Annotated in this window: 79 protein-coding genes, 4 tRNA genes, 2 rRNA genes and 3 pseudogenes; 77 read left to right on the top strand and 11 right to left on the bottom strand. The window is 27.7% G+C overall.

Annotated elements, in window-relative coordinates; translation table 11 throughout:
- From NSA50_RS14660 to NSA50_RS14650, 3 genes are all read left to right on the top strand, one after another.
- A 23S ribosomal RNA gene (locus NSA50_RS14660) occupies positions 1-314 on the top strand; the annotation flags it as partial.
- Between the two features lie 54 nt (positions 315-368).
- A 5S ribosomal RNA gene (gene rrf / locus NSA50_RS14655) occupies positions 369-485 on the top strand.
- Between the two features lie 5 nt (positions 486-490).
- A tRNA-Phe gene (locus NSA50_RS14650) sits at positions 491-566 on the top strand.
- Positions 567-620: 54 nt separating this feature from the next.
- Here the strand turns inward: NSA50_RS14650 and bcp are convergent.
- Positions 621-1,073, bottom strand: coding sequence for a thioredoxin-dependent thiol peroxidase (gene bcp / locus NSA50_RS14645; protein ID WP_195264464.1), 453 nt, complete (start codon positions 1,071-1,073; stop codon positions 621-623).
- A gap of 186 nt (positions 1,074-1,259) precedes the next feature.
- Between bcp and NSA50_RS14640 the strand changes: the two genes are divergently transcribed.
- On the top strand, positions 1,260-2,006 hold the full coding sequence (locus NSA50_RS14640) for a peptidylprolyl isomerase (RefSeq protein ID WP_195264463.1): 747 nt from the start codon (positions 1,260-1,262) through the stop codon (positions 2,004-2,006).
- A 42-nt stretch (positions 2,007-2,048) separates the two neighbouring features.
- Here the strand turns inward: NSA50_RS14640 and NSA50_RS14635 are convergent, their stop codons facing one another.
- Together NSA50_RS14635 and NSA50_RS14630 are read right to left on the bottom strand one after the other, a co-directional pair.
- Entirely contained in the window at positions 2,049-2,690 is a 642-nt protein-coding gene (locus NSA50_RS14635) for an HAD family hydrolase (RefSeq protein ID WP_257446188.1), read from the bottom strand.
- Positions 2,691-3,063: 373 nt separating this feature from the next.
- A tRNA-Pro gene (locus NSA50_RS14630) sits at positions 3,064-3,139 on the bottom strand.
- 351 nt (positions 3,140-3,490) lie between these two features.
- On the opposite strand from NSA50_RS14630, the gene NSA50_RS14625 reads away from it, so the two are divergent.
- The 4 genes from NSA50_RS14625 (at position 3,491) to rsmI (ending at position 7,216) form a co-directional block, all read left to right on the top strand.
- Entirely contained in the window at positions 3,491-3,796 is a 306-nt protein-coding gene (locus tag NSA50_RS14625; RefSeq protein ID WP_195430628.1) for a hypothetical protein, read from the top strand.
- A gap of 354 nt (positions 3,797-4,150) precedes the next feature.
- On the top strand, positions 4,151-5,368 hold the full coding sequence (locus NSA50_RS14620) for a C40 family peptidase (RefSeq protein WP_195264460.1): 1,218 nt from the start codon (positions 4,151-4,153) through the stop codon (positions 5,366-5,368).
- A gap of 248 nt (positions 5,369-5,616) precedes the next feature.
- The gene (locus NSA50_RS14615; RefSeq protein ID WP_257446181.1) at positions 5,617-6,366 is read left to right on the top strand and encodes a tRNA1(Val) (adenine(37)-N6)-methyltransferase; all 750 of its coding nucleotides are present in this window, start codon (positions 5,617-5,619) and stop codon (positions 6,364-6,366) included.
- A 4-nt stretch (positions 6,367-6,370) separates the two neighbouring features.
- Positions 6,371-7,216, top strand: a complete 846-nt coding sequence (gene rsmI, locus NSA50_RS14610; protein ID WP_257446179.1) for a 16S rRNA (cytidine(1402)-2'-O)-methyltransferase — start codon at positions 6,371-6,373, stop codon at positions 7,214-7,216.
- 74 nt (positions 7,217-7,290) lie between these two features.
- Here rsmI and NSA50_RS14605 read toward each other — a convergent pair whose 3' ends face one another.
- Positions 7,291-7,530, bottom strand: coding sequence for an AbrB/MazE/SpoVT family DNA-binding domain-containing protein (locus NSA50_RS14605; RefSeq protein ID WP_008676225.1), 240 nt, complete (start codon positions 7,528-7,530; stop codon positions 7,291-7,293).
- A gap of 464 nt (positions 7,531-7,994) precedes the next feature.
- On the opposite strand from NSA50_RS14605, the gene NSA50_RS14600 reads away from it, so the two are divergent.
- The 4 genes from NSA50_RS14600 (at position 7,995) to NSA50_RS14585 (ending at position 11,975) form a co-directional block, all read left to right on the top strand.
- A complete protein-coding gene (locus NSA50_RS14600) occupies positions 7,995-8,585 on the top strand; it encodes a DUF1836 domain-containing protein (protein ID WP_257446173.1) in 591 nt (196 codons plus the stop codon).
- 81 nt (positions 8,586-8,666) lie between these two features.
- A complete protein-coding gene (locus NSA50_RS14595; protein ID WP_195264456.1) occupies positions 8,667-8,810 on the top strand; it encodes a YvrJ family protein in 144 nt (47 codons plus the stop codon).
- A gap of 222 nt (positions 8,811-9,032) precedes the next feature.
- Positions 9,033-11,321, top strand: a complete 2,289-nt coding sequence (locus NSA50_RS14590) for an ATP-dependent DNA helicase (protein WP_195430634.1) — start codon at positions 9,033-9,035, stop codon at positions 11,319-11,321.
- A gap of 21 nt (positions 11,322-11,342) precedes the next feature.
- Positions 11,343-11,975, top strand: coding sequence for a cyclase family protein (locus NSA50_RS14585; RefSeq protein ID WP_195264454.1), 633 nt, complete (start codon positions 11,343-11,345; stop codon positions 11,973-11,975).
- A gap of 185 nt (positions 11,976-12,160) precedes the next feature.
- Here NSA50_RS14585 and NSA50_RS14580 read toward each other — a convergent pair whose 3' ends face one another.
- On the bottom strand, positions 12,161-13,039 hold the full coding sequence (locus tag NSA50_RS14580) for an aldose 1-epimerase family protein (protein ID WP_257446193.1): 879 nt from the start codon (positions 13,037-13,039) through the stop codon (positions 12,161-12,163).
- Between the two features lie 213 nt (positions 13,040-13,252).
- On the opposite strand from NSA50_RS14580, the gene NSA50_RS14575 reads away from it, so the two are divergent.
- Both NSA50_RS14575 and NSA50_RS14570 read left to right on the top strand, forming a co-directional pair.
- Positions 13,253-14,095 carry a YihY/virulence factor BrkB family protein gene (locus NSA50_RS14575; protein ID WP_195264453.1) on the top strand — a complete coding sequence of 281 codons (843 nt, stop codon included), beginning with the start codon at positions 13,253-13,255 and terminating at the stop codon, positions 14,093-14,095.
- Between the two features lie 145 nt (positions 14,096-14,240).
- Positions 14,241-14,612, top strand: a complete 372-nt coding sequence (locus tag NSA50_RS14570; protein WP_195430639.1) for a single-stranded DNA-binding protein — start codon at positions 14,241-14,243, stop codon at positions 14,610-14,612.
- 95 nt (positions 14,613-14,707) lie between these two features.
- On the opposite strand, the gene NSA50_RS14565 is transcribed toward NSA50_RS14570, so the two are convergent.
- Positions 14,708-17,341 (bottom strand): FAD-dependent oxidoreductase, encoded by a 2,634-nt coding sequence (locus NSA50_RS14565; protein ID WP_257446164.1) that lies wholly within the window; start codon positions 17,339-17,341, stop codon positions 14,708-14,710.
- 477 nt (positions 17,342-17,818) lie between these two features.
- Between NSA50_RS14565 and NSA50_RS14560 the strand changes: the two genes are divergently transcribed.
- The 22 genes from NSA50_RS14560 to NSA50_RS14455 all read left to right on the top strand — a co-directional run bounded on the left by NSA50_RS14560 (position 17,819) and on the right by NSA50_RS14455 (position 43,026).
- On the top strand, positions 17,819-18,124 hold the full coding sequence (locus NSA50_RS14560) for a DUF6514 family protein (RefSeq protein WP_195264450.1): 306 nt from the start codon (positions 17,819-17,821) through the stop codon (positions 18,122-18,124).
- Between the two features lie 69 nt (positions 18,125-18,193).
- Positions 18,194-18,562, top strand: coding sequence for a holo-ACP synthase (gene acpS, locus NSA50_RS14555; RefSeq protein ID WP_195264449.1), 369 nt, complete (start codon positions 18,194-18,196; stop codon positions 18,560-18,562).
- Positions 18,562-20,058 (top strand): NAD(P)H-hydrate dehydratase, encoded by a 1,497-nt coding sequence (locus NSA50_RS14550; RefSeq protein WP_257446159.1) that lies wholly within the window; start codon positions 18,562-18,564, stop codon positions 20,056-20,058. Before acpS ends, NSA50_RS14550 begins: the two co-directional genes overlap by 1 nt.
- A gap of 73 nt (positions 20,059-20,131) precedes the next feature.
- Positions 20,132-20,743 carry a germination lipoprotein GerS-related protein gene (locus tag NSA50_RS14545; protein WP_195264447.1) on the top strand — a complete coding sequence of 204 codons (612 nt, stop codon included), beginning with the start codon at positions 20,132-20,134 and terminating at the stop codon, positions 20,741-20,743.
- Between the two features lie 331 nt (positions 20,744-21,074).
- Positions 21,075-21,317: a hypothetical protein gene (locus NSA50_RS14540; RefSeq protein ID WP_195264446.1), complete on the top strand. Its 243-nt coding sequence runs from the start codon at positions 21,075-21,077 to the stop codon at positions 21,315-21,317.
- 8 nt (positions 21,318-21,325) lie between these two features.
- The gene (locus NSA50_RS14535) at positions 21,326-21,679 is read left to right on the top strand and encodes a type II toxin-antitoxin system PemK/MazF family toxin (RefSeq protein WP_035284811.1); all 354 of its coding nucleotides are present in this window, start codon (positions 21,326-21,328) and stop codon (positions 21,677-21,679) included.
- A gap of 251 nt (positions 21,680-21,930) precedes the next feature.
- A complete protein-coding gene (locus NSA50_RS14530; protein WP_257446151.1) occupies positions 21,931-22,755 on the top strand; it encodes a transketolase in 825 nt (274 codons plus the stop codon).
- Entirely contained in the window at positions 22,755-23,699 is a 945-nt protein-coding gene (locus NSA50_RS14525) for a transketolase family protein (RefSeq protein WP_257446148.1), read from the top strand. The genes NSA50_RS14530 and NSA50_RS14525 overlap by 1 nt, the downstream gene beginning before the upstream one ends.
- A gap of 236 nt (positions 23,700-23,935) precedes the next feature.
- On the top strand, positions 23,936-24,781 hold the full coding sequence (locus NSA50_RS14520; RefSeq protein ID WP_195264443.1) for a YitT family protein: 846 nt from the start codon (positions 23,936-23,938) through the stop codon (positions 24,779-24,781).
- A 46-nt stretch (positions 24,782-24,827) separates the two neighbouring features.
- Positions 24,828-25,664 carry a YitT family protein gene (locus NSA50_RS14515; RefSeq protein WP_195264442.1) on the top strand — a complete coding sequence of 279 codons (837 nt, stop codon included), beginning with the start codon at positions 24,828-24,830 and terminating at the stop codon, positions 25,662-25,664.
- Between the two features lie 152 nt (positions 25,665-25,816).
- Positions 25,817-26,503 carry a cell division ATP-binding protein FtsE gene (ftsE, locus tag NSA50_RS14510; protein ID WP_195264441.1) on the top strand — a complete coding sequence of 229 codons (687 nt, stop codon included), beginning with the start codon at positions 25,817-25,819 and terminating at the stop codon, positions 26,501-26,503.
- A complete protein-coding gene (ftsX, locus tag NSA50_RS14505) occupies positions 26,493-27,383 on the top strand; it encodes a permease-like cell division protein FtsX (protein WP_195264440.1) in 891 nt (296 codons plus the stop codon). The genes ftsE and ftsX overlap by 11 nt, the downstream gene beginning before the upstream one ends.
- A gap of 138 nt (positions 27,384-27,521) precedes the next feature.
- Positions 27,522-28,778, top strand: a complete 1,257-nt coding sequence (locus tag NSA50_RS14500; RefSeq protein WP_195264439.1) for a S41 family peptidase — start codon at positions 27,522-27,524, stop codon at positions 28,776-28,778.
- An 11-nt stretch (positions 28,779-28,789) separates the two neighbouring features.
- Positions 28,790-30,058: a PDZ domain-containing protein gene (locus NSA50_RS14495; RefSeq protein ID WP_195430645.1), complete on the top strand. Its 1,269-nt coding sequence runs from the start codon at positions 28,790-28,792 to the stop codon at positions 30,056-30,058.
- 101 nt (positions 30,059-30,159) lie between these two features.
- Positions 30,160-32,133, top strand: a complete 1,974-nt coding sequence (gene uvrB / locus NSA50_RS14490; RefSeq protein WP_257446125.1) for an excinuclease ABC subunit UvrB — start codon at positions 30,160-30,162, stop codon at positions 32,131-32,133.
- A gap of 745 nt (positions 32,134-32,878) precedes the next feature.
- Positions 32,879-34,126, top strand: a complete 1,248-nt coding sequence (locus NSA50_RS14485; RefSeq protein WP_257446122.1) for an MFS transporter — start codon at positions 32,879-32,881, stop codon at positions 34,124-34,126.
- Between the two features lie 116 nt (positions 34,127-34,242).
- Positions 34,243-35,868, top strand: coding sequence for an amidohydrolase (locus NSA50_RS14480; RefSeq protein ID WP_257446120.1), 1,626 nt, complete (start codon positions 34,243-34,245; stop codon positions 35,866-35,868).
- Positions 35,869-36,033: 165 nt separating this feature from the next.
- Positions 36,034-36,930, top strand: coding sequence for a radical SAM protein (locus NSA50_RS14475; protein WP_257446117.1), 897 nt, complete (start codon positions 36,034-36,036; stop codon positions 36,928-36,930).
- Positions 36,931-37,272: 342 nt separating this feature from the next.
- Positions 37,273-40,098, top strand: a complete 2,826-nt coding sequence (gene uvrA / locus NSA50_RS14470; RefSeq protein ID WP_257446114.1) for an excinuclease ABC subunit UvrA — start codon at positions 37,273-37,275, stop codon at positions 40,096-40,098.
- Between the two features lie 76 nt (positions 40,099-40,174).
- Positions 40,175-40,627: an FHA domain-containing protein gene (locus NSA50_RS14465; protein ID WP_257446111.1), complete on the top strand. Its 453-nt coding sequence runs from the start codon at positions 40,175-40,177 to the stop codon at positions 40,625-40,627.
- Positions 40,628-40,637: 10 nt separating this feature from the next.
- Positions 40,638-41,873: an FtsW/RodA/SpoVE family cell cycle protein gene (locus NSA50_RS14460; protein ID WP_195264431.1), complete on the top strand. Its 1,236-nt coding sequence runs from the start codon at positions 40,638-40,640 to the stop codon at positions 41,871-41,873.
- Positions 41,874-41,976: 103 nt separating this feature from the next.
- Positions 41,977-43,026 carry an IS30 family transposase gene (locus NSA50_RS14455; RefSeq protein ID WP_257446107.1) on the top strand — a complete coding sequence of 350 codons (1,050 nt, stop codon included), beginning with the start codon at positions 41,977-41,979 and terminating at the stop codon, positions 43,024-43,026.
- A 296-nt stretch (positions 43,027-43,322) separates the two neighbouring features.
- On the opposite strand, the gene NSA50_RS14450 is transcribed toward NSA50_RS14455, so the two are convergent.
- Together NSA50_RS14450 and NSA50_RS14445 are read right to left on the bottom strand one after the other, a co-directional pair.
- On the bottom strand, positions 43,323-43,487 hold the full coding sequence (locus tag NSA50_RS14450) for a hypothetical protein (protein ID WP_257446105.1): 165 nt from the start codon (positions 43,485-43,487) through the stop codon (positions 43,323-43,325).
- Between the two features lie 266 nt (positions 43,488-43,753).
- Positions 43,754-43,894, bottom strand: coding sequence for a hypothetical protein (locus NSA50_RS14445; protein ID WP_257446102.1), 141 nt, complete (start codon positions 43,892-43,894; stop codon positions 43,754-43,756).
- A 519-nt stretch (positions 43,895-44,413) separates the two neighbouring features.
- Here NSA50_RS14445 and NSA50_RS14440 point away from each other — a divergent pair.
- The 3 genes and pseudogenes from NSA50_RS14440 to NSA50_RS14430 all read left to right on the top strand — a co-directional run.
- Positions 44,414-44,598: pseudogene (locus NSA50_RS14440) on the top strand (IS4 family transposase); the annotation flags it as partial.
- Complete coding sequence (locus NSA50_RS14435; RefSeq protein ID WP_257446099.1) at positions 44,599-44,790, top strand: hypothetical protein; 192 nt, start codon at positions 44,599-44,601, stop codon at positions 44,788-44,790. It abuts the pseudogene before it with no gap.
- Between the two features lie 239 nt (positions 44,791-45,029).
- Positions 45,030-45,233, top strand: coding sequence for a hypothetical protein (locus tag NSA50_RS14430; protein WP_257446095.1), 204 nt, complete (start codon positions 45,030-45,032; stop codon positions 45,231-45,233).
- 318 nt (positions 45,234-45,551) lie between these two features.
- On the opposite strand, the gene NSA50_RS14425 is transcribed toward NSA50_RS14430, so the two are convergent.
- Positions 45,552-45,626 (bottom strand) — tRNA-Lys (locus NSA50_RS14425).
- Between the two features lie 564 nt (positions 45,627-46,190).
- Between NSA50_RS14425 and NSA50_RS14420 the strand changes: the two genes are divergently transcribed.
- From NSA50_RS14420 to NSA50_RS14360, 13 genes are all read left to right on the top strand, one after another.
- Entirely contained in the window at positions 46,191-46,445 is a 255-nt protein-coding gene (locus tag NSA50_RS14420) for a hypothetical protein (protein ID WP_257446092.1), read from the top strand.
- 1,102 nt (positions 46,446-47,547) lie between these two features.
- Positions 47,548-47,736 (top strand): hypothetical protein, encoded by a 189-nt coding sequence (locus tag NSA50_RS14415; protein ID WP_257446089.1) that lies wholly within the window; start codon positions 47,548-47,550, stop codon positions 47,734-47,736.
- 1,285 nt (positions 47,737-49,021) lie between these two features.
- On the top strand, positions 49,022-49,150 hold the full coding sequence (locus tag NSA50_RS14410) for a hypothetical protein (RefSeq protein ID WP_257446086.1): 129 nt from the start codon (positions 49,022-49,024) through the stop codon (positions 49,148-49,150).
- Positions 49,151-49,904: 754 nt separating this feature from the next.
- On the top strand, positions 49,905-50,426 hold the full coding sequence (gene lepB, locus NSA50_RS14405; RefSeq protein ID WP_257429708.1) for a signal peptidase I: 522 nt from the start codon (positions 49,905-49,907) through the stop codon (positions 50,424-50,426).
- 340 nt (positions 50,427-50,766) lie between these two features.
- Positions 50,767-50,958: a hypothetical protein gene (locus NSA50_RS14400; RefSeq protein WP_257446082.1), complete on the top strand. Its 192-nt coding sequence runs from the start codon at positions 50,767-50,769 to the stop codon at positions 50,956-50,958.
- A gap of 498 nt (positions 50,959-51,456) precedes the next feature.
- Positions 51,457-51,633 (top strand): hypothetical protein, encoded by a 177-nt coding sequence (locus NSA50_RS14395; protein WP_257446079.1) that lies wholly within the window; start codon positions 51,457-51,459, stop codon positions 51,631-51,633.
- A 701-nt stretch (positions 51,634-52,334) separates the two neighbouring features.
- The gene (gene tnpA / locus NSA50_RS14390) at positions 52,335-52,811 is read left to right on the top strand and encodes an IS200/IS605 family transposase (protein WP_257446076.1); all 477 of its coding nucleotides are present in this window, start codon (positions 52,335-52,337) and stop codon (positions 52,809-52,811) included.
- 294 nt (positions 52,812-53,105) lie between these two features.
- On the top strand, positions 53,106-53,255 hold the full coding sequence (locus NSA50_RS14385) for a hypothetical protein (protein WP_257446073.1): 150 nt from the start codon (positions 53,106-53,108) through the stop codon (positions 53,253-53,255).
- Between the two features lie 547 nt (positions 53,256-53,802).
- Positions 53,803-54,042 carry a plasmid stabilization protein gene (locus NSA50_RS14380; RefSeq protein ID WP_257446070.1) on the top strand — a complete coding sequence of 80 codons (240 nt, stop codon included), beginning with the start codon at positions 53,803-53,805 and terminating at the stop codon, positions 54,040-54,042.
- 799 nt (positions 54,043-54,841) lie between these two features.
- Positions 54,842-55,240 (top strand): hypothetical protein, encoded by a 399-nt coding sequence (locus tag NSA50_RS14375; RefSeq protein WP_257446067.1) that lies wholly within the window; start codon positions 54,842-54,844, stop codon positions 55,238-55,240.
- 898 nt (positions 55,241-56,138) lie between these two features.
- Positions 56,139-56,375 carry a hypothetical protein gene (locus NSA50_RS14370; protein ID WP_257446064.1) on the top strand — a complete coding sequence of 79 codons (237 nt, stop codon included), beginning with the start codon at positions 56,139-56,141 and terminating at the stop codon, positions 56,373-56,375.
- A 169-nt stretch (positions 56,376-56,544) separates the two neighbouring features.
- Entirely contained in the window at positions 56,545-59,256 is a 2,712-nt protein-coding gene (locus tag NSA50_RS14365) for an immunoglobulin-like domain-containing protein (RefSeq protein ID WP_257446061.1), read from the top strand.
- Between the two features lie 65 nt (positions 59,257-59,321).
- The gene (locus NSA50_RS14360; RefSeq protein ID WP_257446058.1) at positions 59,322-60,221 is read left to right on the top strand and encodes a hypothetical protein; all 900 of its coding nucleotides are present in this window, start codon (positions 59,322-59,324) and stop codon (positions 60,219-60,221) included.
- A 299-nt stretch (positions 60,222-60,520) separates the two neighbouring features.
- On the opposite strand, the gene NSA50_RS14355 is transcribed toward NSA50_RS14360, so the two are convergent.
- Positions 60,521-60,595: transfer RNA gene (locus NSA50_RS14355), tRNA-Lys, on the bottom strand.
- Positions 60,596-61,332: 737 nt separating this feature from the next.
- Here NSA50_RS14355 and NSA50_RS14350 point away from each other — a divergent pair.
- The 25 genes and pseudogenes from NSA50_RS14350 to rlmD all read left to right on the top strand — a co-directional run bounded on the left by NSA50_RS14350 (position 61,333) and on the right by rlmD (position 92,524).
- On the top strand, positions 61,333-61,914 hold the full coding sequence (locus NSA50_RS14350; protein ID WP_257446055.1) for a hypothetical protein: 582 nt from the start codon (positions 61,333-61,335) through the stop codon (positions 61,912-61,914).
- A gap of 166 nt (positions 61,915-62,080) precedes the next feature.
- Positions 62,081-62,785 (top strand): Rpn family recombination-promoting nuclease/putative transposase, encoded by a 705-nt coding sequence (locus tag NSA50_RS14345; RefSeq protein ID WP_257446052.1) that lies wholly within the window; start codon positions 62,081-62,083, stop codon positions 62,783-62,785.
- Between the two features lie 447 nt (positions 62,786-63,232).
- Positions 63,233-64,345, top strand: coding sequence for an AI-2E family transporter (locus tag NSA50_RS14340; protein WP_257446049.1), 1,113 nt, complete (start codon positions 63,233-63,235; stop codon positions 64,343-64,345).
- A 212-nt stretch (positions 64,346-64,557) separates the two neighbouring features.
- A complete protein-coding gene (locus NSA50_RS14335) occupies positions 64,558-64,830 on the top strand; it encodes a zinc-ribbon domain-containing protein (protein WP_257446046.1) in 273 nt (90 codons plus the stop codon).
- 17 nt (positions 64,831-64,847) lie between these two features.
- The gene (locus tag NSA50_RS14330) at positions 64,848-65,207 is read left to right on the top strand and encodes a DUF2085 domain-containing protein (RefSeq protein ID WP_257446043.1); all 360 of its coding nucleotides are present in this window, start codon (positions 64,848-64,850) and stop codon (positions 65,205-65,207) included.
- Positions 65,208-65,830: 623 nt separating this feature from the next.
- Positions 65,831-66,169, top strand: coding sequence for a YtxH domain-containing protein (locus tag NSA50_RS14325; RefSeq protein WP_257446041.1), 339 nt, complete (start codon positions 65,831-65,833; stop codon positions 66,167-66,169).
- An 8-nt stretch (positions 66,170-66,177) separates the two neighbouring features.
- Positions 66,178-66,513 (top strand): hypothetical protein, encoded by a 336-nt coding sequence (locus tag NSA50_RS14320; RefSeq protein WP_257446039.1) that lies wholly within the window; start codon positions 66,178-66,180, stop codon positions 66,511-66,513.
- 244 nt (positions 66,514-66,757) lie between these two features.
- On the top strand, positions 66,758-67,231 hold the full coding sequence (gene tnpA / locus NSA50_RS14315) for an IS200/IS605 family transposase (RefSeq protein WP_374940976.1): 474 nt from the start codon (positions 66,758-66,760) through the stop codon (positions 67,229-67,231).
- A 344-nt stretch (positions 67,232-67,575) separates the two neighbouring features.
- A pseudogene (locus tag NSA50_RS14310) lies at positions 67,576-68,621 on the top strand (IS30 family transposase).
- 182 nt (positions 68,622-68,803) lie between these two features.
- Positions 68,804-70,801, top strand: a complete 1,998-nt coding sequence (locus NSA50_RS14305; protein ID WP_257446035.1) for a methyl-accepting chemotaxis protein — start codon at positions 68,804-68,806, stop codon at positions 70,799-70,801.
- Positions 70,802-70,960: 159 nt separating this feature from the next.
- Positions 70,961-72,427, top strand: coding sequence for a peptidoglycan D,D-transpeptidase FtsI family protein (locus NSA50_RS14300; protein WP_257446033.1), 1,467 nt, complete (start codon positions 70,961-70,963; stop codon positions 72,425-72,427).
- A 176-nt stretch (positions 72,428-72,603) separates the two neighbouring features.
- On the top strand, positions 72,604-73,149 hold the full coding sequence (locus tag NSA50_RS14295; protein WP_195264428.1) for a dTDP-4-dehydrorhamnose 3,5-epimerase family protein: 546 nt from the start codon (positions 72,604-72,606) through the stop codon (positions 73,147-73,149).
- 179 nt (positions 73,150-73,328) lie between these two features.
- Positions 73,329-75,197: an excinuclease ABC subunit UvrC gene (gene uvrC / locus NSA50_RS14290; protein WP_195264427.1), complete on the top strand. Its 1,869-nt coding sequence runs from the start codon at positions 73,329-73,331 to the stop codon at positions 75,195-75,197.
- A gap of 121 nt (positions 75,198-75,318) precedes the next feature.
- Entirely contained in the window at positions 75,319-76,239 is a 921-nt protein-coding gene (gene murB / locus NSA50_RS14285; RefSeq protein ID WP_195264426.1) for a UDP-N-acetylmuramate dehydrogenase, read from the top strand.
- Positions 76,240-76,416: 177 nt separating this feature from the next.
- Positions 76,417-76,899, top strand: coding sequence for an LURP-one-related/scramblase family protein (locus NSA50_RS14280; protein WP_195264425.1), 483 nt, complete (start codon positions 76,417-76,419; stop codon positions 76,897-76,899).
- An 83-nt stretch (positions 76,900-76,982) separates the two neighbouring features.
- Entirely contained in the window at positions 76,983-77,771 is a 789-nt protein-coding gene (locus NSA50_RS14275) for a TIGR00266 family protein (protein WP_257446029.1), read from the top strand.
- A gap of 108 nt (positions 77,772-77,879) precedes the next feature.
- A complete protein-coding gene (hisC, locus tag NSA50_RS14270) occupies positions 77,880-78,983 on the top strand; it encodes a histidinol-phosphate transaminase (RefSeq protein WP_257446027.1) in 1,104 nt (367 codons plus the stop codon).
- A gap of 199 nt (positions 78,984-79,182) precedes the next feature.
- Positions 79,183-80,067, top strand: coding sequence for an RNase adapter RapZ (gene rapZ, locus NSA50_RS14265; protein ID WP_195264422.1), 885 nt, complete (start codon positions 79,183-79,185; stop codon positions 80,065-80,067).
- The gene (locus NSA50_RS14260) at positions 80,064-81,425 is read left to right on the top strand and encodes a gluconeogenesis factor YvcK family protein (RefSeq protein ID WP_257446024.1); all 1,362 of its coding nucleotides are present in this window, start codon (positions 80,064-80,066) and stop codon (positions 81,423-81,425) included. Before rapZ ends, NSA50_RS14260 begins: the two co-directional genes overlap by 4 nt.
- A 366-nt stretch (positions 81,426-81,791) precedes the next feature.
- Entirely contained in the window at positions 81,792-83,039 is a 1,248-nt protein-coding gene (locus NSA50_RS14255; protein ID WP_257446022.1) for a sensor histidine kinase, read from the top strand.
- 95 nt (positions 83,040-83,134) lie between these two features.
- Positions 83,135-84,085, top strand: coding sequence for a DNA-binding protein WhiA (whiA, locus tag NSA50_RS14250; protein WP_195264419.1), 951 nt, complete (start codon positions 83,135-83,137; stop codon positions 84,083-84,085).
- Between the two features lie 212 nt (positions 84,086-84,297).
- Positions 84,298-87,852, top strand: coding sequence for a DNA polymerase III subunit alpha (locus NSA50_RS14245; RefSeq protein WP_257446020.1), 3,555 nt, complete (start codon positions 84,298-84,300; stop codon positions 87,850-87,852).
- A gap of 382 nt (positions 87,853-88,234) precedes the next feature.
- Positions 88,235-89,194, top strand: coding sequence for a 6-phosphofructokinase (pfkA, locus tag NSA50_RS14240; protein WP_195264417.1), 960 nt, complete (start codon positions 88,235-88,237; stop codon positions 89,192-89,194).
- 97 nt (positions 89,195-89,291) lie between these two features.
- Positions 89,292-90,710, top strand: coding sequence for a pyruvate kinase (gene pyk, locus NSA50_RS14235; RefSeq protein ID WP_257446017.1), 1,419 nt, complete (start codon positions 89,292-89,294; stop codon positions 90,708-90,710).
- A gap of 452 nt (positions 90,711-91,162) precedes the next feature.
- Positions 91,163-92,524: a 23S rRNA (uracil(1939)-C(5))-methyltransferase RlmD gene (gene rlmD / locus NSA50_RS14230; protein ID WP_257446015.1), complete on the top strand. Its 1,362-nt coding sequence runs from the start codon at positions 91,163-91,165 to the stop codon at positions 92,522-92,524.
- 68 nt (positions 92,525-92,592) lie between these two features.
- On the opposite strand, the pseudogene NSA50_RS14225 reads toward rlmD, so the two are convergent.
- Positions 92,593-92,731, bottom strand: a pseudogene (locus tag NSA50_RS14225) (site-specific integrase); the annotation flags it as partial.

Here is a 92,731-nt window from a genome sequence, read left to right as displayed (position 1 = left end):
CAGAACGTCGTGAGACAGTTCGGTCCCTATCCGTCGCGGGCGTAGGAAATTTGAGAGGAGCTGTCCTTAGTACGAGAGGACCGGGATGGACTGACCTCTGGTGCACCAGTTGTTCCGCCAGGAGCATAGCTGGGTAGCTAAGTCGGGAAGGGATAAACGCTGAAAGCATCTAAGCGTGAAGCCTCCCTCAAGATGAGATTTCCCATAGCATAAGCTAGTAAGACCCCTTGAAGAACACAAGGTTGATAGGTCAGAGGTGTAAGTGTGGTAACATATTTAGCTGACTGATACTAATAGGTCGAGGGCTTGACCAATAAAAAACAGGCTTAAAATTAATTCATGTGCAATTTTCAGAGAACACTCTGAAATCTGGTGATGATGGCGTAGAGGAAACACTCCTTTCCATTCCGAACAGGAAAGTTAAGCTCTACAGCGTCGATGGTACTGCATGGGAGACTGTGTGGGAGAGTAGAACGTTGCCAGGTTATATGGCTCGATAGCTCAGTCGGTAGAGCAGAGGACTGAAAATCCTCGTGTCCCTGGTTCGATTCCTGGTCGAGCCACCAGAATAAAAAGCACTAACATTAGTTAGTGCTTTTTTATTATGCTCTGTAATTTTATTATTTAAGTTCTTCTAGGACAGCATCAATATGTCCTTTAACTTTAACTTTTCTAAACTCTTTCACTAAATAACCTTTTTCATCAATTATAAATGTACTTCTTTCTATACCCAAAACTTTTTTACCATACATATTTTTTTCTTTGATAACATCGTATAATTCGCAAACAATCTTATCTTCATCACTTAATAAAATGAAAGGTAAATTAAATTTTTCAATAAATTTATTATGTGAATTTAAGTTATCTTTACTTATTCCAAGAACTATAGCATTTTGATCTGTTATTTTATCTATATTATCCCTAAAATCACATGCCTCTGTAGTGCATCCTGGTGTATTATCTTTAGGATAAAAGTATAGTATAACTTTTTTTCCTCTATAATCACTTAATTTATGTTCCTTTCCATCAGATCCCATAAGAGTAAAATCTGGCGCTAATTTTCCTATTTCCATTATATAATATCCTCCTTTTAAGCTTTATTTAATTATAATACCATTAATAATTATTATCAACAAATAATGCGAATCTTAATCGTAATTTAGATTAATTAGATAAATATTTATTGCAACTTATATATTTTATTATAAACTCTGTTATAATTAATAATGATTAAAATTTAAAATAAAGGAGATATTTCAATGGAAGATAAAATTTTAGCTACCATAGCGGGTAGAGAGATTAAGGAATCAGATTTACAAAATATGATAATGAGATACCCAGCTGATAAAAGAGCATATTTTGAAACAGTAGAGGCAAAGAAGCAATTATTAGAGCAAATGCTTTCTTTTGAATTAATCAATATGCTAGGCAAAGAGTTAAATATAGAAGATACAGAAGAATATAAGGAAAATGTAAAACAAGCAGAAAAGGATATATTAACTCAGCTAACACTAAATAAATTATTATTAGAAGTTACTGTTACAGATGAGGATGCATTAAATTATTATAACAATAATAAAGGAGAATTTACTCAACAACCAACAGTTTCTGCTAAGCATATATTAGTAGATTCAAAAGAACTTTGTGATAAAGTTAAGAGTGAAATAGATTCAAATGAATTAACTTTTGAAGAGGCAGCTATGAAATACTCAACTTGTCCTTCAAAAGAAGAAGGTGGAAATCTTGGTGCATTTGGAAGAGGTATGATGGTTCCTGAGTTTGAAGATGTAGCTTTCAAATTGGATATAAATGTTGTAAGTGAACCAGTTCAAACACAATTTGGATACCATTTAATAAAAGTTGAAGATAAAAATGAAGGAAAAGAAATGGCATTTGAAGAAGTTAAGCCTCAAATAGTTAATAAGCTATTACAAGAAATGCAACAAAGAAAGTATCTAGATGTTGTAAAAGAATTAGAAAAGAAATATGGAGTTACTAGAGCTTAAAAATAGTGAAAAAAGGAATTGATATATCAATTCCTTTTTTATTTATAATAGTTCATTAAAGCTAAGTATGTATTTATCTGATAATTCTATTAAAGCATCTTTTTGACTTTCAGATACTTTATCATATATTGAATAAACGTGCATATCGGCAAGCTTAGCCCCTTTAACAGCTTGTACTATATCTTCGAATACTAAGCAATTTTCAGGCGATATACCTAGTTTTTTAGCTGATAATAAATAGATATCAGGATTATCCTTTGATTTCTTTACTTCTTCAGTTGTAGTTATCGCATCAAAATATTGATATATATTATTATTTTTTAATGTTGCTTCTAATAATTGAACAGAATTACTAGTTGCTAATGCTATTTTAATGCCTTTTTCTTTTAATAAATCTAAATATGAAATGACGCCTTCTTTTAATTTGATTGTATTGGAATAGTGATAAAAAGCCATATCATGCCATGTTGAAATTATTTTATCTATATCATCAGTTATATTAAATTTGTTTTTAAAGTAGGTTGCTGTTTCCGTTAAAGTAAGATGAGTTATCTCTTCTTGAAGATTTTCAGGGACAGGATAACCAAAGTTTCCTAGGTATTCTTCATCTATTTGTGCCCATATTCCCATTGAATCTATTAATGTTCCATCTAAATCAAATATGACTGCCTTAATATTATTCATATATGTAAACCTCCTTTTAAATACTGTTCAACAATATTATAGTAAGCTAAATATATAGCTTAGATGTAGTAATAATTTTATTAAAAGTTTTATTTATATATAAAAAACTTAAAAATTTATAGCAATAATGAAATCTTTTTCATATACTGATTGTAAGTAGAATTTTGAAAAGGGGATAAGATTTATGTGGATATTAATATTGTGTGCCTATATATCAATAATACCAATAGTATTAATTTCTTGTAAATCTATTGGATTTGACGATAAACTTAATGAAGTACATGATTATATAGATTGTAACTAGCTATATAAATAAATCCATTTCATAAATTATAAAAAAATAAGAAATCCTCTCGAATAGAGAGGATTTCTTTGGTCGGGGTGACAGGGATTGAACCTGCGACCTCATGGTCCCAAACCACGCGCGCTCCCATCTGCGCCACACCCCGAAGTACATTATAATTATAGTAAGTATAATCTATTATGTCAACACTTTTAAAATAAAATATTAAATTATTTAGGTGAAACCTATTATGATTAAGTTATAGTATTAATATAAAATTATAATGATTTTATATAGCCAAATAGAAGTAGAGTTATATTTATAATATCTTTACTTATGACTATTAAATATGGTATCTTTTAAGTAAATTATAAACTTTGTTTAGGGTATATCGTATATTTACTTTTAATTTGTTTAAGATCGTTAAAAGTAAATATTAATGAGCTTAATGAAACGTTATGAAATTATTTTAAGATTTAAAGTTTATATAAGCATAATTTAATTGGAGGTCAAAGTAATGAGAGGAAGTACTATAGTTATTATTTTAGGTAGCATAGGATTTATATTAATGGGATTTTTATCATTAAAAAGTAAAAAAATGAAGAATTTTCTGAAGGATAGTGGAGTCTATAGTGATATTGAAAAGTTTATGAAGCTTAACGGAATATTTAATATATCTATAGGTTTTGCAGGAATTATTTTAGGCGCATTAGATTATATATTCATAGAACAATCAAAGTATATAGTAATAATATTTATACTTACTATTGCTATTGCATCTTTTGTTCAAAATAAGATGCTTAAAAAATACAGGAATATATAATTTCATATATTCCTGTATTTTTATTTGAATGAACTTTTTATAGCAATAGTATTATTAGCAATGTCATTAATAATTTTATATAGAAGTTATTAATGACATTGCTAATAAATTTATATAGAAATTATTCATAAAACTATTATAAAAACGATAGTATACAACATATAATTATAGAGAGATTTAGATAAAATTAGTTATATTTACATAACTAAGTATTATCCAGATATGTACAGTATACATTTACATTGTCTAAATATCTCATTTTTTAAAAAATTACCATTGTCCAAGCTTTCCATAAGTGTTATAATGGTAATATATCACGTAGGGAGAGGGGGATGGTCTAAGGACCAAACACTTATGAAAAAGAGGATTTTATCTATTGTTATGGCTGGTGCTTTAACAATAACTTCAGTAACACCAGTTTTTGCTACTCCTAATCAGGAAGTAATAGAAAATCAACAAAAGTATGATGACATAAATAAGAAAATAGAAGATATTCAAGGTAAGATATATGGTTTAAATGAACAAATAGCTCCATTAGAAGAAAAGGTGAACAATAATCAAAAGCAAATGGATTCTATTAAGGATGAAATTGAAAACACTAAGAAAGAAATCGAAACTTCAAAGGTTGATATTTCAGAAAAAGAAGAAGTATTAGGAAAGAGATTAAGAGAGCTATACAAATCAGGTGGACAAGGTAGTTATTTAACACTTTTATTTAGTGCAGATAGTTTTAGCGATCTTATATCTAAATTAGATTCTGCTACTAGACTTGTAAATATTGATAAGAAAATAGTAAAAGATTTAGTAGATAAGAAAGAAAAGTTAGATGAGAAGGTTACTTCTTTAGAAGAAAAATCAAATGAAATAGCTAAAATAAATGAGGAAACTAAAAAAGTCTTAGCTGAGTCAGAAGGTAAGAAGAAGGAGCAAGAAGCTCTTGTTGCAGATGCAAAAGCTGAACAAGCTAAATTTGATGAAGAGTTCTTATCTGTTGCAGAAAGAAGTTTAGTTGAACCACAACTAGCAATACTAGAATCATCTAGTTCTATTACTGAGCTTCAAAGTGCTATAAGCCAATTAAGAAGTATCAGAGATAATCAACTTAAAAGCCCTATCGTAACAGAAGAGATTAATAATGCAATAGAAGCTGCTAAGGTTAAAGTAGAAGAGCTACAAGCTCAAGAAAATGCAGCTAGTATACCAAATAGAGGACCTGGATCTGGATCATCAGCTACAGGTAATGCAATAGTAGATTTTGCATATGGATATATTGGTAGACCTTATGTTTTTGGAGCTACAGGACCAGATAGTTTTGACTGTTCAGGATTTACTAGCTTTGTATTTAGAAATGCAGCAGGAATAGATATAACAAGAACTACTTATACTCAAATAAATGTTGGAACTCCAGTTTCATATGGAGAATTACAACCAGGAGATTTAGTATTTACTTATGGTTCAGACCACGTTGGAATATATGTAGGTGGAGGTCAATATATACATGCTCCTCAACCTGGAGATTATGTTAAAGTTTCACCAGTTACATCATTCTACGCTGCGAGAAGAGTACTATAATTAGAATTTTATTAATATTGTATTATAAACTCCGTCAAAATTTGGCGGAGTTTATTTGTTTATATCATGTAAATTGAACTTTAATAAAATATTTATAAAGTAATTGATTTATATGATATAATTTAGAAAGATTACAAAGCAATAATATAGATATAAATAAAGATAATGAATTTCTAATTAATAGTATTAGTTTATAATAATGGTTGATAATAAGAATATAGTTATAGAAATAATTCGAGGTATTTAAAATGAATAAAGATGTGAATTTATTAGAAGATGAATCTATCGATGATTTACAATTAGATAACTTATATCTGATTCAAAAAAAATCAGGCTTTAGATTTGGTGTAGATGCAGTTTTACTGTCAAACTTTGCAAATGTAAAGAAAAAACATAGAGTTATAGATTTATGTACAGGTACTGGAATAGTTCCTTTTTTATTATATGGAAAGTATAAGCCAGAAGAAGTAATAGGAATAGAAATTCAAAATGAAATGGTTGAAATGGCTAAAAGGAGCAGTAAGTATAATGAATTAGAAAGTGTTGTTAAATTTGAAAATGCTGATTTAAAGGATATCAAGTTTTTAAATCAATTAGGAAAATTTGATGTTTTAACAGTTAATCCTCCATATAAATTAAATAACTCAGGAATATTAAATCCTAATGATAAGTTAGCAATAGCTAGGCATGAAATTTTATGTACATTAGAAGATGTGATAATAGCAGCTAGAAAGCTTTTAAAGGATAATGGAAGAATGTATATGGTACATAGACCTGAGAGATTAATAGATATATTTGAGCTTATGAGAAAGCATAAGATTGAACCTAAGAGAGTTCAAATGATCCAGCCAAATAGTAAAAAGGCTCCTAATATAGTATTAGTTGAAGGTCAACGTGATGGTGGAGCATATTTGAAATGGGAAGCACCACTATATGTATATAATGAGGATGGTAGTTATTCAGATGAATTAAATAGAATATATGGTAGGGAGGAATAGATTTATGGAAAAAGGTAAGTTGTATTTAGTACCAACTCCAATAGGTAATTTAAAGGATATAACATTGAGGGCATTAGAAGTATTAGAAAATGCAGACATCATAGCTGCAGAAGATACTAGGCAAAGTTTAAAACTATTAAATCATTTTAATATAAAGAAAAGTTTATTTAGCTATCATAAACATAATGAACAAGGAAGAAGTGAAGATATAATAAATAAATTAAATGATGGAATGAATATAGCACTTATTACTGATGCCGGCACTCCGGGGATATCTGATCCAGGAAGTGTTATAGTTGAAAAGTGTATAGAACAAGAAATAGAATTTGAAGTATTACCAGGAGCAACAGCAATAACTACTGCTTTGGTTTACTCAGGTTTAGATACAACAAAGTTTATATTTAGAGGTTTTTTACCTAGAGAAAATAAAGATAGAAAACCTGTAGTTGAAGAAATTAAAAATGTTAGAGATACTATAATATTATATGAAGCTCCACATAGATTATTAGATACCTTAGAATATTTATTAAATAATATAGGTGATAGAAAAATTGCGATATGTAGAGAACTTACGAAGCTTCATGAAGAAATTTATAGAGGTAGAATATCATTAGCATTAAATTATTTTGTAGAAAATAGACCGAGAGGTGAGTTTGTTTTAGTTATTGAAGGTAAATCTGAGGATGAAATAAAAGCTGAAAAAGAGGCTTTATGGAGCGATTTAACAATAGAAGAACATTTAATAAAGCTAATAGAAAGTGGAATAGAAAAAAAAGAAGCTATAAAATTAGTTGCAAAAGAAAGAAATATACCTAAAAAAGAAGTTTATAAGTACTCAACAGAACTATAATTAAATCCCCTATGATTTTATGAAGTCATAGGGGATTTAATTATAAATAACTTTTTAAATATAAGTATTAAAAATTATTTTTTTAATTCAGTTAAGCAATTTTTACAGATGTTTTTACCTTTATAGTTTACAACATCTCTAGCATCTCCACAGAAGATACAAGCTGGTTCATATTTCTTTAAGATTATTTGCTCTCCATCTACATAGATTTCTAAAGCATCTTTTTCAGCTATATCTAATGTTCTTCTTAATTCAATAGGAATAACTATTCTTCCTAATTCATCTACTCTTCTTACTACACCAGTTGATTTCATTATATTTCCTCCTTAAAACAAGTTTCGACATCTTGCAAGTTAATATTACTAAAAATGTAATTAAAAGTCAACAGAAAAGAGAAATATTTTAAAAAAATACACATTTAATTTGCCTTTCAAAGTCATAAATACAATATACTACCATAAATTAGAAAAGTCAATACTATTTAATCAAATTTCTAGGGAAATAGTAAAAAAATGTAGAATGGCTTGTCTACTAACTTATAAAGAAGAAAGAAGAGATCTTAGAAAAATAAAATTAAAAAAAAACTAATAAAAAAAGAAAAAAATGTAAAAAATAATAACAGATATGAGGTTTAGATTAAAAATTAAAAAAGCGACAATTATTTTTTATTGACTTTTAAAGAAATAATAGAATAAAATTAAACAGGCAGAAGTAACTTGTAATAAGTTTATATATACTATATAATTAAAATAAGAATAAGTTTTTAGAGGTGGATATAATGGTAAAAAAAATAGATACTAATTATATAACAGAAATTGCAGAAGAAATGTCTAATAGTACCATGGTTGGCTATAATGATTTACCTAAATATGATCTATTTTTATCTCAAGTTATAGATTTTTTAAATGATAAATTTATAGAGGATAAATATACAAATAATATAGTGCAAAATTATATAAAGAGCGAAGTTATTAGCAAACCAGAGGATGGAAAAAAGAGAGGCTATACTAAAATACATCTTATACAATTAGTACTATTAAGCTACATGAGGCCAGTATTGACAACGGAAGAAATTAAAAAGGTTTTCAGTTTGGCATTTAATGAAATAAATGATAGATCAGATGATATAATATCTTGGGAAAATGCATATAAGATATTTTCAGAAACTCAAAGTGAAAGCTTTAAAGATTTCCTAAGTAAGCCAGCTGTAAATGAAGAAAAGTTAGATAGTATAATTTCAGAATTAAAATTAAATGAAAAAGATGAAAATAGTATAAGAACATTTGTTATTGTAATGTCACTTATTGCACAAGCGAGTGCTATAAAAAAATTAGTTCAAAAGATAGTGAATGAATATCATTCAGAATAAATATTATAAAAACTATATTAAATTAATATATAAATTAAAAAATCCTCACTTAAGTGCATATGTAAATAGTGGGGTGATTTTATGGAAGAGGTAGTTAATTTAGTGGCTAATCTAGGTTTTCCTATAGCAATTTCCTTATATTTATTAATAAGAATAGAAGGAAAGCTGGAGAGTCTTACTAATAGCATAAATAATCTATCACAAACTATTAATTCAATTAAATAAAAGCTTTCAAAATAAGGTATTGTTAATAATAAGTAGCAGTACCTTATTGATTTTATATCCTATTAAATATTAGTTTTTAGGATTATAATATATATATATTTTGCTTAATGAAATAATTAATTAATACTAGCAATATATTAAATAGTTAATATGCTTATTTAAATGAAATAGTAAAAGTAGAAGCATGGATTATTTAAAATATATAGATAGGAAAGAACTTTAATGAAGAAAAAAATAATTATTAAAGAATCTGTTAGAGGAATAATAGAATATGTCTTGAAAACTGGTAGTTTAGATGATAGATATATGGGGAAAAGTAGAGCTTTAGAAGGTACATTGGCACATCAAAAGCTACAGAGCAGTAATGAGGATATATATAGTCAGTATCAGAAAGAAGTAAGAATGGAACATGCCTTCGAAATTGAAGATATAACATTATTAGTAGAAGGAAGAGCTGATGGTATTATTATAGAAGATACTAATATTTACATAGAAGAAATAAAATCCACAATGAAATCACTTATATTTATAGAGGAAGATTATAATGAATTACATTGGGCTCAAGGTAAATTTTATGCATATATATATTCTATTCAAAATAAATTAGAAGAAATAAGCGTAAGATTAAGTTATTTTAATATAGAAACTGAAGAAGTAAAAAGCTTTGATAAGAGATTTAAATTTAATGAATTAGAAGAGTATATTGATTTTATAATAAATGAATATAAGAAATGGATATTATTAAAGTCTAAATTAAATAGTCTAAGAAATGAATCTATAAAAACATTAAAATTTCCCTTTGATAATTATCGAAAAGGTCAAAAGGAGTTAGCAGTTACTTGTTTTAATACAATAAAGGAAAATGCTGTGCTATTTGCTCAGGCACCTACAGGAATAGGTAAAACAATATCTACTATATTTCCTGCCGTGAAATCTTTAGGAGAAGATAGAGGAGAAAGAATAGTATATTTAACTGCTAAAACAATAACTAGGACGGTAGCAGAAGAGGCAGTGAATAAATTAAAGGATAATGGACTTAAATGCAGAAATATTACATTAACATCTAAGGAAAAAATATGCTTTAAAGATAAAACTAATTGCAATCCAGAGAATTGTGAATATGCAGTAGATTACTATGATAAAGTAAATAATATTATATTTGATATGCTGGGAAAAGAAGATGATTTTACGAGAGGAAAAATCGAAGAATATGCGAGAGATAATAAAGTATGCCCCTTTGAGTTATCATTAGATTTGAGTTTATGGTGTGACATAATAATATGTGATTATAATTACGCTTTTGATCCTAGGGCTAAACTGAAACGCTTTTTTGAGGAAGATGTTGATAAAAATATATTACTTGTGGATGAAGGTCATAACCTTGTGGATAGAGCTAGAAATATGTTCAGTGCGGAAATTTATAAGGGTAAGATAATGCAAGCAAGTAAACTTATAAAGGGTAAAGTACCTAACTTATATAAGGTACTAAATTCTATTAATAAGGAATTAATAGAAATACGAAGGGAAGTTCAAGAAATTGAAAGTAATAGTATTTATAAAAAAGAGCAGTATAAAGATTTATATAAATTGCTGAGAATATTTTTAAAGGAATGTGATGAATACCTTATAAAGTCTGTAAATACAGAAGGCTATGATGAAATAAGAGATTTATATTTTGAAGTAAGAAGTTTCATATCAATTTCAGAACTATATAGCGATGAATACGTAACTTTAGTAGAAGTTACTAAGAATGATGTTAAGGTTAAGTTGTTTTGTGTTAATCCATCTAAGAATTTATCTAAAGTCGTACAGGGAAGTTATTCTACTACAATTTTTTCGGCAACACTAACACCAATTAATTATTATATAGATTTGCTTGGGGGCAATGAAAAGAGCTATAGAATGAAATTACCATCACCATTTAAAAAGGAAAATTTAAAAATCTATGGTCATCCGCTTAATATGAGGTTTAAGCAAAGGGAAAATAATATTGATAATCTATGTGAATTGATTTACAAATTTGCAAATGAACAAATTGGTAATTACATGGTGTTTTTACCTTCTTATCAATATTTAAAGCAGATATATCAAAGATACATAGAGTTATATGGTGATAATAATACTATTTGTCAGGATGAAGTCTTAACTGAATCTCAAAAGGAGGATTTCATAAATAAGTTTCAAGATGGTGCAAATATACTAGCTTTTTGTGTTATAGGAGGAATTTTTTCTGAGGGGATAGATTTGCCAGGGAATAGGCTAATAGGAAGTATAATAGTTGGAGTAGGATTTCCTAAAATATCTAACGAAGGAGACATAATAAAAGATTATTATGAGGAAAAGGGATTTGATTATGCATATATATATCCAGGAATAAATAAAGTAATGCAAGCTGCTGGAAGAGTTATAAGGACTGAAACAGATAAGGGGAGAATATTACTCATAGATGATAGATATTTTACTTTAAAGTATAAGAATTTACTTCCAAAAGAGTGGGATATAATTAAATAAAATAATAAAGGGAGAGTATAAATGAGAGTTATTGATTTAAGTCACACTATAAATAAGAATATGACTACATATACAAAAGATGAGAAACCTGAAATATATAATATAGCTACAATTGAAAAAGATGGATTCAATGAGAAACTCTTGAGACTATGTACGCATACAGGAACTCATATAGATGCACCAAGTCATATGATTAACAAAGGAAAAACCATTGAAGAATTTAATATAAGTGAATTTATAGGAATAGCATTTATGATTGATATTTCTAATATTAAGGAAGTAAAGATTAGTGATTTAATTCAATATGAAGAAAAATTGAGAAATTGTGATTTCTTAATATTAAAAACAGGATGGGAGAATTATTGGGGAACCCAAAATTATTTTAATGACTTTCCAAGCCTAACAGAAGAGGCAGCTAAATGGATTTGTGATTTTAGTTTAAGAGGTATAGGAATAGATGCTATTTCAATTGATAAATTTGATAGTATAGATTTTGAAATACACAATGTTGTGTTATCTAGAGGTAAACTCATAATTGAGAATCTAACGAATTTGGATAATATAAATGCTGATGAATTTACTTTAGTGGCTACTCCGTTAAAGATAGAAGATGGAGATGCTTCACCTGTTAGGGCAATCGCATTAACGAATTAATGTTTAAAAAGTACAAATACAATTATAATTTAATTGTAAAATTAGAAATATAGGAAATATCGATAACAGTTATTAAGTATATACCTGTTATCGATATTTTATATTTAATATGAATTAATATAAGTTTCGGTTCTATAAATTAAAGGTTAGTTTATAAAATTGATAGTTATATAGTTAGCTAAAGATTATTTTATACATAAGTTGTAACTAGCAGTAAAGGATTCTCCAACACTAAGTTTTTGAATTCCCTCCTTATCTTTAAACTCTCCATCAAAATTATCAAAATCTGAGTGCCCATACCAAGGCTCTATACAAACAAAAGGAGCTCCTGTTGGTTTAGTCCATATAGCTAAATAAGGAAAACCTGAAAAATCCATAGATAAACTTTTATTATGATTCTTAGATTTTAAACTTATTATATTTGAATCTAAATCACCAAAAACTATAGCATCATCTTTAAATAAATCTAAAGATAAGTTTATAATACTTTCATTATTAAAAAATGGTTTTTTAATACCTGTGAAGTAGCCAGAGTTACCGTTAAGTTCCATTGAATCAGAATTTTCTTTCTTGTTGAACTCAAAGTAATAATCTTCAAATTTTTCTCCGTCCATTAATGGGCACATAAATGCAGGATGTCCACCAATTGAGAAGTAGATATCTTTGTTATCAAGATTTGTAACATTATAACCAACCTTAACTCCATTATCTAAAAGTTCATATGAAAGCTTTAAAGAAAACTTATATGGATATACTTTTAATGTATCTTCAGACCATAAAAGTTCAAATACAATATGATTATTGTCTTTTTCAATCATATTAAATTCTCTAGTCCTTGCTAGACCATGTTGTGGTAATTCATATTTTTTATTATCAACAGTATATTCTCCATTTTTAACTTTTCCAACTATAGGGAATAATATTGGAGAATGATACTTCCAATACTCTGCATTTCCATTCCATAAGTATTCAATTGAATCTTTTTTGCTAATTAAGTTATTAAGTTCTCCACCAAAGGTATCAGCAGAAATTTTTATGTTTTCATTTTCTAATATATAATTCATCATAACACCCTTTCCATTTTAAATAGTTTACATAGAAATTATACTATATTGGAAGTTTTTTAGAAAGAAATAGATAGCTTTGCTTATATATTTTAAATTATTGTAGTATTATATATAAAGTAACAAAAATAAGATAGAATATTATAAATTAATATATTTAATAAATTTGATATATAATATAAAATATTAAATAATAAATAATGTGGTGGTTTAATGAGTAAGGATAAGAATGAGAATAAGAGGTCTGTTATAGATAGCATAATATATTTCATTGTAAAAATTAATAATGATGATATATTTGCTTTAGGGGCTCAACTTGCATATTATTTGATATTAGCTTTTTTCCCATTTTTAATATTTTTATTAACATTAATAGGATTTAGTAGATTAAATTCAGTAGATATTTTAGATGGATTAAGGGCTATATTGCCAAATAATGTTTTTACTTTGGTAGATACTACAGTAATTGAGATAGTAGATACTCAAAATGCAGGCTTATTAGGAGCATCTATTGCTATTACAATGTGGTCTGCATCCTCAGGATTCAGAGCTGTAATAAAGGGCGTTAATAAGGCTTATGATATTAGGGAACATAGATCTTTTATAAAAAGAGCATTTATAGCAATATTTTTTACATTAGCTTTAGCGTTAATAATAATGTTAACTTTAGCTATGTTAGTATTTGGAGAAGTAATAGGTAAATATTTAATATCAGTATTTCCATTTCATAATATAATAAAGAATATATGGAATATAAGCAGGTATATAATAGTAATACTTGCGATGATATGGATATTTGCATGTATATATAGATACACTCCAGCTAAAAAGATTCCTTGGAGAGAGGTTTTTCCAGGTGCTATCGTAGTTACTTTGGGATGGATAATAGTTTCGTTAGCATTTTCATATTATATTAATAATATAGCTAATTATTCTAGATTATATGGAAGTTTAGGAGCAGTATTTATATTAATGACTTGGCTCTATATTACATCAATGATATTAATTCTAGGAGCTGAAATAAATTCAGTTTTATCAATAACAAAAATAAAGTAGTTTCAAAAGTTAAGAATCTAAATGGTTTCTTAACTTTTAACTTAGAATAAAATATTTACTTAAAATGAATAATATTTTGTTTATTTTTGTATAGAAAAATACTAAGTGGATATACTCAAAGAAGAAATATTCAGGAGGTGCAAAAATGAATAAAATAGTTTTATTAGGAAAATTAATAAAGGACCCTGAACTTAGAGCATTAGAGGGAAGCGATAAAGTATTTACTAGATTTATAATTGCTGTAGATAGAAATTTTAAGGCGCAAGATGGCACAAGAAAGGCAGATTTAATCCCAGTTACAGTTTGGGGAAGAAAAGCAGAGGTAGTCTGTCAATATATGAGGAAAGGAAGTTATATAAGTTTAAGTGGAAGATTAAGAACTGGAAGCTATGAAGATAAGGACGGAAATAAAAAATATATAGCAGAAGTTGTTGCAGAAGATTTTAAATTCGTAGGAAATAGAAGGATTGATAAAGAATTAGAACAAACCGAGAATTTAGATAACTTTGCAAATTAAAGCTTAAAATATAAATTAAAATAAATAGTGTAAAAGGGTAAGCAATAAAATAGAGCTTACCCTTTTACATTTAGTATGGTACTTCAAATTAAAATTTATATTGTACCTTTACTTAATACAGTTGACTTATCTTCTTCATTTTGAATTCCATTTATTATTTTAACTGAAGAAGATATATCACCAATTAGTATTCCGCCTACAAGTTTATTGTTAGCAAAGAATAGTTTCGAATATTTATTATTAGCATTATCAACATAACCTATTTTTTCTAAAGTAGGATCATCGAAGTTTATAGTTCCAGCAGAGAATATTTGAGTATTCATTGCTGCAAAGACTGTTGATGAAACAAATTTTTCGAATTTAATATTATCACCAGTAGCATTAGCACCAGCAACTTTTCCCATCTCTATTGCAGCTGGCCAGTTTCCATAATAAACTCCATCTAGTTCAGCTACATCACCACAAGCATAAATATCTTCTACGTTTGTTTGCATATATTGGTCTACAACAATACCTCTATTACATTCAATTCCTACAGGTTGAGCTAAGAAGATATTAGATCTAACTCCAACTGAGTATATAATAGTATCTACATCAATTATCTTTCCACTCTTTAGTTGAATTGATTTAACTCCAGTTTCATCTGCATTTATGAAATCAACAGCTTCTCCTAATAGTACATTGACTGAAGTTTTATTAACTAAGCTTTCAAATAAATTAGAGCCTTCTGTGTCTAATTGACGAGGAAGCATTCTTTCTGCTAACTCAACTACTGTAACATTAATATCACGTTTTTGAATCTCCCAAGCAGCTTCTAATCCTAATAATCCACCACCAATAACAACAACATTTTTTGAATTTGGTAATTCATTTTTTAGGTTTTCTACATCAGATAGTTTTTTGATTGTATGAATTCCCTTAATAGTAGTATAAGTCCAAGAATTTATTTCTACGTCTGAATCATTTAATTTAACTTTAGTTGGAGGAACAAAGTTGTAGCTACCGTTTGCTAAAACTAGTTTATCATAACGAATTCCTTGTTTATTATCTAATTTTATTGTTTTTGTTTCTTTATCTATGCTATCTACATTAGCTCCAAGAATTTCAATTATATTATTTTCTTTATACCAATTCTCTTTTGCAAGATAGAAAGTATCATCAATTTCTTCTGTTATTAAATCAGAAAGTTGAGTTCTAACATATGAATGTTCTGGTTCATTTGATATAAGCTTAATAATAGCACTAGAATTTCTTTCTTTTATAGCTTTCGCAGCATAGAACCCTGCAGCACCATTACCTATGATTACGTAGGTCTCTTCTGTATCAATTGAGTAATTTGTTTCTTCCCTATTAATTTCAATAAATTGATCGCTTCCAGCTCCGCATACAGGACAAATTTCAGGAACTGTTTCAGATTCGAAGATTTCTCCGCAAATTACGCATTTCCATAGCTTTAGGCCACCTTCTGTAGGAATTTCTTCTACAGTTGTTTTAGTCTTTGTCATAGGTGTAAAAGTCTTCTTACCTACAATAATTTCTCCAAATCCTAATCCGAAATCATAAGCTTCTTTTAATTCATCATCTGATGGTTTGAAATTTATTTTTAGGCTAGGTCCATAAAGTTTCATATTTAATTCTTTAAATCTTGCTTCCATCCTAGGGATAGCTTCGCCACTCCAACCGTATGATCCAAATGCAGCGGCTAATTTTCCACCGTGAACAATTGGATTTAATTTTGAAAGTATATCACGAATTGGCTCAAGTAATTCACCAACTATAGTAGGTGAACCGCATAATAATCCGTCAGATTCTCCTATACTGTTAATTATATCACCCATTTCATGATGTATAACGTTGAATAATCTAACTTCAATATTTCCAGCAGCTTCTATACCTTTAGCTATTTCTTTAGCTAATGTTTCAGTGTAGCCATATGCTGAAACATAAGGGATTGTAACAATTTTCTTTCCATCTTCAGCTGGACTTGCAGGAGTACTCCACTCTCTATAAGTTTCAACTATTTTCATTGGTTCCTCAACTAGAACTGGACCATGTCCTGGTAAAATCATATCAATTTTTAAGTTTTCAATTTTATTAATAGCTTTTAATACATATGGCTTATATGGTCCAAAAATACAATCGAAGTAGTATTTTAGTGCTTCCATATAATGATCTTTATTTTCAACTTTACTATTTATTATTGCTTCGGATGAATAGTGAGATCCAAATGAATCACAAGTTATTAAAATTTCATCTTCAGGAACATAAGTGTAGATTGAATCTGGCCAATGTAGGAATGGAGCTGAAATAAATTGTAAAGTTTTATTTCCTAAACTTAAAGTATCTCCATCTCCAACTGTTATAGATTCAAAATCTCTATTTGCAATTTTTTTCATGAATTTAATTGCGGGAGCGGAACCTACTACTTTAGCATTTGGTGAAATTTCTAACAACTTAGCAACTGATCCAGCATGATCAGGCTCTGTATGGTCAACGACAATATAGTCAATATTAGAAATATCTATATCTAAATCTCTTAATCTTTCTATATATTCATCAAAAAACTCAGCCTTTACAGTTTCAAATACAGCAGTCTTTTCACTACCTTTAACTACGTATGAGTTATAGCTTGTTCCATAAGGTGTGTACATAATAATATCAAAAATTCTCAAATTTGGGTCAAGAGCTCCAACCCAGTGTATATCCTTTTTAAGCTCTAAAGATTTCATAAATCAACACCTGCCTTAAAATTAATATTATATAATAATAACTATCACAAAAATTATTATATGTCTAATTATTAACAATATCAATAACTATTTAAAATATTTATTATAAATTTACATTTTATATTCTTACATTATATAAAATATTTTTTTTATATTTAAATACTAGCATTAAATATATTTTAACAATAATAAGCTAATATTATTACTAAATCAGCAATATAACTATAAATTAGATAAACCGAATAATGGGAAAAGACCAAATTCGACAAACGATAAACGATATTTTTAGACAAATATTTTATTTAACTTAATAAATTGTGGATATTTTAAAATTGTTGAGAAAATAATGTAAAAATTTAGAGGAATATTTTGCAAACACGACAAACAATGTTTGACATTGTTTTGATATTATCTATGTTATGTTTTTAATGTAATAGTTAATTGTTCTATTTAGTAGCTTATGAAGGGGGAAATGAAATGTATATTGTTGATAGCTTGTATAATGTTATAAAAAGTGAAGAAAAAGAAAGTAGATATGCTTATAGGATGATAAGTGAGGATTTTTATGGTGGACAAGCTTTTGGTATAGAAGCGGAAAGGCAAGATTTAATAGAAGGAAATGTAATAAATATAGAAAGGGATGAAATTAAGAAGATTTCAAATATAGAAGAAAAAGTTAAAGATCTTCTTAGTTTGATACATGATAATCAAGTATCTCCAATACACCTTGTTGACATATTAGGAGAATATGTTGATGAATATGTATCAGATTTTAATTTGTAATTTTAAAGTAACAGTAAAAATCATATAAAATCTAATATTTATAGTAAAATATAATTAGAGGTGATTTTTATGATAATTGGAATAGGAACGGATATAATTGAAATAAATAGAATAGAAAGAGCTGTAGAAAAGACAAATGGTTTTTTAGAAAGGGTATTTACAAATAAAGAAATAGAAATGTTTAAAGAAAGAAACATGAGGGCAGAAGTAATTGCAGGAAATTTCGCAGCTAAAGAAGCAATAAGCAAATCATTTGGCACAGGCATAAGGGGGTTCTCGTTAAGAGAAATAGAGGTTTTAAGAGATGAGTTAGGGAAACCAGTAGTATTTTTAAGTGATAATATAGATAAATTAATAGGAAAAGAATATAAATTGAATTTATCAATATCACATAATAATACATCAGCAATAGCTTTTGCTATTTTGGAGGAATCATAATGTATATAATGTCAACAAATAAATGTAAAAAAGTAGATAAATATACTATAGATGAGATTGGTATACCAAGCATAGTTCTCATGGAAAATGCAGCAAATGAAGTAGTAAATAAGGTGATTAATTTAAGGGGAAAATTTATTGTTTTTTGTGGAAACGGAAATAATGGTGGGGATGGATTGGCCATTGCAAGAAAATTAATTTTAAATAACAAAGATGTTCATGTAGTTATTATAAGTAGAAATAGCAAATATTCTAAGGATTTTTCTATTAATCTAAATATTTTAAAACAAATTACTACTAATATTACTTATGTATCTACTGATGAAGATATTAAAAGTTTAATACCTATAATTAGTAATTACAACATCACGATAGATTGTATTTTTGGAGTAGGATTAAACAGAAATTTAGATTCTTTTTATATAAAATTAATTAATATTATAAATGAATGTTCTGATATGAAAGTTAGTATTGATGTTCCTTCAGGGTTAAATGCAGATAGTGGGGAGATAATGGGAGCATCTATAGAAGCTGATATAACTTATACATTTGAAGTGGTAAAAAGGGGATTTATTGAATATAAAGCATTAAGTTATTTAGGGGAACTTAATGTATTAAATATAGGTATCCCAGAGTATGTAAAGAGAGTGAATTCGGAAAATATATTTATTTTAAATAGGGATCAATATTCAAAGTTATTGAAAAAGAGAAGTTTATATGGTCATAAAGGAAAGTACGGAAAAATTGCGATTTTAGCAGGTAGTAAGGGATATACAGGAGCAGCATATATAGTTACTGAATCATGCGTTAAATCAGGAGCTGGGTTAACAACTTTAGTATCTTCAAAATATGTACAAGATAAATTAAGTTGTAAGTTGATTGAAGCGATGACTTTAGATATAGAGGAGGTTGATAAGGTAAAAAAAATATTGAATGATTCTGATGTAATTGCAATTGGCCCTGGCATGACTGAAGAAAAAGTATATAAGGATATATTGAGTGATATAGGGAGTTATGGGGATAAGTTTTTCGTAGTTGATGTAGGTGCACTTCAATTAATGTCAAGAGATAAGAATATTATGAATGTTTTAAAGGGGAAAGCGATATTTACTCCACATCCGGGAGAAATGGCAAGGATTATAGGGAAATCTATATCTTTTGTTGAGGATAATAGAATAGAGGTAGCTAAGAGATATGCAAAGGAAAATGAGATTATAGTTGTATTGAAGGGATATAATACTGTAATCACAGATGGTAATGATGTTTACATAAATAATTCAGGTAATAGTAAGATGGCTTCAGGGGGGATGGGGGATTGTCTAACTGGAATTATTTCAGCCTTAATAGGGCAGAGACATTCACTTATAAATTCAGCCTTACTTGGCACATATATACATGGATTAGCAGGAGAATTTGCATCTCATGAAAAATATTGTACAGTAGCATCTGAAGTTATAGAAAATATATCTAAAGTTATGAATTATATAGTTGGTTAAGGATTAAAGTATGAATAAAATCTGATTAAAGCTAATATTAGTAATTATAAATAGTAAAGCTTTAGGAGGATTTATGAAAAAGAAATTATTATTAATACTTATGGTATGTATACCTTTTATATCAATTATTTTAGTAATATTATTTAGAGCTACAGCAGAACCAACTAATGAGGAGATAATAAAATCATTAAAAGAAATAGAATGCTATAGTACAAGAGTAGAATATATAGTGAAAAATGCTAGAGGAGAAGAGAGAGAGGAAACTACACAATATTATTTAAAAGATATTGGTGGAAGAATTGATTTTGGGGAAGATAGATCAAAAATATATAAAGATAATAAAGTTATAGTGAAAGATAGTATTTCAAATAAAGAATATGCTATGGAAGATGATATGGATGAGATACATTCATTAGCCTTTTTAAATAAATTATTATCATATCCCATCGATGAAAATGGAATTAAAGAGGGACAAGAAGAATGGGGAGATACAGCTTATATAGAGTTTACATGTGAAGTGTTTTTAAAAAATGATCATTTAGATAAAATTAAAATTTTTATTGATAAACAAGAAAAAACTCCAATAGGAGCTATTATTTATGATAAGGATGGAAAAGACAGAATAAGAATTGTATATAGAGATTTTGAAAAATTAAAGCAATTAGAAAGCGGATTGCTAGAGTAAATAAAATAAAAATAACCAGTTCAATATTTAAATTTGATATTAGTACACGTTAAGAAGTTAAAGAAAATGGAGTACATAAGTATAAAAAATAGTTTTCACATTAAGAAAAAATAAAAAGCCAGGTAGATAAAAATCAAACAAATATAAAAAAGGGAAGAAAATAATAAGTATAATATAAATATAATATTTCTCTTTTAATAAGCTATAAAAATACAAAAAAATATAAAAATAGAAAATTAATCAAAAAAAGTGAAACATAAGTTTTGACAAAGTGACATAATTTGCAATATAATTTATTCATACATAGATTTTTACTACCTGGAGGCAAATTATGTCTAAAAATGTTAAAAACCTACATTTTATAAAAAATGCAGTTAAAATTAAAAAAAATAGTCAATTTATTGAATGTAATTTAATAGAATATAATGAAAATCAATTTAATATGGAATTTTTAAAATTAATGAAAGCTGGCTATGAAGAGATGGCAAAAATTAATTTGGAGCTTTCACAACTTCCTTTCGAGTGCGGATGTGCAGATATTAATGAATATGAGAACTGGCTTTGCGGAGTGTGATATTTCTAATGACGACTATGGTAGTAAAAAGAGGGGATATTTTTTATGCAGATTTAAGTCCTGTTATTGGTTCAGAGCAAGGTGGAATTAGACCAGTTATAATAATTCAAAATGATATAGGTAATAAGTATAGTCCAACAGTTATAGTAGCAGCTATAACATCACAGATTAATAAGGCAAAGTTACCTACTCATGTTGAAATTTCTTCAGAAGAATATGGATTAAATAGAGATTCTGTTGTTTTATTAGAGCAGGTAAGGACTTTGGATAAAAAAAGATTAAAAGAAAAAATAGGGCATATGACAGATGCTGACATGAAAAAAGTTAATAAAGCTTTATTAATTAGTTTAAATCTTGCATAAAGTTTTATTTATTATAAAAGAGTATATTAAATACTTAAGGAACCCACAATGGGTTTCTTTTATTTTTATATAAAAAAGAATAAAGTGATATACTATATGGCAATAGTATATCACTTTTAGCGAAAATATATATCTTCCTATAAAAAATAGAATAAATAGTATATACAAAAGAATTATATTATGCTAAAATAATTTTAGAAAATATAGCACAATATAGTTACAGGTAAATTAAAATCTTAGGAGGATATAAAATGATTAAAAATGTTGAAGAATTAAGGTCATTAGCTAAAACTGTACGTGGAGATATAGTTTCAATGTTGACAGAATCATGTTCAGGGCATCCAGGTGGTTCATTATCAGCGGCAGATATACTAACTACATTATTTTTTGGAGAAATGAACATAGATCCGAAAAATCCTAAGGATGCAGAAAGAGATAGATTTGTTTTATCTAAAGGTCATGCAGCTCCTGTTTTATATAGTGTATTGGCGAGAAGAGGATATTTTCCTGTTGAGGAGTTAAATACTTTAAGAAAGATTGGATCAAGATTACAAGGACACCCAAGTATGAAATGCTTACCTGGAGTAGATATGTCTACTGGATCATTAGGTCAAGGTATTTCAGTAGCTGTAGGAATGTCTTTAGCCGGAAAGATAGATAATAAAAATTATAGAGTTTATACACTTTTAGGCGATGGAGAGCTTGAGGAAGGTCAAGTTTGGGAAGCTGCTATGTCAGCAGCTCATTACAAGTTAGATAATTTAACTGCATTTATTGATTTTAATGGATTACAAATAGATGGAGATATAACAAAAGTTATGAATCCTTCACCAATAGATAAAAAGTTCGAAGCTTTTGGTTGGAATGTTTTGGTTATAGATGGTCATGATATAGATGAAATACTTAATGCAATAGAAAAAGCTAAAAATTGCAAAGGGAAGCCAACTGTAGTTGTATGTAAGACAATAAAAGGAAAAGGTGTTTCATTTATGGAGAATCAAGCAGCATGGCATGGAACAGCACCAAGTAAAGAACAATGTGAGCAAGCACTAGCAGAAATTGGAGGTAACAATTAATGAGTAAGAAGATTGCAACAAGAGAAGCTTATGGAAAAGCGTTAGCATCATTAGCAAACGTAAATGAAAATATAGTAGTTTTAGATGCAGATCTTTCGAAATCTACAAAAACTGCAGATTTTAAAGCTGTTTGCGAAGAAAGATTTTTTAATATGGGAATAGCAGAAGGAAATATGATGGGAGTTGCTGCAGGTTTGTCTACTTGTGGTAAAGTACCTTATGTGAGCACTTTTGCTATGTTTGCAGCAGGAAGAGCATTTGAGCAAATTAGAAACTCTATTTGTTACCCAAAGTTAAATGTTAAAATATGTGCAACTCATGCTGGATTAACAGTAGGAGAAGACGGGGCATCTCATCAAGCTATAGAAGATTTAGCTTTAATGAGAAGTATTCCTAATATGACTGTAATATGCCCTGCAGATGCTGTAGAAACTGAAGCAGCTATTAAGGCAATTTCAGAATATGATGGGCCATGTTATGTTAGATTGGGAAGAGCAGCAGTGAATGTTATAAATGATGAAAAAACTTATGAATTTAAAATAGGAAAAGGTGTAACATTAACTGAAGGAAATGACGTGACAATAGTTGCAACAGGAATAATGGTAGATGTTGCATTAGAAGCAAAGGAAGAATTAAAAAAAGAAGGAATTAATGCAAGGGTAGTGAATATTCATACATTAAAGCCTATAGATAGAGAAATATTAGTTAAGGCTGCAAAAGAAACAGGTGCTATAGTTACTGTTGAAGAGCATAGCATAATTGGAGGTCTTGGCTCAGCAGTATCAGAAATAATAACAGAAGAAATTCCAGTACCAGTATTAAAGGTTGGAGTAAATGATGTATTTGGAGAAAGTGGATTGCCAAACCAATTATTAGAGAAATATGGATTGACAGCTACTAATGTTGCAGAAAAAGCTAAAAAAGCAATTTCTTTAAAAAAATAATAAGCTTACTATAATAATTTAAAATAGATCACTAAAAATAGCTATATTTACCACTAAAGCTGTAGAATTATCTACAGCTTTTTATTTTAAATTTTAAATTACAATTAATAAAATTAGTAATATAATAGTAAATGAAGTTTATTTAATTATTGTAAGAAAATATTAATATAAGGTTTGGATAGAAAATAATAAAATGAGGAAAAATAATAAAAATTCTCTAAGAAAGGGGGATATATATGAATGATAAAATAAAAGAATATGTATTAATATTGCTAGGGGTATTCTTAGTTGCACTATCTTTAGAATATTTCTTTATACCTAACAATATTGCAGCAGGGGGGCTAACAGGTCTTGCAATAGTAATAAATTATTATATACCAGCTATATCAACTGGGCCTTTAGTATTTATTATGGATTTGTTGTTGTTTGTTGTTGGGTTTATTTTTCTTGGAAAAAATTTTGGAGTAAAGACTATAGTTTCAAGTTTTAGTTTAGCGGGAATGATGACTATAATTGAAAAATTCTTTAATCCTCAAGCTATAACAAATGATTTAATGTTAGCTTCAATATTTGGAACTTTAATTACTGCAATAGGTATGGCTATAGTATTTAATGCTAATGCATCAACTGGAGGTACAGATACAATAGCTAAGATACTAAATAAATTTTTTCACATTGATATAGGTAAGTCTTTATTAGCTGTAGATTTTATAGTAACCTTATTGGGGGCTATTACTTTTGGTATAAATATAGGGTTATATGGACTTCTTTCAGTAATAATTAATGGAATTGCAATTGATAAGGTGATTGAAGGATTCCATGCATGTAAAGAAGTAACGATTATAAGTAGTAAGCATAAAGATATTGCAAAGTTTATAATGAATGACTTAGAAAGAGGATGCACATATTTAAAAGGTGTTGGTGGCTTTACAGAAAAAGATATTTACGTTTTATATGCAGTTTTAGGAAGAAGCGAGTTTATAAAATTGAAGCAATACATAGGAAAAGTAGATGAAAAAGCATTCATAACAGTTGGTGAAGTTCATGAGGTTATGGGAGAAGGTTTTAAAAATATACAATAATAGTTGAGGATGGGACTATTTATTTAGGAGGAGAAGGACAGGACGTATGAAAAAATTAAAAGAATATATTTTATCTACAATAGGAGTAGCAATAGTTGCTTTTGGACTAGAATATTTTTTCTTTCCACTCGATATAGCAGCAGGTGGAGTTTCAGGTTTAGCTTTAGCTATAAACCAATTAATAGATATTAATCCAAGTATATTAGTTCTTATATTTAATTTTATTTTATTTGCTCTTGCATTTTTCTTAATTGGGGGATCTTTTGGAGCAAAGAGTATATATGCGACCATAATGATGTCAGTAATAATGTGGTTTTTTGAAGCGTTTTTTGAGCCAAAAGCAATAACAGATAATTTGTTTTTAGCTTGTGTGTTTGGTTCAGCAGTATTAGCGTTTGGAACAGCAATTACTTTTTATCAAGATGCCTCAACAGGTGGAACTAGTATAATAGCTAAAATTATTAATAAGTTTTTTCATTTACCAATAGGGCAAGGATTATTATTAGCTGATTGTACAGTAACTTTGCTGGCTATATATTCATTTGGTGTAGAAAAGGGGTTATTCGGACTTTTAAGTGCAATATTAATAGGAATATTGGTTGATAAATTTATCGCTGGATTAAATCCTGTTAAGCAAGTATTTATAATTACAAATAAGGAAAAGTTAGTTGTAGATTTTATAAATAATGATATTGATAGAGGATGTACAATATTAGTGGGGAAAGGTGGATATACAAAAGAGAATATGACGGTAGTGTATACTGTATTATCATCAAAGCAATTTATAACTCTAAAGCAATTTATAAAAAATAACAACCCAGAAGCATTCTTAACGGTAAGTGAATCAACGGAAGCACTAGGTAAAGGCTTTGCAGATTATTAAGAATTAATGAAAATTTTGAAGAAAACTGAATAAATATAAGTTTTCTTAGCTATAAAATCATAAAAAAAGTTTTTCCTTAGACTTTGTTATGCTATAATAACGCTATGGGTTTAACAACTTTAAAATAATACGCTGATGCGAGGTGTTGTGAAATGATAGAATTTAAGAATGTATCTAAGCTATATGATAATAATGTTAAGGCTTTAGCAGATGTAAATATAAATATAGAGTCAGGTGAATTTGTATTTTTAGTTGGACCTTCAGGAGCAGGGAAATCAACTTTTATTAAAATGTTAATTAAAGAAACTGATCCAACAGTTGGTGATATAACAGTTGCAGGAAAAAAGCTTTCAACAATAACAAGAAGGCAAGTGCCTTATTATAGAAGAAAGATAGGTATGGTTTTTCAGGATTTTAGATTGATACCTACATTAAATGTATATGAAAATGTTGCTTTTGCAATGAGAGTTGTAGAAGCCTCTCAGAAGGAAATTAGAAAGAGGGTTCCTATGGTACTATCTCTTGTTGGGCTTTCTCATAAGTATAAAATGTTTCCAAATGAATTATCAGGGGGAGAACAGCAAAGAGTTGCATTAGCAAGGGCAATAGTTAATAATCCATCAGTTTTGATATGTGATGAACCAACAGGTAATTTAGATCCAGAAACTGCTAAAGAAATAATGGATTTATTAGAGGATATAAATAGAGCTGGTACAACCATATTAATGGCAACTCATGCTAAAGATATAGTTGATAATATGAAGAAGAGAGTTATTGCTATAGAAAAAGGATGTATAGCAAGAGATACCAAGAGGGGGATGTACGAAAATGAAGATTAATACATTAAAGTACTTTTTTATAGACGCTTTAAAAAGTCTTAAAAGAAATAGAACATTAAGTATAGCAGCAATGATTACTGTACTAATAACATTCTTTATATTTGGTACATTTACTTTATTAGGGTTAAACTTTAATAAGGCAATAGAAGATGTTGCGTCAAAGGTTGAAATTAAGGTTTTCTTAAAAGATGATATAAAGTTATTGGATCAAAGAGAAATAGAAATGAAACTAAATGAACAAGAAGGAGCTAAAGAAGTAATATACGAATCTAGAGAAGAAGCTTTTATAAATTTTAAAGAAAGCTTAAAAGATAATCCAGGATTATTACAAGGATATGATTTACAAAATAATCCACTTCCAAGTTCATTTATAGTAAAACTAGAAGATCCTGAATATGCGAATGGTATTAGTAATGCTGTAAAAGATATGAGTGGTGTAGAAAATATATCAAATCAACAAGATATGATAAATACTATAAGCAAATTTGTTGGTGGGGTTAGGGTAGCTGGTTTAGTATTATTTGCTGTATTTATAGGGGTATCTATATTCCTAATAACTAATACAACAAAAATTACAGTATATTCAAGAAGAAAAGAAGTTGGAATAATGAAGTTTGTAGGAGCTACTGACTGGTTTATAAGATGGCCATTTATAATTGAAGGGATGATAATTGGGACAATTGGTTCATTACTTTCAAGCTTATTATTATATGTATTATATAAATGGGCTTATGGATACATAGTATCAAATATGTTCTTAGTTACATTGGTTTCTCCAGTGTTCGTACTTGGAACATTAACTTGGGTATTCCTTTTAGGTGGGATGATAGTTGGAGCTATAGGAAGTATAGTTGCATTAAGAAAATTCTTAGATGTATAAAATATTAAATAAAAAGAGAAAATAATTGATATAATTTAAGTGGAGTTTATCTCCACTTAAAACATATTTAAAGGAATCTAGGAGTATAGATAATGTATATATAAGTTAAGAGAATTTTATGAAAGGAAGTATTAGGATATGGAGGATAATAACAGTAGAAGAAGAAGCAATAAATTTAAAAAGCCACTAATTATAGTAGGAATAGTTATAATATTTTTATTTTCAAATGTAATGTTTTTCTATATGGGAAATGTATTTGCATTTAATGGATTAAGTTTAAAAAATGTAAGTGAAGATGTTGCAAAAGATTTAACTGACATCAAAGATGTGAAAAAATATGATTTATTGTTTCAAGTAAGGGATGCACTTCTTGCAAAATATGATGGAGAAATAGATGATAATTCTCTTTTAGAAGCTGCAATTAAAGGTATGACACAGTCACTAAAAGATCCATATACAGTATTTATGAATGCAGATGAATATAAGTCATTTGTAGAGCAAAGTGAAGGTCATTTTGTAGGAATAGGAGCTCAGCTTGGAATTAAAGACGATAAAGTAACAGTTGTCGCACCAATAGAAGGTTCACCTGCAGAAGTTGCAGGATTAAAAAGTGGAGATGTTATATTAAAAGTTGATGGTACAGATATAACAGAACCAAATGTAGAGAAAACAATATCTATGATAAAAGGTGAACAAGGAAATCCAGTAACATTAACAGTTGCTAGAGCAAACTCAAAAGACCTTGACATAACAATAGTTAGAGATGTAATTAAAGTAGTTTCAGTTAGAGGCGAAATAATAGATGAAAATATAGGATATATACAAATATCTTCTTTTGATGAGGATGTAGCAAAGAACTTTAAAGAAAAGATAGTTGAACTAAAAGGTAAAGGTATGAAGGGGATTATTCTGGATTTAAGAGGAAATCCAGGTGGTTTCTTAGGAGAGGCAGTTAACGTAGCTTCACAATTTATACCAAAAGGAGAAGTTGTAACTTATACTATAGATAAATACGGTAATAAACAAGAATCAAAATCTATAGGTGGAGAAGCAGAAGGTGTGCCTTTAGTAATATTAATAGATGGAGGTAGTGCATCAGCATCAGAAGTAGTTACTGGAGCATTAAGAGATTATGGTGCTGGAACTATAATTGGAACAACAAGTTTTGGTAAAGGTGTAGTTCAACAGCTAATAGAATTTAAAGACGGAAATGGTGGATTAAAAGTAACAACTTCAAAATATTATACTCCTAATGGAGAAAATATACACAAGATTGGAATAAAGCCTGATATTGAAGTGACAATTCCAGAAGAAATTTTATCAAAGGAATATGATAGAAGTATAGACCCACAATTTAATAAAGCAGTAGAGGCAATGAAAGATAAGTTAAAATAGGAGGCTCACAGATGGAGTTAGTACTATATACATTAAGAACAGTAGCATATGCCATAATTGAGCCAATGCACATAGTGATGCTAGTAGTTTTAGGAGTAATGTTCTATTTAAAGAACAAAAGAATAACAATAATGCAGAAGATGACTATTGGGGAGAGTATTAACTCCCCTTTAGAACTTACTTTATCACAAATTTCTTTAGGGATAATAGGTGGGGCTATAGTAAGTCTAATTATGAGTAGTTTAGGAATAATATTTAATGAGAATTCTGGGATAGAAATAATGTTTATGATATCAATTTTATTACTATTTATAAAAAAGAGATTTATATGTTTTTCTTATTCTGGAGCAGTCTTAGGAATAATAAGTATTTTATCGGGAATTTTAGCTAATGTAACCAATACTGAATCATATATCAATGTAAACATATTATCACTTATGACATTCGTTGGAATTATGCATGTAGTTGAAGGATTATTAGTTATTTTTGATGGTAGTAGAGGTGCTATACCTGTCTTCTCTAATAGAGACGATAAAATAGTAGGTGGATTTGCATATAATAGATATTGGGCTTTACCAGTGGCTATATTTATAGCTTTTTCAGGAAGTATTTCAAGTGTTACAACATCAGCTGTGGATACTCCAAATTGGTGGCCGATAATAAATAGGGCAGAAACATTATTGATTTTAAGTACTGCTATAATAGGGGCAATACCTTTATATGGAGTTATAGGTTATAATTCTGTATCATTCACTAAAGATAAAATCAAAAAGCCTATTTATTCAGGAATTGGAATATTAATTTACGGAGTCTTATTAACTTTAATAGCACAAGTTTCACAGTTTGGGGTAATTGGACAAATTATTGTCATAGTATTTGCACCATTAGGTCATGAAATAATGATTAAAATTCAAAATAAAATTGAAGAGGCTGGAAAATATCTTTATGTAACAGATAATGATGGAGTTTCTGTATTAGAAGTAGCACCAACTTCACCTGCTTATGAGGCTGGTATAAGAAGAGGGGATAAAATAATAGAAATTAATAATATGAAGACAGTTTCAGAAGTAGAAATATTTAAAATAGTTAGAGATAGCATCCAAAATGTTTCGGTTAAAATTAGAAAAATTTCCGGGGAAATAGTCGATTTAACTATAATACCGAAGAATAAGAGGTTAGGATTGCTTCTTGTGCCGAAAATGGTTAAAGTAGATGATACATTAAGTGTAGATAATAATGATTTTAAAAAAGTATTAGAGCAAATGAAGAGAAAGCGATAAGCTTTCTTTTTATTTAATAAAAAGATTATTATTGATTGTATAAGGCAAATATAAAGGATAAAATATAAACATAATAAATAAAATTTATGGGGGTGAAAAAGATGCCAGAATTTAAGATTGAATCAAAATTTAAGCCAACTGGAGATCAGCCACAAGCTATAGAAAGTATAGTAAATTCAATAAAAAGGGGAGAGAGGGGTCAGACTTTATTAGGGGTAACTGGATCAGGTAAAACATATACAATGGCTAATATAATACAAAGAGTTCAAAAGCCAACAATTATTCTAGCTCACAATAAAACATTAGCAGCTCAATTGTGCTCTGAATTTAAAGAATTTTTTCCTAATAATATTGTAGAATACTTTGTGTCATACTATGACTACTATCAACCCGAAGCTTATGTACCACAAACTGATACATTTATAGAAAAGGATGCATCTATAAATGATGAAATAGATAAGCTTCGACATTCAGCTACATCAGCTTTATTAGAAAGAAGAGATGTAATAATAGTTGCGTCTGTGTCCTGTATATATGGTTTAGGTAATCCAGAAGAATACAAAAAGCTAACTATTTCTTTAAGAACAGGAATGGAAAGAGATAGAGATGAGATAATGAGAAAGCTTATAGAGATACAATATGAAAGAAATGATATAGATTTTGCAAGAGGAAGCTTTAGAGTTAGAGGAGATTCCTTAGATATAATTCCTGCATCATCTTCTAACAAAGGAATTAGAGTAGAGTTTTTTGGAGATGAAATTGAAAGAATTAGGGAGTTTGATGTTTTAACTGGAAACATATTAGGAGAAAGAAATCATGTCTCAATTTCTCCGGCATCTCACTTTGCTACTTCTCCAGAAGTTTTAGAAAAAGCTATAAGTAGAATTGAAGATGAATTAGAAGATAGATTAAGAGAACTTAATAGTCAGGAAAAATTATTAGAAGCTCAAAGGTTAAGACAAAGAACTAATTATGATATAGAAATGATCAGAGAAATGGGATATTGTAGTGGAATAGAAAACTATTCAAGAATACTAGATGGTAGGGCTGCGGGAACTCCACCTCAGACACTACTTGATTATTTTCCTGATGATTATTTGATGTTTATAGATGAGAGTCATGTTACTTTACCACAATGTAGAGCGATGTATGCAGGTGATAGATCTAGGAAGGATACATTGGTTGAATATGGATTTAGATTGCCATGTGCATATGATAACAGACCATTAAAATTTACAGAATTTGAAGATAAAATGAATCAAGTGGTTTTTGTGAGTGCAACTCCAAGTCAATATGAAATAGATCATTCAACTAATATAGCAGAGCAAGTCATAAGACCGACAGGATTAATAGATCCAGTTATAGAAATAAGACCAGTGGAAGGTCAAATAGATGATTTATATGCTGAGATTAAGAGGACTACAGAAAAGGGATTTAGAACTCTTATAACAACTCTAACAAAAAGAATGGCAGAGGATTTAACTAAATATTTAAAAGATTTAGGTATAAAAACTACATACATGCATTCAGATATTGAAACAATAGAAAGAATGAAAATTATAAGAGATCTGAGACTTGGAGAATTTGATGTATTAGTTGGGATAAATCTTTTAAGAGAGGGATTAGATATTCCTGAAGTTGCATTAGTAGCAATATTAGATGCTGATAAAGAAGGTTTCTTACGTTCAGAAACTTCATTAATTCAAACGATAGGTAGAGCTGCAAGAAATTCTGAAAGTAAAGTAATAATGTATGCTGATAATATCACTAAATCAATGGATAAAGCCATAAAGGAAACAGAAAGAAGAAGAGAAATACAAATGAAGTATAATGAGGAACATGGAATTATTCCTCAAACTATAATTAAAGATGTTAGAGAAGTTATTGAAGCTACAAAGGTATCAGAAGATAAAGTTGAATATAAGTCTGAGGGTGATAAGAAGGTCTCAGAAAAGGATAAGAAGAAATTAATCAAGAAATATACTGAAGAAATGATGGAAGCAGCTAAGAACTTACAGTTTGAAAGAGCTGCAGAATTGCGTGACATAATTAATGATTTAAAAGGTAAAAAGTAAAAGTATTTATCATGTGAATTGTTAAATTTAGTAATAGAAGGATATAAATATTATACGACAGTGACTTGGATTAGCTCCAAGTCACTGTCGTATAATATTTTTATAGCCTTATTTTTATTGTTACTTGGAAGAATATATGGGATACTAGTTGATTTTTTTAGAATCACTTTTATCAAAAGATTTATGAACTGTACTTCTTGCTATGCCCAAAATGGTACACATAGTCTTAATATTGTGGTTTATTTTATTACAATCCATATATTTTATTATTTAATCTAGTTTTTTGTTGCAAATTTTCCTAAGCTAATCCCAGCCTTAAATAACTCTACTATAATATCTTTATATTCTTAATCAAACCTTCTACCTTTATTCATAGTGGATATATCCTTTCTTAACTAATTATTATTTTACTTAGTTCTAATAATTGTGACCATTACTTTATACTAACATTAATAGGAAAAATAAGACCATTTTTATCGATAAAAATGGAGAAATTTATATATATGTTTTTACTTATATATAATATAAAAAAAGAGTATTTAACTAATTAGTATAATGTATGTATAATAATTATTGCTTAGCAAATGAGAGTTTTACTTATAAGTAGAAGATAAGATAAATAACAAAATTTTTATGTGAATTATATTAATTAATTTTGAGCAACCTAGGAATAACATAGTAATTATTTTATAGTATACAAATATGTTGCGGCAAGAAAAAATTTGAAAGGTAAGGAAGGATAAAGATGACACAAAACAAAAAAAACTTAAATAATAAAAGATATTTTATTGTATTTATTTGCTTTTTAATTCAAGCAATACCATATTGTATATCACAAAACTTGCAAGCTCAAATGCAAGTTCCAGTATCAGAATCAGGAATTATTTCTGAAATAGGATTTACAATGCTATATTTCTCAGGAACAATACCGGTTTTATTTAACCCTTTATTAGCAAAACTATATGATAAGTTTAAAATTAAATATATTTATGTAGCAGGTTTAATTATTGCTGGTTTATCTTTTGCATCTTACGGACTTGCACAAAATGCATTTATGTTTAATGCAAGTGCATTCGTAACTCAAGTTGGTACATTATTATTTACTGGATTATCATTACCTATTATGATGAGTCATTGGTTCCCAGGAAACGGTAGAGGTACTGCACTAGGAATAGCTTTAGCTGGGGGATCAATCGGTAATGTATTCCTACAACAAATTGTTGTTAAGTTCCTTGGAGATTATGGTTGGCAAAAAACTTATATGATCTTAGGTGCACTACTTATGATAGTAGGTATTCCTTTAGCGCTATTATTTATAAGATACCCTAAAGAAAATGAAATTGTAAGAGAAGAAGCTTCTACTACTAATTCAAAAGCTAAGAGAGTAACTTATGAAGGTTTATCAGATGCAGAAAATATGAAAAATAAATATTTCTGGATATTCTGTGTAGGTGCATTATTTATATGTTTTGCAGCAGTTACTTTAGCAACACAAGCTATACCAGTTTTAACTACTAAAGGATTCTCAGCTTCACAAGTAGCAATGGCTGGATCTGCATATGGAGTTGCTTGCTTAATTGGTAATGTTGGTGGAGGAAAATTATTTGATAAATTAGGTTCATTTAAGCCAATGATGATATCATGTGTAGGGGTATCACTAGGATTATTAGTAATAATTTTCATGCCAGAAGCTAGTGCATTAGGATACTTAGTACCTATATTCTCAGGATTAACAGTATTTACAATAACATCAGGTCCAGCATATATGCCTGCTGATGTATTTGGACATAGAGATGGTACACAAAAATTTGCTAAAGTAGGTATGTTCTATGCTTTAGGTAGTTCTATATCACCATTATTATTTACAGTAGCATCTACTAACTTAGGAGTATCAACAGCATCTATAATATTCTTAGCTGTGGGATTAGTAGGATATGCTTTAAATGGATATGCTATTATCAAATCTAAACAAATGTTTAGTAATACAAAATAAATTAAATTTTATTTAATATATGTGTGCATAAATTGATTAGTATAATATTTTGATTATGTTTTAGTAATAACTGAAAAGTAGTGCTTGTAGAAAAAAGAGGAAAAGAGGCAAACAGTATGGAAAAAGTAATATATTATAATGGAACAATTTTAACTGTAAATGATAAAATGCCTATAGTAGGGGCTGTTCTAGTAGAAAATCGACAAGTTAAAAAGGTTGGAACTAAAGATGAAATATTATCATTAAAAGATGATAATACACAATTAGTAGATTTAGAGGGAAAAACTATGTTACCAGGATTTATTGATCCACATGGTCATATTGTTGCAATAGCTCAAACTTTAATGATAACTGATTTAAGTGGAGCAAAATCTAAAGAAGAATTTATTGAAATATTAAAGAAAAAGATGGCTGAAAATCCTCCAAAAGAAGGCGAATGGTTAATTGGATTTGGCTATGATAATACTAAATATGAAAATGAAGAGCATCCAACTAAATTCGATTTAGATAAAATAAGTACTACTACTCCGATATATATAAGCCATGCATCAGGACACATAGCAGTAGTTAACTCAAAGGCTTTAGAGGCTTTTGGATATGTTGGTGAAGATTACGAAGTACCAGAAGGTGGTATAGTTAGAACTATTGAAGGAAGCAAGGAACCAAATGGTATTTTAGAAGAAAATGCTTGTTTAGATCCAGAAAAGAAAAAATGTATTCCAGCACCATCATTTGAGACTCTTATGAATTGTTTAAAAAAAGCACAAGAAATATATGCTTCATTTGGTATAACTACATGTCAAGATGCAAGTGTTGATGAAGGAATGAATCAATTACTACAAGGTGCTGCTCAAGCAGGTGCATTAATAATTGATATTGTTGGTTTTGCAGTTCAACATACTACAATGAAGTTATTAAAAAAAGAAGGCACTCCTAAGAGAAATTATGTAAATCATTATAAATTATTAGGAGGAAAAACTTGGTTGGATGGTTCTCCACAAGGAAAAACTGCTTGGTTAACAAAACCATATTATGAAGTACCAGCAGGAAAAGATGCAGATTACTGTGGATATGGAACTCAAGAAGATGATGTAGTTATAGATTACTTTAAGACTTTAATTGACAACAACATACAAGTGAATGTTCACTGTAATGGTGATGCGGCATCAGATCAATTTATAAGATGCTATAGAAAAGCTTTAGAGTTATCAGGAAATACTACTGACTTAAGACCAGTAATGGTACATTGCCAAACAGTAAGAGAAGATCAATTAGATGAAATGAAAGAACTTGGAATACTTCCAACATTCTTCTTAGATCATATTTATTTCTGGGGAGATTATCACTATGAATCTGTTTTTGGACCTGAAAGAGCTAATAGAATTAGCCCTGCTAAATCAGCTTTAGACAGAGGAATGAATTTTACATTACATCAAGATCCACCAGTAAAAATGCCTAATCAAATGTTAGCAATACATAATGCAGTAAACAGAAAAACTCTAGGTGGTAGAGTCTTAGGAGAAGATTTAAGAATTCCTGTAATGGATGCTATAAAAGCTGTTACAATAAATGGAGCTTATCAATACTTCGAAGAAGATACTAAAGGTTCTATTGAGGAAGGAAAGGTTGCAGACTTTGTAATCTTAGATAGAAACCCATTAGAAGTTAATAAAGAAGAATTAAAAGACATAAAAATATTAGAAACAATAAAAGAAGGTAAAGTAATTTACAAAAATAAATAGATCTGTATATAATAAAAGAAGTTTAATCTATATTAGATGGAACTTCTTTTATTATTTTATAGTATAAGTAAACTGAATGTTATAGCCTTTTATAATTACAATGAGGGATTAGCATTTATTGATTTATATAGTAAAAAAGTTTTAAGGTATTTGGAGTGATAATTAGTGGAATTACTAGAAAATTGTAAATTATGTCCTAGGAATTGTGGTGTAAATAGGTTAAGTGGTAAAAGAGGATTTTGTGGAGCAGGAGATAAAATACGGGTAGCAAGAGCTGCCCTTCATTATTGGGAAGAACCCTGTATATCTGGAGATGTTGGTTCTGGAACTGTGTTTTTTTCTCATTGCACACTAAAATGTGTCTTTTGTCAAAATTATAATATAAGTCAATGCGAATGGGGAAAGGAAATAACTGTAGATAGATTAGCAGAAATATTTATAGAGTTGCAAAACAAAGGTGCTTTAAACATAAATTTAGTTACGCCTACTCATTATGTTCCTCAAATCATTGAAGCTATTAGTATATCTAGAAAAAGTGGTCTAAAGCTCCCTATAATTTATAATAGTAGTGGATATGAAAAAGTTGAAACTATAAAATTATTAAAAGGATATATAGATGTGTACTTACCAGATATGAAATACTTTGATACAAAATATTCAATCAGATATTCTAAGGCTAAGGATTATTTTAAATATGCTAAGGAAGCAATTAATGAAATGGTAAACCAAGTTGGAGAAGCTAAGTTTAATGAAAGAGGAATAATACAAAAAGGTGTAATAGTAAGGCATCTTATGTTGCCAGGATTATTATTTGATTCAAAAAAAATAATAGAACATATTCATAACATGTATGGTAATAAAGTTTATATTAGCATTATGAATCAGTACACACCTCTTGAGCACGTAAAAGCTTACCCAGAGTTAAATAAATCATTAAATGAAAAACATTATGATTCAATGATAGATTATGCACTGAGTATTGGGGTAGAAAATGGATTTATACAAGAAGAAGGAACGGACAAGGAAAGTTTTATTCCATTATTTAATTTTGAAGGAGTTTAGAAAAGAGCAAATGCACTTTTCTAATTTTTTTATATTAAATTTTTAAGAGGACTTTATATTTTTATAATTAATAAGGCATTATTAATGAAAGAAGGAAGAATTAAAAGTGAGAAAAAATTTGATGATGTTTTATTAATCAAACTTAAAAATAAGTATTTTAAACTATACCAATAGATTATTTGCATTAGTGAGCAGAATTAACAAAGCTTTTATAAATAATTTATTATATAATTGACAATAATTATAATAAAATTTAGAATATAATAAAGAACGTTTGTTCGAGGTTAATTTTATAAAAGAAATGAAAAACTAATGTTATAAAATAAGAAGGGGCAAGTTAATATGAAAGATAAAATTATTATAAGAGGTGCAAAGGTACATAATTTAAAAAATGTATCATTGGAAATACCAAGAGATAAATTAATTGTATTTACTGGTCTATCAGGATCAGGGAAGTCTTCTTTAGCATTCGACACTTTATATGCAGAAGGACAAAGAAGATATGTAGAATCATTATCATCATATGCAAGGCAGTTCTTAGGACAGATGGATAAGCCTGATGTAGAGTATATAGAAGGTTTATCTCCAGCAATATCTATAGATCAAAAAACTACAAGTAAAAATCCACGATCAACGGTTGGAACTATAACTGAAATATATGATTATTTAAGGTTATTATATTCAAGGATAGGAAAACCATATTGTCCAAAATGTAAAATTCCAATTGAGCAACAATCTGTTGATCAAATTGTGGATAGTGTAATGTCCATTGGGGATAGAACTAAAATTCAAGTTTTAGCTCCTATGATAAGAGGAAAAAAAGGACTTCATGAAAAGGTGCTAGATAACATTAAAAGAAGCGGATTTGTTAGAGCAAGAATTGATGGGTCTATATATGAATTAGCGGAAGAAGAAGTTACATTAGATAAGAATAAAAAGCATAATATAGAAGCTGTTGTTGATAGAGTAATTATTAAAGATGGTATAGAAGGAAGACTAGCTGATTCGATTGAAACTGCATTAAAATTAGCAGATGGGTTAGTAATTATAAATGTAATAGATGGAGAAGATCTATTATTTAGTGAAAATTTTGCCTGCCCAGAATGTGGAATGAGTATAGATGAACTAGCACCTAGATTGTTTTCATTCAACTCACCTTTTGGTAAATGTGATTACTGTGATGGCTTAGGAACTTTGATAGAATTGGATGAAGATTTAATAATTCCTAATAAAGACTTAAGTATATTAGAAGGTGCCATTGCTACCTGGGGAGAAGGTAGATTAAAAGAAGATTCTTGGACTTATGCAATATTAAAAGCATTAAGTGAAGAATATGATCTAGACTTAAGTAGACCAGTCAAGGAACTTAGCAGAAAAGAATTAGATTTATTACTATATGGTACTAACGGTAAGAAAATGAAAGTTATTTACACCAAAGATGGCGTTAAATCACAATATTCATATGCATATGATGGTGAAATAAATTCATTAAAAAGAAGATATAGAGAGACTAACTCTGATATTATAAAGACTGAAATTGAACAATATATGAGTAATAATAAATGTCCTAAGTGCAAAGGTGCAAGGTTAAAAAATGAAGCGCTAGCAGTTAGAGTTGGTGACAAAAATATTTATGAATTCACAACATTATCAATAAAAGAAGAGTTTGAATATATTAATTCTTTAGTTTTATCTGAAAAAGATGAAATAATAAGTGATCAAATAATTAAAGAAATTAAAAATAGACTTAAGTTTTTAATTGATGTAGGATTAGATTATTTAGACTTAGCAAGAAATTCTGGTACATTATCTGGTGGAGAAGCTCAAAGAATAAGACTTGCAACTCAAATAGGATCTGCACTTATGGGTGTGCTATATATTCTAGATGAACCAAGTATAGGACTACATCAAAGAGATAATGATAGATTGATAGGTACTTTAAAGAACTTAAGAGATATAGGAAATACTGTAATAGTAGTTGAACATGATGAGGATACTATAAAAGAAGCTGATTTTATAGTTGATATAGGACCAAGAGCTGGAGAGCATGGGGGAGAGATAATTGCAGCAGGTACTGTGGAAGATATAAAGAAATGTAAAAACTCTATAACAGGTCAATACTTAATAGGAGAGAAGAAAATCGAAATTCCAAGTGAAAGAAGAACAGGAAATGGAAACTTTATAACTGTTAAAGGTGCTAAAGAAAATAATTTGAAAAATGTAAATGTAAAATTCCCTTTAGGAACACTAACTATGGTAACCGGGGTATCAGGTTCTGGAAAAAGTACGTTAGTTAATGAAATATTATATAAAGGATTAAATAGGTTAGTCAATAGAAGTAAAACTCCTGTAGGAAATCACAAGGAAATAATTGGATATGAAAGTATTGATAAAATAATAGATATAGATCAAAGTCCAATAGGAAGAACTCCAAGGTCAAATCCTGCTACTTACACAGGAGTTTTTGATATAATAAGAGAACTATTTGCATCAACTCCAGAAGCTAAAATGAGGGGATATAAACCAGGAAGATTTAGCTTTAATGTAAAGGGTGGTAGATGTGAAGCTTGTGCTGGAGATGGAATAATAAGAATAGAAATGCAATTTTTATCAGATGTATATGTTCCTTGTGAAGTATGTAAAGGAAAGAGATATAATAGAGAAACTTTAGAAGTTAAATATAAAGGAAAATCAATAGATGATATACTTAATATGACTGTTGAAGAGGCTTTGAAATTCTTCGAAAATCTTCCAAGAATAAAGAATAAGCTAGAAACTTTAAATGATGTTGGGCTTGGATATATAAGGCTTGGGCAACCTTCGACTCAATTATCAGGAGGAGAAGCTCAAAGAATAAAATTAGCATTTGAACTTTCAAAGAGAAGTACTGGTAAAACATTATATATTTTAGATGAACCAACAACAGGGCTTCATATAGATGATGTAAGTAAACTTGTTGAGATACTACAAAGGCTTGTTGAGGCAGGCAATACAGTTGTAGTTATAGAGCATAATTTGGATTTAATAAAGTGCGCAGATCATATAATAGATCTAGGTCCAGAAGGTGGAGATAAAGGTGGAACTATAGTTGCAACAGGGACTCCAGAAGAAGTGAGTGAAGCAAATAATTCATATACTGGGAAATATCTTAAAAAGATGTTAAGATAAGTTAAGTATACTTGTTATTTTTGACTAGAAGTTTTAATATATAATGGTAATAAAATACTGATTTTGAGGTGAAGAGATGGGTTTTTCAAAGCTAATGACATTAGTTTTTGGTGTAGCATTTATGATAATACTTTATTTTATAATTTATTATGCACTAAAAATAATGTACAAGGATGTAAAAGGCAGTGGAAGAAGAAAGCAACCTTCTGCTAAAAAGAATTATGGCATAGAAGTATTGAGCACAGGTGAGAACTCAAACCTAGAAGAAGGATCTATTTTATTGTTAAGAGGAACTATAACTATAGGTAGAAAAGAAGGAAATACAATAAAATTAGATGATCAATATGCTTCTGGAAATCATGCGAAAATCATAGTTAAAAATAATGAGATAGTAATAGAAGATTTAAATAGTACTAATGGCGTTTTTATAAATGATGAAAGAGTTAACGGATATTCAAAGATAAGAGCTAACGATCTTATAAGAATAGGTAGCGCTACATTTAAGGTTATAAGAGCAGATAAGAGCTAGAGGTGAGTTTATGAATAGTGCATTAAAGTTAGAAAAAAGAGTTCTGAAATTAATTTATTTACTATGCTTACTTCTGTTTACTAATTTAGCCTTACTAAAAAAACCATTTGATACTAAAGCATTAATTATAGGTATTATTTTGTGCATAATAATAGGATTTTCACACTATCTAGTGAGACGGTTTTATCCTGATGGGGATAAGTTTATGCTTATATTTTCAAGTATATTAGCTGTAGTTGGAATAGCAGTACTATATAGATTGGAACCTAGTTTTGCTATAAAACAATTAATATGGGCAGTACTTGGAATGATATCATATATAGTCATAGTTGTAGCATTACCAGATTTAAAAAGTTTTGCTAAGTATAAAAAAATATATATGATTATTACTTTAATATTTATGCCCATGGGATTGATATATGGGCTTATATTTAATGTAGAAACATATGGAGCTATGAATTGGGTTTATATAGGACCATTTGGATTCCAGCCATCTGAATTTGGGAAAATAGCACTAGTTTTATACTTAGCGTCTTCGCTTATGACATATGAAAGCAAAAATGTAATTAAAGAAGATTTTAAACAACTAATAGAGCCTGCTGTTGTTGTTATGTATTCATTAGTTTGCATGGTGCTTCAAACTGATTTAGGATCAACTTTAATATTTTTTGGTATATCTGTAACTATGCTATATATAGCAACTTCAAAGAAAAAATATGTTTTTACATGTTTAGGGCTTTCTGCAATAGGAGCAGTAGGAGCTTATGGAGTTTTTGGACACGTACAAAGAAGAGTGAAAATTTGGCTTGATCCATGGAAGTATGCAAGCAATGAAGGATATCAAATAGTTCAAGGTCTATATGCTATAGCATCAGGTGGATTATTTGGAGTAGGGTTAGGGAATGGATATCCTGACTTAATATTCGCAAGCGAGAGTGATTTCATATTTGCTGTCATTTGTGAAGAATTTGGAATGATATTTGCAGTAGGATTAATGATAATATATTTCTTATTGTTTTATAGAGGAATAAGAATAGCATTTTTAACTAATGATAAATTCAGCCAGTTAGCCGCTGTTGGATTTAGTACAATGATAGCTTGCCAAACTTTAGTTATAATAGGTGGAATATTTACTGTTATACCACTTACAGGTATAACTCTGCCACTGATAAGTTATGGCGGTAGTTCTATGTTGACAATGTTCTTTGCATTAGGTATATTGCAAAAGATATCAGAGGAATATTAAAATATAGGACTAGTTGTAAAATTAAATTGAAGTAAAAAAAATCCATAGTGATTTTTCGTGTTAAAATTGAATTTGCAGAAACAATTCACGAAAGGAAATCACTATGGACACTAAAGAGAATATCACAAATACAAAGAAAAATAAACACTTAAGTTTACAAGAAAGGTGTTTTATCGAAATAAGATTAAAAGAAGGTTGGAGTGCTTATAAAATCTCTAAAAGTATTAACAGAACAATAAATACAGTGCTTAATGAAATTAAGCGTGGATCAGTAAAGCAAATAAAAAATGGAGTAGAGATTACAAGATACTTTGCAGAAGTAGGTGAAAGAGTATATTATCAAAATCGTGAAAATTGCAAGGGTAAATATAAACTTCTAAAATGCTCTAAATTTATAGATTATGTAACAAATAAAGTATTAAAAGATAATTGGTCATTAGATGCTTGTACCGGCGAAGCTTTAGCTTCTGCTCGTTTTAATAGGGATGAAATGGTCTGTACAAAAACACTTTACAACTATATAGACCTAGGATTTATAAAGATTAGTAATAGTGATTTGCCTATGAAGTTAAGAATTAATAAGCATAAAAACATTGTTAGAGTTAATAGAAGAAAGCTTGGCAGAAGTATTGAGGAAAGAGATAAGACAATAGAGACAAGAGAAGAATTTGGCCACTGGGAGATAGATACTGTGGAAGGACTAAAAAATAAAAAAGATAATGTTCTTTTAACTTTAGTAGAAAGAAAGACACTAAATTCAATCCACAGGAAGATAGCTGCTAAGACAGCTGATGCGGTAGATGAAGCATTAAAAAGTATAAAAGATGAATTTGGTAGTAAATTTAGTGAAGTATTTAAAACAATAACTTCAGATAATGGATCTGAGTTTTCAAACCTTAGTAATATAGAAAATGATTGTTCTACTAAGGTATATTTTACGCACCCTTATTCATCTTTTGAAAAAGGGTGCAATGAGAGACATAATGGGCTAATAAGAAGATTTATTCCAAAAGGAAAAGCTATATTCCAATATACTATCGATGAGATATCTCGTATTGAAGATTGGATTAATACTCTTCCTAGAAGAAAGTTAAATTATAAGACAGCAGAAGCTATCTTTGATCAATATCTAGATGCTATTTATTCAATTTAACAAAAATAGTTCAATTTGATATTGCAATTTAGATTCTTTATCTATATATATTTTTTCTCATATGGAATTTTTTAGATGATAATCAGTAATCTCTTATATACTCACTTCTCAATCTTTTATCTTCAAATTTTACAAAGATCAAGATAGTCACACTAGTATTTGTATTTTATATAATCTTATTGTATATTTATTTTAAATTGTGTTATAATAATTAGTAAGGAAAGGTCAAGTGCTACATTTGACCTATGGATTATGATATGTTAAAGATTAAAGTAGCTTAACTTTGCGAGTGTGAGCTACTTTTTTCTTTTTGTATCTTTATCTTCAGTTACAGATAATTCAGCTGTAACCCCATCTATACTTCTATCAACTTTCGTTGAAAACTTCTTTCTAAATATAATCGCAACTATAGCAACTATAGTTATGCATAGTACAATTAAAGCTTGTATAAAATCTGACATAGATATCACCTTCTTCCCATCATTGAAATTGCCATAGGACAACCAGTAACACTCGACCTAAGGGAAGAAGGATAACTTACCATAAGTTTCCTTACTTAATTATTATACCATAATTGGTATAATCCAAGCTATATTAACTTTTAAACTTTCTGTTTCTATTGTTTTAGCATTAAAGATATGCAGATATTCAGTCATTTATTTAACCATATAATATTATTTAAAATATTAAAATTAGTAACTGCACTTGTTATATTTGTATATATATTTTAAATATTTTCTAACATAATTTCACTATAGGTTGTTGTAGGATCTTTTACTTCCTTATCTTTAAGCATTTGTGGAAAGTAAGAGCTATCTGAAGGAAGTATCACTTTATCATAAGTTATATAAGCTACTACAGTTTGCACTGTAAGTTTATCTAAATTGTCACTATTCCAAGTATCAATAGCAATAAGGCCTAGATAATTATGACTAGTAAATTTAAAATCATTAAATGACTGCTCAACATATTTTCTAGCTTCATTGTTATCTATACAAGAAACTATTCTATTCGTTGTTCCATATGATAGTTTAATAATTTTAACATATATTCTTTAGATGATATGTATTTATCGACATAGGATATTTCCATTCCAAATACAGCAGAATATCTCTCTGAGAAAACTTCAGCTTTTAATTTTCCTACATCACTTTCTAAAAACTTTTGTGTTTTTAAATTTTTTTCTTATACTCTATCTCCATCAACTAATATGACTTTATGTTTCATATTATAAGCTTTATTGGTATATATTGGTTGGTTAAAAATGAAGTAAGATGAGAATCAGTCCAACCTATACCTACTATTACTATATTATAAGATGAATTTTTTTTAGTTCTATCATCATATTACTTCCTTATAGTGGTAGCATCCATGGCTGTCAACCTAAGAAGTCTTATTTTCTAAGTTATTATCTAAATAAGTCTTAGATAAACGGTTTAATAAATATTCAGTTGAGTTTATGAAAGAAATATTTATTAAATTTTTATATGCTCGAAATAATACTTTAACTAGATTAGAAAGCACTTTAATAGAGTCATAATAAATGATTCTACGAGTTTTATTTTGCTTAAGATGAATAAAACTTATAAAAATAAAGTTGAAGAAGTAACTAGATTTAAAGAAACTTTAGAAAAAAGTGAATTAGAGATTAATAATAAGAACTCAATGATTCTAAAATTAAAAGAAGAAAATGAAAAGCTAAAATCTAAATTAGAAACAAGAGATAGAGTTACTAAAAAAAGTAGCTATAAAGGGAACGTATAAGAGAATGATAATACTTAATAGGAATATTATGAGGCAATACATAAATGAAACTTACAAATAATAGAATAGAAGTATGTAATTTTAAAATAATGATATAATTTAATAGAATTTTGATTTACAAATTATCCATATGAGGTTTACTCTAAAAAGGACACTTTTTAATTAAAAATTGTCCTTTTGTGATATAATGAAAAAGTAAATCAATATTTAAATTTAAATAAAGAAAAGGAGTTAACTTTATGGAAAAAGAGATACTTGAAATTTTAAAGTCTATGCAACAAGATATTAAAGGGTTAAAAGATGGTCAAGAAAAAATTGTTGAGAGATTAGATGAGCTTGAAGTAAGCCAAAATAGAATTGAAAAGAAACTTGATGGAGTTGTAGAACAGACAGCAAATCTATTAGGATTTAGAACAACTATAAAACAAAACTTAATGAATTAAAAGATGTTGAAGAAGTGACTAAAGTTAATTGTTATGATATTGCAAAATTAAAAGCAATTAAATAGATTGGAAAAGGTAGTATTTCGTAACTAGCATTACAAAATACTACTTTTTTTTATTTGTTTAGATATATTAAAAAAAGAAGGTAATTTTTTTATATATCATGTTTTACAAGTGGCTTAAATACTTAAAACTTTACTTGTTCGTGAAAATCAAATTTAGCGAAATTATTAATAGTATAGTATGAAAATATTGCTAAATACAGAAAAAAGGGATATCTTTAGTATACTTTTACTTGCTAAAGATATCCCTTTTTATTGGTGCGCCCTCAAGGACTTGAACCTCGGACTCCCTAGTAAAAAGCTAGGTACTCTTTCTCTGAGTTAAGGGCGCATAACGTATATTATAATATTATAGGATAGTAAAAAAGTCAATACTTTAAAGCTGAAAGAGGAAGTTTTATAAAGATTATATTAAAGTCTTAAATAAATCTCATAGAGATAAAATTAAATATTTTAGTGGATAAAAATATAAGTCTGATATAGAAAAACTTAAGGAAGAGCTTAAAACAAAGAGGAATTAATGAAATTTAAATATTATAATTAAAAAGAAAAATATATTTTAATAATTCAAAATATAATAAAGATATGTTAAAATATAGTATATTATAGGTATTAAGGAGTATAATTTTATGAAAATAGAATTTCAGAATACAATTAATGAATATATAGAACTTCAATTGTATTTGAAGAAAAATGATAAAAAGCAAAAACTCTTTTTTATATTTTTAAAGTACTCTTTTATATTATTTTGTATAATGGAAGCTGTTAAATACTTCAGTACGCATAGCGATTTATCTAGATATATACTATTGATATTTTTATATGTATTATATTTTTATGGATTATAATAGTTCCGAAGTTAATTTATAATGCTACTAAAAAAGGCATTAATATTATGATAAATAAGAATAAGAGTCTATTAGAAAAGAGAATAATGAGTGTGCTTGAAAATAAAATTATAATATCTGATATTAAAGACAATACTATAATTGAATTTAATGTAGATAATATTTATAAGGCTATTAAAATTAGGAATAGTCTATATATTTTTGAAGATGAACTTAAAGTATATGCAATTATTCCATTAGATGTATTTGAGAAGGAATCAGATAAGGATAGATTAGTAAATTTATTAGAAGTAAAGAAATAATAGAATTCAAATTAAATAAATATAGTAAGAAAGATATAGGATAGTTATTATACTAATTATCCTATATCTTTTTTAGTTGGCTATCGCTGTAAGATAATAAGGAGTTAAAAGACTTAATCCAATAGATCAAGCATAAAAAGTAGCCCCAATAATAGTAATAGCTATTTTCTAAATGTTATTGTAATTATTTCTTGTGAATTAATAGGGGCAGAGGAAGTTATTTCTGTTGGAATAGTAACAGTTTTAAATTCTGGAGCAATCTTTTTAAAAACTTTAATTATAAGCCTTTGATATATATTTATTTTTTTATATTGATTGTATTTAAAGAAAAAGGTGATAATTAAGATTGGAAATTAAATTTAAAAATACAGTAGAGGATTATATAGATTTAAATTTATATTTATACGAACATGATCCTTGGACAAAATTTGTAAATAACATTATGTTATATATATAGCAAATTATTTTATTTATTTTAGCTATAGTATCTTTGGTTTCAGATATTACTGTTGTTCAAAAAATAATTTTGTTAACCTGGATTATAGTTGTGTGGGTAATATGGATTGCTTTTTATAGTAAATTTCAAAAAAAGAGAATGATAAAAAAATAAAAAAAGACACATCTTTAGTAAGTGAAAAAATATTAATATTAGGAACAGATAAAATATCAATTAAAAGTGAAAATAAAAATACCGATATTCTCTTTGATGAATTTGATAAAATATTAGATAACGAAGAATGCATACGTATAATAGATAAAAAAATAAACCTATATTATTAATAGCCAATAGTTTTTTTTAGATATAGAAGAAAGAGAAAAATTTTTAAAAAATATAAAAGAACACTGTCAATAAAAAGACAGTGTTCTTTTATATTTTTTAATGGCTTTGTACCTATATATTTAGGTAATATCGTTAAACTAGCAGTAATAGAAGCTAGTCCACCGACAAAGTAAAGAGCTTCTAAATTGGTACTAATAGCAACTGACCCCTTATTATTGTAAAAGCTTTATTTACTTCAATTCTATTCTTAGCTTTAAGAGGTGTAGTTACAGTTATCTTATTAAGTGCTGGATATGATGGTTTAACTTTTATTATTAATCTTTGATAAAGGATTTTATTTTTTCATACTCAAATGATGATTTGAGGGTTAAGACTGTACTACCATCTATTTCTAGATCAATAGAATATTTTAGATTATCACTAATAGCGGTAGCTAAAGTCAGTTTTTCAATATATAGCTTTATATTTTCTCTATTAAATCCTATAGCTGCTCCAGTTTATACCAATTAATTTACAATATTTGTAGTTAATTCATCTGCACTAATAGAAAGATTTATAGATTTACAGTGTTTTATAATACTTAAATATAATAACTTAATTTTGAAGAATATAATAAAAATATGTTGACATAGGATATATAAGTATTTTCTAGAAGGAAAAATATAGTATAATAATGTATATTAAAATAATAATATAGTATAGCTAAAGAAAATGTGGTTATAATATTGGAACTTAGATACAAGAACACAGTAGATGATTATATAGGTTTCACTTTGTATTGTTATAAATTTGATTCTAAATTAAAATTAAGGTACAACATTATATTTTATGGTTACCAAATATTTTTGGTGATTGAAACTATATTATTTTGAGCTCAATTTAATAATATTAATGAAATGTTGCCAATTTTTCTTATAAATATAATTGCATGGATTATATGGATTTGTTTTGATTATAAAATCTAAAAAAATGCTTACAATAACAATAAAGAGAAATTTTGTGAAAAAACATTTATGCTAAGTGAAAAGGTGTTATCTATAAATGAAGATAGAATATATATTAAAAATGATTAAATATTACATGAGTTTAATTTTGGAGCAATTTCAAAAATAGTGAAATATAATAATAGAATATATATATTATTTTCAAAAAGGGATATAGTAGTAGTGGAGCAATAATACCATTTAGTGCTTTTTCAAATATAAATGAAAAAGAGAGATTCTTTGAATTTATAAAAATAGGGCTGTCTCGTAAATAATTTTTAAATTTTTTTTAGCAATATAATTATTGATATAATTGCGATGATAATGTTTATAATTCTAGAGAGATACTTTTATAAACATAATATTCTTTGAAGTGATGAAATAATCATAAGAATAATTAATAAGCTATTTAATATAATATGTATTTTTTCTATATCTGATATGTTTTTTAATTTTTTAGAATTTAGTTTATTTTTCACTTGTATAATCTTTATAAAAATAATTTTTAATATAGATAAAAAAAGATAGGTAAGAGCAGACCCATCTTTTTTGTTTATTCTCAAATTTTTGTTCATCACCAAAAGTTTGAGGATTAGGAGAATATAACTATTATATCAAAAGTTAGTATAAGAGAAAAGTTTATTGTAGATACTAAAAAAGATAATATTTTAAAGTTTAATATAGTAACAAATAAAAAAAAAGGGGGGGTTATTCATGGGTATAAAATATATAAAGGAAGAAGTAAGAAGATTTAGAGTAGATAGAGATCTAAAAGATAGATTAAATAAAATATGTAAATTTAAAAAATTAGTATGAGTGAATGGATAATTTATATGGTTGAAAATGAAGTAAATAAGATGAGAAGTAAACATAAAATGTATGATTCAGATATGATAAGACTTTTTGATTATTTAGTTATTGATATGAATTTAATTTGTTGATTTTATAGTTTAAAGTGGGTATAATGATTTCAATAAATAGGTTCTATGGGGAATGTAGCCCTGTATAAAAAGGATTTTTCAAGCGGAGCAAAAGGGACTATATTATCAAAGGATAAGTCTTAAAAGCCTATTACGATAACATAAGAGTACTACATATGAAAGAGGATACTTCAAAGTATTTAAATACATAGCTTAACAAGTAATTCAAAAAAATTAATTTCGAGAAGTTTTTCAACTTATATTTTAGGTTATTTTTTTGAATTTAATTATCTAATAGCATTTTTATTAAATAAAAAAGGGAGAGAGATTAATGGAGAAGGAAATATTAGAGATTTTGAAGTCTACTCGACTAGATATTAAAGTGGTAAAAGATAGCCAAGAAAGACTTGAATCTAAACTTGAATCTAAAGTAGATGGAATTGATAAGTAACATAAAAAAGAAGATGAATGCTATGTACTTTTAGTATTAATAAGAAGGAAAGTTTAGATTTACTTATAATATAACAAAGTATTTATTTTACATTTGGAATATTTGCTAGTATAATATTTATAAATTTATTTAAAAAACTTGGATTAATAAGATTTTTAAATATTAAAGTATTTTTAATAATAGCATTAATAATATTAATACTGAATAGTGATAATATACTTTTCTATTTTTAAGATATATAAATAATATGGATAGTTAAAAAAATAAATACTAGAAATAGAAAATGAAAGAATAGTATAGATTAAAATATTGAGGATAGATTGAATGAATAAGAAGTTTAAATGTTTTTTTAAGGACTGGGGAATTCCAATAGTTTCAGCGATTATAATAGCCGTTCTAATAAATAAATTTTTAATATTTAAAGTATATATTCCAAGTGAATCAATGGCACCAACAATAAATAAAGATGATAGGCTAATTATTAGTAGAATATATAATCCTGATAGTATAAAAAGAGGAGATATATTAGTATTTGAATCAAAAGAACTTCAAGAAACTTTAGTTAAGAGAGTCATTGGATTGCCTGGAGATAGCATTACAATATCTGAAGGTATAGTAACTATAAATGGAGAAATACTTGAAGAAGAGTATGTTAAAAATAATAGTTTTGAGTATAAAGGAGAATTTACTGTTCCAAGTGAAAAATATTTATTTTTAGGAGATAATAGAAGTAATTCTAATGACTCAAGATTTTGGATTAATCCATATATAGATTTTAATGATATTGAAGGTAAAGCTACTATTAGGATATATCCTTTTAAATATTTTGGAAGACTAGACATGTAGATTTATCAATAAATAGTAAAAATAATTGCAAATGCAAAAGAGAACATTTAATATATAGTACATAAAATAAGATTTTATTAAACTCTTATCTATGAGGTTCTAGCCATATAGATAAGCCAAACTGAAAGGTATTTACGTACCAAGAATGCCGTTAGAAAAGAACTTCTTTTATAGTAACAAAAGTTACTTATTTAGTTAAATATTATGAATTTATAACCGATAAAGAAAGCCTTTTGGTATGGTAATATATACTAAAAGGCTTTCTTTATTTTTTATAGGTTGTATATCACATATATGATATGTAGTGGGACAAGACTTAAAGCAACTCAAAAGAAGAAAGGTGAGTTCAGTTAATGGAAAGATTGAGACTCCATATAATATACATAGTATGGGGATTGAGCGTGATGACAATGTAAATGACAGGTGTGGGAGTTCTAGGGGCATAGTGGCTTGGGAACTATTAGAAGGTTATAGTAATAGGATAGAATATTTTTGTAGAAATCTAGTAGATGGGATAAGGTGCAGATGGTGAAGTGATCGAGGTATACTTCGCATTCGTTAAATGGATGTAGTTACTTCCTTACTGGTAGTAATAATTGTTTTTATGTTTATTGATAAGGGAATAACTGCGTCCAATTTCGCTCCTTCAGTGATTTCGTATTCTATGCTTTGGGGTCTCTTTTGCAAGTTTTTTAGCTAAAATAGTATACTTTATAATATTATAAATAATTAGTAATATTACAGTAGTAAGATAGTTACATTACTGGAGGAACTTAAATGAAATAAAGTTAACATAGATGAAGTAGTAGAATTTATAAATAGAGAATTAAAAACTGGACGACCAATGAATAATATAGAGTTTGACATTAATGAGAGAGTAATACACAAGAAATTACTGAGGATAGGATATAAAAAGATAGATAATCAGTACAGACTATAAGATGTTATTTAAAGTAATATTACTGAAAAACAAAAGTTTATTAATAAAGTCAAAAATAATAGGTATATTATATGTAATAATGATTTGGATATGGATAAATTAAATCTATTATTAGAAAACATAGATAAGATATTGAATCTGATACCAACAGATACTATAAGTAATATTACACATTTGAAAAGTAGAAGTAATAAGATTAGAAGTTTAAGGATAGATACTGGATTATATGAAGCTATTAAGACTAGATCTTCTAGGGATAATATTTAATATATCAGCTATGGTTAATAAAGCTTTGGAGGATTATTTAAATAATTATTTATAAAAAAACAGTAATACGATATTTGAAAGAAGTGGAGCTAAGATACGGAGTTCTAAAAGATAATCTTAAAATTGGGAATAGCAATAATAAGCTTCATAATGAAAATGAGTCACTTAAAATTCGAAATGAGTTCATTTTTGAATTAAAAAAATACACTAAAAAAGTGAAATTTCACTTTACTTTATTTATAAAAACTAAACTAAAAACAGGCTATCTCGTAAATGCTTAAAAATCATTTACGAGACAGCCCATACTATTTGGTTTTGTTTTAAATGTTTTTAACAATGTGATTATTGAGGCAATTGCGATGATTATGGTTATAATTACATATATATGTTTTTTGAAATATATTATTCCTTGAATTGCTGAAATAATCATAAGAATAATTAATAAGCTATTTAATTAAATATATTTTTTATAGTTGATATGGTTTTGATTTCATTTTTTATTCATGAAATCATTATAAAAATATTTATTAATATAAATAAAAAAAGATAGGTTTGCTCTTACCTATCTTTTTTGTTGTGTTGAAAATCACTGGCTATGCCGGTGGATAAAATGGCTTAAGCTCTGCACAGAAAAAAGCTCCTATGATATAATTTCAACGACTGACAATCGTAAAACAAATTAATCATAGGAGGTGTGTCATATGGGTAACGACATAGAAAGCTTATCACATACAAAATGGAGGTGTCAATATCATATAGTATTTGCACCGAAGTATAGAAGACAAATAATATATGGAAAATATAAGGCTGAAATTGGTAAAATATTAAGAACTATAAGTATAAGACATGGAGTAGAAATAATCGAAGCGAATGCTTGTCCGGATCATATACATATGTTAGTAACTATTCCACCGAAGATGAGTGTATCAAAATTTATGGGAATATTAAATGGGAAAAGTAGTTTGATGATTTTTGATAGATTTGCAAATTTAAAATATAAATATGGAAATAGACATTTTTGGTGTAGAGGATATTACGTTGACACAGTGGGAAGAAATAAAACTGCAATTGCAAAGTATATTCAAAACCAAATTCAAGAAGATCAAATAGCAGAGCAACTTAGTTTTAAGGAATATATTGACCCGTTCACGGGATCGCCGGTAAAAGGAAGCAAATAGAAAAACCACCCGATGAGGGTGGTAGCTGAAACTGTTTTGCGATTGGCGGTTATCCAGAGCACGAGTAGTGCCGCCAGTATCATGCCCTTATAGGGCTTAATCAAGCCACCAGCTAAGCTGGTGGTACATGACTCATAATCATAATTTTGATTATGAGGAGAATAACACAATTATATCAAAAATTAATATAAGAAAAAAGTTTATTGTATCTACAAAGAAATGACAAAATTTTGAAGTCGAATGTGATATAGTTGAATGTAGTATAAAGAATAACGAAAAAAGGGGATTGGATTTATGGCTACACTATTCGTGAAGGAAGAAGTTATAAGAGTTAGAATGAATAAAAAGTTAAAAGATAGATTAAAGAATATATTTAAAGTCAAAAAAATTAGTATGATATATATGGTTGAAAATATAGAAGCTAAAACAAGAAATAGAAGGTAAATAAAAAGATTGAAACTTTCAAATTTAATATTTAAGAATGGTTATAATATATTAAATTTAGTATTTATGAAGCTTTAGATAGATTTTAATACCATGCGTATAATGGTATATATAGCATATAGAGATATATAAGTTCTAATACGACAAGTAAGCATAAAATGTATGATTTAGATATGATTTAGGTATGATAAAATTTTTTTGAAATTTAGTATTAAAAATAATTGAGGGACAGTAAGATAATATGGGTGTACTACATATGAAAGAAGATATTTTAAAGTATTTGAATATCTAGCTTAATAAGTAATTCCAAAAATTTAATTTCGAAAGTTTCTCAATATTTAAATTAGTTTATTTTTTATTATTAAAATTAATTATTCAATAACACTTTTAATTGAATAAATGATATACTTTAATTGAATTTTGATTTACAAATTATCCATATGAGTTTTTCTCTATAAAGGACACTTTTTAATTAAAAAGTGTCCTTTTGTGGTATAATTAAAAAGTAAATCAAAATTTAATTAATAAAGAAACGGAGTTAAACTTTATGGAAAAAGAGATATTAGAAATTTTAAAAGCTATGCAACAAGATATAAAAGGTTTGAAAGATGAGCAACAGAAAGGAAATGAAAAGTTAGATAGAATTGAAAAGAAGATTGATATAACTTACGAACAAGTTGCTAGAAGTGCTGAAGATATAACAAGTATTAAAAGAGATTTATGTTTTGTTGAAGAAGCAACAGCAAAAAATTGGAATGATATTGCAAAATTAAAAGCAGTTAAATAGATTAGAAAAGGTACTATTTCGTAACTAGTATTGCGAAATAGCACCTTTTTTAGATAGGTTTAATTATGGGAGATAGTTAACTACTGTTTTTTATTAAATAATAGTTTACAAATGCCTTAAAACTATAATTTTTATTCTCTTCGTGAAAATTCATTTAGTGAAACAACTAATTTTAGATAATGAAAAGGTAATTTATTATATTGAATAAAAAATTAGTTTAAGTTTTATATTAACTATTTTTATTGTTAATGATAGACATTCAATGGGGTAAGAGAGTTTATAATGAAATAATCAAAGAATGATTAGCAGAAATACTTGATATTATTTGGGATACTAATGAAGATATTGAGTTTTGGATTAAATAAATTAATTAATATAAGTAATATAAAAGATTTTAGTTTTATGAGTGTTGATATAAGACTAAAAGTATATAATATGTGGAGACAATATTTATTTGGATATAAAAAATTTCTAAAACCTCTTCAGATACAGAAATTATCATTTTAGGTATTTTTTGATTAAAAGAGTTAGAGAAATTAAAAAATAAATAGAAAATTTTAATTATGAAAATAATTTGATTAAAAGTAGTAATATAGATAAAATATACAATTAATGTGGAGTAGGAATAAAAGAGAGGCTATAAAAGTAAGAGAAGGAAATGATAAATAAGTATCGTATTCAGGGAAAAACTTTAGAGAAATAGCTGAAATGTATATTGTTTTGTAGGGTTAATTCACAAAATAATAAATGAGAATAGCAAAAATATATTTTAATAAAATACATTTAGAAAGGGTTTTATATGGAAACTAAGTATCTTATAAGAAATAAAAAGAAATATAGAGGATTATTTACTCAGTTTACTCATACAGGAACTGAAGTTATTAATCTAATAAAAAAAGAAAAATTAGATAGTATTGATATTATTTATAAGGTGAATATAGAGCCGTTAGAATTAGGAGGAATTCATTATAGATTTTATATTTCTATAGAGTCAAAAGACTTAAAAATTGTAGAGCTATTGATCAAAGATTTAAAAATAGATGGACAATTAACGGAAGATAAGATATTAAAATTAAATAATTTAGAGAAATTTTCAAAAGCATATGCAGAATTTATAAAAGATGAGTATAATAGATATTTTAAAAAATACTCTATAAAAAATGTAGAAATTAGATGTGTTAACGGATTTTCACATTAAATAGTTTTAAAATTAAAAAAAGTTATATAATATAAATTAATAAGGGGATGTCTAGTAAATGATTTTTAATCATTTACGTAGATGGTCTTTTTTGTTATTTTCATATTTATTCAAATTTTATATTTTTCTTTTCCACGCAGTAAGAAGTTTTTAAATTCATAATCTTGATTTAATACATTAAAGGCACCGTCGACCTTTATAGATTATTTAATTTTAATAGTTTCACTTCTGGAGACGATATATTCTTTAAAGATTTTCACTTTATTTTATAAATTCTTTCAAAATATGTAATATTCTATTACCTTTAGAGTTAGTGAATTGCTTTTTGTAAGGACATACATCATAATTCTCACATTCGTATATTGCAATTGTTAATATATAGAAATACTAAGATGAAAGTGTATAAAAGTTCCAAAATGAAAATGTAGGAATTTATGAACTTTTTAAGTTGTATTTTTCAAGATATATATTGTAAGGAATTACTAAAGAGATAGGTGCAATTATGAGAAAAGATATACATAATAAACTAAAAGAATTTACACGAGAGGAGTTATGCCTATTGAATAAGATTGTATTGGCAAGAAGATTTAATTGTGTCCCAAGAACAGTGGAATGCTGTCTGAAACTCAGCTCCGGAGGGCTAGAGCGTAAAAAATTAGAGAAATGAAACAGTATCATTAAAAACAGGCTTATCTATAGAAGAAATAAATAAATTAAGATAGAAAATAGGATTTCAGGAAACTGGAATCCTATTTATTTAGGAACTATTTAATATATTTTAAGAACAACCACTTCCTTTTTTTGTATTATTATGTCAAAGGATATTAGAAGAGATGTATCCAAAGATTAAATAAAATAAAAAAATAATTTAAATTATGGATAATTAGGAGGTAGAGAAATGAATAAAAGAAAAGTAGCTGGTATGTCAGCAGTAGGTATAGTTAGTAGTGTTACTACTACTGCACATGCAACAGAAATTAATAATTTTAGTACAAGACCAACAACAGCATCATTATCAACTTATACTAAATTAACATCACAAGGGAGTATAAATTTACAATATATTCAAAGTGATCTTTACAATTTGGAATGGAGATACAACAGGATCATATTTAATAAATTCATCAGGGAATAAGTTAAGTCATACTGGAATTATAGTTGGACGAGATATGAAGAATGGATCTGATAATTATGGACAATATCAAGTTCATTATATAAAAAATGGATATTATTATTTTAAAAATAGTGATGAACTAACTAGAGATGATAATAAGTGAGCTAAAGCTGCTAGGAAAACATATTTTTTGAATGGTAGCACTGTTGTAGGACAGGCATCTAGTCCAGGCTTTAAGGTTATAGATAATAGATTATATTATTTTAATGGCACTGATGATTATAATTATGGAAGTTTATATACTACTTCAGGATGGAATAATAACATTGGTGGTGTAAGTGGAAGATATTATGTTTATTCAGATGGAGAAATTGCAACGGGAGAACATATAATTGATGGTGTTAGATATTTATTTAATAGTAATGGAGTTCTTCAAGGAGAAATAGAATGGTCGGGATTAGAAGAGGTTATTATAGAAGCTGGTACAGAGTTTAATCCATTAGAAGGAGTAACAGCACCTGATGGAAATACTTTAACAGAAAGTAATGTAACTTATACTGGAGGATTTAATCCTAGGGCTCCAAAGGTTGGAACTTATATTGCTACTTACACAGCAAGTGTCAATGGGCATACAGTAACAGCAACAAGAAATATTGTTGTTGTAAAGAGAAATAGTAATTTTCCAACTATAAATGGTATAGATGAAAAGACTATAGCTAAAGGTGTTGATTTTGATCCATTAGAAGGAGTAACTGCAATAGATAAAGAAGATGCAAGTGAAAATATAAAATTGACAGTAGAAGCACCAGCTGATTTTAATGTAAATAAAGAAGGAACTTATGTATTTACATATAGAGCTGAAGACTTAGATGGAAATGTAACTGAATCACCAAGAGTTATAAAGGTTAAGGAAATGGTTGACTCTAATTTTGTAAGAGGATTATGGGTAGGTAGTTCATTAGTATTTGAAGGTAATTTTGATATATTAGGAACAAATGCAGATGATAATGCGTCAAAGAAATTAGTTATAAAAGATAGTTCAGGAAATGTAGTTTCAGAAACAGATGCTGATAATTTAACTGGTAATGCTACTGGATATAGAGAATTAATAGATGATTCTATATTTAGTAAATTAACTTCAGGAAACACTTATAATTTATTTGTTAAATCAACTGTAAATGGAAAGACTTATGAGGAACCAGTAGTTCAATTAGCTACTACTAGAAATGCATATGTAACAAATGGTAATGATTTAGCAGAAAAAGAATTTAATGATTACAAAATTAAATTTAAGAGTGATTCAGGAAGTAATCAAGTTCAAATTGTTAAATCAAGTTTAGCAGATACAGAAAAACCAGTAATAACTGCACCAGCTATATCAGTAGTTAGAGGAACAGCTAACTTTGATTTAAAGCAAGGTGTAACTATAAGTGATAATGTAGATTCACAAGCTGACTTATTAGGAAATTTAGTTATTGATAAATGTAACTTTGATATAAATCAAGTTGGAACATATCAAGTAACATACAAGGTTACAGATTCAGCTGGAAATGAGTCAGATACTGTAACTAGAACAATTACAGTAACACCAAAAACTACAGCTAAGCCAACTATATCAGGGGCTAATGCAGTATCAATAGTACAAGGTACATCATTTAATTCAAAGTCAGGAGTAACAGCTACTTCAGCTGAAAATGAAGATTTAACTTCAAAAATTACCGTTAGTGGAACTGTTAATACAAATACTCATGGAACTTATAAATTAACATATACAGTAAAAGATATAGATAATAACACAACAACAGTTGAAAGAGTTGTAACAGTAACTGCAAAACCTGCAGCAAATACTCTACCGATAATAAATGTTAATAGTGTACATGAAATATTTGTTGGAGATAGCTTCGATCCGTTAGCGATAGCTACAGCTACGGACAAAGAGGATGGAGATATAACTTCAAGCTTAAAAGTAGTTACAAACAAGGTAAATGTAAATAAGGCTGGAGAATATCAAGTTAAATATACAGTAACAGATTCAGAAGGTAATACTAAGATTGCTTATAGAACTGTAAAGGTTGAAGGGCAAAATATAGTTACTCCACCTGCAGTTACAAGTCAGAAGCCAGTAATAAGTTTCCCAGAGACTACAGTAATTAAAACTGGAACTACTTTCGATCCGTTAGCGGGTGTAACAGCTACAGACTATAAAGGAAATAATATAGCGTTAACAACATCAAATGTATCATGGAATAAAGTAAATACAAGTAAGCCTGGAGAGTACCAAGTTAAATATACAGTAAAGGATTCAGAAGGTAATAGTAAGATTGCTTATAGAACTGTAAAAGTTGAACAAGCAACGGTTACAAGTAAGAAGCCTGTAATAAGCTTCCCAGAGAACACAGTAATTAAAACTGGAACTACTTTCAATCCATTAGATGGAGTAACAGTTACAGATTATAAAGGACAAGAGATTAAATTAACAACATCAAATGTAGCAACAAATAAGGGAGATACAAGTAAAGCAGGAACATATGAAGTTAAATATACAGTAACAGATTTAGAAGGAAATAATAAGATTGCACGTAGAACAATAACTGTAGAAGGAGTAACAGCTATAAACTATAAAGGGCAAGAGATTAAATTAACAACATCAAATGTAGCTGCAAATAAGGTAAATACAAATAAACCAGGATCATATCAAGTTAAATATACAGTAACAGATTTAGAGGGAAATAATAAGATTGCTTATAGAGATATAGTTGTAAAAGGATTCACAAGTTTAAAAGGTGATGCATCTATAAATTCACTAATTATGGATATAAATAAAAATCAAATTGTTATTAGAGGTGAGGTAAATACTTTAATTAGGATATTAAATGGAACTGAAGTGATGTATCAACTATAGATAATAAAGTTAAATACCACTTAGTAGCAAAAGATGCTAATGGACAAGAAGTATTTAGAAATTATATGGTAAGGGTTGCTAACGGTGGATCTTACTCAGGATTTAAGAGTAACTTATCTTTAGATGAATTATCAAAGATTCAAGATTCAGTAACATTAAGCTTAGTAGTTGAAACATTAAATACTTCAGGTGAACTTGAATTAGGAGCTACAGACTTAAATATAGTTGGAGAAGTTCAAGATACTGAAAATAATGTTAAATATACTTCAACTGTAGAAAATGGAAAATTAAAAATAACTAAATCTAAAATAACAAGAACTTCAATTAATGAAGAAACTGTAACTAATAATGAAGAAAATAAGGTTACAGAAGAAACAAAAGTTGATTCAAATATAGATAATTTAATAGAAAATAATGAAACTAATGAAGTAGAAGAAGTACTAGTAGAAGAAGTTCCTTTAGAAAATAAAACTGAATCTCTAGAAGTAGAAATTTCTAATGGTAAAAAAGAAATTAAAGTAATTATAGAAAAAGTTAAAGTTGATACTGATAAGAACTTAGTTAAATTTGAAGGCCAATTAGAAGCAAATGATATTCATAGGGAAGGTAAGACTTACTTAGTAGCAAAAGATAGCGCAGGTAAGGAGTTATTTAAATCAGAAAAAGAAATAGAGATAGATTCTGATGAAAAGAAATTTACTGCTGATTTAACTTTTGAAGAACTATTAAAAATAACTGAAGAAAAAGAAGCTACATTAAGTTTAGTAGTAGAAAAAGAAGGTAAGTTAGTTGAAATAGAATTAAAGGTTGATAAGTTAGCTAAGATTGATAAAGTTGTAGATTCAACAAATAAATTGGAATATACACTTACAGTAAAAGATGAAATAATAAAAATAATTAAATCTTTAATAGAAGATTTAACTATAGAAAAAGCTTCAGAAGAAATTGAGAAAAAAGAATCTTAAAAAATAGAAAATTAACTATTATTAAAAAACTATTTATATTAAAATAAAAAAGAAAATAAACTGGAAAATTTAGATATAAAATCAAAGATAAACAATACTGAACCTATAATTAAAGAGATACAAATGAAAAGTGAATATAATAATAAAGAGAAGCTTATATTATTTGATAAAATGTGTATTTGTTAAATAAATGAAGAGCAAAAAGTTGTTAAAAATTATGATGATAAGATTTCAAGAAACTAAAATCTTATTTTTAGTTTAAAGATAATAAAAAAAGAGCAATGTGAATTGCTCTTTTTTGGTGCGCCCTCAAGGACTTGAACCTCGGACTCCCTAGTAAAAAGCTAGGTACTCTTTCTCTGAGTTAAGGGCGCATGATATATATTATAATATTATATTATAGAGAAAAAGTCAATATTTAAATTGAAAATAAATAAAGATATTGTTAATTATAAGAGAATAACATGTATGATTTTGATAAATATTGTGATTTTTAAAATATAATATTTCAGAAAATTTAGAAGTGAGATATAGCATAATATTTTGAGAAAATGAATTAATGATAAGAATACAGTTTCTATTAATTATAAATTAATAACTAATTTATATAAATAATATGAAATATATAATATTACCTAAAATAGATAAGTAATATTGTAATAGATAAAATTTAGAAAAGATATTTTATTTATCTAACAAATAGAAAAATACTATTTTATATTTATAGATAAACTGTTTAACTAGTAATAAGTGAAAAGTCTAAGTTATCAATATATTAATTAAACTTAAATGATTGTATTTCATTTTGAAGATAAAGGATTCTGTAAGAGGAAAAAATAAATATTAGATAAATATTGTAACTATAATGTAATAGAACTGACACAGGATTGCAATAAAATGATGTTATTATTAACCTATAAAATTATATTGAATAAGGCTTATATAAAGGAGGAATATTAGATGAATTAAATGGAAAATAGTAATTTACTAGCATGAAAATAATTAGATTTGAATGTTGTATATTTTAAACTTATAGTATTTTAATTTTGACAGTATATAAATTGGAAAATATTATATAAAATAAATTTTAAATTTGTTTGGAGGCATTATTATGATAAAGAAAAAAGTTATAGGACTAGTAGTATTTGGAGCTTTAATAGGAGGAGTAATCGGAGGAACAATTGGAGGAGGATTTCAAAGGATTTTAGCTGATACTAATAATGTAGAATTAATACAAGAATATGATGATGTATATATGAGCGATAGTAATGTTGAAAATGAAGAAGATATAGAAGCTTTAAAAGATGAATTTACAAAAGAATATGGAAATGAAGATGAATTTAAAAAGGTATATGAGGATGAAGAGTATTTAGAAGAAGTTAATGGAGCAAAAGGAATAATTAGATACACATATAAAGATACTAATGAAGTTGAAGAGTATAATTACTTTGAAGAGTTAGAAAAAGAACTCGAGTTTTCAAAATTAAGTCATGATGAACAAATACAATTTATGAAAAATGAATTTACGAAAGAATATGGAAGTGAAGATGAATTTAAAAAGGTATATGAGGATGAAGAGTATTTAGAAGAAGTTAATGGAGCAAAAGGAATAATTAGATACACATATAAAGATACTAACGAAGTTGAAGAATATAATTACTTTGAAGAGCTTTCAAACTATAATATTGAGTAATACTATTAAAAAATGGAGTTAATAAAAATAAATAGTTCAATAGCATATCGATAAAAAATAGATAAAAATATAATTTTTCCAAAATTAAGTGTTTTATGAAATATTTATAGAATAAGTGAAAGAAAAATACACTAGATTATGATAAAATAAATATGAGGTTATTAAAGTGGAAAATTTAGAAATATTAAGTCCTAAGATAGATCTTGTATTTAAAAGAATATTTGGAAATGAAAAGAATCCAAGAATATTAATATCATTTTTAAATGCAGTAATGGATCCAATAGATAAAATAACAGAGGTTAAGATAGAAAATTCCAATATAGAAGATGATGATGAATTTAGTAGATTAGATATAAAAGCAAAGACAGATAAAGGTGAGCGCATAAATATAGAGATAGAAATAAAAAATGAACATGATATGATAAAACGAGGCTTATATCATTGGAGCAAAATGTATGGAGGAAAAGTAAAACATGAGCGATATGATGATGAATTAGTAAAAACAGTATATATAAATATTTTTAATTTTAAATTCTTTAGATCTGAACAGGCGCATACTTGCTATAGAATGAAGGAAATAAAAACTAATGAAGAGTTCACAGATATGCAAGAACTACATTTTATAGAGTTACCTAAAATACCAAAGGAAGATAGAGAAATAACAGACATATTTTCAGCTTGGATGGAGTTTATAGAAAATCCAATAAGTAATAATTTAAAGAAAATGGAAATGGAAGTAGAAGAAATTAAAGAAGCAAAAGAAGAATTAATGAGGATAAGTGCAGATAAAAAAGAAAGAGCTTTATATGAAGAGAGAAAGGTGTTAATGCTAAATAAAGTTAGTAAATTAGAAATTGATGAGAATAAATAGCTATAAAAGAAAAAGTCAGCTTATATAGCTATAAAAATAATGTAAGTATAAAATGAATATCTAGTGCAACAGGATTATATTATAGAATAAATAAATTGAGATAGAGTTACAGGATTTCAGGAAACTGGAATCCTATTTTATTAAATAATGATTAAAGATTTTAGTTATATTTATTTAATAATATATAATTAACCAAAGGAATTCGGAATATATTTGGTATTATTTAGGGGAGTGTGTTTTAAAAAGATAGATTTAAAATATATAAATCAAGTAAGCATGTGTAATTAATAAATAGGAGAGTAAATATTAAGGCGTTAAAAAGGAATAATTGTGTATTGGCTGGAAAGATACTTCACAATATTGACCTAGATTCGGATGTTGATATAATATAGATTAAAATTAGTTAAACACAATTAAGAAAAATAAAAAGTTTTTATAGGAGGAGAAATGAATAAAAAATATATTTATGAAAGAGCAGTATTAATAACATATGGATTATTATTTTATTTTTTATTAATAAATTTTGAAAAGCTATTAAAAGGATTGGGAGTATTAAGTAGTGTTTTTTTCCCAATTCTACTAGGCGTAGCTTTTGCATTTATTTTTAATATACCAATGAGTTTTTTAGAAAAAAAGATTAGTAAAATATTAAATAAAATATCTTTGAAAGAAAGAACAAGTTTTATGATAAGGAGGAGTGTATCATTAGCTATAGTTATTATAGTATTTATAAGTATAGCTATAATAACTATGAATATACTTATACCTCAAGTAGTACAAAGTATGTATTCTATAATTGAGAAAATACCTACAACTATCAAAGAACTAGAAAATTTCTTTAGAGTTAATATTAAAAATACGTATTTATTAGAATGGATTGCTATGAGATTAGGACAAGTTGATAGTAACATTGTTAATATATTAAATAATGTTGCTCAAGCTATATTAAATAGTATTATTGATATTACTTTTGGAGTAACAACTACCATTTTAAATTCAATAATAGGTATAATAATAGCTATATATATTTTATTGGATAAAGAAAAGCTAAAGAGTCAACTTAAGTTAGTTATATATAGAATAAGCAATGATAAATATAGTAAGATGTTAACTTCAATATTAAAGTTAACTTATTATAAATTAAGGAGATATATTGGAGGACAAGCAATAGATGCAACGATATTATTTATAATGATATTCATTACAATGACAATTTTTAAGATGCCTTATACGCTATTGATAAGTTCAATCATAGGGGTATCTGCTATAGTACCTATATTTGGGCCTTTCATAGGAGCTTTAATTTCAATATTAATAATGTTTATTGGCGGTTATAATAATATAGGATGGTTTATTGTATTAGTAATAGTTATGCAACAAATTGAAGGAAATATAGTTTATCCAATAGTAGTTGGGAGTTCAATAGGATTATCATCATTAAATATTATAGTAGCAGTTATAGTATTTTCAAGCTTATTTGGGATCTTAGGAATAATACTAGGTATTCCTTTATTTGGAGTATTTTGTGAGATACTATCTAAATATATAAAAAAAGAGTAGTACCTTAATATTTTTATATATTTAGATAGCCTAAAAATTAATTTATTTATAGGATATTTTTTAAATTTAAATTCTTTCACAATATTTATAATAAGTTATATTTTTAGTCCTAAAATTTCTATTGAGGTTAAAATATGTAGCGTTAAAAAGGTTGATTTTCAATTTTTTATTATGTTACAGAAATTATTAATTGAAATGGGGGAATTAATGTAATGTTTTGTAAAAATTGTGGAAAAGAAATTGATGATAAGGCAGTAGTTTGTATTCATTGTGGAGTATCAACTAATTCAGTTCAAGATAATGGTGGATTTGGTTGGGGAGTTTTAGGCTTTTGTGCTCCAATAGTTGGAATTATATTATATGCTTTTTGGAAAGAGACAAAGCCTAAATCTTCTAAAGCTGCTGGAATAGGTGCTTTAATTTCAGTTGGAGCTGGAATTTTATTTTATGTTTTAATGTTTATAATAGGATTTTTATCGTATTAAATTAATATTAATTTAACATGAAATTTATAATTAAATATCTTCCAATAATTTTTGGTTGTCATTGTAGAGCTGATAGATCTTTTTATTTTAAACATAGAAAGTTTCCAATTTGTGCACGTTGCACTGGAGAACTATTAGGTATTATATTATCTATTTTTTTATATAAAATTTATAGTCTTGAAATACTAGTTAATATATTTTTTATTTTACCAATGTTAATAGATGGTTTTTTTCAATTATTAACTAAATATGAAAGTAATAATATTAAAAGAGTAATAATAGGAATTTTATTTGGATATGGATTTTTTAATTTATTTTTGAACTCTATATTTTTCACAATATCATTAGGGAAATATTATGCTAGATTGTATAAATAATCTAAAGTACATAATTTAAGCTATTTATAAGTTTTTATTTTAAAATTTTTCATAGAATATTATAGACTATTGAATTAATAGCAACTAATAATTATAAAGATATTAAAAAGTTAAAAGTGCTAAAACATATAAAGATACTATTTCGTAATAGTCATTATGAAATAGTATCTTTTTTATATAAGTTTAATTTTAGACTTTAAATCATTATTTTTTAGTAATTTAATAGGGTATAAATTCTTAAAATTGTAAACTTTTATTTCTTAGTGAAAAGTTTAATAAATAATTAGTGAATCAACAGAGAGATTATATTATTTAAATTTGTGTTGAACAATACTTTATTGTAGGAAAAAAGGCGATGATTTTATTGAATCATTTTTTATAATAATTGCCTGTGCTTATATGGAAGTCATATATTTTTAAAAGAAAACTTGAAAAAAATTTAATTTCTGTTGGATTGTGAAGAGGAAAAAGGAAGAGAATTATAATATAATTGATAGTATTTTAAGAAAAATTACAAAATAAAATATTTAATGGAATATATAATGATTATAATAAATTAAAATATTGTATAAGGTAGATATATTATGATATTATTATATAAAATATACTTAGGAGGAATTATTATGAATTTGTATGATTTAATTGAAAAGAAAAAGAGAAAGAAAAGAAAAAAAGTTATAAAAGCAACAGCGTTATCAACGATAGCAGGAGGTGCAGTTGGTGTTTTATCAGGTCTATTATTAGCACCTAAATCAGGAAAAGAAACTAGGCAAGATATAAAAGAAAAAATTGATGATTTTAAAAATAGTACTGTGGAAAGAAAAGAAAATTTTAAAAGAAATATTAGTGAATCAAAAAATAAAATAAAAGATTATTTAAAAGAAAAAAATAAAGAACTAGATATAGAAGATAATATTTATAATAGAACTGAAGAAAAGAATATATGTGAAGAGATAGAATAGGTATAGAAATGTATATAAGTTTAAATGAGATGTTTATAGGGATAATTTATTTATTGTTAATAGCTTTAATGATAATTGGGATTATAGTTTTAATTAAATTTAATAAAATAATGAAAAGTATTTATGAATTAATAGATATTAACAAAAATAATATAAATAGGACATGCAATGAAGCGCCAATAATAGCAGAGAATATTAGCGAGATAAGTGAAAATATGAAAGGGATAAGTGAAGTTGCTACAGATTTTACAGCTGATATAATTGTAACTAAGGAAAATATTTCAAATAATTTTGAAATATTTAGTGATATTTTAAAGATAATTAAATCTATCTTTTTTAATTAGAAAATAGATTTAATAAAGGCTTTAAAATAAATAAAGAATTTGAAAATAGTAGTATTTAATATGTCAAGTAGTATATAAACAGATAGTTTTTGCTATCTGTTTTATTTTTGTATTTAGAATACCACAGGTTCGACCTGTGGTTCCAAAAAGCTTCTAGCTATGAGTGAATAAAAAAATACCTCATTTGGAAATAATAGTATGGGTTTGCCAGCCAAGCTATAATACCAAAGGAGGTATGTTCAAATTGAACAATAACAGTTTAGCACATAGTAAATGGAATTGTAAATATCATATAGTATTTGCGCCCAAATATAGAAGACAAATAATTTATGGAAAGATAAAAGCAGATATAGGGAAAATTTTAAGAAAGTTATGTGAGCAAAAAGGTGTAGAAATAATCGAAGCGAATGCGTGTAAAGATCATATTCATATGCTAGTAAGTATTCCACCAAAATTGAGTGTATCTCAAATTATGGGATATTTAAAGGGAAAGAGTTCCATACTTATTTTTGATAAATATGCTAATTTAAAATATAAGTATGGAAATAGAAAGTTTTGGTGTACAGGATATTATGTTGATACAGTAGGTCGCAATAAAAAAGTTATTGAAGAGTATATAAGAAACCAGATACAGGAAGATATAGCATATGAGCAACTAAGCCTTAAAGAGTACATCGACCCGTTTACGGGTGAGCAAGTAGAAAAAGGCAAGAAGTAGACCCATTTAATGGGTAGCCTGTGAAAATAATGCGGTTGGCAAACTGTTCAGTGTGCGAGTAGCACAGCCAGTAACAAAGCCTTATAGGCGTAGTGCAAACCACCCGTTTTACGGGTGGTCATGATTTTAATTATAAATTAAGGTTGATAAATGATATGTCTTTAAAACTAGAAGAAATAAATAAATTAAGATAGAAAATAGGATTTCAGGAAACTGGAATCCTATTTATTTAGGAACTATTTAATATAGACTAGTTGTAAAATTAAATTGAAGTAAAAAAAATCCATAGTGATTTTTCGTGTTAAAATTGAATTTGCAGAAACAATTCACGAAAGGAAATCACTATGGACACTAAAGAGAATATCACAAATACAAAGAAAAATAAACACTTAAGTTTACAAGAAAGGTGTTTTATCGAAATAAGATTAAAAGAAGGTTGGAGTGCTTATAAAATCTCTAAAAGTATTAACAGAACAATAAATACAGTGCTTAATGAAATTAAGCGTGGATCAGTAAAGCAAATAAAAAATGGAATAGAGATTACAAGATACTTTGCAGAAGTAGGTGAAAGAGTATATTATCAAAATCGTGAAAATTGCAAGGGTAAATATAAACTTCTAAAATGCTCTAAATTTATAGATTATGTAACTAATAAAGTATTAAAAGATAATTGGTCATTAGATGCCTGTACCGGCGAAGCTTTAGCTTCTGCTCGTTTTAATAAGGATGAAATGGTCTGTACAAAAACACTTTATAACTATATAGATCTAGGATTTATATAGATTAGTAATAGTAATTTACCTATGAAGTTAAGAATTAATAAACGTAAAAACATTGTTAGAGTAAATAGAAGAAAGCTTGGTAGAAGTATTGAGGAAAGAGATAAGTCAATAGAGACAAGGGAAGAATTTGGGCATTGGGAGATAGTGTCGAAGGACTAAAAGACAAAAAAGACAATGTTCTTTTAACTCTAGTAGAGAGAAAGACACTAAATTCGATCCACAGGAAGATAGTTGCTAAAATAGCTGATGCGGTGGACAAAGTATTAGAAAGTATAAGAGATGAATTTGGTAGTAAATTTAGTGAAGTATTTAAAACAATAACTTCAGATAATGGATCTGAAATTTCAAACCTTAGTAATATAGAAAATGATTGTTCTACTAAGGTATATTTTACGCACCCTTATTCATCTTTTGAAAAAGGGTGCAATGAGAGGCGTAATGGACTAATAAGAAGATTTATACCAAAAGGAAAAGCTATATTCCAATATACTATTGATGAGATATCTCGTATTGAAGATTGGATTAATACTCTTCCTAGAAGAAAGTTAAATTATAAGACAGCAGAAGCTCTCTTTGATCAATATCTAGATGCTATTTATTCAATTTAACAAAAATAGTTCAATTTGATATTGCAATTTAGATATTAAAATATAGAAAAATATATAAAATTGGAATAAAATGTAGTATAGTATAATAAAAGGTAATGATGAGAATCATTACTTTTTTTGTTGTATAATTAGCTATTATAATTTCAAGAAAGAAGTATTTATGGATTTATGGGGGGAGTATTTTGTCTAAAAAAAATAAAAAAATTACAGATGAAAGGAAAGCTAAAAAGAAGATTAAAGTTAAAAGTAGTAGAAAGTTGATGGCTGGTAATAAAAAAAGATTAACCATAACTCAAAAAATATTACTATTTCTTATTACAATTACTTTAATATCTAGTCTTTCATTGGCTATATATTCATCAGTAATATCCTATAAAAATGAAACAGGTAGGGTTAATGAGGTTTTAGATCAAACAAAGGGATTTGGGAAAAGTTTAACTAGTAAAACAATTGTTGATTTCGAGGATTTAATATATTCTTTAGAAAATGGGATAAAAGATAAGGATAGAGCAAGTAGTTTTATAGATTCATTTATGAAAAATAATTCAGCTGTAACCTCTATAGCTGTCAAAAATGAAAAGAATGAATTTATAACATATTCAGGAGGCTTAAGTAGAGCGTACATAGATGGATTAACCTTTGTTGAAGGTGGGTCAAGGGGAGTATCTTGGTCTAACTCTATAATATCAGGTGATAAAGGTTTTATTACTATTAAAGTTAATATAAATAATAAAGATTATTTTCTTCAGATTTCAACATCAATTTTTCAAGATCAAATTGATGTAATAAATATAGAAGGGATAGAAGTCGATTTAACCGATAGTTTTGGAACAATAATTGCAAGTAATAATAAAGAAAAAATAGGCACAAAAATTAATGATGAGCTTAGTAAAATAATTGATCAAGATAAAGAAGTAAATGAAGTTGCTATAGGTAATAATGAAAAAATATTTACTTATCATAAATTCACAAATGATTTTAAGTTAACAAGTGCATATGATAAGGGTATTTTAATGAAAAGCATTATTATAAATATAGTATCTACGTTAATACTAACTATAGTATTTTCTGCTATTATAATAGGTATTGCTTCTATTATAATAAAAAAATATTTGAATGCTATAATTGATATAAATAATATGAGTAAGTCAATGGGGAAAAAAGATTTTACTCAAAGATCAAAGATAGATTTAGATGATGAAATTGGTGATGCTATAAAGGAATTAAATAATTCTTTTGATATTCTTACAAAAGTAATGAAGGATAATATTTCTTTATCAGAAGTTTTAACTAAGAACACTACAAAGATAGATGAATCATCTAATGAAATGTATGAAGCTTCTAAGCAAGTTGCTACATCTATTGAAAATATTTTGGTAGTAACACAACAACAGGCCAATAGTATGACTAACATATCCAATAATATCAGTGCTTTAGGAGATTCTATAAAAGAAGTGTCTAAAACTATTGATGTGTTGAATAATTTATATTCAGTATTAAGTACAAATGCGAAAAGTAATAATGAAGGAATGCAAGAGTTATTAGTAGACAATTCAGAACTTCAAAAGTCTATAGGGGATTTATCTAAAGACATATTAGATATATCAGTAAGTATGAGTAAAATAAATGATTTTGTAAATATAATAGATGACATAGCAAACAGTATTAATTTAATATCTATCAATGCATCTATAGAAGCTGTACATGCAGGAGAGTTTGGAAAAGGTTTTGCTGTAGTTGCAAAGGAAATTAACAATTTAGCAGAAAACTCTAAAGGGGCAACTGAGATAATAAAAATTACAACATCAGATATTCATAAAAAGATAAATAGAACGGTTGAAATATTGGAGCAGACGAGAAATGTTTCTATAAAAGAAAGTAATAGTGTGAAAAATACTGTTGATTCATTAAAAGTTATAAGTGATGAGATTATGGTTATGAGGAGTGCTATAGAGTCTATAATAAATTCTAATAGTATCGTAACATCTAAAAAAGAGGAGATATTATATATAGTGGAGAGTAGCGCAGCTTCAATGGAAGAAATTGCAGCTACAACAGAAGAAATTACAGCAATAACAGAAGAGCAATTTGGCTCAACAGAAAAAATATCAAATATGGCTACAAAGCTAAAAGAATTAGCAAAAAAGATGGAAGAAAGTATTGGAGAATTTAAGGTATAATTAAAACTTTTGATGTATAATATAAAAGGAGTATTGCAATATTTACAATACTCCTTTACCTATTACTTAATATGATGTATATTTTTGATTTTACAGTTTAAATATATAATTTTATAGTTATAATGATATTAATAGGTTTTACAAAATAAGGAGGGCTTTATGAACGATTTAGCAAAAAGTATAAGAAACATTATGGTGATATTTCTTTTTTGCTTTATAGCATTAATATCATATATAGCCTATTTTCAAGTGTTTAAGGGGCCTGATATAGCAAATGATTCAGGAAATAAAAGACTTTGGGCGAGAAGAAATGAAATTTTAAGAGGAACTATATATGATAAAGATGGAAATCCACTAACTAATAGTATCAGATTAGATAAGTTTAATCAGAGCAGAGAATATGTATATGGAGATTTATATGTTCATGCATTAGGATATATAGATGAAAGATTTGGAATTACTGGTCTAGAGGAAGAATATGACGACGAGTTATCAAAGTACAGTAGTTTTTCAAATGGAATTAGAAATCTACTAAAAGATTATGATTTAAAGAAAGCATTTGAAAATAGAAATGAAGAGAAAGTAGGAAATGGTATAGTAACTACATTAGACTATAATCTTCAAAAAGTAGCTTATGATGCAATGGGAGATTTAAAAGGAGCTGTAGTTGCATTAAATCCAAAAACTGGTGAAGTATTAGCTATGGTGTCAAAACCTACATATGATCCGACTAATTTGGAGCAAGCTATAGAAGATGCGAATACTGGTGTAGATATAGAAAGCAAGTTATTAAATAGAACAATAAATGGACTATATCCTCCAGGATCTGTATTTAAAACAGTAACATTAGCTGCAGCTCTAGAAAATGATCCAAGTATAACTGGAAGAAAATTTAATGATACAGGAAAAATAACTTTTAATGATGGTACAGAACTTAATAATTATATGAAGCAAGCTCATGGTAATTTAGATCTACAGATGGCATATAGAGTTTCAAGTAATGTAGTTTTTGGAACACTAGCAATGGAAATGGGAAATGAAAAGTTGAAGGAAGTAGCAGAAAGATTTGGATTTAATTCTAGAGTGCCAGGTATAGGAATGTCTATTTCTGAAAGTATATTCCCTTCTTTGCAAGATTATGAATTAGGAAACATAGCACAAAGTGGGATAGGTCAGGCAAGTGTATTATCAAGCCCAATGCAAATGGCAATAGTAGCCGCAACAGTTGCAAATGATGGAGTGCTTATGGAGCCTAAGTTAGTAAACAAGATAGTAGATAAGGATGGAAATACAATTAAGGAAATGCCAAGTAAAACTCTAAAAAGTGATGTTATTTCAAAGGAAATAGCAAGTACAATAAAGGATTATATGGGGTATCTAGTTTCTAATAATATATATAGATGGCCAGCTTTTGAAGGAACTAATGCTGGAGGTAAAACAGGTACAGCAGATTATATGTTAGATGATGGCTCAGAAGGAGTACCTCATGGATGGTTCATATCAGCAGCTCCATTAGATGATCCTAAAATTGCAGTTGCGGTAATAGTAGAAAAAGGTGAGAATGGTGCAGGTTCAGCAGCTAATATAGCTTCACAAGTTGTAAGGGCAGCTGTTATTGGGGAATAATAAAGTAAAAGGTCGAGAATTTATTTCTTGCCCTTTTTTTTCTACAAAATTTTAGTTTTTACTTTTATTTTCTCACTATTTAACTTTTACCTCATATATTAAAATAAGGACTTAATTCTTATACTTTCTTTCTAGAAAGCTAAATAACTTCAGAGGTAAAAAGGAGATTTTAGACTATGTTTAGAGTTAAACAATTAGATGTTGAAGGATGTTACTTAATAACACCAACTGTTTCTATGGAAAGCACTTGTGATTTAATTAAAGTTTTTAATGATACTCAATTTAATATATATGGATTAAGCACAGAATTTAAGGAAGAATATTATGCAATAGTAAAGCCTGGAGTTGTAAGAGGAATGCATTTTCAGTTACCTCCAGAAGAACATGATAAACTTATAACTTGTATAATAGGAGAAATACAAGATGTAGTAGTTGATTTAAGAAAAGAATCTAAAACTTATGGAAAGTACACTATGGTTGAGTTAAACGAAGATAATAAGAATCTGATATACGTTCCAAGCGGATGTGCGCATGGATATTATGTAAAAGGTGAAAAGGATACTTTAATTTATTATAAAGTAACAAAACAATTCGTAAAAGAGTTGCGGGGGGGAATACATTGGAGTTCTTTGAATATTCCTTGGGATTTTGACGATGAAGTTGAGGTTGAAAGTGAAGATAAACTTTGGCCTAAATTTGAGGATTTTAATTCACCTTTTTAATAACGAGTAGTTAATAATATGTAATGAATAATTAAGGGATAAACTTATATAGGATATTATTCCTTAATTATTGATTATTGACTATCAGAGTATTAATTGTAAAGAAATTTCCTTTGTTTACTTTCTTATATAGTGATAAAATTTATATTACAAGAAATGCAATTGAAGGGAGGAGTTTGATGTTTGATTTTGATTATCATCTTAAGAATTTACCAGAAAAACCAGGAGTTTATATAATGAAAAATTCTCTTGGTGAAATTATTTATGTTGGTAAGGCAAAAATTTTAAAAAATAGAGTGAGAAGTTATTTTCAAAACTCAAAAAATCACTCAGAAAAAGTTAGAGTTATGGTTAAAAATATTTCTGAGTTTGAATACATAGTAACTGATTCCGAAATGGAAGCCTTGATTTTAGAGTGTAATTTAATTAAAAAACATAGTCCGAGATATAATATAGCATTAAAAGATGATAAGTTTTATCCCTTCATCAAAATAACTACAAATGATGATTATCCAAGAGTATTTGTAACGAGAAAATATGCAAAAGATGGAGCAAAATATTTTGGGCCATATACAAATGGAACTGCTGTTTATGAAACAATTACTTTGATTAATAAAATTTTCCCGATAAGAACCTGTAAATTATTAATAAATGAAGGTGGGGAAAAAGTTAGGCCGTGTTTAAATTACCATATAAAAAAATGTGTTGCACCATGTGCTGGATATGTAACAAAAGAACAATATGGAGAAATGATTAATGATATCATGGATATACTTAATGGTAAGGATAAAACAATAATAAAGGCTTTAAAAAGTGATATGGAAGATGCATCGATGAATCTTGAGTTTGAAAAAGCAGCTAAGTATAGAGATAAAATTCTTGCTATTGAAGCAATAGTAGAAAAACAAAAGATATTTAAAACTATGGAAGGCGATGAAGATTTTATAAATATATATCAAGATGAGAAGGATAGCTGTATCCAAGTGTTCTTTTCTAGGGATGGGAAGGTTACTGGACGTGAACATTTTATTTTTGAAAATACAGCAGATGATAAAATTGGAGAAGTGTTAGAGGATTTTATAACATCCTTTTATGGTGGGACAGCTAAGATCCCTAAAACAATTTATTTACCAGATATAGATGACTCAGAGTTAATAGAGGACTTCTTAACTATAAAAAGAGGTGCTAAGGCTTGGGTTAAAATACCCCAAAAGGGTCAAAAGAAAGATATGCTAGAGATGGTTAGGAATAATGCTAAAATAACTTTAGAGCAATTTAAAGATAAATTCCTTCAAGAAAAAGAAATAAATAGAATATCTTTAGAAGAATTACAATATTTATTAGATCTAGATGAAGCTCCTTTCAGAATAGAGGCATATGATATTTCAAATATACAGGGTGTAGATTCAGTTGGAACAATGGTTGTATTTGAAGAAGGAAAATCTAAGAACAGTGATTATAGAAGATTTAGGATTAAATCTGTAAAGGGAGCTAATGATTATGATAGTATGAGAGAAATATTAGAAAGAAGATTTTCTCATGGATTAGAAGAAATAAAAAAGATTCAAGAGAGAAACTTAAATTTTTCAAGTGGTAAGTTTTCGAGTTTCCCAGATCTTATAATGATGGATGGTGGAAAGGGTCAAGTAAATGTTGCTTTAGAAGTTTTAGAAAAGTTGAATATAAATATTCCAGTTTGTGGGTTGGTTAAAGACGATAAGCACCAAACAAGAGGGATTATATATAATAATAAAGAGCTTATAATAAATAGAAGCTCAAACTTAATGCAAATGATTAGAAGAATACAAGATGAAGTGCATAGATTTGCTATTACTTATCATAGAACATTAAGAGATAAGAGAACGTTACATTCCATACTTGAAGATATCCCCAATGTAGGTGAAAAAAGAAGACGAAACCTACTTATGAAGTTTGGAAGTGTTGAAAATATTAAAAATGCAACTTTAGATGAATTATTAGAAACGCCAAGTATAGATAAAAAAGCAGCTCAGAGTATAATTGATTACTTTACAACTAAGGAAAAATAGTGACAAAATGGTTACAATTTAAGTATTATATATAAATATGCATTTAATGGGTTGTTTATTCAAGAATTTTAATTTATACTATGAAAAGATATTACTACGTGTATTTTATAAGGAGTTAGGTATGAATAAATATAAAGTGTTTGAAGACTTATTTAAAGAATTTTACAAAAGCGAAAATATTATTCTTGATGCAGAAATGAAAAATTACGTTCACTTTAGAGTAGGCGGACCAGCGGATATCCTTTTAATTCCAGAAAAGAAGGAAGAAGTTATAAGAACAATAGAGATTTGTAAAGAAAAAAACATACCTTTCTACGTAGTTGGAAATGGATCTAACTTATTAGTAAAAGACGGTGGAATAGAGGGCGTTGTTATAAAGTTAAATGAAGTGAAAAACATAAAAGTTAATGGAGATATAGTTGAAGCCGAGTGTGGAGCTATGTTAAAAGATGTTTCTAATGCTGCTTTGAAAAGTTCTTTAACTGGATTTGAATTTGCTTGTGGAATTCCTGGAACTGTAGGTGGGGCTGTATTTATGAATGCCGGTGCATATAATGGTGAGATATCAAATGTAATAGAGAGCGCAGAAGTCATTAATAATGAAGGTAAAATATTAACTTTATCAAAAGATGAACTTGAATTAGGATATAGATCTTCTGTAGTAATGAAAAAAAATTATATTGTTTTATCCGCAAGGTTCAAATTGCAAAATGGTGATGAGAAGGAAATTAAAGAGGTAGTTGATGATTTAACTTGTAAGAGAGAATCAAAACAACCATTGGAGTATCCTTCTGCTGGAAGTACATTTAAAAGACCTGAAGGATATTTTGCAGGAAAGTTAATACAAGATGCTGGACTAAAAGGGTATAGTATAGGCGGAGCAGCGGTTTCTGAAAAGCATTCAGGATTTGTAATAAATAAGAATGGCGCTACGGCTAAAGATATATTAGATTTAATAGCATATATACAAAGTGAAGTAAAAAGGCAATTTAATGTAGAGTTGCATCCGGAAGTTAGAATAATAGGCGAAGATAAAAGATAAATATAATACGATTAAAAGGTTCAAGAGGATTCTTGAGCCTTTTTATTTTAATAAGCATCTATTTAATGTGAGATTATTTAAAAATAAGTAAGAGGTTATTGACAATTGAAATATGGTATAATATACTATATTTAAAGTTAAATAAAAATATATTATATTTTAAGGGGTGCGTGATTTATGAGAAGGTTTTATATTAAGGAGAGGCTATTTTCAATAGGAGCTAAATTTGATATTTTAGATGAATATGACAATATAGTATTTATTGCAGAGGCAGATAAATTTGATATAGGGAAAAATATTAGCATATATGATTCTAATAAAAGAAAAGTTCTATATATGAGGCAACAAATAAGGTTAGGAGCTCATAAGTATATTGCTTATGATGAAAATATGAGAGAAATAGCAACTATAAAAAAAGAATTTATGGTGCCAGAATACAATATTACAGGAACTGTAGGTACAATGAGTATGGAGTCAAATAGCATGTTAGGAAGGCACTATACAATAAAAAAGAATGGCGTAGATATAGGAAAAATTGATAAAGAGCTAACTTTAGGAAGAGACAGATATTCTTTAGAAGTATTAGATGAAAGCTACAATATATTTTTTATAGGGTTATTAGTAATGATAGATATGGTAAGGTTTCATAGTGATAATTAAAAATAAATAGTGCCAATATAAGTCTAATAAAATATTATGATTAATAAAATATTATAAAATTTAATAAAGAGAGGGAAATAATAATGGCTCATGAAGTAGATTATGAAATTTTAGGGAATGAAATGCAGTATGTGGAAATAGAACTAGACCCAAGAGAAACTGTGGTTGCGGAAGCGGGAGCAATGATGATGATGGATAATAGTATTACTATGGAAACAATTTTTGGAGATGGAAGTCAAAAATCTCAAGGAGGCTTCTTGGGGAAAATTGGAGGAGCAGCCAAAAGAGTAATGACTGGTGAAAGTTTATTTATGACATCATTTACAAATTCGGGAGTTTTAAAACAAAAGGTAGCCTTTGCAGCACCTTATCCAGGAAAAATAATGGCAATGGATTTAAGAAAATTTGGTGGTAGATTAATTTGTCAAAAAGACTCATTCCTATGTTGTGCAAAAGGGATTAGCGTAGGAATAGCATTTACTAAGAAGCTAGGAACAGGATTCTTTGGTGGAGAAGGGTTTATATTACAAAAGCTAGAAGGGGACGGCTTAGCTTTTATACATGCAGGTGGAACTATTGTAAAGAAAACACTAATGCCAGGAGAAACTATAAAAATAGATACAGGTTGTTTAGTTGCTATGACTCAAAATGTAAATTATGATATACAATTTGTAGGTGGTTTCAAAAATGCTGTATTTGGAGGAGAAGGATTATTTTTTGCAACATTAACTGGTCCTGGAGATGTATGGATTCAAAGTTTGCCATTTAGTAAATTAGCATCAAGAGTATATTCAGCTGCGCCACAAAATATGGGGAAATCAGTTGACCAAGGAAGTGTTCTCGGGTCATTAGGAAATCTCTTTGAAAATTAGTTCTGGAATATTTAACCTTATGTATATATAATTATTTTAAGTTGTTAAATAAATTAAAATTACAACAATAAATAATAAAGGGGGATAGTCCAGAAACTGGACGAAAAAATGAAGTTTAATGTTAGAGATGAAGTTAAAAGATTAGGAAAATACGTAGCAGGAAAGCCAATAGATGAAGTGAAAAGAGAATTTGGAATAGATAGGGTCGTCAAGCTTGCATCTAATGAGAATCCTTTAGGAACTTCGAATAAAGTTAAAAAACTGATGACTGAATTAGTAAATGAGATGAATATGTATCCAGATTCATCTTCCTATGATTTTAAGCAAGCTTTAAGCTGTAAGCTTGGAGTAAATAAGGATATGATATTTTGTGGGGCGGGATCAGATTCTTTAATAAATGTAATATGTGAAGTATTTTTGGATAAAGATGATGAAAGTATAATTGCGGAAATTACTTTTCCTAGATATGAGAGCAATACAATTCTTATGGGTGCAAAACCAATAAAGGTTCCATTAAAAAATAATGGGTTAGATTTAGAAGCTATGGTGGATGCGATAACAGACAAAACAAAGTTATTATGGTTATGTAACCCTAATAATCCAACTGGAGGTATGTTCACTAAACAGGATTTAGATAAAGTATTATATAAAATACCAGAAAATGTAATTATAATAATGGATGAGGCTTACTATGAATATGTTAATTCAGAAGAATATCCTGATTCATTAGAATTATTGAAGGTATATCCTAATATGATAATATTAAGAACTTTATCTAAGGCTTATGGATTAGCTTCGTTAAGATTTGGATATGGAATTGCTAATGAGGAAATAGTAGATTATATTAATAGGGTTATAAATGCATTTGATGTTAATTTATTTGCTCAAAGGGCAGCAGTTGTAGCTATAGAAGATGAAGAGTTTATAAATACTGTTAAAATCTTTAATAAAGAGCAAAGAAATTATTTAACAAAGAAATTTAATGAAATGGGATTAGAATGTATAGAATCGCAGGCTAATTTCATAATGGTTAATGTAAATGGTGATGATAAACCAATACATGAATATCTATTAAGACATGGATATATAATAAGGCCAGGATACTTACTAGATATGCCTGGATGGATAAGAGTGAGCATAGGGACTAAAGACCAAAATGTAGAGTTTTGCAAGTTACTATATGATGCTATAAAAGAAAGAGATAAAGAATAGTTTCAGTAGAGAAGAGTGATAGCTTTTCTCTATTTCTATTTTAAAATAAAAGTAATTTAAATTTTCATATAGTTAGTTTTCTATATATAATAGATACATAGTTAGGTATAAGTATAATATTTATTATAACTTATATAAATAAACTTGATATGTTATAATTTAACTATATAATTTTTGAATTATAAAAGGAGGCATTATCATGAGATTTATAATAGTTACAGGACTATCAGGAGCAGGTAAAACAGAAGCAACAAGAAGCCTTGAAGATATGGGATACTTTTGTGTAGATAATCTTCCTCCAAAGTTAATACCAAAGTTTGCGGAAGCCTGTGTTCAAAGCCAAGGAAAAATAAATAAAGTTGCATTAGTAATAGATATAAGAGGCGGAATTTTCTTTGATGATTTATTTGAAAGCTTAAATTATCTAAAAAAACAAGATTTTAAATATGAAATACTATTCTTAGATGCAACAGATGAAGTATTAGTAAAAAGATTTAAAGAAACGAGAAGAAGTCATCCATTAGCACCTGGAAGCAGAGTTATTACAGGGATTAATGAGGAAAGAAATAGACTAAGAGAAGTAAAAGACAGAGCAGATATAATTATAGATACATCAAAATATGCAATTAGAGATTTAAGGGAAGAAATGAATAAAAATTATGGAGATGTAAAGCAGCCAGAAAAGCAACTTTCTGTAACTGTATTAAGTTTTGGTTTTAAATATGGAATACCAGTTGATTCTGATTTAGTATTTGATGTTAGGTTTATACCAAATCCATTTTACATTCCAGATCTTAAACCATATTCAGGTAATGATGAACCAGTAAAAAAATATGTTCTTGAGCAAGAAGAAACTAAAGGTTTTATAGAGAGAGCAGATGATATGTTGGACTTCTTAATACCTAATTATAAAAAGGAAGGAAAGAGGCAGCTTATAATATCTGTTGGTTGTACAGGGGGAAGACATAGATCTGTAGCTATAGCTAATGCTTTATATAAGAAACTATTAGAAAGAAATTACAATGCTTCTGTTGAACATAGAGATATAAGAGAAGATGTGCATCAAGGAGCTAAAAAGCTATGAGTATAAAGGATTGGTTGAAACCAGGAGTTAGAATTAAAAGATGGCTTTTCTTTGGAATATTTGGGATTCTTTTAATTGCATTTGGATTCACAGAATTAGCAGTACGAAGAGTATATGATTTTTATTATAAAATATTTTATATATTTTTAAATATAACAGGAGTATTTGTTATATATATATCTGTTATAGAAAGTATGAAGTCAATAATAGCGCTTACAAATAAAGGATACATTCACTTATCATTAGATAGTAGAAAGATGGAGAATCTTATATATGAAAAGAGATTACTAGTAAAAGGACCTAAAATTGTAGTTGTTGGTGGTGGTACAGGGTTATCAACTATGCTAAGGGGACTAAAATACTATACATCAAATATAACTGCTATAGTAACAGTTGCTGATGATGGAGGAGGTTCAGGTGATTTAAGAGAAGATTTAGGTATGCTACCGCCTGGAGATATAAGAAACTGTATATTAGCGCTTGCAGATACAGAGCCACTAATGGAGGAATTACTTCAATATAGGTTTCCAGATGGAAGATTAAAAAATCAAAGTTTTGGTAACTTATTTTTAGCTGCTATGGATGGGGTAAGCGATAATTTTGAAGATGCTGTCCAAAAAATGAGTTCTGTATTAGCTGTAACTGGAAAGGTGTTGCCAGTTACGTTGGAAGATATGAAATTAATTGCAGAGCTTGAAAATGGTAATAAAGTAGTGGGAGAATCGCAAATTCCTGATGAAGTATTAAGGCAAAATTCAAGAATAAAAAAGCTGATGATAGAGCCAAAGGATGCAAAGCCATTGGAAGATGCTATAAAAGCAATATATGAAGCTGATGCAATAGTATTGGGACCGGGAAGTCTATATACAAGCATAATACCAAATTTATTAGTAAAGGATATTTCAGAAAGTATAAGGAAAAGTGATGCAATAAAGATATATATATCTAATATAATGACTCAGCCGGGAGAAACTCATGGATTTAAAGCTTCAGATCATATAAAGATATTAAAAAAGTACGGTGGAAGAGGAATTGTAGATTATGTGATTGCTAATAGAGGAGATATTCCAGATGATATAAAGAAAAGATATTCATTAGATAATTCTCAATTAGTAGAGTTAGATTCGAAAGAAATAAAGAGTCTAGGAGTAGATGTAGTTGAGGCTTCTTTAGCCAAAATAGAAAAAGGTTATGTAAAGCATGATTCAGAGTATTTAGCTGAAGTTTTAGTAGATACAATAATGGAGAAGAAGTTGCTATATGATAGAAAGAAAATAATAGAATATATGTATGTATCTCAAAGAATTAAAGAGAGAGATAAAATGAATAAAATTAATAAAGGTACTGTACCAAAATAAATTTTGATATTAGCTGATACAAAGGGAAGTTCTAATTCGAGCTTTCCTTTTTGCGTATATAATAAGTAATAAAATAAATTGCTATTTAAGTTTAAAAGATATTTTAAGTAAGTAAAATCAATGGTTTAAAAGGGGGTCGCGAAACGCGACCCTCTTTATAAAAATAAGAGATTAAATTTTATATTAAATAGATTTAAGAGACTACTCATTTTTAAAAGCAATATATTGTAATATTAATGCATAATATGGAAAAATATATAATAATTTGCTAGAATATAGTGTATAGCTGGGAAAAAATATATTGGGAGGTTAAAGTTACAATTAAATTTATTCCAAGCAAATTTATGGGGATAGAGGATGTATTTTATGGATGTATTGATGATATTTATAGAAATGATGTTGGTGGCTCTCTTATATAATGCGGTATTTAATAAAAGTAAAAAGGATAACTTGCTAAAATATTTTCTTATAGTAGTAGTTTGTAGTCTCTTATTTTATAATTTAAAAAGTATAAATGGAGTACTAGTTTATATAATATTACTATTAGCAGAAATCATTGCAATAGCGGTGGTTGATAGGAAAGATAAAAGCTTAGTGATAACAGAAATGGTTATATGTGTTGTTATAACTTTTATATTACAAACTACATTAGTAACTGTATTATATTTATTTACTAAAAAAACAAAGGAATTAGTTTTTGTGCAGTTAGTTCTTTTTGCTATTAATATATTATTAATTATTATATTTTCTAGGAGATATACAAAAAAGAAAAATTTAGATTTGGAAGAATATATTGAAGATAACCTTTTAATATCAAACATATTTTTAAATATATTTATGTTTTTTATGATATATAAAATTATTTATGATAGTGGAGAATTTTCAAGTTTAATTGTTATAGAAATAAATCTACTTATCTTCATAAATATATTTTTAAATATAAGTTTTTATAGGTCATTACATAAAACTATACTAAAGAATAAAAGTATAGAGGTTAAGAATGCTTACAATCCATTATTGGACGACATAATACAAAATATAAGAGCAAATGAACATGAATATAAGAATCACATAAATATACTATATTCAATGATACAAGTGTCAAAAGATATTCCAGAGTTAAAGAACAGAGCTAAAAAGTATATAGGTGGGTTGGATAATACGAATATATTAATTTCTGTAATAGATATTGAAAGCACGATACTAAAAGCTATTTTATATAGTAAATTAGTTGAATGCGAACAACATGGAATAAAGTTAAACTATTTTATTGATTTTAATATAGAAGAAAGTTGCTTAGATGACTCGGAGATAACAATAATATTAAGTAATTTATTAAATAATGCTATTGAAGCTACTAAAAACTCACTAAAAAAAGAAATTACAATACGGATTAATAAAAGTGAAAAAAATAAAATAGAAGTTATAAATAGTATTTGTGGCTTAAACATATCAAATGAAGAGATAGATAACTTTTTTAAAAAAGGATTTTCTAGTAAAGGAAAGGGCAGAGGATATGGCTTATATAATGTGAAAAAAATAGTAAAAAAATATAAGGGTGATATAAACGGTAGAATAGTTGGAGAAAATTTAGTTATAGAAATATCAATTTAAATTAATATTTAAAGCTATAATTTACATCTAAATTTTTATTATTATTTATGATATAATTACATGATAAGAATAGATAATAAGGAGAAATAGGCCATATGTCATTTTCATCAAAGGTAAAAGGAGAAATTTGCAGACATTCTGAATTAACCAAAGAAGAAGCGTTAGCTGAGATTTCAGCAATAATGAAAGTAAGTGGAACAATATCCTTTAGTGGCTTAGGGTTAGCGTTTAGGATTACCACTGAAAATCCAGCATCTGCAAGACATATATTTAGTTTATTAAAAGAACATTTTAATATACATTCAAAACTTATGGTTAAGAAAAGTAATTCATTAAAAAAAAATAATATATATATGGTGCTTATAGAAGAATCTATGGGGGTTAGAGATCTTTTAAGAGATACTGGAATACTAACAGAGGTAGAAGGAGTATTAACTTTAGACTACAGAATAGATGAAAATATGGTTAAGACAGAAGATTTAAAAAGAGCATATGTAAGAGGAGCGTTTATAGGTGGGGGAAGTATAAGTAACCCTGAAAAAACTTATCACTTAGAATTCGTTACTCATAGTGAAGATTATGCTAAGGATTTATCGGTTTTAATAAATACTTTTGGACTAAATTCAAAAGTAATACAAAGAAAAAATAGTTATATTATTTATCTAAAAGAAGGGGAGCAGATTTCAAATCTTTTAGGAATAATAGGAGCACATACATCATTATTAGAGTTAGAAAATATAAGAATAATGAAGGAAATGAGAAATAATGTTAATAGGCTTGTAAACTGTGAAACAGCAAATTTAAGCAAAACAGTAAACGCTGCAGTAAGACAGGTAGAAAGCATAAAGCTAATTCAAAGAGAAATAGGGCTTCAGAGATTGCCTAAAAACTTAAGGGAAATAGCAGAACTTAGATTAAGCTATCCAGATGAGTCCCTTAAGGAACTTGGTGAAATGTTAGATCCTCCTGTAGGAAAATCAGGCGTCAATCATAGATTAAGAAAAATAGAAAAAATTGCTGAAGAAGTTAGGTCAGGAACATATTAAATAATTAATAATTGACAATTAAAAATGGATAATTGATGAGATAATCCAGCTTAGCTAGATTATAACAATATATAATAGATGATTGATGATGCATGATTAAAGATATAATCTATTGTATTTAGGCTATATTAATTAAGGAAATTTCATTAGGACTTCTTCCTAAATTATGAATTATGTATTATCAATTATCAATTGAAAGGACGGTGTTTTAGTTGAGTAAAAAATTTACCCATCTACATCTCCATACTGAATATAGTTTGCTTGATGGTTCAGGAAAAATAAAAAAAATAATAAGTAGAGCTAAAGAGTTAGGAATGGAAAGTATAGCTATTACTGATCATGGTGTTATGTATGGTTGCGTGTCTTTCTATAAAGAAGCTATAGAACAAGGGATTAAACCTATACTTGGATGTGAGATATACGTAGCTGCAAAGTCTATGGATATTAAAATGAATGATAAGGAAAATAGTACCCATCACCTAGTATTATTGGTTAAAAATGAAGAAGGATATAAGAATCTTATGGAAATAGTATCTCAGGCATCTATAAGAGGATTTTATTATAAACCAAGAGTTGACCATGAGTTTTTAAGAAGTCATAGTAATGGACTTATTGCTTTAAGTGCTTGCTTAGGGGGAGAGGTTCAGTCATGGCATCTTAAGGATAATTATGAAAAAGCTAAAGAAGTGGCTCTTTTGTATAAAGATATTTTTAAAGATGGATTTTATCTAGAGATACAAAATCATGGAATGGATGAACAAAGAAAAGTTACAGAAGCAAACATTAAGTTATCGAAGGAAACAGGAATTCCTTTAATTGCTACTAATGATGTTCATTACATAAATCAAAGAGATTCTGAGTCACATGATGTACTTATGTGTATTCAGACAGGAAAGACTATTGATGATCCAAATAGAAGGAGATATCCGTCAGATCAATTTTACTTAAAATCTCCAGAACAAATGTGGGATATATTTTCTCATATACCAGAAGCTTTAGAGAATACAACAAAAATTGCAGAGGAATGCAATTTTGATTATGAGTTCCATGTATCAAAATTACCTAAATTTCCAGTCCCAGATGGTATAGAGCCATATGAATACTTAAAAAGTGTATGTTATTCTGGGCTAATAGAAAGATATGAGGTATTTAAGGAGTTTTTAAATAAACCACTAAGTGTGGAAGAACTTGTGGATTATTATAAAACAAATGAAGAAGCTTGTGGATATATTGAAAGATTAGAATATGAGTTATCAGTAATCAAGCAAATGGGATATGTAGATTACTTTTTAATAACTTGGGATTTTATAAGATTTTCTAATGAAAATGGAATTCCAACTGGACCTGGGCGTGGATCAGCAGCAGGTTCAATAGTTGCTTATACTTTAGGTATAACAAAGATAGATCCAATAAAATATAGTTTGCTTTTTGAAAGATTTTTAAATCCTGAAAGAGTGAGCATGCCTGATATAGATTCAGATTTTTGTTATGAAAGAAGACAAGAGGTTATTGATTATGTTGTTGATAAGTATGGAGTAAATAACGTTTCGCAAATAATAACCTTTGGAACAATGGCGCCTAGAGCATGTATAAGGGATGTAGGAAGGGCTATGAATTATTCCTATGCAGAAGTAGATAGAATAGCAAAAATGATTCCTACTATGTTAGGCATTACTATTGATAAGGCATTAGAAATAAATCCTGAACTTAAAGCTGCATATAATAATGAGGAAAGAGTAAAGGCTTTAATAGATGTAAGTAAGGATTTAGAAGGATTACCTAGACACTCATCAACTCATGCTGCTGGTGTAGTTATAGCATCCAAACCATTAGTTGAATACGTACCGCTTCAAAAAAATGAAGACTCTATAGTAGCTCAGTTTGATATGACTACTTTAGAAGAACTTGGATTGCTAAAGATGGATTTCCTTGGGCTAAGAACATTAACAGTTATGAATGATGCTGTTAAAATGATTAAAGAAAATCAAGGAATTGATATAAATCTAGATAAGATTAATTTTGAAGATAAATCTGTATATAAAATGATTGGAGAAGGGAAAACAGCAGGTGTATTCCAATTAGAATCTCCAGGGATGACTTCCTTTATGAAGGAATTAAAACCAGATTGCTTAGAGGATATAATAGCAGGAATATCATTATATAGACCAGGTCCTATGGGAGAAATTCCAAGGTATGTAGAATGTAAACAAAACCCAGATAAAGTTGAATATGAGGTTCCAGAGCTAGAAGATATTTTAAATGTTACTTATGGAGTAATGGTTTATCAAGAGCAGGTAATGGAGATAGTTAGAAAGCTAGCTGGATACTCCATGGGAAGAAGTGACCTTGTAAGAAGAGCTATGTCTAAAAAGAAGCATAAGGTCATGGAGGAAGAAAGAAAAAACTTTATATATGGAGTTGTAGATGAAAATGGGAATATAGAAGTTCCTGGATGTAAAAGAAATGGTATATCAGAAGAATCTGCAAACAAAATATTTGATCAAATGATGGATTTTGCTTCTTATGCATTTAATAAGTCTCATGCAGCTGCATATGCTGTTATAGGATATCAAACTGCATATTTGATGAAATACTATCCTGTTGAAACTATAGCAGCAATGCTTAATTCAGTAATGGGAACAAGTGAAAAAGTAGCACATTACATAAGTTTTGCAGAAAGCTTAGGGATACAAGTATTACCGCCTGATATAAATGAAAGTTATTCTAAGTTTACAGTTAAAGGTGATAAAATTAGGTTTGGTTTGGCTGCAATAAAAAATGTAGGATATAATGTTGTGGAAACTATTGTTGAATCTAGAAATACTAAAGAGAAGTTTGAGTCTTTGATGGATTTTATAAATAAAATAGATTTATCATCTATAAATAAAAGGGCAATAGAAAGTCTTATAAAGGCTGGAGCTCTTGATTGTTTTGGTATATTTAGATCAAAGCTTTTAGCTGTATATGAAAAGCTAATGGATGGTGTATCTAGTGAAAGAAAAAGAAATATAGATGGACAAATTAGTCTATTTGGAATGGAAGAAGAAATTGAAGTGCCTGAAATAAATTATCCAAATATAAAAGAGTTTGTAAAGAAAAATCTTTTGGCTATGGAAAAGGAAATGACAGGATTATATTTATCAGGACATCCTTTAGATGAATATGCGGATAGCTTAAAAGTTCAAACTACTACTAATATAGATAAGGTATATAAATCTTATGAGATAATAAAAGAAACTTTTAATCAGACTGATTTACCAGAGGATATAATACATGATGAAGAAAGAGTTATACTTGGAGGTATAATTGCTGAATCAAATCAAAAAATAACAAGAAGTAATACTATGATGGCATTTTTAAAGCTTGAAGATTTAACAGGTATCATAGAAGTTATAGTATTCCCTAAAACTCTAGACAAGGTTAGGGATTCTATTAAAGAAGATAATCTAGTAGTAATAAAGGGAAGAATAAGCATAAAAGAAGATGAATTACCAAAACTTATATGCGAAACAGTAGAACCTTTAGAGAAAATTAATGCTACAAAGGTATATATTAGATCAAATAATTTAGATGATGGAAGAAATTTAATGAAAGAATTAAGGTCAATGCCTTTAGAATATAAAGGTGATACTACCGTATATATCTTTACTGCTAATGATAGAAAAAATTATAGAATGCCAAAAGATATGTGGATAGATTTGGAGTCTGATGCAGTTAATTATTTTAAAGAAGTAGCTGGAGAAGAAAATGTCAAAGTAATAGAGTAATAATAAAGAGAAAAGAGTAAAATCTTTTCTCTTTATTATTAAATATATTTTTATATATAAACTTTAATAATTTATATATAAAAACAAAAAATTTACAATTAATAATTTAATAAAAAATTATAAATTAAGCTATAAATTATATTTAATTAGGTTATAATATAAGTAAGAAGGTATAAAAAAGTCGATAAAAATCATAATATTGTATTTATTTTAGTTGCATAAACTTTGTGTAGCAAGTAAAATAAATAAGGTGATAAAAATTAGTAAAAAAATTTAAATTAATACGGTGCAATAAATAAAAATTATTATAGTAAATAAAAAATGGATAATTCCACAGAAAGTGGGACAACCTTTGTCCCGGTGGTGTTAAGGAGGAAACAGCATGAAAAAAATAGCTATTTTAACTAGTGGTGGAGATGCTCCAGGAATGAACGCAGCAATAAGAGCCGTTGTAAGAACTGCTTTACATCATGGTATTGAAGTAATGGGCGTTCAAAGAGGATATAGTGGTTTAATTAATGGAGAATTATTTACTATGGATAGATCATCAGTATCAGATATTATCCATAGAGGAGGAACTATCCTAAGAACTGCTAGATGCCTTGAATTTAAAAAAGAAGAAGTAAGAGTTAAAGCTACTAAAATATTAAAAGCCTATGGAGTAGATGCTTTAGTAGTAATTGGTGGAGATGGATCATTTACAGGAGCTAAGCTTTTATCTAAGTTAGGTGTAAAAACTGTAGGATTACCAGGAACAATAGATAATGATTTAACTTATACTGATTTCACAATAGGATTTGATACTGCTTTAAATACAGTAATAAATGCTATAGATAAAATTAGAGATACATCAACTTCTCATGAAAGAGTGTCAATAGTAGAAGTAATGGGAAGAGATTGTGGTGATTTAGCTTTATATGCTGGTATAGCAGGTGGAGCAGAATATATAATAACTCCAGAAAAGGGATTCTCAAAAGAAGAACTTTGCAAAGTAATATTAGAAGGTAAACAAAAAGGTAAGATTCATAACTTAGTTTTACTAGCAGAAGGAGTAGGTGGAGCTCAAGAGTTAGCTAAATATGTTGAAGGTGTTACAGGCATTGAAACAAGAGCAACAGTTTTAGGTCATATTCAAAGAGGTGGAAGCCCAACAGCAACTGATAGAGTTTTAGCATCAAGAATGGGTTCTAGAGCAGTAGAAGTTCTTTTAGAAGGTAAAACATCAAGAGTTATAGGAATAAAAAACAATGAGATAATTGATCAAGATATAGATGAAGCCTTAGCACTAGATAGAAAGTTTGACGAAAAGTTATTTGAAATAGCAGATGAAATTTCATCTTAGAATTAATCTTTGATTTATTACTCAACATATAAATATATTAATAATATTTTACTAAGATAAAATAAACTATATACGTAAATTAAAGGAGTGTTATTACATGAGAAAAACTAAGATGATTTGTACTATTGGTCCAGCTAGTGAAAATCCAGAAATATTATCAAAAATAATTGAAGCAGGAATGAATGCATCAAGACACAACTTCTCACATGGAGATCATGCAGAACATGCAGAAAGAATAAACTTAGTTAAGGATTTAGCTAAAAAACACAATAAAGAAATAGCAATAATGTTAGATACTAAAGGACCAGAAATAAGAACTGGAAAATTTGAACCAAAGAAAGTAGAATTAAAATCAGGTTATGATTTTGTAATATACGCAGGTGGAGATGTAGTTGGAGATACAACTCAATGTACAGTTACATACGAAGGATTAGCAAATGACGTTAAACCAGGTAATATTATATTAATAGATGATGGTTTAGTTGGATTAGAAGTTCAATCTATTGAAGGAAATAAGATTAACTGTAAGGTTATGAATACAGGTTTCGTAGGAACTCATAAGGGAGTTAATGTTCCAGGAGTTTCAATCAAATTACCAGCATTAACTGAAAAAGATATAGCTGATTTAAAATTTGGTTGTGAAATTGGAGTTAACTTAGTTGCTGCATCATTCATAAGAAAAGCATCAGATGTAGAAGCTATAAGAAAGATATTAGTTGAAAATGGTGGAGAACATATTCAAATATTCTCAAAGATAGAAAACCAAGAAGGTGTAGACAATATAGATGCTATATTAGAAGCTTCTGACGGAATAATGGTTGCTAGAGGTGATCTAGGAGTAGAAATTCCTATGGAAAAATTACCAGCAGTTCAAAAGATGATAATAGAAAAATGTAATAATGCAGGTAAGCCAGTTATAACTGCTACACAAATGTTAGATTCTATGATAAGAAATCCAAGACCAACAAGAGCAGAAGTATCTGACGTTGCTAATGCTATATATGATGGAACAGATGCTATAATGTTATCAGGAGAATCAGCAAATGGAGATTGGCCAGTAGAAGCTGTTCAAACTATGGCTAAAATAGCAGTAGAAGCAGAAAGACAATTAAACTATGAGATAGCTACTTCAAGAGCTAAAAAGCACATACCAGCTATAGCAGGTGTTATATCAAGAGCTGCTGCAAATGCTGCATATGAATTAAAAGCTTCAGCTATAATAACATCAACTCAAAGTGGAGCAACTGCAGGAAGATTATCTCAATGTAGACCAGATTGCCCAATAGTTGCTGTAACTCCAGATGAAAAAGTAGCTAAGAAATTAGCATTATGTTTCGGAGTTTATCCAGTTGTTTCAGGACAAATGGAATCAACAGATCATATGATGGAAGAATCAGTTAAAGTTGCACAAACTAATGGATTTGTTAAGACAGGTGATACAGTTGTAATTGCTGCTGGAGTTCCTGTAGATAAGATAGGAGCTACTAACTTATTAAAAATAAGCGTAGTAGAATAGTAAAATAGAAGCCTTTTGGCTTCTATTTTTTTGCTTATAAATAAAAGATTTGAGATACATGAGAATGAATATCAATTAATACGATGAAAGTGTTAAAATAGTGATAAATTAGATAAAATTTTGTATAAATATTGTAGTAAATTAGATAATTAACAAAATGTTAATAATTATATTGATAATATTTAAGTTATAATGTATATTATGATATGAATAATGTAATACTATTAAATGGAATTAAATGGCAACTAATTCTGACTTAGGCATCTTGTGATGCCATTTTTTTTGATTAAAATAATTATATCATTTACTTAATATTATACATATAGTTTATTATGAATTGCTTTGTCATTAAATTATATGTTTTTTGTGTTTTACATATTTTTATGCTATTATAAGATGAAACTTTAGGGATAGTTAAAATTTTATGTATAAGATTTTAAGAGGTGATTATTTTGATTGAAAAAAATAATGAATATATATTAGATATAGTGGGTGTAGGATATGAGGGTGAAGGAATAGCTAAAGTAGATGGATATCCTATATTTATAGAAGGTGCTATTTTAGGAGAAAAGGTCAAGACATTAATAGTTAAGGTTAAGAAAAATTATGCATATGGGAAATTAATAGAGGTTATTGAAAAATCTGAGCAAAGAGTTGAACCAAAGTGTAAAGTGTATAAAAGATGTGGTGGATGTACAGTTCAACATATGAGTTATAAAAAACAGTTAGACTATAAATTTGAAAGAGTAAAAGATTGTATGACAAAGATAGGTGGATTAGATAGCTCATTAGTAGAATATCCTATAGGCACGGAAAATCCAGAAAGATACAGAAATAAGGTTCAATTACCTGTAGGTATTGTAAATGGAGAACTAAGTGTTGGATTCTATGCACCAAGAAGTCATAATATAATTAACTTAGAAACTTGTTTAATCCAAGATAAGGTTGCTGATAAAGTTGCTAAACTTACGAGAGAATGGATGATAAAATATAATATATCAGCTGCTAGTATTGATGGAGTTTTTAATAAAAATGGATTAATAAGACATATAATGATACGTAAGGGATTTACTACTAAGGAAATTATGGTAGTTTTAGTATCAACTAAAAAGAATATTCCTCATATAAATGAATTTATAAATGAAGTTAAAAATAATATAGATGGTATAAAAAGTATAATTTTAAATGTAAATAGTGAAAATACAAATGTTATTTTAGGTCAAGAATGTATAACTTTATGGGGAGAAGATACTATAACTGATTATATAGAAAGCTTTAAGTTCAATATTTCACCACTTTCATTCTTCCAAGTGAATCCTGTACAAACAGAAAAATTATATTCAAAGGCCTTAGAATATGCTGGATTGACAGGAGAAGAAACTGTTTTTGATGCTTATTGTGGAACAGGAACAATTACACTTTTCCTTTCACAGAAAGCAAAAAAAGTTTATGGAGTTGAAATTATTGAACCAGCTATTATTAATGCAAGAGAAAACTCTAGAATTAATAATATAGATAATGCAGAATTCTTTGTAGGAAAATCAGAAGAAATAATACCTGAATTAATAGAAAAAGGCATAGTGCCAGAAGTGATAGTTGTTGACCCTCCGAGAAAAGGGTGTGATATAAAGCTTTTAGATTCTATAGAGAAAGCAAAACCAAGAAGAATAGTTTATGTTTCTTGTGATCCAAGTACATTAGCTAGAGATTTAAAGATATTAGAAGAAAAAGGATATAGAACGAAGATTGTTCAACCAGTTGATATGTTTCCACATACTTCACATGTTGAATGTGTTGTTAAGATGATTAGATAAACACTGTATTTATCTAATTTTTATATAATAATAAATACTGATTGCCGACTATTTGCCAACGTAAAAAGTTAGTTGTCGGCAATTAAGTTTTCTAAAATATTAACAGCTTCTGTTTTCATTTTAGTTGTTACATGGGTATAAGTATCCATAGTTGTTGATAATCTAGAATGTCCTAATCTTTTTTGCACAGTTTTAATATTAGCACCA

Origin of the sequence: Clostridium mucosae (assembly GCF_024622765.1) — a bacterium.
Classification (GTDB): Bacteria; Bacillota; Clostridia; order Clostridiales; family Clostridiaceae; genus Clostridium.
The sequence above is the reverse complement of the archived record's forward strand: the minus strand, read 5'-3'. Positions and strand labels throughout refer to the sequence as shown.

What these genes read in the sequence shown, in the direction of transcription:
- bcp (WP_195264464.1), bottom strand. Translation starts at nt 1,073, where the DNA reads ATGGAAATAGGAAAATTAGCGCCAGATTTTACTCTTATGGGATCTGAT.
- NSA50_RS14640 (WP_195264463.1), top strand. Translation starts at nt 1,260, where the DNA reads ATGGAAGATAAAATTTTAGCTACCATAGCGGGTAGAGAGATTAAGGAA.
- NSA50_RS14635 (WP_257446188.1), bottom strand. Translation starts at nt 2,690, where the DNA reads ATGAATAATATTAAGGCAGTCATATTTGATTTAGATGGAACATTAATA.
- NSA50_RS14625 (WP_195430628.1), top strand. Translation starts at nt 3,491, where the DNA reads ATGAGAGGAAGTACTATAGTTATTATTTTAGGTAGCATAGGATTTATA.
- NSA50_RS14620 (WP_195264460.1), top strand. Translation starts at nt 4,151, where the DNA reads ATGAAAAAGAGGATTTTATCTATTGTTATGGCTGGTGCTTTAACAATA.
- NSA50_RS14615 (WP_257446181.1), top strand. Translation starts at nt 5,617, where the DNA reads ATGAATAAAGATGTGAATTTATTAGAAGATGAATCTATCGATGATTTA.
- rsmI (WP_257446179.1), top strand. Translation starts at nt 6,371, where the DNA reads ATGGAAAAAGGTAAGTTGTATTTAGTACCAACTCCAATAGGTAATTTA.
- NSA50_RS14605 (WP_008676225.1), bottom strand. Translation starts at nt 7,530, where the DNA reads ATGAAATCAACTGGTGTAGTAAGAAGAGTAGATGAATTAGGAAGAATA.
- NSA50_RS14600 (WP_257446173.1), top strand. Translation starts at nt 7,995, where the DNA reads ATGGTAAAAAAAATAGATACTAATTATATAACAGAAATTGCAGAAGAA.
- NSA50_RS14595 (WP_195264456.1), top strand. Translation starts at nt 8,667, where the DNA reads ATGGAAGAGGTAGTTAATTTAGTGGCTAATCTAGGTTTTCCTATAGCA.
- NSA50_RS14590 (WP_195430634.1), top strand. Translation starts at nt 9,033, where the DNA reads ATGAAGAAAAAAATAATTATTAAAGAATCTGTTAGAGGAATAATAGAA.
- NSA50_RS14585 (WP_195264454.1), top strand. Translation starts at nt 11,343, where the DNA reads ATGAGAGTTATTGATTTAAGTCACACTATAAATAAGAATATGACTACA.
- NSA50_RS14580 (WP_257446193.1), bottom strand. Translation starts at nt 13,039, where the DNA reads ATGAATTATATATTAGAAAATGAAAACATAAAAATTTCTGCTGATACC.
- NSA50_RS14575 (WP_195264453.1), top strand. Translation starts at nt 13,253, where the DNA reads ATGAGTAAGGATAAGAATGAGAATAAGAGGTCTGTTATAGATAGCATA.
- NSA50_RS14570 (WP_195430639.1), top strand. Translation starts at nt 14,241, where the DNA reads ATGAATAAAATAGTTTTATTAGGAAAATTAATAAAGGACCCTGAACTT.
- NSA50_RS14565 (WP_257446164.1), bottom strand. Translation starts at nt 17,341, where the DNA reads ATGAAATCTTTAGAGCTTAAAAAGGATATACACTGGGTTGGAGCTCTT.
- NSA50_RS14560 (WP_195264450.1), top strand. Translation starts at nt 17,819, where the DNA reads ATGTATATTGTTGATAGCTTGTATAATGTTATAAAAAGTGAAGAAAAA.
- acpS (WP_195264449.1), top strand. Translation starts at nt 18,194, where the DNA reads ATGATAATTGGAATAGGAACGGATATAATTGAAATAAATAGAATAGAA.
- NSA50_RS14550 (WP_257446159.1), top strand. Translation starts at nt 18,562, where the DNA reads ATGTATATAATGTCAACAAATAAATGTAAAAAAGTAGATAAATATACT.
- NSA50_RS14545 (WP_195264447.1), top strand. Translation starts at nt 20,132, where the DNA reads ATGAAAAAGAAATTATTATTAATACTTATGGTATGTATACCTTTTATA.
- NSA50_RS14540 (WP_195264446.1), top strand. Translation starts at nt 21,075, where the DNA reads ATGTCTAAAAATGTTAAAAACCTACATTTTATAAAAAATGCAGTTAAA.
- NSA50_RS14535 (WP_035284811.1), top strand. Translation starts at nt 21,326, where the DNA reads ATGACGACTATGGTAGTAAAAAGAGGGGATATTTTTTATGCAGATTTA.
- NSA50_RS14530 (WP_257446151.1), top strand. Translation starts at nt 21,931, where the DNA reads ATGATTAAAAATGTTGAAGAATTAAGGTCATTAGCTAAAACTGTACGT.
- NSA50_RS14525 (WP_257446148.1), top strand. Translation starts at nt 22,755, where the DNA reads ATGAGTAAGAAGATTGCAACAAGAGAAGCTTATGGAAAAGCGTTAGCA.
- NSA50_RS14520 (WP_195264443.1), top strand. Translation starts at nt 23,936, where the DNA reads ATGAATGATAAAATAAAAGAATATGTATTAATATTGCTAGGGGTATTC.
- NSA50_RS14515 (WP_195264442.1), top strand. Translation starts at nt 24,828, where the DNA reads ATGAAAAAATTAAAAGAATATATTTTATCTACAATAGGAGTAGCAATA.
- ftsE (WP_195264441.1), top strand. Translation starts at nt 25,817, where the DNA reads ATGATAGAATTTAAGAATGTATCTAAGCTATATGATAATAATGTTAAG.
- ftsX (WP_195264440.1), top strand. Translation starts at nt 26,493, where the DNA reads ATGAAGATTAATACATTAAAGTACTTTTTTATAGACGCTTTAAAAAGT.
- NSA50_RS14500 (WP_195264439.1), top strand. Translation starts at nt 27,522, where the DNA reads ATGGAGGATAATAACAGTAGAAGAAGAAGCAATAAATTTAAAAAGCCA.
- NSA50_RS14495 (WP_195430645.1), top strand. Translation starts at nt 28,790, where the DNA reads ATGGAGTTAGTACTATATACATTAAGAACAGTAGCATATGCCATAATT.
- uvrB (WP_257446125.1), top strand. Translation starts at nt 30,160, where the DNA reads ATGCCAGAATTTAAGATTGAATCAAAATTTAAGCCAACTGGAGATCAG.
- NSA50_RS14485 (WP_257446122.1), top strand. Translation starts at nt 32,879, where the DNA reads ATGACACAAAACAAAAAAAACTTAAATAATAAAAGATATTTTATTGTA.
- NSA50_RS14480 (WP_257446120.1), top strand. Translation starts at nt 34,243, where the DNA reads ATGGAAAAAGTAATATATTATAATGGAACAATTTTAACTGTAAATGAT.
- uvrA (WP_257446114.1), top strand. Translation starts at nt 37,273, where the DNA reads ATGAAAGATAAAATTATTATAAGAGGTGCAAAGGTACATAATTTAAAA.
- NSA50_RS14465 (WP_257446111.1), top strand. Translation starts at nt 40,175, where the DNA reads ATGGGTTTTTCAAAGCTAATGACATTAGTTTTTGGTGTAGCATTTATG.
- NSA50_RS14460 (WP_195264431.1), top strand. Translation starts at nt 40,638, where the DNA reads ATGAATAGTGCATTAAAGTTAGAAAAAAGAGTTCTGAAATTAATTTAT.
- NSA50_RS14455 (WP_257446107.1), top strand. Translation starts at nt 41,977, where the DNA reads ATGGACACTAAAGAGAATATCACAAATACAAAGAAAAATAAACACTTA.
- NSA50_RS14450 (WP_257446105.1), bottom strand. Translation starts at nt 43,487, where the DNA reads ATGTCAGATTTTATACAAGCTTTAATTGTACTATGCATAACTATAGTT.
- NSA50_RS14435 (WP_257446099.1), top strand. Translation starts at nt 44,599, where the DNA reads ATGAATAAAACTTATAAAAATAAAGTTGAAGAAGTAACTAGATTTAAA.
- NSA50_RS14430 (WP_257446095.1), top strand. Translation starts at nt 45,030, where the DNA reads ATGGAAAAAGAGATACTTGAAATTTTAAAGTCTATGCAACAAGATATT.
- NSA50_RS14420 (WP_257446092.1), top strand. Translation starts at nt 46,191, where the DNA reads ATGATAAATAAGAATAAGAGTCTATTAGAAAAGAGAATAATGAGTGTG.
- NSA50_RS14410 (WP_257446086.1), top strand. Translation starts at nt 49,022, where the DNA reads ATGAGTGAATGGATAATTTATATGGTTGAAAATGAAGTAAATAAGATG.
- lepB (WP_257429708.1), top strand. Translation starts at nt 49,905, where the DNA reads ATGAATAAGAAGTTTAAATGTTTTTTTAAGGACTGGGGAATTCCAATA.
- NSA50_RS14395 (WP_257446079.1), top strand. Translation starts at nt 51,457, where the DNA reads ATGGATAAATTAAATCTATTATTAGAAAACATAGATAAGATATTGAAT.
- tnpA (WP_257446076.1), top strand. Translation starts at nt 52,335, where the DNA reads ATGGGTAACGACATAGAAAGCTTATCACATACAAAATGGAGGTGTCAA.
- NSA50_RS14385 (WP_257446073.1), top strand. Translation starts at nt 53,106, where the DNA reads ATGGCTACACTATTCGTGAAGGAAGAAGTTATAAGAGTTAGAATGAAT.
- NSA50_RS14380 (WP_257446070.1), top strand. Translation starts at nt 53,803, where the DNA reads ATGGAAAAAGAGATATTAGAAATTTTAAAAGCTATGCAACAAGATATA.
- NSA50_RS14375 (WP_257446067.1), top strand. Translation starts at nt 54,842, where the DNA reads ATGGAAACTAAGTATCTTATAAGAAATAAAAAGAAATATAGAGGATTA.
- NSA50_RS14370 (WP_257446064.1), top strand. Translation starts at nt 56,139, where the DNA reads ATGAATAAAAGAAAAGTAGCTGGTATGTCAGCAGTAGGTATAGTTAGT.
- NSA50_RS14360 (WP_257446058.1), top strand. Translation starts at nt 59,322, where the DNA reads ATGGTAAGGGTTGCTAACGGTGGATCTTACTCAGGATTTAAGAGTAAC.
- NSA50_RS14350 (WP_257446055.1), top strand. Translation starts at nt 61,333, where the DNA reads ATGATAAAGAAAAAAGTTATAGGACTAGTAGTATTTGGAGCTTTAATA.
- NSA50_RS14340 (WP_257446049.1), top strand. Translation starts at nt 63,233, where the DNA reads ATGAATAAAAAATATATTTATGAAAGAGCAGTATTAATAACATATGGA.
- NSA50_RS14335 (WP_257446046.1), top strand. Translation starts at nt 64,558, where the DNA reads ATGTTTTGTAAAAATTGTGGAAAAGAAATTGATGATAAGGCAGTAGTT.
- NSA50_RS14330 (WP_257446043.1), top strand. Translation starts at nt 64,848, where the DNA reads ATGAAATTTATAATTAAATATCTTCCAATAATTTTTGGTTGTCATTGT.
- NSA50_RS14325 (WP_257446041.1), top strand. Translation starts at nt 65,831, where the DNA reads ATGAATTTGTATGATTTAATTGAAAAGAAAAAGAGAAAGAAAAGAAAA.
- NSA50_RS14320 (WP_257446039.1), top strand. Translation starts at nt 66,178, where the DNA reads ATGTATATAAGTTTAAATGAGATGTTTATAGGGATAATTTATTTATTG.
- NSA50_RS14300 (WP_257446033.1), top strand. Translation starts at nt 70,961, where the DNA reads ATGAACGATTTAGCAAAAAGTATAAGAAACATTATGGTGATATTTCTT.
- NSA50_RS14295 (WP_195264428.1), top strand. Translation starts at nt 72,604, where the DNA reads ATGTTTAGAGTTAAACAATTAGATGTTGAAGGATGTTACTTAATAACA.
- uvrC (WP_195264427.1), top strand. Translation starts at nt 73,329, where the DNA reads ATGTTTGATTTTGATTATCATCTTAAGAATTTACCAGAAAAACCAGGA.
- murB (WP_195264426.1), top strand. Translation starts at nt 75,319, where the DNA reads ATGAATAAATATAAAGTGTTTGAAGACTTATTTAAAGAATTTTACAAA.
- NSA50_RS14280 (WP_195264425.1), top strand. Translation starts at nt 76,417, where the DNA reads ATGAGAAGGTTTTATATTAAGGAGAGGCTATTTTCAATAGGAGCTAAA.
- NSA50_RS14275 (WP_257446029.1), top strand. Translation starts at nt 76,983, where the DNA reads ATGGCTCATGAAGTAGATTATGAAATTTTAGGGAATGAAATGCAGTAT.
- hisC (WP_257446027.1), top strand. Translation starts at nt 77,880, where the DNA reads ATGAAGTTTAATGTTAGAGATGAAGTTAAAAGATTAGGAAAATACGTA.
- rapZ (WP_195264422.1), top strand. Translation starts at nt 79,183, where the DNA reads ATGAGATTTATAATAGTTACAGGACTATCAGGAGCAGGTAAAACAGAA.
- NSA50_RS14260 (WP_257446024.1), top strand. Translation starts at nt 80,064, where the DNA reads ATGAGTATAAAGGATTGGTTGAAACCAGGAGTTAGAATTAAAAGATGG.
- NSA50_RS14255 (WP_257446022.1), top strand. Translation starts at nt 81,792, where the DNA reads ATGGATGTATTGATGATATTTATAGAAATGATGTTGGTGGCTCTCTTA.
- whiA (WP_195264419.1), top strand. Translation starts at nt 83,135, where the DNA reads ATGTCATTTTCATCAAAGGTAAAAGGAGAAATTTGCAGACATTCTGAA.
- pfkA (WP_195264417.1), top strand. Translation starts at nt 88,235, where the DNA reads ATGAAAAAAATAGCTATTTTAACTAGTGGTGGAGATGCTCCAGGAATG.
- pyk (WP_257446017.1), top strand. Translation starts at nt 89,292, where the DNA reads ATGAGAAAAACTAAGATGATTTGTACTATTGGTCCAGCTAGTGAAAAT.